This is a genomic window from Pseudomonas sp. Snoq117.2 (assembly GCF_900110545.1).
Taxonomy (GTDB): Bacteria; Pseudomonadota; Gammaproteobacteria; order Pseudomonadales; family Pseudomonadaceae; genus Chryseomonas; species Chryseomonas benzopyrenica.
In genome coordinates this window covers 55705-166872 of record NZ_FOED01000002.1, presented here as the reverse complement: position 1 = coordinate 166872, position 111168 = coordinate 55705, and the positions used below count along the sequence as shown (strand labels likewise).

Here is a 111168-nt window from a genome sequence, read left to right as displayed (position 1 = left end):
GAGGATCCAGGAATCCTGATCGGCCAGGTGGCCGAGCAGCATGGTCAGGCCGACCGCGGACAGGATGGCCAGCCAGAAGGTGGCGAAGATGCGCCAGAAGAGAGAACGAAAAACCATGCAGTCGCCTTAGAATCTGCTCAAAGTCTGCTGCGCGTCGGCCAAACGGCGTTGAAAATGCCTTCGGAATGCTCATTTACCACTCGTAAACCCGAGCGCGGGTCCGATCCGCTTCCTCAGGCATTTTCGTGGGGCCGCCTAGGCCTTGTTTGTCTCTAGCTCGCGAGACTTTGGGCAGATTCTTAGTCAGACGCTGCGCCGAGGACCATCGGCGCAGCGATCGGGGATCAGGAGGACTTGTGGTCTTGCTTCCACTGCTGGAACTCGGCCCACTCCTTGGCGCGATCCTCACGCTTCTTCTCCATTTCGTCGAAGCGCTTCTGCTGATCGGGCTTGAGCAGGGCGCGAATGGACTGACGGGTCTTGTCGCGGTTGCCATCCAGCTGATCGTGCAGAGCCTTGCGTTGATCCTCGGGCAGCTTGTCGAGGTAGCTCTTGACGATCTCGCGCTGCTGCTGGCGTTCCTCGCCCATCAGCTTGCCGACCTGCTCGCGTTGCTCGGGGGTCAGCTTGAGACCGCGCAGGGGGCCGTCGCCACGCGGACCGCCATCCATCAGCTTGCCGTGGGGCGGCGGGGTGATGTCGGTGCTGTCCTGGGTAGCGGCCAGGGTCAGGGTCGGCAGCAGGGCGGCGAACAGCACGGCGGGCATGAGTTTGCGCATCGAGAAATCTCCTTGGGATGACCGGTGCAACACCGGAAGAGCCCAGTCTAGGAGCGGGGGAGTCAGTGGCGGTCAGCGGGCGTAAAGAGGGGGTAAAGGCTGCGCGGTGGGCTAGACGCTGTAGTAGTAGCCGCGGCCCCGCAGCGCCAGGATGCGCGGACGACCGTCGGCATGGCTGCCGAGCTTGCGGCGCAGATTGCTGACATGCATGTCCAGGCTGCGATCGTAGAGGGTCAGCTTGCGGCCCAGGGCCGCCTGGGCCAGGGCCTGCTTTTCCAGGGGATCGCCCGGCTGGCGCAGCAGGGCTTCGAGGATGCGACTCTCGGTGAGGGTCAGGGTGATCTCGGTTTCGCCGATGTTGGCGACGCCGCGCGCCAGACTCAGCGACAGGTCGCCCAGCTGCAGGCGGGCCGCGGGCTGGGCCGGATGACTGCGTCTGAGGATGGCTCGGAGGCGGGCGGTGAGTTCGCGCGGATCGCAGGGCTTGGCCAGGTAGTCATCGGCACCCAGCTCCAGGCCGAGGATCCGGTCGAGCGGTTCGCCCCGTCCCGACAGCATCAGCACGGGCAGTTGCGGATGATCGCTGCGCAGCTGCTTGAGCAATTCCAGACCACTGCCGTCAGGCAGCATCACGTCCAGCACCACCACGTCCGGTGTCGCCTCGCGCAACTGGATGCGCGCGTCGCTGCCGGCATGACAGGCGGTGACCTCGAAGCCTTCCTGTTTCAGCCAGGCACCGAGCAGGTCGCACAGTTCCTGGTCGTCGTCGATCAGCAGTATCTGACTCATGGGATCAGTCTCGCGGTTCATCCATGGGTTGCAGATGGCGCGCCAGATAGAGGCCCTGACCGAGCATGAATACCAGGGTCATCGCCAGACTGCCAAAGACCTTGAAGTCGACCCAGAAGCTTTCGTAGGTGAAGGCCACGTAGAGATTCGCGCAGCCGCAGACGATGAAGAAAATGATCCAGGCGATGTTCAGCCGCGTCCAGATCGGGGCCGGCAGTCGCACCGCGTGGCCCAGCATGCGCTGGATCAGCGGCTTGTCGCCGATGAACTGACTGCCCAGGAAGGCCAGGGCGAACAGCCAGTTCACCACCGGCGCTTTCCACTTCAGGAAGGTCTCGCTATGGAACGCCAGGGTCATGCCACCGAACACCAGGCAGGCGATCAGCGTCAGCCACTGACTCTTCTCCAGCCGGCGCTGGGTCGCGAAGATCGCGCCGTAGACCACCAGGGAGGCGATGATCAGGACCGCGGTGGCACTGAAGATGCCGCCCAGGGTAAAGGCGTGCCCGGCGAACTCCACAGGACGCGGATCGAGCTTGTAGACCAGGAAGAACAGGAGCAGGGGGATGAAATCGATGAATTGTTTCATTAACGCAGCCGATAGCAGTGCATCGCGGCATAATACCTGATGAAGCCGGAGGAGAAAGCCATGCGTATCGACCTGCACTGTCATACCACCGCGTCGGACGGCGCCTTCGCGCCCGCCGAGGTGGTCAGACGCGCCCATGAGCGCGGGGTGCAACTGCTGGCCATCACCGACCACGACACCCTGGATGGCTATGCCGAAGCCCTGGCAGCCGCGGATGGCCTGGGGCTGCGCCTGCTCTCCGGGATCGAGATGTCCTGCACCTGGGGCGGCGCGACTCTGCATGTGCTGGGCTACAACTTCGACCCCGAGGCGCCTGAGTTGAACGCCGCGCTGGAAGCCCTGCACGAAGGGCGCTGGGAACGCGCTCGGGAAATCGACCGGCGGCTGGCGGCCAAGGGCATGCCCGGCACCCTGGACGGCGCCCGGGCGGTGCAGCTGGCCCTGGGTGACAGTCGCAATGCGCCGGCCCGGCCGCATTTCGCCGAATACCTGGTGCAGGCGGGCTTTGTCGAGGACCGTGGCGAGGCTTTTCGCAAGTGGCTGGGCGGCGGCAAGCTCGGCGACGTCAAGCAGCACTGGCCGACCCTGGCCGAGACCCTGGCGACCCTGAAGGGCGCCAAGGCATGGATCAGTCTGGCCCATCCGCTGGCCTATGGCTTCACCCGCACCAAGCTGCGCAAGCTGATCGGGGAATTCGTCACCGGCGGCGGCCACGCCATCGAGGTGGTCAATGGCGTGCAGCCGGCCGAGCAGGTCGGCACCCTGGCAATTCTGGCGCGGGAATTCGGTCTGATGGTGAGTGCGGGCAGCGATTTCCATGCGCCGGCCGACTGGTCGGACCTGGGCATGTACCGTCCGTTGCCCGAAGATCTGCCGCCTCTCTGGGCGCGCTTCAGTCAACCGCTGTACCCTCAGAATCGGGAACCCCAATGAGCCAGTTCATCGAGATTCATCCGCAGAATCCCCAGCCGCGGCTGATTCGTCAGGCCGTGGAAGTCATCCAGTCCGGTGGCGTCATCGCCTATCCCACCGATTCGTCCTATGCGCTGGGCTGCCGTATCGGCGAGAAGAGTGCCGTTGAGCGCATCCGCCGCATCCGCCAGCTCGACGACAAGCACAACTTCACCCTGGTGTGCTGCGATCTCTCCGAGCTGGGCATCTATGCCAAGGTGGATACCAGCGCCTTCCGGCTGCTCAAGGCCTATACTCCCGGCCCCTACACCTTCATCCTCAACGCCACGCGCGAGGTGCCGCGCATGCTGCTGCACCCCAAGCGGCGCACCATTGGCGTACGGGTGCCCCAGCATCCCATCACCCTGGCGCTGTTGGAGGCGCTGGGCGAACCCTTGATGAGCGTGAGCCTGATCCTGCCGGGGGATGACGAAGCCCTGGGCGATGCCTGGGAGATCCGCGAGCGTCTCGAGCATTTCGTCGACCTGGTGATTGAGGGCGGTCCGGGTGGCCTGCAGCCCTCCACAGTGATCAGCCTGGCCGCCGACGAGCCGGAAGTGATCCGCGTCGGTGCCGGCGATCCCACGCCCTTCATGATCGAAGCATGAGCGAAGCCCTGGACCCCCAGCTGCTCGAACCCGAGCAGCTGCGCCTGGCGCTGGTCTATGGCGAGGCCTTCACCGAACTGCCCCAGGACCTCTACATTCCGCCGGATGCGCTGGAGGTCTTTCTCGAAGCCTTCGAGGGGCCCCTCGACCTGCTGCTCTATCTGATCCGCAAGCAGAACATCGACATCCTCGACATTCCGGTCGCCGAGATCACCCGGCAGTACATGAGCTACGTCGAGCTGATGAAGGCGGTGCAACTGGAGCTGGCCGCTGAATACCTGCTGATGGCCGCCATGCTGGCGGAGATCAAGTCGCGCATGCTGCTGCCGCGCGCCGAAGGCCTGGAGGCCGAAGAGGAAGACCCGCGCGCCGAATTGATCCGCCGGCTGCAGGAATACGAGCGCTTCAAGAAGGCCGCCGAGGACCTCGACGATCTGCCGCGGGAGGGACGCAACTTCGTGGTGCCCAGCTTGCCGGCGCCCGAGGCGCGGGCGCGCAAGCTTCTGCCGGAGGTGGAGCTGGGCGAGTTGCTGCTGGCCATGGGCGAAGTCCTGCGCCGCGCCGACCTGTTCGAGAGTCACCAGGTGACCCGCGAGGTGCTGTCCACCCGCGAGCGCATGAGCCAGGTGCTGGAACGCCTCAAGGATGGCGCCTTCGTGCCCTTCGTGGCGCTGTTCACCCTGGATGAGGGGCGCCTTGGCGTGGTGGTGACCTTCATGGCGATCCTCGAGCTGGTCAAGGAAGCTCTGGTGGAACTGGTACAGAACGAGCCCTTCAGCCCCATCCATGTCCGCGCCCGGGTCAGCGACACCGACTTGGAAGCGGCGTCTCAGGCGTAGGCCAAGGCTGCCGTTGCCGACGCGCTCTTGCGTTTGCTCACCAACAGGCGGGCGCCTTCACCGGCCGCCACCAGGGCCGCGGCTTCGGCGACACTGGAGCTGCCAACATGCTGCAACACCCGCTTGCTGGCTGAGGTTATGCCACGTTCTTGCGCCAGGCGTTCAGCGGGAAAGCCCTGTAAAGGCAGCTGCCAGCGTTGGGCGAGGGTGCGTAGTCCGTCTTCTTCGAGTCGACTGGCCACCGTCGCCAAGGCGGTCAGGGCGGCGCGGTCGCAGCCGGCTTCCTGCAGCACCTCTTGCGCCAGCTCGGCAAGCTCCTCCACCGAGCAATCCCGACGGCAACCCAAGCCCAGGACCAGCGCCATCAGCCTTGCGGCTCCTGACGGCGGAACAGCCAGCTGCACGCCAAGCCCAGCAATAGCCAGAAAGGCAGGTTGCTCACCAGCACGGCGATCTGGAAGTGCCGTTGCAGTTCTTGTGGCGCCAGGCTCTCATGCGCGACCGGCTGGGGCGCTCCCAGCAAGTGGGGAATGACCAGCAGGCCCAGGGCGGCGATCTTGAAGCCCGGGTGGCGGGCGAACGCCAGCAGGGCGAGGGCGGCTGCGGTAGCGCCCGCGGTGCCTATCCACCAAGCCTGGCGCAAGGTGAGGTCGGCCGCGGCCGTGCCTGGTAGCTCCGGTGGCAGGCCCAGGCTCGGTGCGAGGCAGAAGGTGGCGTAGCCGGCCACCCCCCACAGCAGGCCCTGGTAGGTACTGTTCGGCGCGCGCAGGTTGAACAGGCCGGCGAGCACCAGGCCGAAACCCACGGCCACCACCAGGTTACCGCCGAAGGTCGACAGGGTGCGCGGCCAGCCATCTGCCGGGGCCCAGGCTTCTTCCTCGCCGTGATCCTGGTGCTCGGCCATGGCCGGGGCTTCGGTCTGGACCTCGTAGGTTTCCGCCTGGAGGATGAGCGGCGTCATCCAGACGCTTTGCAAGATGCTCAGCAACAGAGCGGCGAGCAGCCCGGCCACGCCGGCACTGAAGGCGATACGCTGGAACATGACGTACTCCTCTTAGTGGCAGGGGAAGCCTTCGCTGTGGCGGGTATCGTGGGCGCCGTTGTGCAGCGCCTCGACATGGGAGAAACCGGCCAGGAACACCAGGCCCAGGCCGAGCAGGCAGGCGAGCAGCGTAGCGGTCAGGCGTTGGGCGCGGGTATGGGTATGAGGCTGGGGCAGGGCGGTCGTCGAGCGGGTAGCGGTCATGGCAAGGCCTCGGAGTCGAAGCGGCAGGGACGCGCCGAGGCAGCGAACCGCAGGCGGCCGCCGTCCAGCACGACCGCCCACCGCGGGTTGCTTGAAAGCGACAGGCCGGTCTCCGGACTCACGAGGGTCTCAAGGTGCGGTCTTGGCTGCGCGTCGGCCTGGCAGCGCTGAAGCCCTTCGCGGAGTGCTCATCTACTCTCGGTAAATTGCGCTTCCTTGAAGGGTTCCGCCTTGCCAGGTGCTAGCTCGCGCAAGACCGCATTCCCGTACGACTACCAGGATCGCCTTCCCCAAGCTTGCCAGCCGGGTGGCATCGTGATCCTGCGCTCGTCTACCGTTGCGGGGGCAGTGCCGGACTTGGACCGGCTTCCCGTTTCACCGCGACCCCTGGCGGAGTCGCGACACCTGAAGCAGGAGCGAGCAGACCACGCGGGTCGTCCGACGGTCAAGCCTGTTCGATTGACACCCCGGCGGGGCACTCGTAGCCTGTCGGGCTTCGAGGTGCTCTTGTCCGCAAGAGCTTGAAAGGGAACGCGGTGCGACACCGCGGCTGCCCCCGCAACTGTAAGCGGCATCTTCAGCCTCTCCACAGAGCCTGTTCATAATTGACGCTAGCTCGCGAATGATGAACAAGCTTTAAGGCCACTGCTCACGCGGGAAGGCTGGAGTAGGGCGCCGTGAGCCAGGAGACCTGCCTCGCTAGCTTTCCATACGCAACCGGGCGGGGTGATCCGGGCTGCCACCAGGGCCTTGCCGCTGCGCGAGCGCTTGGCATGCCTGCCCGTCTTTTTTCGCTTTCTTTCTAAGGGCAGCCCATGAAAACCCTGGCCAAGACTCCCGTCACCATCGTTACCGGCTTCCTCGGTTCCGGCAAGACCACCCTGTTGCGGCACATGCTCGACCATGCCGAAGGCCGCCGCATCGCGGTGATCGTCAACGAATTCGGCGAGCTGGGCATCGATGGCGAGATCCTCCGCCAGTGCAGCATCGGCTGTACCGAAGAAGAGGCCCAGGGGCGCGTCTTCGAATTGGCCAATGGCTGCCTGTGCTGCACCGTGCAGGAAGAGTTCTTTCCGGTGATGAAGGAGCTGGTGGCGCGTCGCGGCGACATCGACCACATCCTCATCGAGACCAGTGGCCTGGCGCTGCCCAAGCCCCTGGTGCAGGCCTTCCAGTGGCCGGAGATCCGCAACGCCTGCACCGTGGACGCCGTGATCACCGTGGTCGACAGTCCCGCGGTGGCGGCCGGTACCTTCGCCGCCCATCCCGAGCAGGTGGATGCCCAGCGCCGCCAGGATCCGAACCTGGACCATGAATCGCCGCTGCACGAGTTGTTCGAAGATCAACTGGCCAGTGCCGACCTGGTGATCCTCAACAAGGCCGACGGCCTGGACGCCGAGGCCCTGGCCCGGGTCCGCGCCGAGGTGAGCGAAGAGTTGCCGCCCGCGGTCAAGGTGGTGGAAGCCAGTCGTGGCGTGCTGCCCCTGTCGGTGCTGCTGGGCTTGCAAGCCGAATCCGAGGCCCATATCGACAGCCGTCCGACCCACCATGACCTCGAAGGTCATGAAGACCATGACCACGATGAATTCGACTCCTTTGGCGTAGACCTGCCCGAGGTGGCGGAAGCGACCCTGCTGGCGGCGCTGACCGAGGTGGTCAAGAGCCATGGCGTGCTGCGGGTGAAGGGCTTCGCGGCCATTGCCGGTAAGCCGCTGCGACTGCTGGTGCAGGGGGTCGGTACCCGCTTCGACAAGCATTTCGACCGTGCCTGGAAGACCGGCGAGACCCGCAGCACCCAGTTGGTGCTGATCGGCCAGGAGCTGGACCAGGCGGCGATCACCGCCCAGTTGCGCGCCGCGGTCGCCTGACGCCAGATGCATCTGCTGCGTACCCAGCCGGGCGGCTTCGTCCCGGACGACGGCATCGCCCATCTGGCGCAGACGCCGGGTGAGATCGTCGTGCTCTGCAGTGGCGATTCGCATCTGGCCCTGCTGGCCGAGGCGACTCGTACCCTGGATGCCGGCTATCCCAGCCTGCGCCTGGCCAATCCCATGCAGCTGCAGAACCACGCCTCGGTGGACCTCTATGTCGAGGAGGTGCTGAGCCAGGCGCGAGTGGTGTTCATCTCCCTGCATGGCGGCCAGGGCTACTGGCGCTATGGCATGGAGCGCCTCGCCGAACTGGCCGAGCGGGGGCTGACCCTGATCGCAGTGCCCGGCTGCGATCGCCCTGACCCTGAGCTGATGGCTCTGGGCACCGTGGCACCGGACCTGGCCGAACGGCTGTGGCGCTACCTGCGTCAAGGCGGCCTGGGCAATGCCCGGGATTTCCTGCACTGCCTGGCCGCCGAATGCCTGGATGCCCGATACCTTTACGAGCCGCCACAGGAATTGCCGCGGGTGGCGGTCTATCAGCCCGAAGGACTAGGCCTGGATGGCTGGCGCCCGCGCTGGCGAGCGGATTGGCCCACGGCGGCGCTGCTGTTCTACCGCACCCATCTACAGTCGGCCAATACCGCCTTCGTGGACGCCTTCTGCGCGCAACTCGCAGCCCAGGGGCTGAATCCGCTGCCCATCGCCGTGGCCAGCCTCAAGGAGGCGGCCTGCCTGACGGAAGTCGAGCGGCTGCTGGACGAGACCGACACCGCGCTGATTCTCAATACCACCGGCTTCGCCCAGTCCAGTCCGGAGAGGCCGAATCTCACGCCGTTCCGCCGACCGGTGCCGGTACTCCAGGCCATCTGCGCCCAGGACAATCGCGAACGCTGGCAAGAGAACCCCCAGGGTCTGGGGGCCCGCGACCTGGCCATGCACATCGCCCTGCCGGAACTGGATGGGCGCATCATCACCCGGCCGATCAGCTTCAAGGGCCTGGCCTGGCGCTGCGAGCGCAGTCAGAGCGACGTGGTCAACTACCAGGCCGATGGCGAGCGCATGGCCTTCGTCGCGCGGCTGGCGCGCAGCTGGATCGAGCTGGCGCGGCGTCCGGCGGCGGACAAGCGCATCGCCCTGATCCTGGCCAACTATCCGACCCGCGATGGGCGTATCGGCAACGGCGTTGGCCTGGATACCCCGGCAGCGGCACTCAAGGTGCTTCAGGCCCTGCAGACGGCCGGTTATCCAGTGGCCAATCTGCCAGAGAGCGGTACCGCCCTGATCGAGCGCCTGCTTGGTGGAGTGACCAACGACAGCGCCCTGCGTGATCTGCGCCCAGCCCTACAGAGCCTGGCGCTGGATGACTACCAGGCGCTGTTCGCCCGCCTGCCGCTGAGTTTGCAGCAGGCGGTGACGGAACGTTGGGGGGCGCCCGAGGCCGATCCCATGCATCGGCGCGGTCGGCTCATGGTAGCCGGGGTGCGCTTTGGCCTGACCTTCGTCGGTATCCAGCCGGCGCGCGGCTATGACGTCGATCCGGCGGCGGTCTACCACGATCCCTCGCTGGTGCCGCCCCATGGCTACCTGGCCTTCTATTTCTGGCTGCGCGAGGCCTATGGCGCCCAGGCGGTGGTGCATCTGGGCAAGCACGGCAATCTGGAGTGGCTGCCGGGCAAGGGCGTGGGCCTGTCCCAGGAATGCTGGCCGGACGCCATTCTCGGACCGCTGCCCAACGTCTATCCCTTCATCGTCAATGACCCGGGCGAGGGTGCCCAGGCCAAGCGGCGCACCCAGGCGGTGATCATCGACCATTTGATGCCGCCGCTGACCCGCGCCGAAAGCTACGGGCCGCTGCGCGACCTGGAGCGCCTGGCCGACGAATACTACGACGCCAGCCTGCTGGACCTGCGACGCGCGACCGAATTGCGCGGCGAGATCCTGCAACTGGTGCGCGAAACCGCCCTGGATCGTGAGCTGGGGCTGGTGATCACCGAGGACCCGGACAGCTGGCTGCCGCAACTGGACGCCTATCTCTGTGATCTCAAGGAATCCCAGATTCGCGACGGCCTCCATGTGTTCGGCGAGTCGCCCACCGGGCAGCTGCGGCGGGATACTCTGGTCGCCCTGCTGCGCATCCCCCGGGGCGATGCCCAGGGCGGGAATGCCAGTCTCCTGCGGGCGCTGGCCAAGGATCTGCAGCTGGCGTTCGATCCCTTGGCCGCCGATCTCGGCGAGCCATGGCAGGGACCGCGTCCGCCGTGCCTGGTGGCTCTTTCGACCGAAGCCTGGCGGACCCTGGGCGATACGCGCGAGCGGCTCGAGTTGCTGGCGCTTGCCCTGGTCGCCGCAACGGTGGAGGGTGAACCCTTGCCACTGGCGCTGGCCGAACTGCCGGCGACCCGTCCGGTGCTGGAGCACCTGGTCGCCCAGGTGGCGCCGGCGCTGGACGCCTGTGGGCCGGCGGAAATCGGCGGCCTGCTGGCGGCCCTGGACGGGCGCTTCGTTCCTGCCGGACCCAGCGGCGCCCCCAGTCGCGGCCGGCTGGACGTCCTGCCCACCGGGCGTAACTTCTTTTCCGTGGATGTGCGCAATCTGCCGAGCATGACCGCCTGGCGCCTCGGCTGGCAGTCGGCCAATCTGTTGCTGGAGCGCCATCTGCAGGAGGAGGGCGATCACCTGCGCCAACTGGGCCTCTCGGTCTGGGGCACCGCGACCATGAGAACCGGCGGCGACGACATCGCCCAGGCCATGGCGCTGCTGGGCGTGCGTCCGGTTTGGCAGACCGGCAGCGCTCGGGTGGAGGATTTCGAGATCCTGCCGCTGTCGCTGTTGGATCGACCGCGGGTGGATGTCACCCTGCGCATCTCCGGTTTCTTCCGCGACGCCTTCGGCGGTCTGGTACGGCTGTTCGATGCCGCGGTCCAGGCGGTCGCCGCGCTGGACGAACCGGACGATCTCAACCCCCTGGCCGCCCAGGTGCGCCGCGAGCGCGCGGTCCTGGAAGCGGCCGGTACCGCCGCCGATCTGGCGCGGCGTCAGGCCGGCTGGCGCATCTTCGGCGCCCAGCCCGGGGCCTATGGCGCCGGTGTCCAGGGTGCGGTGGAAGAGCGTCAGTGGCAGGAGCGCAGCGAGCTGGCCACGGCCTATCTCAATTGGGGCGGCTACGCCTATGGCGCCGAGGATGACGGCACCGCCGCCCGTGACGACTTCTTGCGCCGCCTGGGTCGCCTGCAAGCGGTGCTGCAGAACCAGGACAACCGCGAGCACGACCTGCTCGATTCCAACGACTACTACCAGTTCCAGGGCGGCATGCTGGCCGCGGCCGAGACCCTGAGCGGCCAGCGTCGCGCCAGTTACTTCGGCGACCACGCCCAGGCCGATCTGCCCAGGATCCGTACCCTCAAGGAAGAGCTGGGGCGGGTAGTGCGCTCCCGGGCGGCCAATCCCAAGTGGATCGCCGGCATGAAGCGCCACGGCTACAAGGGCGCCTTCGAGATGGCCGCTACCGTGGACTATCTGTTCGGCTTCGGCGCCACCACCGAGCTGGTGGAGGATCACCAGTACCGGCAATTGGCCGATGCCTACTTGCTCGATGCCGATACCCGCGACTTCGTCGAACGCCACAACCCCGAGGCCCTGCGCGACATGACCGAGCGCCTGCTGGAAGCCCAGCAACGTGGCCTCTGGCAGGAGCCAGGCGACTACCGCGACGCCCTCGAACAGCTATTGATGGATATGGATGAAGCCTGAGATGACCGCCCCCGTCTTTCCCCTGGCCGCCGTGGTCGGCGCCGAGCCCCTGAAGCTGGCGCTGTGCCTCAACGCCATCGATCCCCGCATCGGCGGCGTACTGATCGAGGGGCCGCGCGGCATGGCCAAGTCCACCCTGGCTCGCGGGCTGGCCGACCTGCTCGGTGACGGTACTTTCATCACCTTGCCGCTGGGCGCCAGCGAGGAGCGCATCGTCGGCACCCTGGATCTGGACGCTGCGCTGGGCGAGGGCCGGGCGCGCTTCGCGCCGGGTGTCCTGGCGGCTGCGGATGGGGGCGTGCTCTATGTCGACGAGGTCAATCTGCTGCCGGATCACCTGGTCGACCTGCTGCTGGACGTGGCCGCCAGCGGTGTCAACCGGGTGGAGCGGGACGGCATCTCCCATGAGCACGCCGCCCGTTTCCTGCTGGTGGGCACCATGAATCCGGAGGAGGGCGAGTTGCGCCCCCAGTTGCTGGATCGCTTCGGCTTTGCCCTGGCGTTGGACAGCCGGCCGGCACCTCTTGAGCGGGCCGAGATCCTGCGTCGACGCCTGGCGTTCGACAGCGATCCCGTGGCCTTTGTCGCTCAATGGGCGTCCGATCAGGCGCAGTTGCGCGAACGTTGCGCCCAGGCCCGTGCACGCCTTGCCAGCATTCCCCTGGATGATGCGGCCCTTGAGATCATCACCACGGCTTGCCACCAGGCCGGCGTCGATGGCCTCCGCGCCGACCTGGTCTGGCTGCGCGCCGCCCGTGCCCATGCCGCCTGGCGCGATGCCGCGCTGATCGAGCACGCGGATATCATTGCCGTCGCCGATTTCGCCCTGCGCCATCGGCGACGGGACATAAAAGATTCAACCTCATTAATACCACCCCTAGAGGAACGACTGCCCTCTGACCCTTCGGAGCGAGGGAAAAGTGATCAGCAGGGACAGGGTGACGTCGAGCCCTCAGGCGACGATGGCTGGGGCGCCCTGGCAGCGGAGCCCGTGGCATCGGGCCTCAGACGCCGGTTGAGCGAGGCAAAAAAGCCCTAGGCATCCGATCGTCCCATACCCTGGATCGCGATGCCCGAAGCGGGGCGGGCAAGGCCACTGGGGGTCGCCACGGCGCTCGTTCGTCGGGCACGGAAGGTGCCATCGCCTGGGTGCCGACGCTGCTTCGCGGTCGTCCGCGGCGCGCCGGTGATCTCCTGCGCCAGCCGCGCAGTCGGCGTCCGGCACAGCTCTGGTTGGTGATCCTCGATCATTCCGCATCTACCCGCCGCCACGGTGCCCTGACCCAGGCCAAGGGCCTGCTGGCCGACTGGTTCGAGCAGGCCTACCGCCAGCGGGTCAGCGTCGCCGTGCTGCAGGCGGCAGGGGAACGGCCCGAATGGTCCTTCCAGGGGCAACGCAGCGGTCAGGCGTTGCAGGTTTGGCTGGAGCAGCTAGGCGCAGGGGGCGGTACGCCCTTGCTGGCGGGGCTGGCGGAAGCTCATGACTGGCTGAAGACTCGGCGGCGGCAGCGTCCGGGCGAGGAATGCCGGTTGCTGCTAGTCACCGACGGGCGCCTGCGTGAGCTGGAGGGGCTGGCCATACCGGACTGCCCCATCCGGGTGCTGGATATCGAATTGGGACCGCTGCGCCTGGGACGGGCAGCGGAGCTGGCCCGGCGCTTGGGTGCGGAATACCGACACCTCGAAGAGGTGCCGGTGGTTTAGGTGACCAGCCTCGCGTCGAAGCCGAACGCGAAGGTGCTCAACCCTCGCGTTGTTGGGCTTTGCGCCGCTCAACCCAACCTACCGGTCCGGCGTAGGTTGGGTTGAGACGGCTCCACCGTCGAAACCCAACATGAAGGGGCTCGACCCTCGCGCTGTTGGGCTTCGCTATGCTCAACCCAACCTACCAGTCAGACGTAGGTTGGGTTGAGACGGCTCCACCGTCGAAGCCCAACGTGAAGGGGCTCGACCTTCACGCTGTTGGGCTTCGCTATGCTCAACCCAACCTACCGAAAGACCCCGGGCCTCAATGCCCGCCCTTCATCGCCTTGACCAGGGTATCCACGTTGTAGCGGAACATGGCTGCGTAGGTGGACGCCGGGCCATCAGCGGGTGACAGGGCCTCCACATAGAGCTCGCCGCCCGGCTGGGCACCGCTGGCCTTGGCGATCTGCTGCACTAGGCGCGGGTCATTGGAGTTCTCGAAGAAGTAGGCGGCGACGTGCTCCTGCTTGATCTGGCGGATCAGCTTGGCAACGTCCTGGGCGGAGGCCTCGGCCTCGGTCGACAGGCCCAACGGCGAAATGAAGGTCACGCCATAGGCATCGGCGAAGTAGCCGAAGGCGTCATGGGAGGTCAGCACCTTGCGCTGCGCCTTAGGCACCTGGCCGATCTGCTCGCGGGCATAGCGATCCAGGGCCTCCAGTTCGGCGATGTAGCGATCACCGTTGGCCTTGAAGGTGGCGGCAGCCGCCGGATCCACCTCGGACATCGCCTTCACCACGTTGCGGGTGTAGACGACCACATTGAGCGGGTTGTTCCAGACATGGGGGTCGACACCGCCATGGTCGTGATCATGGTCAGCATGGGCATGGTCATCTTCGTCTTCCGCCATTTCGCGGGTCTTGATCCCTTCGCTGAGCACCACTGGCGGACGTGCCTGGCCGGAAGCCTTGATCAGGCGATCCATCCAGCCTTCCAGGTGCAGGCCACTCATGAAGACCACGTTGGCCTGTTTCAGCGCCTGGGCATCCGTGGGCGTCGGTTCGTAGGCATGGGGATCGCCATTGGGACCGACCAGGGAGGTGACCTGGACCTGGTCGCCGCCGACCTGTTTGACCACGTCGGCGATCACGGTAAAGGTGGCGACGGCCTTGACCGGTGCGGCCTGTACCTGGCCGGCGGCGGCGAGCAGCAGGGCAGCGCCCAGGGAAAACAGGGATTTCATGGTGACTCCTTTCAATGGGTGAGATGAGGGCGGGGACGCAGCCGTCGATAGAGCCCCAGACGGCCGAACAGCAGGGATAGGAGATAGCAGCCACCGGCGGTGAGCACGATGGCGGGGCCGGAGGCGCAGCCGAGGTGGTAGGACAGCACCAGGCCGACCAGCCCGCTGAGACTGGCGATCAGACTGGCCACCGCCATCAGGCCGGGCAGGCTGTTGGCCCAGAAGCGCGCGGCGGTGGCCGGCAGCATCATCAGGCCCACTGCCATCAGGGTGCCCAGGGCCTGGAAGCCGGCGACCAGGTTGAGCACCACCAGCAGCAGGAACAGCAGGTGATAGAGCGAGCCACGGCCACCCACGGCGCGCAGGAAGCCCGGGTCGAAGCATTCCAGGGCCAGTGGCCGGTAGATCACCGCCAGGACCACCAGCGACAGGGTGGCGATGCCGGCGACCAGGTAGAGCGCCGTGGCGTCGATGGCCAGGATGGTGCCGAACAGCACGTGCAGCAGATCCACGCTGGAGCCGTGCAGCGATACGATCAGCACCCCGGCAGCCAGGGAAATCAGGTAGAAGCTCGCGAAACTGGCGTCTTCGCGTTGGCTGGTGAAGCGGCTGACCAGACCCGCAAGTCCGGCCACCAGCAGTCCGGCGAGCATGCCGCCGATACCCATGGCTGGCAGCGACAGCCCGGCGATCATGAAGCCCAGCGCCGCACCCGGCAGCACGGCGTGACTCATGGCATCGCCCACCAGGCTCATGCGCCTGAGCATCAGCAGAACGCCCACCGGACCGGCGCCCAGCGCCAGGGCCAGGCAGGCCACCAGGGCGCGGCGCATGAAGCCGAATTCGACGAAGGGTTCGAAGAGGAGCTGATAGAGGGTCATGCGCGTTCACAGACCCCCGCATGGGCGTCCCAGTGTTCGGCGAGATTGCGGGCGCGGGCCAGATTCTCGGTGATCAGCACCTGGTCGGTATGGCCCCAGGCGATGGCTTCCCGGGCCAGCAGCAGGGTCTCGGGAAAGTGCTGACGGACCTGCTCCAGGTCGTGCAGCACGGCGATCACGGTACGGCCCTGGCCATGCCAGCGCCTGACGATGGTCAGCAGATCCGCGGTGGTGCGGGCATCGATGGCGGTGAAGGGCTCGTCCAGCAGCAGCACGGGCGCATCCTGCAGCAGCAAGCGCGCGAACAGCACCCGCTGGAACTGGCCAGAAGACAGTGCGCCGACCAGGCGATCCTCCAGGCCTTCGAGGCCTACGGCCTGCAACGCCTCTGTTGCGTCCTTCCGGTGTGCAGCGGTGACGCCGCGCCAGAGGCCCAAACCACGCCAAGCGCCCAGCACCACGGTTTCCAGCACGCTGAGTGGAAAGCTGCGATCGATCTCCGCGGCCTGGGGTAGATAGCCCAGACGGCGTTGCGGCACTGCCCGGTTGACCCGGCCGCTGATCGGTCGCAGGGTGCCGGCGATGGCCTTGAGCAGGGTGGACTTGCCCGCCCCATTGGGACCGACGATGGCGGTCAGACTGCCAGTGCGGAAGCATCCGCTGAGATGACGAATGGCTGGATGCCGCTGATAGGCCAGCGTCAGGTCCTGGAGTTCGATGGCGGCGCTCATGGCAGGGCGACCGCCCAGCTTACGGCCAGCCACAGAGCGACCAGAGGAATGCAGGCGAGCGACAGACGAGCGGGTACGGAGAGCAGCAGCAGAGAAGGGCGCGGGGATGCCATGATCGAGCCTTGGATAACGAAGCAAAAGTTATAACATAACAAACACTGCTTCGTCATCAGCTCGCCAGGACCACTCCTGCAGCGAGGCAGCTGAGCGTCAGGACCGCTGGAGTGACCCTACCAACGATGGCGCACCGCGATAACCAGAGGCGGAGCGAACCGCCTCTTTCCGTCAAGCCGCCTGAGTTTCTGCCATCCGCTGTTCCAGCCGCTGCAGGAAGTTGAGCAGCAGGACCTCTTCCTCCTTCAACCCCTTGCGCTTGCGCGGTTTGGGCAGGGTGCAGAGGTCACCGGCCAGAAAGGCATCCAGCACGCCTGGATGGATGTAGCACTTGCGGCATACTGCCGGGGTATTGCCCAGGGTGCGGGACACCGCCTTGACCATGTCCACCAGCTCTTTCTTGGCGTCGGTCTGGGTTTCACAGCGCAACTCGCGCAGGGCTTCCAGGGCGAGGGCACTGCCGGCCCAGGTGCGATAGTCCTTGGCGGTGAAATCCGCACCGGTCAGCTCGTGCAGGTAGGCGTTGACGTCGGATGAGGTCACGGTATGGCGTTCGGCATCGCCATCCACGTACTGGAAGAGGTGCTGGCCAGGCAACTCCAGACACTTCTTCACGGTGCGTGCCAGCCGCGGATCGCTGACCTTGATGTCATGCTCCACACCGCTCTTGCCACGGAAGTGGAAGGCGATGGTATTACCGTGTACCTCGGCATGCCGGTTGCGCAGGGTGGTGAGCCCATAGGACTTGTTGCTCTTGGCGTACTGGGCATTGCCCACCCGGATCAGGGTGGCATCGAGCAGACTGATGACCGTGGCCATGACCTTCTCACGGCACAGGCCGCGCCGAGCGAGATCCTCTTCCACCCGTTGCCGCAGCTTGGGCAAGGCCTGCCCGAAGGCCAGCATCCGCTCATACTTGTCGGTATCGCGGATCTCGCGCCAGCGCGGATGGTAGCGATATTGCTTGCGCCCGCGGGCATCGCGTCCGGTGGCCTGCAGATGGCCATTGGCGTCCGAGCAGATCCAGACATCGGTATAGGCCGGCGGAATGGCCAGCTTGTTGATGCGTTCGATTTCCGCCTGATCGCGGATGCGTTCGCCCTCGGGCGTGAAGTAGGCCCACTTGCCACGCAGCTTGCGGCGGCTCAGGCCGGCCTGATTGTCATCGACGTAGTTGAGATCGGGCGGCAGGGGGGTACAGAGGGCGGTTCCGGTGTCGTCACGCTCATCGGCGGGGATGGGCAAATCGGTCTGGGCGAGGCGTTGCATTACTTTCGAGCGAGAGGTCATGACTGCACCGACGTTTTCCTGGTCGAAACGGTGGACTCCAGGAAAAGGGACCAGGTTCTCATGACCGCACCCAAGCCGACCGACGTACAGCTGCGCGACGCCCTGCTGGGCAAGGCCCAGGCATGCCGTCCGGGCACGACCTTTTGCCCCTCGGAAGTGGCACGAAGCCTGGCCGCGGACTGGCGACCGCTGATGGAGCCCTTACGCGACACGACACGGGAACTGGCTCGCGAAGGTCGACTGCGGGTGACGCAAAAGGGGGAATCCCTGGACCTGGGAGTGCCCTGGCGCGGTCCGATCCGATTAAGCTTGGCTTAAGCGGCGTTTAAGTTTCGATTAATGGCGGATCGCTACTCTGGACCCAGATCGAACAGCAACCAGAGAGAGAATCCTCATGAAAAAGCTCACCGCCCTCGCGACCGCCGCCCTCCTGCTCACCGGTGTGGGCGTCGCCCAAGCCCGCGACCTCGGTCCCGACGAAGCCCTCAAGCTGCGTGACAGCGGCAAGATCAAGAGCTTCGAGGTGCTCAACCAGGCCGCCATCGCCAAGCACCCGGGCTCGACCACCCACGAGACCGAGCTGGAAGAAGAATATGGCCGCTACATCTACCAACTGGAACTGCGTGACCCCAAAGGTGTGAAATGGGATCTGGAACTCGACGCCACCACTGGCGAAGTCCTGAAAAATCAGCGCGACGACTGACCGTCGTCCTTGCCGGGCTGATCCTGCTCGGCGGCGTCTCTCCCCTGATCCAGGCCCGCGACCTGGATCAGGACGAGGCCCTCAGGCTGCGCAAGGAGGGGGTGATCCGGCCCCTGGAGACCCTGCTGCAGCGGGTCAACGAACGCTACCCCCAGGCCCGGCTGTTGGAAGCCGAGTTGGAAGAAGAAGACGGCCAGTATCGCTACGAGATCGAGATCCTCGTTGGCGATGTGGTCCGTGAACTGGAAATCGGCGCGATGGTTGGCGCCATCCTGAAGGACGAGGTGGACGACTAGATGCGCCTGCTGCTGGTGGAAGACGATGTGGCCCTGGCCGACGAGATCGCGGCGTTCCTCTCGCGCCAGGGTTACGCCGTCGACTGGTTGGCCGATGGCCGCGACGCCGCCTGGCAGGGTGCTCAGGAGCCTTATGACCTTATCGTTCTCGACCTGGGCCTGCCAGGTCGGCCAGGCCTCGAGGTGCTCGGAGAGTGGCGCGCCGCCGCGCTGGCGACGCCAGTGCTGATCCTGACGGCGCGCGACAGCTGGGCCGAACGCATCGATGGCCTCAAGGTGGGCGCCGATGACTACCTCACCAAGCCGTTTCACCCCGAAGAGCTGGGCCTGCGGATCGCCGCGCTGCTGCGGCGAGTGCGTGGCGTCGCCAATCAGCCACTGCTGCAAGCCGGGGGATTGGCGCTGGACGAGGCGCGCCAGTGCGTGGTCCGTGGCGGTGAGACCATCGCCCTCAGCGCGGCGGAATTTCGCCTGCTTCGCTGTTTTCTGCTGCATCCCGGCCAGATCCTGTCCAAGACGCGACTCAACGATCACCTGTATGACGGCGAGAGCGAGCGGGATTCCAATGTCATCGAGGTGCACGTCAATCACCTGAGGCGCAAGCTGGGGCGGGACGTCATCGAGACCCGTCGCGGTCAGGGCTATCGCCTGGGCGGTGTCGATTGAGATCCATCCAGACCCGCCTCAGGGTCGGGCTGGTGGCCATCCTGCTGGTGGCCGGTCTGGTGCTGGTACTCGGCGGCGCCTGGCTGGTGGATCATGCCCTGCGCCGCTATCTGGAAACCGGGTTACGCGGCGAGACGGAAAATCTGCTCGCTGCCCTGGTACGCGGCCCCCATGGCCTGCAGTTGGATGAGGGACGCCTGGGCAGCCTCTACACCCGGCCGCTGTCGGGCCGCTATTTCCTGATCGAGATCCCGGCGCTGGATATCCGCTGGCGCTCGCGCTCGCTATGGGATGCGCAACTGGAAGCACCGCCCGGCAATGGCTTGAGCGATACCCTGGCGGACGGTCCCAGTGGCCAGCGCCTGCTCACCTACCGCGCTGATTACCAGCGCTATGGCCAGACGGTGCAGGTCACGGTCGCCGACGACTACAACCCCTTGCTGGCCAACCTGCAGCGTATCCTCGCCTTCGGCGCCCTGTTGGGCCTGGCGACCCTGCTGGTGGTCCTGCTGCTGCAACGGCTGATCGTGCGTCGGGCGCTGCGCCCACTGGAGCAGGTGCGCGAGCAGATCGCCCAGCTGCACCAGGGCCGCCGCTCGACGCTGGACGCCAGCGTGCCCACCGAGCTCGCGCCGCTGGTGGCGGAAATGAATGCGCTGTTGCGCCATACCGAAGAAGACCTCAAGCGTGCACGGCATGGCATCGGCAATCTGGGCCATGCCCTCAAGACGCCCTTGGCGGTCCTCACCAGCCTGGCCGAGCGGCCGGAATTGCAGGGGTTGCCGGAGCAGCGCGACAGCCTGCGTGAGCAGTTGGCGCGCATTCGCGAACGGCTGGAGCGAGAGCTGCGCCGTGCCCGACTGGCCGGCGAGGCCTTGCCGGGTGCTCATCTGGACGTCGCCGAGCTGCGCGAGCTCTGCGTGCTGCTCAATCGGCTGCATGGCGAGCACCTGAGTTTCGACTGCCAACTGCCCACAGGGCTTCGGCTGCCCTGGGACCGTGAAGACCTGCTGGAGCTGTTCGGCAATCTGCTGGACAACGCCGGCAAGTGGGCGGATCGGCAGGTCCGGCTGGAGGTGGCGCAGGATGAGGAGGGCTATCTGATCCGGGTCGAAGACGACGGACCCGGTGTGCCGGAAGCGGAGCGCGAGGCCATTCTGGACCGGGGCTCCCGTCTGGACGAGGCGGTGGCGGGGCATGGGTTGGGCCTGGGGATTGCTCGGGACATCGTCGACAGCTGCGGCGGAACCCTGGCGCTGGAGGTCGCGGCGCTGGGCGGTCTCGCCGTGGTGATCCGTCTGCCATTGCCTGGTGCCGGCACCAGGCATTCGTCCGGGAGATGACTCTGCGGTCAAGTTTGTGGGCAAGGGGTCGATAACGCCCTGAGCTCTTGCGACCAAGGAGAACCCCGTGAGCCTGAAACTGAAAGTCACCCTGCTGGCAGTGCTGCCCGTTTGCCTCTTCACTGTCGTCCTGGGCGGCCTGTCCTATTGGGTGTTCCAGGCGCAGGCAACCAAGGATGTCGCCGATGCCCGCGAGCGGCTCATGGTGCAGAGTCGCAGCGCCTTGCAGAATACCGTCGAAACGGCCATGACCGTGGTCAAGCCGTTGTACGACAAGGCCGCTGACGGTGATACCGAGGCGCGTAAGGAGACCATCCGCCTGCTGTCGGCCATCAGCTATGGCAAGGACGGCTATATCTTCGGCTACGACTCGAACGTCGTCCGGTTGTTCAAGGGCAACGACCCGGCCGGCATCGGCAAGAGCTTCAAGGACAACCGTGACCCGGCTGGCGTCTACCTCAACCAGGAACTGGTTCGGGTCGGCAAGGATGGCTCGCATTTCAGTCGCTACAGCTCTTCGCTGCCCGGCAACAAGGACGTGCTGGTGCCCAAACTTGCCTACACCGACTACCTGCCCAAATGGGATCTGGTGATCGGCTCGGCGGTGAATCTGGATGGCGTGGAGGCCGAGGTCGCTGCCGTGGCCCAGCAGGTCGCCAAGCGCACCCAGGACCAGCTCTGGCTGATCTTCGGCGTGGCCGGCGTGCTGCTGGTGGTGATCGGCATCGTCGCGCAGCTGTTTGCCGCCCGCACCCTCAGGCCTCTGGCGCAGATCCGGGAGAATCTCGACGACATCGCGGCCGGGGAGGGCGATCTGACCCGCCGCCTGCCGGTCAACGGGCGTGACGAGATCGGTGAACTCGCCGCCGCCTTCAATCGCTTCGTCGATCGCATCCAGGGCACCATCGCTCAGGTCGTCGACATTACTCACCAGTTCACTGGTCTGCTCGACGACGTCGCCCAGCAGGCCCAGCGCACCGATCGCGACATGCAGCGCCAGCGCAGCGAAACCGACCAGGTGGCCACCGCCATCAACCAGATGTCCGCGGCGGCCCAGGAAGTGGCGAGCAGTGCCCTGCAGGCCTCCGAAGCCACCCGTCAGACCGAGGAGAAAGGTCGGCTGGCCCGCGAGACGGTTGCCACCAGCGTGGCGCGCATTCACGAACTGGTCGAGGAGGTACGCCAGAGCAGCGTGTCCCTGGATGGCCTTAAGCAGGACGTGGGCGCCATCGTCGGCGTGCTCGACGTGATTCGTGCCATTGCCGAGCAGACCAATCTGCTGGCCCTCAATGCCGCCATCGAAGCGGCCCGGGCGGGCGAGGCCGGTCGCGGTTTCGCCGTGGTCGCCGACGAGGTACGAGCCCTGGCCAGCCGGACCCAGCAGAGCACCCAGGAAATTCAGGCCATGATCGATCGCCTGCAACAGGCTACCGGCCGCGCGGTCGGGGCCATGGAACGCTCGGGCGGCATGGGCGAGGCCACTACGGCTCAGGCCGAGCAGGCCGGTAACGCCCTGGCCGCGATCAGCGAGCTGATCGCCACCATCAATGCCATGAACAGCCAGATCGCCAGTGCCGCCGAGGAGCAGACGGCGGTGGCCGAAGAGGTCAATCGCAGCGTCCACACCATCGCCAGTGCCGTCGACAGCATGGCCCAGGGTGCCCAGCAAGGCGCGCGCAACACCGCCGGCATGGTCGGCCTGGGCGAGCGCCTGGACGGCCTGGTTCGTCAGTTTCGCGTATGATCCCGGGCGCGCCGGCCACGCTGGCGCGCCTCTTCGGGTCGAGTTGGGGGTGCTTATGGGAACCCCACGGCTTCCGAGGCTCTAAGCAAGGCCTGTCATCCTTGTGTGGAATCGCGAAAGCCAATGAAAAGTGCTCGGCTGGAAAACAAGACGTTCCTGATCCTGCTGGTGGTGGTCTCCCTGGCCTTCGTCTGGATCCTCACCCCCTTCCTGGGCGCGGTGTTCTGGGGCGCCATCCTCGCCATCCTGTTCGCCCCGCTGCAGCGCTGGTTCGTCCGCCGCTTTAACAACAGACGCAACCTAGGGGCGCTCTGCACCCTGTTCGTGATCCTGCTCATCGTCATCCTGCCAGTGGTGTTCATCGCCATTTCCCTGGTGCAGGAAGGCTCGCTGCTGTACCAGCAGGTCAGCAGCGGTCAGCTCAACTTCGGCCAGTACTATCAGCAGATCTGGGGCGCCTTGCCGGGTTCGGTACGTGGCGTGCTGGAGCGCTTCGGCGCCGGTGACCTGGATGGTATTCGCCAGAAGCTCTCCGAAGGTGCCATGCAGGGCAGCCAGTTCGTCGCGACCCAGGCCTTCAGCTTTGGTCAGGGCACCTTCCAGTTCCTGATCGGCTTCGGCGTGATGCTCTATCTGCTGTTCTTCCTGCTGCGCGACGGTTCGCAGCTGGTGGCGCTGATCCGCAAGGCCATTCCGCTGAGCGATATGCACAAGCGCAGCCTGATGGCCAAGTTCACCGCCGTGGTGCGCGCCACGGTCAAGGGCAACATCATCGTTGCCGTGGTGCAGGGCGCCCTGGGCGGCTTCATCCTCGGCGTGCTGGGCGTCCAGGGCGCGGTACTCTGGGGCACCCTGATGGCCTTCCTGTCGCTGCTGCCCGCGGTCGGCTCAGCGCTGATCTGGGTGCCGGTGGCCATCTACTTCCTGGCCACCGGTTCAGTGATCAAAGGGGTCATCCTGATCGTCTTCGCCGTGGTGGTGATCGGTCTGGTAGACAACCTGCTGCGCCCCATCCTGGTCGGCAAGGACACCAAGATGCCCGACTACGTGGTGTTGATCTCCACCATCGGCGGCATGTCGCTGTTCGGCCTGAACGGCTTCGTCATCGGCCCGCTGATCGCCGCCCTGTTCATGTCCACCTGGGATCTGTTCAGCCACCGCGACGATATCTGACGGCCAGCGTGCTCCAGGAAACTGGAGCACGCGAGTGAGCTGTTCGCTAGCCCTGGTCGGGCTCGGAGGGATAGCGGGTCGCGACCAGGCTTTCCTTGACCTTGCGCAGGTGCGGCTGGAAATCCACGCCGCGCTTGAGCGTGACGCCGGTGGCCAGGATGTCCAGCACGGTGAGCTGGATGATCCGCGAGGTCATGGGCATGTAGATGTCGGTGTCTTCCGGCAACGGGATGTCCAGACTGTGGGTGCAGACCTTGGCCAGGGGGGTATTGCTGGCGGTGAGGCCGAGCACCGAGGCGCCGTTGTCCCGCGCCAGCTTGGCCACGTCCACCAGTTCGCGGGTGCGGCCGGTATAGGAGATGATCACGAACAGATCGCCAGTCCTGGCGATGGACGCGAGCATCCGCTGCATCAGTACATCCGAATGCGCCGACACCGCCATGTTGAAGCGGAAGAACTTGTGCTGAGCGTCCAGGGCCACTGGTGCCGAGGCGCCCAGGCCGAAGAAGTGGATCTGCCGCGCCTGGATCATCAGATCTACCGCGCGATCGACCGTACGGGCGTCCAACCGCTGGCGGGCGCTGTCCAGCGAGGCGATGGTGCTGCTGAAGATCTTTTCCGCGTAGGCCTCGGATTCGTCGTTGGCTTCCACCGCCTGACTGACATAGACCGCGCCGCTGGCGATGCTCTGCGCCAGCTGGATCTTCATTTCCGGATAGCCGCTCACGCCCAGGGAGCGGCAGAAGCGGTTGACGGTGGGTTCGCTGACCTGCGCCGCCTGGGCCAGGGCCGCGATGGTGTAGCGCGTGGCCTGCCGGGGATTCTGCAGGATGACCTCGGCGACCTTGCGCTCCGCGCGGTTGAGTTCGCCGATGCGGGTCTGGATGGTTTGCAGCAGGGTGCTGGCACGATCCATGAGAACTCCTAGTGGTTGTTGTGCCTCTATCCTAAGGCTATAAAAGGTTTGGGCCGAGGTTACCCCTGCGCCGTATTTTTTAATATAAAGACTACGCGAATCGCCCCAGCTCCCCTATCATGGTGCTGGAATATCTCAAACTTTAAGTAAAAGAACGAATATTTATGGCTGGCGTCCGAGTTCTACCCTGTACCCTGGCAATCTTCGGCGCGTTGGGCGACCTGGCCCTGCGCAAACTTTTCCCTGCCCTTTATCAGCTGGATCGTGAAGGTTTGCTGCACGAGGATACCCGCATCATGGCGCTGGCGCGTGACCAGGGCGATGGGGTCAAGCAGCTGGAGCACATCGAGGAGCGCCTGCGCCACTATGTGCCCAAGGCCGATTGGGACGAAACGGTATGGACGCGGATGCGTGGTCGCCTCGGCTATCGCGCCATCGATTTCCGCAACCGCGAAGACTATACGGGACTTGCCGAGGATGTGGGTGAGACCTCGCCGCTAATCGCCTATTTCGCGACCCCAGCGCTGGTCTACAGTGCCATCTGCGAGAACCTCGCCGCCGTCGGTCTGTGCGAGCGAACCCGGGTGGTGATGGAAAAGCCCATCGGCTACGACCTGGAATCCTCCAAAGTGGTCAACGACGCCGTGGCGCGCTTCTTCCCCGAGGATCGCGTCTATCGCATCGATCACTACCTGGGCAAGGAAACCGTCCAGAACCTCATCGCCCTGCGTTTCGCCAACAGCCTGTTCGAGACCCAGTGGAACCAGAACTACATCTCCCATGTGGAGATCACCGTGGCCGAGAAGGTCGGCATCGAAGGCCGCTGGGGCTATTTCGACCAGGCCGGCCAGTTGCGTGACATGGTGCAGAATCACCTGCTGCAACTGCTTTGCCTGACCGCGATGGATCCGCCGGCGGATCTGTCGGCCGACAGCATCCGTGACGAGAAGGTCAAGGTGCTCAAGGCGCTGGAACCTATCACCGCCGACCAGCTGGCCAGCCGCGTGGTCCTGGGCCAGTACACCTCGGGCTACAGCGACGGCAAGCCGGTGCCGGGCTATCTGGAAGAGCCCAACTCCAACACCGAAAGCCGCACCGAAACCTTTGTCGCCATCCGCGCCGACATTCGCAACTGGCGCTGGTCGGGCGTGCCTTTCTATCTGCGTACCGGCAAGCGCATGCCGCAGAAGCTGTCGCAGATCGTCATCCACTTCAAGGAACCACCGCACTATATCTTCGCCCCCGAGCAGCGCAGCCTGATCAGCAACCGCCTGATCATCCGCATCCAGCCGGACGAGGGTATTTCGCTGCAGGTGATGAGCAAGGACCAGGGTCTGCGCAAGGGCATGCAACTGCGCAGCGGTCCGCTGCAACTCAATTTTTCCGAGACCTTCAAGCATCTGCGCACCCCGGATGCCTATGAGCGGCTGCTGCTGGAAGTCATGCAGGGCAACCAGTCGCTGTTCGTCCGCAAGGACGAGATCGAAGCGGCCTGGAAATGGTGCGATCAGCTGATGGATGGCTGGTCGAAGATGGGCGACTCGCCCAAGTCCTATGCCGCCGGCAGCTGGGGTCCGCTGACCTCCATCGCACTGATCGCACGAGATGGGAGATCCTGGTATGGTGACGTCTGATCTGGGGCAGGGCGTGACCCTGCGCGAATTGCCCGATCGCGAGGCCCATGCCACGGCGTTGGCCGAGACGGTCACCACCGCGCTGCGCGAGGCTCTGGCGGCCCGTGGCGAGGCCTTGCTGATCGTTTCCGGTGGGCGCAGTCCGGTGCCCTTCCTCGAACGCCTGGCTCAGGCGGACCTGGAGTGGTCCAAGGTGCTGGTCACCCTGGCCGACGAGCGCTGGGTACCCATCGATGACCCGGACAGCAACGCCGGCCTCTTGCGCAAGCACCTCTTCCAGGGACCTGCCGCCGCGGCCGGATTCGTCGATCTCTATACCCCGGCGGCCACTGCGCAGGAGGGCATGGCCCTGACCGAAGCCCGGCTCCGCGACGCCTTGGGTACGCCTGATGTGCTGGTCCTGGGGATGGGTGACGACGCCCATACCGCCTCGCTGTTCCCCGGTAGTCCCGGTCTGGAAGAGGCCCTGGATCCGGCCAGCGAACGCCTGAGCTTCCCTGGCGTGGCACCGTCCGCGCCCCAGACCCGCATCACCCTGAGCCGCGCCTATCTGAGCCGCGCGCGGCAACAGATCCTTGCCGTCCAGGGCGCGGGCAAGCGACAGGTACTGGAAACCGCTCTGGCCGAGGGCGACGAGCTGGCCACTCCGATCAAGGCGTTCCTGCGCGAACCCCTGGTCGTCTATTGGTGCCCCTGACGAGGAGTTGAGTTTTGGACATGCAGAACAAGATCGCGACCCTAGATGCCCTGTGCGCCCGCGCGCGCATTCTGCCGGTGATCGTGATCAACGATCCGGCCGACGTGCGGCCCTTCGCCGACGCCATGGCCGCTGGTGGTCTTACGGCGCTGGAGATCACCCTGAGATCCGCCCACGGGCTGGATGCCGTACGGCTACTGCGCCAGGAGCGTCCTGAGCTGGACGTGGGGGTGGGCACCGTGCTGGACGTGCGGATGTTCGACGCCGCGGTCGAGGCTGGCGCCCAGTTCATCGTCACCCCGGGCACCACCGAGGAAATTCTCCAGGCCGGGGTAGCGGCACCCATTCCGCTCTTGCCGGGCATCGCCACGCCCTCCGAGATCATGCAGGCCTATCGCCTGGGCTATCGCCGCTTCAAGCTGTTCCCCGCCAACGTCTATGGCGGCGTGGATGCGCTTAAAGCCTTCGCTGGTCCCTTCGCCGAGCTCAAGTTCTGCCCGACCGGTGGCGTCAATCCGGGCAATGTGAAGAACTATTTCCAGCAGCCCAATCTGCTGTGCGTTGGCGGTAGCTGGATGCTGCCGAATGACGTGGTGAAAGCCAAGGACTGGACGCGCGTCGAACAACTCTGCCGCGAGGCCCTGGCGACGCTGGATTGATACTGCGGTCATCCGTCACCCGCTGGGCTAGTGCGGTGTCTCTGAAGTTCGCGCAAGAATTGAGTGATTTTTTGGCTGTGGCCAGGCGCCGGTACGAGTCATAGCAGCGCTATGGCGAGGAGTGGCAACGCCGCTACAGCCGAAAAAGCGCCGCCAAAATTGTGCAGTCAATTTCAGAGACACCACACTCGCTAGGCTGACGCGAGCAGGGGCGCTATCATGCGCCCCTGTCTTTCTCCTGGCGCCCGTTCCGCGGCGCCTTTGTCGTCCACTACACCGGGAGGTGCCTGATGACCCTCGACAAGAATCCCCAAAACGAATCCCTCGAAGAAACCGTCCCTGCGCCAGCTGGTGAAAAGCTGCAGAAGGTGCTGTCGCGCCTGGGCGTCGGCTCGCGTCGCGATGTCGAAGCCTGGATCGGCGAAGGCCGCATCAAGGTCAATGGCGTGGTCGCCCCCCTGGGGCTGCGAGTCATGCCCAAGGATGCTATCGCGGTGGACGGACGTCTGCTCAAGCGCGACCAGGCCGAGGAAGTGGTACGCCGGGTATTGATCTATAACAAGCCTGAGGGCGAGATCTGCACCCGTGATGATCCCGAAGGCCGACCCACCGTCTTCGACCGCCTGCCCAAGCCCAAGCAGGGCCGCTGGATCAACGTCGGTCGCCTGGACATCAATACCACCGGTCTGCTGCTGTTCACCACCGATGGTGAACTGGCCAACCGGTTGATGCACCCGTCCTACCAAATGGACCGCGAATATGCGGTGCGGGTACGTGGCGAGGTGACCGAAGAGATGCTGCTGCGCCTGAAGAACGGGGTGATCCTCGAAGACGGTCCGGCACGCTTCACCGACGTCCAGCAGGCGCCGGAAGGCGATGGCTTCAACCACTGGTTCCATTGCGTGGTGATGGAAGGCCGCAACCGTGAAGTCCGCCGGCTGTGGGAGTCCCAGGGCCTGGTGGTTAGCCGTCTGAAGCGCGTTCGTTTCGGTCCGGTGTTCATGACCAGCGATCTGCCGGTCGGCCGCTGGCGCGAGATGACCCAGGGGGAGATCGACATCCTCGCGGGCGAAGTTGGCCTGCCGCCGGTGGCGCTGCCGGCCATGGGCGGCAAGACCAAGGAAAAGCTCGAACGTCAGCAGCGCAAGACCGCGCGGCCGATCGATGCCGGTCGGGGTTCGCGCAACAAGCTCAACAAGGCGGGCAAGGCCAGCAAGCCCCAGGGGTCGGCCGTGGCCGAGCGGCCGAGCGAAATGGGCCGCAAGCCGGTCAGCAAGGGCCGTACCTCGCCTGGTATCGCGCCGCGTCGCGGTCCAAGCGGTGGCGGTACCGGCAAGGGCGGTCGCCGCTAAGCAGAGCGGTCGCCTGGCCCCAGGCGACCTTCAGGCCAGGCTGCAGAATCGATTGCGGCCTTCGGCCTTGGCCTGATAGAGGGCGCGATCCGCGCGCAGCAGCAGGCAGCGCGGGGATTCCACGTCGCGCAGGGTCGCCAGGCCCAGGCTCAGGGTGACCGGCAACGGGATGGCACCGGCGGTCTCCGACTGGGCCTCCACCGCCGCTCTCAGGCGTTCCGCCACGATATGCGCCGCGTCATGGCCGGTGGCCGACAGCAGTACGCAGAATTCCTCGCCGCCAAAGCGAAAGACCATGTCCATGCTTCTCAGGCTGTTGCCGAGGGTGCGGGCGGTCTGGCGCAGCACGTCGTCACCGACGCTGTGGCCGAATCTGTCGTTGATGCGCTTGAAGTGGTCCAGGTCCAGCATCAGCAGCGACAGCGGCTGCTGGGTCCGGCGGGCCAGTTCCAGTTCCCGCACCAGGGCACGATCCAGGGCGCTGCGATTGCCGACACCGGTCAGGGCATCGCGCAGGGCGTTGTTCTGGGCCTCGCGGTAGAGCAGGGCGTTGCGCAGGGGAAACAGCAGGCTACCGAGCAGGTATTCCAGCGCCCCGAGTTCGCTGTCCTGGAAGCGCTCCTGACGGTAGAAGGTTAGATCGCCCAGACGCAGGTCCCCCTGGCTCAGGTGATAATGCACCTGATGACCCTGTTCCTCGCCCAGGCCGATGGCCACGTCTTCCGCGGCATGGCGGTAGCTGAGGCCGGGCAGCTCCACCAGGGTATCCACCTCCTGCCGGAAGAGTTGCAGGACCCGTTCGAGCTCCAGCGAGGTCAGCAGGACGCTGAGCAGCCGCTGACGCAGTGCGCCCAGCACCGCCGGATCGCTGTCGCGGGCGGGGGCGGCCAGGTTGGCGTTGCGCTGCTGGCGAGCGCGATCGAGATTGATGGTGTTGGACGAGGGCGGGACCATGCCTGTTCTCCTTGGCGGATAGTCCCTCTACAGCGAGAAGCGTGCCAGTCTTGCAGTGGCAGTAAAATCAATGACTTAGGCGTATGGTGGCGATTGGCCGTCTGTAAGTTGACGCCTGGAAGCCAGGCGGGTCGCTTTCGCGACCCGCTCGTGACGACTTTCCGACGCGCGGCTTATACCTTGAGTACCAGCTTGCCGAAGTTCTCGCCGGAGAACAGCTTCATCAGGGTCTGGGGGAAGGTGTCCAGGCCTTCCACCACATGCTCGCGGGATTTGAGCTGGCCGTCGGCCAGCCAGATCGCCAGCTGCTGTTGCGCCTCGGCATAGCGGGCGGCGTGGTCGAGGACGATGAAGCCTTCCATGCGGGCGCGATTGCTCAATAGCGCCAGATAGTTCTGCGGGCCCTGGATCTTGTCGCTGTTGTACTGGCTGATGGCACCGCACAGGACTACCCGGGCGCGGAAATTGATCTGCGCCAGCACCGCGTCGAGGGTCGGACCGCCGACGTTGTCGAAATAGACGTCGATGCCGTTGGGGCACTCGCGCTGCAGGGCGGCCGCGAGGTCCGGTTCGGCCTTGTAGTCGATGGCGGCGTCGAAGCCGAGCTCCTCGATCAGATAGCGGCATTTCTCCGCGCCACCGGCGATGCCCACCACATGGCAGGCCTTGAGCTTGCCGATCTGGCCGACCATGCTGCCCACCGCGCCGGCGGCGCCGGAGACCACGATGGTCTGGCCGGCCTTGGGCTCGCCGACCTCCAGCAGGCCGAAGTAGGCGGTCAGGCCGGTCATGCCAAGCACGGAAAGGTACTGGGGCAGGCTGGCCTTGCTGGGGTCCACTGGGTAGAAGCCCTGGGGTTCGCCCAGGTAATAGTCCTGGATGCCGAGCATGCCATTGACGGTATCGCCCACCTTGAAGTCCGGGTGGTTGGACGCCACCACCTCGCCGACGCCCAGGGCGCGAATGACCTCGCCGATACCGATGGGCTTGATATAGGACTTGCCCTCGTTCATCCAGCCACGCATGGCCGGGTCGAGGGACAGGAACAGATTCTTGATCAGCACCTGGCCGGCGCCGGGTTCGCCGACCGGCTGCTCGACGCGCTCGAAGGTATCGGCGGTGGGTTCGCCGGAGGGGCGTTTGGCGAGCAGGAACTGGCGATTGGTACGGGACATGGTGTTCTCCTGACGGGAAGGATGCAGTTCCGACCGGTCAGGAGGGTTTCAGGTTCTACCGGCGGCGTGCGGTGAGTAGCAAACTGGCCAATAGACCGGCCACCAGACCCCAGAAGGCAGAGCCTACGCCGGCCAGCGTCAGCCCCGAGGCGGTGACCAGGAAGGTGATCAGCGCCGGTTCGCGTTGGCTGGGTTCGGCCAGGGCGCCGTGCAAGCCGTTCATGATGGAGCCCAGTAGGGCCAGGGCGGCCACCGAGATCACCAGTTCGCTTGGCAGCGAGGTGAACAGCGCGGCCAGGGTGGCGCCGAACAAACCGGCGATGCCATAGAAAAATCCGCACCAGACCGCCGCCGTATAACGTTTGCTGGCGTCTTCATGGGCCTGGGGACCGGTGCAGATCGCCGCGCTGATGGCCGCCAGGTTGATGCCATGGGAGCCGAAGGGGGCCAGCAGCAAGGAGGCGAGGCCGGTGGTGGCGATCAGCGGCGAGGCTGGAACCGCGTAGCCATCGGTACGCAGCACGGCGATGCCGGGCATGTTCTGTGACGCCATGGCCACTACGAACAGCGGGAGGGCGATGCCGATGGTGGCGGCCAGGGAAAAGGTCGGGGTGGTCCATACCGGCACCGCCAGTTCCAGCCGCAGGGCGTGGAAGTCCAGCAAGCCCAGTCCGGCGGCCAGCAGCAGGCCGACCACCAGGGCCACCAGCACGCAATAGCGCGGCCACAGCCGCTTGGCTACCAGATAGCCCAGGGCCATGCCCAGCACCAGCCCGGTCTGGTGCTGGGCTGCCGCGCAGATCTCGATGCCGATGCGAAACAGGATGCCGGCCAGCAGGGCGGCGGCGAGGGCCGGGGGTACCCGACGCAGTAGACGGTCGACGCTGCCGGTGAGGCCGCACAGGGCGAGCAGCACCGCGCAGAGGACGAAGGCGCCGATGGCATCGCTGTAGGGCACCGAGGGCAGGCTGGTGACCAGCAGGGCGGCGCCCGGGGTCGACCAGGCGATGACGATGGGGGTGCGGTACTTCAACGACAGGCCGATGGTGGTCAGGGCCATGCCGATGGACAGCGCCCAGATCCAGGAGGAAATCTGGCCCGTGCTGAGCCCCGCGTTCTGGCCGGCCTGGAACATCAGCACCAGGGAGCTGGTGTAGCCCACCAGCATGGCGACGAAACCGGCGACCACGGCGGCGGGGGAGCTATCGGCCAGCGGGGTAAGGCGTTGTGGAGCCGCGTGCATCAAAAACCTCAGTGATGGCCGAACAGGATGGGGTAGAGGGACAGCACCAGCAGCAGCGCCATGCTCCAGTTGAACAGCCGCAGGCGCGCCGGACTGCTGAGCAGGCGGCGCAGGCCCATGCCGAACAGCGTCCAGAGGCTGACGCTGGGCAGGTTGATCAAGGCGAAGAGCAGGGCGACCAGCAGCAGATTGGCGGTGAAGTTCTCGGCCGGAATATAGGCGGTGACCGCGCCGATGGCCATCACCCAGGCCTTGGGATTCACCCATTGAAAGGCCGCTGCCTGGAAGAAGCCGAAAGGCTTGCCGCTGCCCGATTCGCGCGGCGTGGGTGCGGAGGCGGTGGCCAGTTTCCAGGCCAGATACAGCAGGTAGGCGCCGCCAATGACCCGTAGGGCGATCTGCAGCGGCGGATAGAGCACGAACAGCTGACCCAGGCCGAGGCCGGTGCAGACGACCAGCAGCATGTGGCCCAGGCTGATGCCGAACATGTGCGGCAGGGTCCGCCGGAAACCGAAATTCACCCCCGACGCCAGCAGCATCATGTTGTTGGGGCCGGGCGTGGCGGAGGAGACGAAGGCGAAGAGCATGAAGGCGGAGAGCAGTTCGACGGTCATGAGGGGCATCCCTGGGCTTTGCGCCAGCTTAGCCAGGCCGCTCGGGGCGGTATCCGTACACCGAGGCCGCGAACCAGCGGTACAGTTTTCAGGAGCCGACCGAAGGGGTCGAACTGTCCTGGATTTCGCTTTCGCTCTCCTGGCGGCCGGCCAGGGCCTGATTGAACGCCAGCCAGCCCTCGGCCGCATCCGCTCCGGCCGTGGCCAGCGCCGCCTGCACCAGGCGCATCTGCTCGCGTCTCAGGGTCTGCTCCAGGGCGGCGCCACCCCGGGTGAGGGACAGCCGCCGCTTGCGCTTGTCCGCGGCATCCATCTCCATGGCCACCAGTTGCATCTCCAGCAACTGCCGCAGCGGAATGTTCAAGGCCTGCTTGCTGACGTTGAGCACCTCCAGCAGCGCCTTGTTGCTCAGGCCCGGCTCGCGCGCGATGAAGAACAGGATGCGCTGGTGGACCCGGCTCAGGCCGCGCCGCGCCAGCATGTCGTCGGCCTTGGCGGTGAACGCCTGGTAGCCGAAGAAGAAGGTCTCCATGACCAGGCGCTGCTGGGAGGTCTGATTTAGGTCAAGCATATTGACTTGTCTTTCCGGGGTGGATTAGGGTCGGTCAAGTAGTTTGACTCATTACCAGGCCACGGGCCACAGGAGGGCAGATGGCATTTTCCGAACGGGTGACCCGACTCAAGAGCAGCCTGATCCGCGACATCCTGGCAGCGGCGCAGCGCCCGGAGGTGATGTCCTTTGCCGGAGGACTGCCGGCCGAGCGCTGTCTGCCAGCGGTGGACTGGAGCACGCTGCCGGCTGGCCTGGGTCAGTACGGCATGAGCGAGGGCGAGCCGGCGCTGCGCGAGGCCATCGCCGCCCAGGCCCGCGCCTATGGCCTGGACTGCACGGCGGACCAGGTGCTGGTGACCACGGGTTCGCAGCAGGCCCTGGATCTGATCGCCAAGCTCTATCTCGACGTCGGCACCCCGGTGCTGGTGGAGGGCCCCACCTACCTGGCGGCGCTGCAGAGCTTCCAGTTCTTTGGCGCGGAGTGCCTGGAGGTCAGCCTGACCCCGGAGGGGCTGGATCTGGAGGCCTTGTGCCTGCGCCTGGAAGAGCGACGCCCGGCCTTCGCCTATCTGATCCCGACCTTCCAGAATCCTTCCGGGGTGCGCTATTCCGCAGACAACCGTGCGGCGGTGGCAGCCCTGCTGGACGAGTACGGCGTGACCCTGGTCGAGGACGAGCCCTATCGCGAACTCAGCTACGACGGCGCGCCGGCGCGGCCGCTATGTGCCCAACTCCGGCGCAGCCCCTGGATCCACACCGGCAGCCTGTCCAAGACGCTGATGCCCGGCCTGCGCGTGGGCTACCTGATCGCCTCGCCTGAATTGCTCAAGCCCCTGCGGGCGCTCAAGCAGGCGGCCGATCTGCACACCTGCCGCATGAGCCAGTGGCAGGTGCTGCAATGGCTGGGTAGCGAGCGCTACGCCCGGCACCTGGAGGAGGTGCGGGCCTTCTACCGTGAGCGTCGCGATGGCTTCGCCCTGGCGCTGACGCGACATTTCAGCGACATCGCCGACTGGCAGAATCCCGAGGGTGGGCTGTTCTTCTGGCTACGGCTGAAAACGCCCCTGGATACCCGTACGCTGCTGGACGCCGCCCTGGCGCAGGACGTCGCCTTCATGCCGGGCGAGCCGTTCTTCGCCGAGCCAGATCGTCACCGCGGTCTGCTGCGGCTCAATTTCAGCCATGTGCTGCCTGAACGGCTGGATACGGGCCTTGCGCGCCTGGCCGGCGTGATCCGGGAAGCCATCCCCCATGACAAGGAGCTGTGAGATGTATCAGGTCTATGGCGATCGTCGTTCCGGCAACTGCTACAAGGTGGTGCTGATGCTGCACCTGCTCGGCCTGGAGTATCGCTGGCACGAGGTCGATATCCTCGCCGGCGAGACGCAGAGCGAAGCCTTCCTGGCGAAGAATCCCAATGGCAAGATTCCGGTGCTGGAGCTGGAAGACGGCACCTGCCTGTGGGAATCCAATGCCATCCTCAACTTCCTCGCCGACGGCACGCGCTTCCTGCCCAGCGAGCCGCGGCTGCGGACCCAGGTGCTGCAGTGGCAATTCTTCGAGCAGTACAGTCACGAACCCTATGTGGCGGTGGCGCGTTTCATCCAGCTCTATCAGGGGCTGCCTGCGGAGCGCCGTGAGGAGTACGAGGTCTGCCAGGTCCGTGGCTACAAGGCGTTGCGGGTGATGGAGCAGCAGCTGCAACGCACGCCTTTCCTGGTGGGGGAGCAGTATTCGATCGCCGATATAGCGCTCTATGCCTATACCCACGTCGCCCACGAAGGGGGCTTTCGCCTGGACGACTATCCGGCGATCCAGGCGTGGCTGGCACGGGTCGCGGCGCAGCCGGGCCATGTCGCCATCGGCTGAAACGCAAGGAGGGGAGCCAGGCTCCCCAGTGGGCGCCGGGGCGTGATCAGCGAGCGCTGACCACGAATTGCCAGTACTGGTTGAGTCGGCGCTCACCCCCGTTGGCGGTCAGCAGGACCGAGGACGGCGGCTTGGACTGCAGCTCCGGTAGCGATTTCATCAGCGTGCGCCAGTTGCTGTAGTAGGTCTGCAGGCAGCGCCGTGCGGTGCCGTTGTTCTGCAGGGAGGTCAGAGCCTTTTGATAGGCCGGTTCGATCTGCGACAGCGCCTGGGCGACGCAGCTGTCGGTATCGGAGAAACGGGCCGTGTCGCCGATGCGGGTACCGGCGATCACCGCCTTGTTCGCGCAACTCTTGAAGGCGATCATGCTGGCCTGCTCGAATTGCAGGGCATCCTGATCCATGGCGAAGGCGGGTGCGCTGCAGACGGCGGCTGCAACGAGGGCTAAGGCATAGGCGTGGCGTTTCATGGTGGCGTCCCTGGCTACGTCGGTAAGACGTGATGGCATCAATGCACAGCGGCAGACTGCACCGCTGAACAAATGTTCAGCGCAAAAGGCGGCAAAGCGCCATCAGGCGAATTCCACCAGACCGACGGTAGTGAGACCTATGAACAAGGTGGTCAAAACGACCATGGCGAACGCCAGGAGATAATCTTCCATCTGGGCTTTCCCTACTACGATGACGGCAGTAGGACCGATGGCAAATGGCCAGGTTCTTGCGGAAGGCGAGTCGGCGCGGACTGGCCGACGGAAGGTCATTGGTGGGGGTGAAGGCGGCGACACCCCAGGGGTGTCGCCGTATCGGCATCACTCGTTGAGACGATTCTTGTCGAGCTGCTTGGCCAGGCCGGCACCCAAGTCGGCACCGGTGACCGGGGCTGCGCTGGGGTCGGACATCGTGCGGGTCGCCAGTTGCTCCACCGCCTTGGCCTGCATGGGTGGCAGCTTGACGCTGGCCAGGCCGTCGCCACCATCCACAGCGGGAGCGGGCTGCTCCACGAACTCCCAGTCCTGACCCTGATTCCAGGGACCGCGCATGTCGCCTTCACCCTGCGACATGTTGTAGTAGACGCTGGCGAATTCCGGTCGCGGCGGCATCTTGCCCTGGGGAAAGTTTGGCTGAATGGAGTGCAGGGCGTTCTCGAAGGATTTCTGGTGGGCGATCTCGCGCGTCATCAGAAAGCTCAGCGTGTCCTTGATACCCGCGTCGTCGGTGACGTTGATCAGGCGCTCGTAGACGATCTTGGCCCGGGCTTCGGCAGCGATGTTGGACCTCAGGTCGATGGTCGGTTCACCGATGGTGTCGATGTAGGCCGCGGTCCAGGGTACCCCGGCCGAGTTGGTCAGAGCCGGACCGCCACCGTAGAGAATCTGGGTGAGGTGGGAGTCGTTGCCGGCACCCGTAAGGGAGCGGTACATGTCCGCTTCTTCCTGGGTCTTTTCCGCCAGATCGCCCTTGGCGCCCTTGTTCAGCATGGCGATCATCGAGCCGATGATTTCCAGGTGGCTGAGTTCTTCCGTGGCGATGTCGAACAGCATGTCCTTGCGGCCCGGGTCGAGCTCGGCTATCGCCTGGGTGAAGTAGCGCATGGCGGCGGCGAGTTCGCCTTGGGGGCCGCCGAATTGTTCCAGCATCAGGTTGGCGAGGCCGGGATTGGGTTCGGACACGCGCACGGTATATTGCAGTCGCTTATTATGGACGAACATGTAACCTCCAGGGGCTAGTCACGGGTAACACGGGGTAGTTCAGCGCTTCGCGGTCAGATCGGGATCGGCGGAGCGTTCCAGGAAGGCTCTGGTGGTGACGGGCAGGTCTTCCAGCAACCAGGCCGCCATGGCCTTCTCCTGTTCGAGGATGCGTTCGCAAGCTTGCTGCGTTTCGGTATCACCGATCTCGGCAGCGGCGGCGATCAACGTGGTGTAGGTGGCGATTTCGATGTTCTCGAAGACATAACCGGCGATGGCGCCCTTGATGACCTCGTCGCTCATGGGCGCACCACCAATGGCCTGGCCCAGCGCCATCAACTTGCCGCCCATGTCCTTGAGCGTCGAGGCGCTGCTGCCGAGGCGGCTCAGGCAGCCTTCGAGGACCTGGCGTTGCTCCTGGGTTTCCTTGATGTGCTGCTCGATGCGCTGGCGCAGTTGCGGATAGTGCTCCAGCCGCGCGGCCTGGGCGGAAAGCATTTTCTCGGCCTGTTCTTCCATGGCATGGGCGTCACGCAGCCAGTCGATCAGGTTGTCTTGCTTGGAAGCCGTCATGGAAAACTCCTGCTCGTAGAGAGAGGCGACAACGGGCCGGAAGGCCCCGCCAGATTGCGTTCTGTCTGCTTATTAGTGGGGGGCGGCTAGCGAGAGATTCGCAGGACGGCGGTCTTTCTGATCGATGGAAAAGGGCCAGGGATTTTGTTCTACAAGCCCAGCGGCAAAGGGTCGTCTGGCAGGGCTGGTTGTTGGACAACGACCCTCCGGCTGTACAACTCTTGTCCCAGTCAATCTTGGGTTTAGTAATATCTTTGCCGTTCGCGCCCCTAGGAAAACCGTTCACCCCGTACTTGCCGGAGAGGCAGACATCTGTGTCAGGATCCGGTGGATGCAAGGGAAGGAGTCAGCATGAAGGGGCCCAAGGAACAGCAGTCTGGCGCACGCTCGACCAAGCCGCTGGAGGAACGCTGGCCGGATCCGAATGCCCAGGGCCTGGAAGCGGAGCAGATCATCGCGCAACTCTGTGCGGCGGCGGCCGATGCGGACTGGGCCTGGTACCAGCGTCGCGGCAACTGGTCGTGCAAGGCCACCGGTAGTGGCGCCAGTGCCTGGCCGGCGTTGCTCGACGATGAGGAGCTGGCGCAGCTCTGCGCCCAGGCCTCGCTCAGCTGTCATCCCACCGGCAATGGACCGACGCCCCTGGGCTGGCTGCTGGCCCGTCCGGACGACCGTACCGATTTCGCCGCCTTGGCCCTGAGATTCGGCTTCGTGCTGCAGCGCCTGCAGTTGCAAAGGGCCCAGGCCATCCAGCAGGTGCTCTACGACATCACCTATCTGGCCAGCTCAACGGTGGATCGGCAGCTGTTCATGCAGCGCACCCATGAACTGCTGGTGACCCTGATCGACGCGGAAAACCTCTGTCTGGCGCTGCTCGATCCGGACGCTGACCAGATCCACTATCCCTATTATTTCGACCAGCGCGACGAGAGTCCGCCTGAACCGGGCTCCTTCGAGCCACTGGATCGGGCGCAACCGAGCTTGACCGCCTATGTGCTCCTGCATGGCGAGCCCTTGCTACTACCCAAGGAGGCCATGGAGGCGGCCCAGACCAACGGCCCCTACTATTGCCAGGGCTCGGTTCCGGAGTTCTGGATGGGCATTCCGCTCAAGGATGGCGCCGATCGGACCTTTGGCGTGCTCAGCCTGCAGGTCTACGACCGCGAACGCCGCTACGGCCCTGAGGATCAGGCGCTGTTCCAGGTGATCGCCCGCGACGTGGCCATGGCGCTGGATCGCATCCTGCGGCGCGAAGACATGGAGGCCACCGTGGGGCAGCGCACCCAGGAGCTGTCCGAAGTCAACGCCCGGCTGCGCGAACAGATCGCCGAGCGCGAGCGCGCCGAGCAACTGCAGGCGGCGCTGTTCCGCATCGCCGAGCTGTCCAGCGCCAGCACCGACATGACCGAGTTGCTGGGCGGCCTCCACCGGGTCGTGGGTGAGCTGCTCTATGCGCACAATTTCTACATCGCACTCTACGACGATGCGTCGGGTGAGGTTAGCTTTCCCTATTTCGCCGACGAGCGCCGCGCCACGGCACCGGTTGCCCGGCGTGGCAGTCGTGGTTACACGGAATACACCATCCGCCAGCGGCGGCCCTGTCTAATCGATCGTCAGAAGGCCCGTCTACTGGTCGCCCAGGGTGAAATCACCCCGGTGCCGGGTACTGTCGAGGCCTGGTCCTGGCTGGGCATCCCGCTCTACGATGGCAAGCACGTCCGGGGGGTCCTGGCGGTACAGAGCTATCGCGAAGACGTCTACTACAGCCGGCGCGATCAGGAGTTGTTGACGTTTGTGTCGCGCCATATCGACACCGCGCTGTCACGGCGCAGCGCCGCCGAGGCGATTCAGCAGTCCCGCCATGCCCTGGAAGTGCGGGTACAGGAACGGACCCGGGCGCTGGACGAGGCCAATGCCAGACTGCTGTACGAGAACAACCACGATGCCCTGACCCGGCTGCCCAACCGCAGCTTCTTCCAGCAACGCCTGGCCGACCTCTGGGCGGCGTTGGAGCGCGATGGCACCGGCCTGGCGGTGATGTTTCTCGATCTGGACAGGTTCAAGCGCATCAACGACCAATTCGGCCACCCCTTCGGCGACCTGCTGCTGGTCGCCGCCGGGCAGCGGCTGTCCAGTTGCCTGCGGGAAACCGATCTGCTGGCGCGGCTGGGCGGTGACGAATTCGCCATCCTGGTGCCCGGTGGTGGGCTGGAATCGCCGGTGGCCATCGCCCAGCGGATCATCGAGGCCTTCGACCGGCCACTGGTGATCGACGACCACAGCTTGTTCGCCTCCTGCAGCATCGGCATCGTGGTGGCCGATGCGAGTCTGCATCGCCAGCCGGACGATCTGCTGCGCGATGCGGACACCGCCATGTACCGGGTCAAACAGGGCGGGCGCGACAACTTTGCCGTGTTCAACCAGGAGTTGCGCCAGGTGGTGTCCGACCAGGTGGTGCGCGAGGGCGCGTTGCGCAAGGCGCTGAAGAACGGCGACGAACTGGAACCCTTCTTCCAGCCGATCATCGAGGTCACGACTGGCCGCGTGGCGGCGCTGGAGGCGTTGATCCGCTGGCGGCAGCCGGACGGCAGCGTGCTGGCGCCCGGCGCCTTTCTACCCGAACTGGAAGGCCTGCGGCTGATCGGTCGGCTGGATACCTACATGCTGACGCGGATCGCCGCCATCCTGGCCGAGCCGGCCCATGCCCACTGGCCGGTGGTCCACGTCAACTGCTCCAGCTACAGCATCGTGCGGCCGGAATTCGCCGACGAGGTACTGAACATCCTGGCCACGCACGGCGTGGCGCCGTCGCGGATCTGCCTGGAGTTGACCGAAGGGGCGCTGGTCGCTGAACCCGAGCGCGCCAAGGCCGCCATGGAGGCGCTGGATCTACAGGGCGTATCGGTGGTGCTGGATGATTTCGGCGCGGGCTTTTCGTCGCTCGGCTATGTCCATGAGTATCGCTTTCGCGGCCTCAAGATCGACAAGTCCTTTGTGCTGCGCCTCGCCGACAGCGCACGCAGTGTCGCCATCGTCCGCGCCATCGTGCGCATGGCCGAGTCCCTGGGCCTGGACGTGGTCGCCGAGGGCGTCGAGGACGCCCAGGCGCTGCAACTGCTCAAGAACATGGGCGCGCGCCATGCCCAGGGCTATCTCTTCGCCCGTCCGCTGGATCTGCTGGCGACCCGGCGCCTGCTGGCCAGCTGCGCTGACTAGAAGGCGACGCCGGCCACCAGGATCAGGTTGGTATAGGGCTGGCATTCGCCGGTGCGGATCTGCACCCGTGCCTGGCGACACAGGGTCTTTAGTTCTTCGTGGGAGACCAGGCGGCGGCTGCCCAGGGCACCGCTCGCGGTCAGGCGTTCCAGTTCGGCCAGCGCCGGCGGCTGGACCTTCAGGGTTTCCTCGGCGAGCAGATGGCTTTCCACCTGCATCTCGCTGAGCAGCGCCTGCAGCACACTGAGGAAATCCGGTACGCCCGGAGTGACGGCCAGATCGACCAGCGGCGTACCCGGCGGCACCGGCATGCCGGCGTCACCGATGACCACCAGATCGCCATGGCCGAGACTGGCCACGGCCTGGGACAGGGCGATGTTGAGCAGAGCGGTTTTCTTCACCGGGCGAGCTCCTGGCGGGTGGGAATGGACGGTTGGGCGCCGGGGCGGGTAACGGCGATGGCGGCGGCCTGCTGGCCGAGGGCGATGGCCGCCTCCACGCTCAACCCCTCCGCCAGACCGGCGGCGAAGCCGCCAAGGAAGGTATCGCCAGCGGCGGTGGTGTCCACCGCCTTGACCGCAGTGGCCGGATGGTGACGACAGCTGTCTGCGGTGACCTGCAGCAGACCCTGACTGCCCAGGGTCAGCAGCACCTGGCGGGCACCGGCGGTGACCAGCTGACGCGCAGCGACCTCGGCCTGCTCCAGGGTCTCCACCGGCAGCCCGGTCAGCAGGCTGGCTTCGCTTTCGTTGGGCACCAGGTAGTCGATATGGGCGTACCACTCGGCCGGCAGCGGGCCGGTGGCGGGCGCGGGGTTGAGGATCACCGTCTTGCCCAGGGCATGGGCGCGGGCGAGAGCGTCGCCTACGGTGGCCAGGGGGACTTCCAGCTGGGCGATCACCAGCTTGGCCTGGTCCAGCAGAGTCTCCTGGGCCTGCAGCTGCGCGGCGGACAATTCGCCGTTGCCACCGGCGACGATGACGATGGCGTTCTGGCCCTGGTCATCCACCAGGATGGAGGCGATGCCGGTGGGCACCTCGGGCGCCACCGAGACGCCCCGGCAATCGATGCCTTCCTGCACCAGGCTGCGGGTCAGGAAGTCGCCGTAGGGATCGGCGCCGACGCAGCCGATCATGGCGACCCGGGCGCCCAGGCGCGCGGCCGCCACGGCCTGGTTGGCGCCCTTGCCGCCCGGTGCGGTGGTGAAGGTATGGCCGGCGAGGGTCTCGCCGCCCTTGGGCAAGCGCGGGGCGCGCACCACCAGGTCCATGTTGAGGCTGCCAATGACGACGACGTCAGGGTGCATGGGAGGTCTCCAGAGCAGGGGGCGCCGCGGTGGATTCGCGCAGCACCAGCCGGGGTACGGCGATGTCGTGGGTGGAAGGGCTGCCGACCGTCTCGCGGCGCGCCAGCAGCAGCTGGGCGGCGCGCTCGCCGAGATCGCGGATCGACTGGCCGATGGTGGTGAGGGCCGGGTAGAGATAGCGGCTGAGCTCGATGTCGTCGAACCCTACCACCGAGAGCTGGGCGGGGACGCTCAGACCCTGCTCGGCGGCGGCGCGCAGCACGCCCAGGGCGATGGTGTCGTTGCCGGCGAAGATCGCGGTCGGGCGCTCTGGCTGGGCCAGCAACGCGCGGGCGGCGGCATGACCGGCCGCGGCGGTGAAGGGGCAGCGCTGGATGGCGCCAGGCGCGACGCCGGCTTGCGCCAGGGCCTCCTGGTAGCCGGTGATCCGCTCGCTGGCGACCGGGGAATCGGCCGGGCCGCCGATGCAGGCGATCCGGCGATGGCCGAGGTCCAGCAGGTGGCGGGTGGCGAGCAGACCGCCCTGGTGGTGATCGATGCGGATATGCGCGGCCTGGACGCCCTCCAGCGGTCGGTCGGCCAGCACCAGCGGGATGCGTAGGCTGGCCAGGGCCCGGGCGAAGCGCGGATCGCCGTCCACGGTGGCGACCACCAGGCCATCGATCCGCCGCTCCTTGAGCACCCGCAGATAGCGCAGCTGCTTGTCGGCATCGTCATCGGAATTGCAGAGGATGACGCTGTAGCCCTGGCGTTCGCAGTGATCTTCGATGCCGCGGGCCAGTTCGGCGAAGTAGGGGTTGACCGCATTGGGCACCAGCACGCCAAAGGTGCCGGTGGCATGGCTGCGCAGGGAGCGGGCCACGCCACTGGGTACGTAGCCCAGTTCGGCGATGGCCGCCTCGACCTTTTCCCGCACGCCCGGACTGACCGGGCGGCTGTTGTTCACCACATGGGAGACCGTGGTGTAGGAGATGCCGGCACGGGCGGCGACATCCTTGATGGTCGCCATCAGCCCTTGCTCTTGGCGCGCTGGCTGCGGTAGGTGTCGAGGATCACGGCGACCACGATGACCGCGCCGGTGATGATGCGCTTGGTCGGCTCGCTGGCGCCGATCTGGGCCAGGCCCGCGGCCAGCACCGAGATGATCAGCACGCCGAAGAAGGTGCTGATCACCGAGCCGCGCCCGCCCATGAGGCTGGTCCCGCCGATCACCACGGCGGCGATCACCTGCAGTTCCAGGCCAACGCCGGCGTTGGGGTCGGCGGCTTCCAGGCGGGAGATCTGGAACAGCGCGGCCAGGCCTGCCAGCAGACCCATGAGGGCGAAGACGATGACCTTGTAGGGCTTGGGATTGATCCCGGCCAGGCGCACCGCTTCCTCGTTGGTGCCGATGGCGATCAGGTAGCGCCCGAGCACCGAGCGGGTCAGCAGCAGCTGCGCGACCACGATCACCAGCAGGGCGATGACGAAGGAGGGCGAGATGCCGAAGGCGAAGGGCGTCGACAGCCAGGCGTAGGCATCGCCGATATAGGCGGTGCGCGAATCGGTCAGCTGGTAAGCGGCGCCGCGTGCCATCTCCAGCACGCCCAGGGAGACGATGAAAGAGGGGATGCGCCAGGCCACGGTGACGCTGCCAGTGAGGGTGCCGGTCAGGGCCGCGGCCAGCATGCCCAGGGCGGCGGCTGGCAGGATGCCCCAACCCCATTCCAGGGTGGCGACGCTGACCACGGCGGCGGCCAGGGCGACCACCGAACCCACCGAGAGGTCGATGCCGCCGATGATCAGGATGAAGGTCATCCCGGTCGCGAGCACCATCAGATCGGGGATCTGGTTGGCCAGGGTGGTGAAGGTGGCGTAGGAGAGAAAGTGGCTGCTCAGCAGGGAAAACAGCACGATCATCGCCAGCAGGGCGGCGGCCAGGCCGACGTAGGTGCCCAGGCCGAGGCCGAAGGTACGTCGGGCGGAGGTGACGGGAAGACTGCTCATCGAATGGCTTCCTGAGAAAGGGTTTGCGGCGGGACGGGTTCTTCCAGCAGGGCTTCGCGGGAGCGATAGCCGGCGAAGGCGGCGGCCAGCAGCCGCTCCTGGTCCCAGTCATGACGTTCGAAGGTGGCTTCCAGGCGGCCGGCGGAGATCACGCCGATGCGATCGCAGATCAGCATCAGCTCGCGCAGGTCGCTGGAGACCACCACCAAGGCCTTGCCCTGGCGCGTGAGTTCGGCCAGCAGGCCATAGATCTCGAACTTGGCGCCGACGTCGATGCCGCGCGTGGGTTCGTCGAACAGCAGCACCTGGCAATCGCGTTCGAGCCAGCGCCCGATGACCACCTTTTGCTGGTTGCCACCGGAGAGTTCGCCCACCGGCTGGCTGCCACCGTTACAGCGGATGCGCATGCCCTTGATATGGCGCTCTGCCAGGGCCGCTTCGCGTGTACCGCTGACCAGGCCCTGCTGGGCGACCTTGGCCATGTTGCCCAGGGCCAGGTTGGCGCTGATCGGCTGGCTGAGCAGCAGGCCTTCGCCCTTGCGATCCTCGGTGATCAGGGCGATGCCCTGACGTACCACCTTGGCCGGTGACCCCAGGTCGACCGGCTTGCCGGCCAGGCGCACCGCGCCGGAATCGGCACGGTCGGCACCGAAGATCAGCCGCAGCAACTCGGTGCGACCGGCACCGATGAGCCCGGAGATGCCATAGATCTCGCCGGCGCGGACGCTGAAGGAGACGTCCTGGACCTTGTCGGCGCGAGTCAGGCCCTGGACTTCCAGCAAGGGTGGTCCAAAGCGGCGCTCGCCCATGTCCAGGTGCTCGCCGAGATCGCGACCTACCATGAGGCTGACGATCTGGTCGATGTCGTAGTGCGCCATGGGCGCATCGGCCACCAGGCGGCCATCGCGCAAGACCACCAGTTGCTGGGCGATGCGCTTGAGTTCTTCCAGGCGATGGGAGATGTAGACCAGCGCCACGCCGCGGGCACGCAGGCGCTCGATCTGCTCGAACAGCAGGTCCACCTCGCGGGAGGTGAGCATGGCGGTGGGCTCGTCGAGGATCAGCACTCGGCAGTCGCCGATCAGGTTGCGGGCGATCTCCACCATCTGCTGATGACCCACGCCCAGCTCGGCGATGGGTGTATCCGGATCGATGGACTCCAGGCCGACCTGGGCCATGGCCAGCCGCGCCTGTTCGCGTAACTGGCGTCGGTCGATCCAGCCCAGGCGGCGGGGCAGGCGGTCGAGAAAGAGATTTTCCGCCACAGTGAGGGTGGGCAGCAGATTGAGTTCCTGCATGACCATTCGCACCCCCTGGGCCTCCGCCTCGCGGCGGCTGCCCGGGGCATAGGGTCGGCCGAGAAAGCTCAGTTCGCCGGTGGTGGGGTGCACCAGGCCACAGAGGATCTTGGACAGGGTGCTTTTACCGGCGCCGTTTTCCCCGGTGAGCGCCAGCACCTGGCCGGCGCGCAACTCCAGGTCCACGCCGCCGAGTACCGGCTGTGCATAGGTCTTGCCGATGTCACGGGCGCTGAGGATGACCTCGGACGACATGGGGCTCTCCTCGGATCAGGGCTGGGTGACGAGTTCGACCGGCGTCTCGATCACCCCGTCCTTGGCACCGGTGGGCTCGCCCTTGACCAGCTTGAGCGCGGCTTCGATCCCGAACACGGCCTGCTTGGCGGCGTACTGGTCGGCGGTGGCGAGGATGCGACCGTCCTTGAGCATCGGCTTGATGGCCTTGATGTTGTCGTAGCCGACCACCTGCACCTGGCCTTTCTTGCCCGCGGCACGCACGGCGGAGACGGCGCCCAGCGCCATGCTGTCATTGCCGGCCAGCAGGGCCTTGAGGTCGGGGTACTCGTTGAGCATGGCCGCGGCGACGGCATTGCCCTTGTCGATTTCCCAGTTGCCGGATTGCACGCCGACGATCTTCATGCCGGCCGCTTCCATGGCGTCCTTGAAGCCCGCGGTGCGCTGCTGGGCGTTGGTGGTGGTGGAGACGCCCTCGATGATGCCGACCTGGTCACCCTGCTTGAGCTGTTTGGCGAGGTACTCGCCCACCAGGCGGGCGCCCTTGCGGTTGTCGGGGCCGACGAAGGGGATGTCCAGGGACTTGGACTTGAGCACATCCGGGTCCAGGCGATTGTCGATGTTGACCACCTTGATGCCGGCGTCGCTGGCCTTCTTCAGCACCGGAACCAGTGCCTTGGAGTCGGCCGGGGCGATGACCAGGGCGTCGACCTTGGACACGATCATCTGCTCGACGATGCGGATCTGGCTGGAGGTATCGGTCTCGTCCTTGATCCCGTTGGAGATCAGGTCGAAGTCGGCGGAATGCTCTTTCTGGTAGGTCTTGGCGCCGTCTTCCATGGTCAGGAAGAATTCGTTGGCCAGGGACTTCATGACCAGCGCGACCTTGGGCTTTTCGGCGGCCGTGGCATGACTGGCGGTGAGCGGCAGGATCAGCGAAGCGGAGGCGAGAGCGATAGCCGCCAGCAGGCGGGCAGGGCGAAAGGCCAGCATAGGAGGATCTCCGAATTCTTATGGTTCTTGTGGTCACGCAAACGTTTGCGTGTAGCAAAGGATGTCCGTCGCCTTGGTAGCTGTCAATCCAGGTCACTACATGAATCGATTCAGCTTCCAGGGACGGCTGGTTGGCCCCGGCCGGGCGGGCCCCGGTATACTGGGCAATCGTATTCAACCAGGCGCCCGGCGCCCGAGAGTCTCTGCCATGTCCTTTTCCGAATCCGCCCTGAAATCCCTCATCCGCGCCGTGCCCGATTTTCCCAAGCCGGGGGTGATCTTTCGGGACATCACGCCGCTGTTCCAGTCGCCCGAAGGCCTGCGCGCCGTCATGGCGGAATTGCTGGAGCGCTATCGCTCGGCGTCCTTCACCCACGTCGGGGCGCTGGATGCGCGCGGGTTCCTCATCGGTCCGATCCTGGCTTATGAGCTGGGCAAGCCACTGGTGCTGTTCCGCAAGCAGGGCAAACTGCCGGCTGAGCTGCTGACCGAGGTCTACAGCACCGAATACGGCGACTCGGTGATCGAGGTACACAAGGACAGCGTCGGCGCCGGTGATTCGGTGCTGCTGGTCGATGATCTCATCGCCACCGGCGGTACCCTGGTCGCCGCCGGCAACCTGATCCGCCGCCTGGGCGCCGAGGTCCACGAAGCTGCCGCCATCGTCGACCTGCCCGAACTGGGCGGCTCCAAGCGCCTGGAAGCGGCCGGCATCCCCACCTTCGCCCTGACGAGCTTCGCGCTGTCCGAGTATTGAGTTTGCAATTGATCGCGGCCATGGACCGCTCCTACGGGTAGCGCACGACGGTAGGAGCGGCCCATGGCCGCGATAACGCCGTCGTACCTCAACGTCCTGCTGGCACCTTCCATTGTGTCCGTACGCGAAGGGCAACACCTTGCGATGCCGGAGCGGTCGCCTCGGCGGACCGCCATGGCCGTAACGGGTTGCTCGAATCGTAGGTTGGGTTGAGCACAGCGAAGCCCAACAGCTCTTGCCTCGGCGCCAGTCTTGTTGGGCTTCGACGATGGAGCCGTCTCAGCCCAACCTACGGTCCTGCTATGGGTACCGTAGGTTGGATTGAGCGCAGCGAGGCCCAATAGGGTTTGACTCAGCTGGCCCTGTTGGGCTTCGACGATGGAGCCGTCTCAGCCCAACCTACGGTCCTGCCACGGGCACCGTAGGTTGGGTTGAGCGCAGCGAAGCCCAACGGATGTTGCCCCGGCACCGGCGCTGTTGGGCTTCGACGATAGGGCCGTCTCAGCCCAACCTACGATTTATCGCAATCCTGGCAGCCTCTGATCAAAGCTCAGCCGTCGGCTTTCTCGGCTCCAGCGGATACAGATCCACTTCGTCCGCCAACTTGGGCAGCTCGTCCAGAAAGGCGAGGGTGTGCGGCTGGTTGAAGTGTCCGTCCTGGGCGGCGATCGAGGTCCAGCGGGCCTGAACCACCCAGAGATCGCCGTCCTCGCTGCCCTGGAATACCCGATAGTCCAGGCAGCCCTCGTCCTTGACCGCCACCGCAGCCAGATCCAGCAGGTGGGCACCCAGCGCCTGGGAGCGTTCGGGTTGAGCTCGGAACAGAGTGAGGCTGTGGACGTCCGCCATGGTATGCAGGTCTCCTTAAGGGTCGAGGTTTCGACTCTTAAGGATAGCGGACGTCGTACCGGTCTCAGCGATTGATCAGGCCAAGGAATTCCGCACGGGTGGCGTCGTTGGCGCGGAATTGGCCAAGCATCACCGAGGTGACCATGGAGGAATTCTGCTTTTCCACGCCGCGCATCATCATGCACATGTGCTGCGCCTCGATGACCACCGCGACCCCGGCGGCGCCGGTGACCTGCTCGATGGCCTCGGCGATCTGCCGGGTCATGTTTTCCTGGATCTGCAGGCGGCGGGCGAACATGTCGACCACCCGCGCCACCTTGGACAGGCCCAGCACCTTGCCCTTGGGCATGTAGGCGACATGGGCCTTGCCGATGAAGGGCAGCATGTGGTGCTCGCACAGGGAATACAGCTCGATGTTCTTGACCAGCACCATCTCGCTGTTGTCCGAGGTGAAGAGGGCGTCGCCCACCACTTCTTCCAGCGTCTGGCTGTAGCCGCGGCAGAGGTACTGCATGGCCTTGGCCGCGCGCTTGGGCGTGTCCACCAGCCCCTCACGGCTGATGTCTTCGCCGAGTCCGGTCAGGATCGAGGAGTAGTGCTGTTCGAGAGACATTTGGGTTCCTGTTTGTCGATAAGGAAGTGGGCGCTCGGATGAGACGTCACCCGAGTCACAGGATCACTCGTCGCGACCTTCGAGCATGGTGCGCTTGAGCAAGACATAAAGCGAGCCGGTCCCACCGTGGCGGGGCAGGCAGGAGGTGAAGCCCAGTACCTGCGGATGCTGGCGCAACCAGGTATTGACGTGGCTCTTGATCAGCGGTCGGCGCCCATCCAGGCGCGCGGCCTTGCCATGGGTGATGCGCACACAGCGGATTTCCAGGCGAGTGGCCTCGGCGAGAAAGTCCCAGAGGGTTTCCCGGGCCCTTTCCACGGTCATGCCGTGCAGGTCCAGGCTGCCCTCGAAGGGAATCTGGCCGCCCTTGAGGCGACGTAACTGGGTGTCCTGGACGCCATCGCGGCCCCAGTAGAGTTCGTCCTCGGCGCCCACGTCGATGACGAAGGCATCGCTCAGGCCGTCGACCCGGGTAGCGGTCGTGGTCTTGGTCGCATCCGCGCGGCGCTGGGCGATCTGGCCCAGGTCGGCGCGCGACTTGCCGGTGTCGGCGCGATCCTGCTTGAGCGGACGGATCCCGCGGGTGAAGTCGGCGAAAGAGGCATCGTCGTCGTGCATGGCGTTCTCCGGTACAGGGCGTCATTCTACCGGCGGGTCAGGCGTCGTGCAGCAATCGGCTCACCGCAGCCAGCGCGGCCCTTTGCCGCTCGGGCCAGTCGCCGGCGATTTCCAGCACCGGCTGGCCATGGGCCTGCAGCCAGTCCCGGCACTGCGCGAAGAACGCCAAGCGCTCGGCGAGCTCCGGTTGGCAGCGCTGACCGTCGTCCTGCCAGGCGACGTCGCGAGGATCGAGCAGCAGGTGCAGGTCATAGCGGCGCGCCAGCAGGGCCGGCTCCAGCCAGTCGGGCGCGGCGCCGAACAGCAATCGACTCCACAGCAGGTTGCTCAGCAGGTGGGTGTCGAGCAGCAGGAGCGCCGGTGCGCTCGCGCGTGCCCGGTCCTCGCGGTGCAATTGCTCGCGGGCGATGACATCCACGTCCGCCAGGCAGGTATCGGTGCCGTGCCGCTCGCAGTATTCGCGGACGTACTCATCCACCCGGGCCCCGCCGAAGCGCTCGGCGAGAAACGTCGTCAGCCACGATTTGCCACTCGATTCGGGGCCGGTCAGCACCACCACTTTCATCGTGCGGTCGCCAGGGCTCGGCGCCAGTCGAGCCAGCCGTAGGCGGCCAGACCGACAAAGACCGCATAGAGGATGGCGGTGGGGTAGAGGCCCTTGTAATAGAAGAGGCCCACATAGATGACGTCCAGCACGAACCACAGTACCCAGCACTGCAGGCGCTTCTGCGCCATCCAGAACTGGGCGACCAGGCTGAAACCGGTGAGCGCGGCATCCAGCCAGGGCAGGGCGGCATCGGTGTGGGTGCCCATGAGGTAGCCCAGGACCAGGCTACCCAGGGCGCCAACGGCCAGACCGGCCAGCAGCGGTCGGGTGGTGAGCGAGCTGACCACCCGACCCTGGTGTTGCTGGCCGCCCCGCAGCCATTGCCACCAACCATAGAGCTGCAGCACCGCATAGATGCACTGCAGCAACATGTCGGAATAGAGCTTCACCTCCAGGAAGATCCAGGCGTAGAGCACCACCATCACCAGGCCGATGGGCCAGGCCCAGATGTTCTGGCGCACCGTCAGCCAGACGGCGATCACCCCGAGAACGGCGGCCAGCAGCTCCACGGGCGACATGCCCAGCAGGGTGGTGAGCGACTCCAGAAACGACATGCTTCACATCCGGAAAGATTCGATTCGTCATTGTACGGCACCTAATGGCCGTCTATCGGTCTCTTCAACCGGTCTCGCTCTGGTAAGGTGCCGGGCGACCACCACAGCATGAGCTGTCCTGGGTACCGCGAAGGGCCACGCCCTGCGGAGCGTCACGGTTCGAACCCCGTTGCCGCCGGCGTCTTCGGACCCGGCTACCTGCAAATGTTTCACTTGGATGGAGTAATACCATGGACCTATGGAGTGCCTTGCAGGCGCTGATTCTGGGGATCGTCGAGGGCATCACCGAGTTCCTGCCCATTTCCAGTACCGGCCACCAGATCGTCGTCGCCGATCTGATCGGCTTCGGCGGGGAAAGGGCCATCGCCTTCAATATCATCATCCAGCTGGCGGCCATCCTGGCCGTGGTCTGGGAATACCGCTTCAAGGTCTTCGAGATCGTCACCGATCTGCCGCGCAAGTCCTATGCGCAACGGTTCACCGGCAACCTGATCGTCGCCTTTCTGCCCGCTGCGGTGCTGGGCGTGATCCTCGGTGACCTGATCCACGAATACCTGTTCAACCCCATCACCGTGGCCTTCGCCCTGGTGATCGGCGGCGTGATCATGATCTGGGCGGAAAAGCGTACCCATCGCATCCGCGTGGAAGAGGTGGACGACATGCGCTGGCATGACGCCCTCAAGGTGGGCTGCGCCCAGTGCCTGGCGATGATTCCGGGCACCTCGCGCTCCGGTTCCACCATCATCGGCGGCCTGCTGTTCGGTCTGTCGCGCAAGGCGGCCACCGAGTTCTCCTTCTTCCTGGCCATGCCAACCATGGTCGGCGCGACCGTCTACTCGGTGTACAAGTACCGTCATCTGTTCACTGCCAGCGATGTGCTGGTGTTCGGGGTCGGCTTCATCACCTCCTTCATCTTCGCCATGCTGGCGGTCAAGGCCTTGCTGAAGTTCATCGGCAACCACAGCTACGAGGTGTTCGGCTGGTACCGTATCGTCTTCGGACTGTTGATCCTGGCCACCTGGCAATTCGGCTGGATCGACTGGAACGCGGCCAAGGCGGCCGGGTGAAGCCCGAGAAGGAACAGCAGAGCCGGCGCCAGCCGGCTCGTGCGTCTGGGCAGAAAGCGCCCCCCAAGACCAGCAAGCGGGCGGAGGCGCTGACGCCCTATGAGCAACGCGCGGCCATCGCCCGGCAGGACATGCTTGCGCTGCTGCAGATCGCCGTCTTCATCCTGCCGCTGGTGGGCATGCTGTCCCTGGCCTTCGGCCGTGGGGTGCTCTGGCCACTGCCGCTCTACCTGCTGGCCAGCGTGGCCACCTACCTGCTCTACAAGCACGACAAGCAGCGCGCCCGCGACAAGGGCTGGCGCGTGCCGGAGCGGGTCCTGCACCTGGGCGAGCTGCTCGGTGGCTGGCCGGGTGCCCTGATCGCCCAGCAGCGCTTCCGCCACAAGACGGTCAAGCTGAGCTTTCGGCTGATGTTCTTCGCCATCGTCGCCCTGCATCAGCTGCTGTGGCTGGATGTGCTCTGCGGCGGCATGCTGCACCGTCACCTGCCGTTCTGAGGTCAGGCAGGCGGCATGGCTGCAGGTGATGGGCTAGGCTAGGCGGGCGAATGCCGCCCGTTGCCCAGGAGCCCCATGTTGCGAACCCCTCTGTCGATCCTCACGCCCCTGTTCCTGTCCCTGACCCTGGCGGCCTGTAGCCACAGCCGCGAGACCTCCTTGCCCGTCGCCCCCGAGGCCGGCTCCGGCTATCGGCCCGGACTGACGGCCAGCGAAGCCACCCGGCAGATGGCGGCGGCGGCCAATCCCCTGGCAGCCGAGGCCGGACGGGAGATCCTGCGGCAGGGTGGCTCGGCCATCGATGCCGCCATCGCCATGCAGGCGGTCCTGACCCTGGTCGAGCCGCAATCCTCGGGAATCGGCGGCGGTGCCTTCCTGCTCTACTGGGACGGTCGCAAGGTTCAGGCCTACGACGGTCGCGAAACCGCCCCGGCAGGTGCTACGGAACAGCTCTTCCTGCGTGCGGATGGCAGCCCCATGGCCTTCGAGGAGGCCCGCATCGGCGGGCGCTCGGTCGGGGTGCCCGGGGTGTTGCGCGCGCTGGAACTGGCGCATCGCGACCACGGCAAGCTGGCCTGGCGGGTGTTGTTCGAGCCGGCCATCCGCCTGGCCCGCGAGGGTTTCCCATTGTCGCCGCGGCTGCATAACCAGCTTGTGCACGATCCCTTCCTCAAGCAGTCGCCCGGTATGGCCGCGCTGTATCTGGATGGGCAGGGTCAGGTGAAGCCGGTGGGCACCCGGCTGCGCAACCTTGAATTGGCCGACACCCTGGCGCTGATCGCCCGGGAAGGTGCCGGGGCGCTCTATGGCGGCGACCTGGCCAAGGCCATCGCCTCGGCCGTACAGCAGAGCCCCAATCCCGGCAGCCTGAACCTCCAGGATCTCGCCGGCTATCGTGCCAAGACGCGCACGCCACTGTGCACCGACTACCAGCGCTGGCGTGTCTGCGGCATGCCGCCGCCCGCCGGCGGCATCACCGTGGCCCAGACCCTGGGCATCCTCCAGGCCCTGCAGGCGCGGGATCCGGCCTGGGCGCTGGCGCCCCTGCGACCGGTACCGACCACCTTGCCGGCGGCCCAGGAGCCGCGTGCCGAAGCCGTGCATCTGATCGCCGAAGCCGAGCGCCTGGCCTATGCCGATCGCGCCCAGTACGTGGCGGATCCGGAGCTGGTGCCGGTCAACGTCAAGGGGCTGCTCGATCCCGCCTATCTGGCCAGTCGTGCGCAGCAGGTCGGTGAGCGCAGCCTCGGCAAGGCCGCCCCCGGGGTGCCGCCCGGACCGACCCTGGCCTGGGCGCCGGACCGCTCGCCGCTGCGCCTCTCCACCTCCCAGGTGGTAGCCGCGGATGCCTGGGGCGGCGCCCTGTCCATGACCACCACGGTGGAGAGCTACTTCGGCTCCCATCTGATGGTGAAGGGCTTCATGCTCAACAATCAGCTGACGGACTTTTCCTTCGTACCGCGGGAGAAGGGCCTGCCGGTGGCCAACCGGGTGGAGCCGGGCAAGCGTCCGCGCTCGACCATGTCGCCGACCCTGGTGTTCGATCGCCACAGTGGTGAGCTGCTGGCCGCCCTGGGCTCGCCGGGTGGCTCGCAGATCGCCGGCTATGTGGTCAAGACCCTGGTGGGCTTGCTGGATTGGCAACTGGATCCCCAGGCGGCCGCGGGGCTGCCGAATTTCGGCAGCCGCAACGGTCCCACCGAGCTGGAACGCGGCCAGACCACCCCGGCCTTGCGCCAGGCGCTGGAGCAGCGTGGGCATCAGGTGCGCGAAGACGAGATGACCAGTGGCATCCAGGTCATTCGCCGGATGGGATCAGGCTGGCAGGGGGGCGCGGACCCAAGACGGGAGGGCGCGGCGCTGGGGGATTAAGTAGGCGTCGAAGGGCGACAGCCCTCACCCCAACCCTCTCCCAGAGGGAGAGGGGGCGGTTTTGCTGGGGTGGGGACGTCAGGAGCAGGGATGGCCCGCCAGTGGGCCATCCAGGTAGTGTCACGCCGGCTGGTCGAGTTGCAGCACGCGGGTGGTGCGCTCCCGTACTTCCCGCAGCAGCTCCGGCTCTTCGGCCAGCTTGTGACCGAAGGAGGGGAACATCTTGCGCAACTTGGCCTGCCACTCTTCGCTCTGGTAGCGGCTCGGGAAGCAGCGCTCGACCAGGGTCAGCATGATGGACACCGAGGTGGAAGCACCTGGGGAGGCGCCCAGCAGGGCGGCGATGGTGCCGTCACCGGAAGCGACGATCTCGGTGCCGAACTGCAGGATGCCGCCTTTCTGCGGGTCCTTCTTGATGATCTGCACCCGCTGGCCGGCCACTTCCAGGCGCCAGTCCTGCTTGCGCACGGCCGGGTAGAAGGCGCGCAGTTCCTCGACGCGCTGGTCGAAGGACTGCAGCACCTGGCCGACCAGGTAGCGGGTCAGCGGCATGTTGTCCCGCGCCACGGCGAGCATGGGGCCGATGTTGCCGGACTTGATCGACTTGGGCAGGTCGAGGAAGGAACCGCGCTTGAGGAACTTGGTGGTGAAGCCGGCGAAGGGGCCGAACAGCAGCGACTTCTTGCCATCCACCACGCGGGTGTCCAGGTGCGGCACCGACATCGGCGGCGAGTTGACGCCGGCCAGGCCGTAGACCTTGGCCTGGTGCCGTTCGACGATGTGTGGGTCGTCGCAGCGCAGCCACTGGCCGCTCACCGGGAAGCCGCCGTACCCGGCGCCCTCGGGGATGCCGGACTTCTGCAGCAGCGGCAGGGCCGCGCCACCGGCACCGAGGAAGACGAACTTGGCGATCAGCGTGCGCGTAGCACCGGAGCGGCTGTCCTCGATGGTCAGGCGCCAGCGTTGATCCGCTTCGCGGGTCAGATCCACCACCTTCTGGTTGTAGCGCACCTGGGTGCCGGGACGGGTCTGCAGGTGACCCAGCAGGCTCATGGTCAGGGCGCCGAAGTTGACGTCGGTGCCACCGGCCACATGGGTCGCCGCCACGGCTTCGGTAGCTGGGCGGCCTTCCATCACCAGGGGCATCCACTCGCGCAGCTTGGCGTGGTCCTCGGAATACTCCATGCCGTCGAAGGAGGCGTGGTCCTTGAGGGCTTCATAGCGTTTGCGCAGGAAGGCGATGTCCTTGGCGCCATGCACGAAGGACATGTGCGGCACGGGGCTGATGAAGGCGCGCGGCGAACCGAAGTGGCCTTCCTCGACCAGGTAGGACCAGAACTGCCTGGAGGCCTCGAACATGCCGTTGATGCTGAGGGCCTTGGTGACGTCGATGCTGCCGTCCGCCTTTTCCGGCGTGTAGTTCAACTCGCAGAGGGCCGCATGGCCGGTTCCGGCGTTGTTCCAGGGGTTGGAACTCTCCGCCGCGCCTACGTCGAGCAGTTCGAGTACCTCGACGGTACTCGTGGGCTCCAGCTCCTTGAGCATGACCGCCAGGGTCGCACTCATGATTCCCGCGCCGACGAAAACGAAATCCGACTCTTCGTTACCACTGTGCATTCATCGTACTCCTGAGACAGTGTCTCGCTTTACACCTGAGGGAGAGCGGGCGTCGGAGCCCGACCTCGAGTTGGGCAACCCCGGACTGACCACGGACGGACAGGCAGGGGCGAGCAACCGGTAGGGCATGGCAGTCAGTTGCGACAGCGGCCGTCCGGCAATGTTCTGATTTATTAGGTTGGGGCCGACCGTTCTGGCGGATCGGCAGAGGCCGATGCCAGGCGGGGAGATCAGTATGCGAAAGGGAACCCGTCGAGCGTGCCGGAAGGGGGCGCTACGTGTTACGAGACGTGGCAGGAGACCCCTGGTCTCCCGGCGCAAACGATAGGTGATGATCGCGGCGATCCTGGTCGAGTACCCGTTTCGGTGCGAAATGATACCTAGGGTAACTGCTTAGGGCACCATCTATTTTGTTCGTGTAGTGGGTTGCGCGACCCACTACACGAACCCTGGGGTCAGCCGTTGATGCCCTGGCTGCGCAGGTAGTCGTCGTAGCTGCCGCTGAAATCCACCACGCCGGTCTCGCTCATGTCGAGGATGCGGGTGGCCAGGGAGGAGACGAATTCACGGTCGTGGCTGACGAAGATCAGGGTGCCCGGATAATTTTCCAGTGCCAGGTTCAGCGCCTCGATGGATTCCATGTCCAGGTGGTTGGTGGGTTCGTCCATCACCAGCACGTTGGGCTTCTTCAGGATCAGCTTGCCGAACAGCATGCGACCCTGCTCGCCACCGGAGATGACCTTGACCGACTTCTGGATGTCGTCGCTGGAGAACAGCATGCGACCCAGGGTGCCGCGGACCATCTGCTCGCCGCCCTGGGTCCATTGACCCATCCAGTCGAACAGGGTGACGTCGTCGGCGAAGTCCTCGGCGTGGTCCTGGGCGAAATAGCCGACGTCGGCGCTGTCGGTCCACTTCACCTCGCCACTCTGTGGCGCCATCTCGCCCACCAGGGTGCGCAGCAGGGTGGTCTTGCCGATGCCGTTGGGGCCGATGATGGCGACCCGCTCGCCGGCTTCGATCTGCAGGCCCAGGCGCTTGAACAGCGGGGTGCCGTCGAAGCCCTGGGTGACGTTTTCCAGGGTCACCGCCTGGCGGTGCAGCTTCTTGTACTGCTCGAAGCGGATGAACGGACTGACGCGGCTGGACGGCTTGACCTCGTCCAGCTGGATCTTGTCGATCTGGCGCGCCCGGCTGGTGGCCTGCTTGGCCTTGGAGGCGTTGGCCGAGAAGCGGCTGACGAACTGCTGCAGTTCGGCGATCTGGGCCTTCTTCTTGGCGTTGTCCGACAGCAGGCGCTCGCGGGCCTGGGTGGCGGCGGTCATGTACTCGTCGTAGTTGCCGGGGAACAGGCGCAGTTCGCCGTAATCCAGGTCGGCCATGTGGGTGCAGACGCTGTTCAGGAAGTGGCGATCGTGGGAGATGATGATCATGGTGCTGTTGCGCGCGACCAGGATGCCTTCCAGCCAGCGGATGGTATTGATGTCCAGGTGGTTGGTCGGTTCGTCGAGCAGCAGCAGTTCCGGATCGGAGAACAACGCCTGGGCCAGCAGCACCCGCAGCTTCCAGCCGGGGGCGACGGCGCTCATGGGGCCGAAGTGCTGGTCCTGGGGGATGCCCAGGCCGAGCAGCAACTCGCCCGCCCGCGCTTCCGCGGTGTAGCCGTCGTACTCGGCGAACTGCACCTCAAGCTCAGCCACGGCCATGCCGTCGTCTTCGCTCATTTCCGGCAGGGCGTAGATGCGGTCGCGCTCGGCCTTGACCTTGGCCAGTTCGGCGTGGCCCATGATCACGGTATCGATGACCGTGCAGTCTTCGTAGGCGAACTGATCCTGGCGCAGCTTGCCCAGGCGTACGTTGGGTTCGAGCATCACCTGGCCGCCGGTGGGTTCGAGATCGCCCCCGAGAATCTTCATGAAGGTGGACTTGCCGCAGCCGTTGGCGCCGATCAGGCCGTAGCGATGGCCGTTGCCGAATTTGACGGACACGTTCTCGAACAGCGGCTTGGCGCCAAACTGCATGGTGATGTTAGCGGTGGAGATCAAAGGGGTTACCTGTAAGGGGTTTCAGACCGGAGCTCGACCGCTGTCCGGGCCGGCAAGCGGCTTGGACAGGGCGTTCCGGTCGGATGGGCAGAGCTCCAGCGGGCAGGGTCGATGGGCAGCGACATTGCGCGGCGGCCTGGCTGGGCTGCGGTAAAGGCGGGCGGCGCCCGACATGCCGCTATTGTGGCATAGCTGCGAGGTGGTTTGTACGGGGCAGGCGGCGGCTGGCTGTCGCTGGACTAACTGGCGGCGGGGCCGGGGAAGTCTGGCCGGGGTACCACCTTCCAGACGGCTTCGGTCAGTTGATCCAGCGTCCACGGCTTGTGCAGGAAGGGCACCCCGGACGGGATGTCATTTCTCAAGCCGGCGTAGCCGGACATCAAGACGAAGGGCACCGCGGGCCAACGCTCGCTGACGATCTTGGCCAGTTGCACGCCATCGATCACGCCGGGCATCCGCACGTTCGACACCACGACGTTCACCTGCTGCCAGTGCAGCTCCAGAAATTGCAGGGCGGCGTCGGCGGTGCCAAAGGTTTCCACATGGAAGCCTTCCTGCTTGAGCACCTCGCGTACCAGGGCTTGCAGCAGCAGCTCATCTTCCGAAACGACCGCGAGCAGATTCGCGGGGCTGGCAGAGCGGGTCGGGGTATCCATAGGCAGGCAATCCGGCATGGGAGGATCCCTGGAGTCTAGTCAGGCGCAGGCCAGGCTGCTGGCCAATGGCCCGAAAAGACTGGCGATTACTCAGGGTGTGGACTTGCCAACCGGGACGGCGTCTCTGCCCGAAGGCTCTGGCAAGGCACTGACGCCACTGGCGAATGGGGCGACGTGCGGTAGGCACCAGGGTGAAACATCTGGCGTCGTCGACCAACTAAAGCTTGAGACCGAACGGCACAGGAGCCACGGCATGATCCTTTCTCTTTCTCCCGCGCCCGACACCACCGCTCCGCTGGCCCTCTGGCTGGGCGGCGATCAGGCACCCCTCAACGACTCCGACATGGCCGATGAAGAGATCGATACCGAGATCCCTGACGAGGTGGTCGAGAACCTCACCGAACCGGCCAAGCCGCCCGCACCGATTCCGGATCCCGGCCCATTGTAGAGATCACAGGGGGCAGCAGCCTGGGCGCTCCCGATCCAGGGCTTCGCCCTCGACCAATGCGGCCATTCAGGTCTTGATCGGGTCTTTGCTCTCGCGCAGCGCTCGATGATAGAGCAAAGCACTCAGACCCAGGCCCGCCAGGGCCATGAGACCGGCAAAGAGGAAGATGGCGCTGAAGCCGAAGCCGTTGGCGATGGCGCCGGCGAGAGGGCCGGTGATCCCCAGCGCCAGATCCAGGCATAGCGAGTAGGCGCCCAGCGCCGCGCTGCGATTGGTTGGCGGTACCTTGACGATGGCCTCCACGCCCAAGGCCGGATAGACCAGCGAGAGTCCGAAACCCGCCATGGCCGCGCCCACCAACGCCATCTGTGGGGTGACCGCCAGCCAAAGCAGCAGCAACCCTAGGGTCTCCACGCTGAAACAGGCCAGGGCGACGCGGAAGCCGCCCAGCGTGTTGATGGTGCCGGCGAACAGCAGCCGCGCGCAGATGAAGGCCGCACCGAAGGCGGTCAGGCAGAAGGCCGCGTTGGGCCAGCCGTTGCTCGCGTAGTAGAGCGTGACGAAGGTGGCGATAGCGCCGAAGCCGATGGAGCTGAGCAACAGGCAGAGGCCGAAGGGGCTGATGCGCCAGAATACCTTGTGAAAGGGCAGCCGCTCGCCTGGAATCACCGGCGCCGGCTCCTTGTTCCAGGCCAGGGCCAGACCCAGGGCACCGAGCAGGGCGATGGCCACGCCGAGGCTCCAGAGCCCTAGGCCCGCTACCATGGCCACGCCCAGGGGCGCGCCCAGAGCCAGGGCGCCATAGGCGGCGATGCCGTTCCAGGAGATCACCTTGCTCACGTGCTGCATGCCGACGCTGCCCATGCCCCAACTCAGGCAACCGGTACCGATCATGGCCTGGGACATGCCGAGGATGACCCGGCCGACGATCAGCAGGCCCAGGCTGAGACCCGGCACGCTCTGCAGCGAGGTGGCCAGCAGGGTCAACACGCCGCAGGCGACGCAGCCGAACAGGCCGTAGATCACTCCACGCTTGGCGCCGATGCTGTCGGCCAGCTTACCGGCGAGGGGGCGGGTGAAGAGGGTGGCGAGGTACTGGATACTGATCGCCAGTCCGGCGATGACCGATCCATAGCCGAGATCGTCGTGCACGTAGCCCGGCAGGATCGCCAGTGGCAGGCCGATCGCCAGGAACAGCAGAAAGCTGAAGACGACGATCGAAACGATGCGCAGCGTGATGGCGAGGGAGGCGGCAGGCGGGGCGGTCGTGGTCATGGCTGTTCTCGCGAGGACTCGTCGAAACGGCAGAGGAGGCGAACGCTGAGGGCCAAGCCTGCCAGCGCGGCCAGGGCCGCGCAGAGAAAGCTGGCGGCATAGCCGAAATGGGTGGCCACGGCGCCGATGAGAGGCCCTGTCACCGCCAGCGAAAGGTCGATGAACACCGAATAGCCGGCCAGGGCGGCACCGCGGTTCGAGGCCGGAACCCGCTGCACCGCTTCCACGGCCAGCGCCGGAAACACCAGCGAGAAGCCGATTCCGGTGAGGGCGGCGCCCACCAGGGCGGTGGTTATGCTGGGGGCCAGCCAGAGGATGGTCAGGCCCACGGCTTCCACCGCCAGGCTGACGATGGCGACGCGAAAGCCGCCGTGGCGATTGATGGCGTTGGCGCAGACCAGGCGTACACCGATGAAGAAACAGCCGAACACCGTCAGGCACAGGGCCGCGCCACTCCAGCCCTGACTGGCGTAATAGAGAGTGATGAAGGTCGCCAGGGTGCCGAAGCCGATGCCACCCAGCGCCAGGCCCAGGCCGAAGGGCAATACCCGGCCCAGCACCGTGGTGAAGGGCAGGCGTTCGCCGCGCACCGGAACGATGGGCGGGCGCGGCTTGGCGATCCGATAGCCCAGCGCCGCCAGACCGATGATGCTGGCGCCCAAGCTCCACAGTCCCAGGCTGTCCACCAGCACCACGCCCAGGGGGGCGCCTATGGCCAGGGCACCGTAGCTGGCGACGCCGTTCCAGGAGATCACCTTGGCGGTGTTAGCCGGGCCGACCCGGCCGATTGCCCAGGAGATGGCGCCAGTACCCGAGAGGCTTTCGGCGCAGCCCAGCACCAGTCGGCCGAGCAACAGAGCACCAAGGCTGACCCAGGGCCAGGCTTGTAAGAGTACCGAGGCCAGCATCAGCACGCCGCTGAGACCGCAGCCGAGCATGCCATAGAGCACCGACTGCTTGGCGCCCACGGTGTCGATGATGCGTCCGGCATGGGAGCGCGAGAACAGGGTCGCCAGGTACTGACTGCTGATCACCAGGCCGGCGATGATGGAGTTGAAGCCCAGCTGGTCGTGCACGAAGCCCGGCAGCACGGCCAGGGGGATGCCGATGGTAAGGTAGGCGATAAAGGTAAAGAGCACCGTGCCCAGGGTAATGCGGGTGGCCAGAGCGGGTGAGGGTGCAGGCGGTAGGCTGGCGGTCGACATCGGACTCGAGAGGTTGTCTGACAATGTGGGATAGATTGCTTTCGCCTGGCAAAGGTCACATGCAATGACATTTTTTATCCAGGGTCGAGACGGAGCGAAACGGGCGCTGGGCCCTGGTCGGAGCGGCCTGCTGCTGGCCGCACTGGCGGCTATGCCCATCTGGGCGGCAGAGCGCATCGAGCTGCGGATCGGCGACCAGCGCCTCGCTGTAGAAGTGGCAACGACTCCAGCCCAACGGGCCCAGGGACTCATGGGGCGACCGCCATTGGCAGCCCACGAAGGCATGCTGTTCGTCTTTGCCGGGGATGACGAACGCTGCCTTTGGATGCGCGATACCCCCAGCGCGCTAGCCGCCGCCTTCATCGATGCCGGCGGCAAAGTCCTCAATACCGTCGAAATGCAGCCGCTGACCGATACCCGCCACTGCTCCCGGGCCCCGGCGCGCTATGCCTTGGAAACCCGGGCTGGCTGGTTTTCGACGCGGGGGATTCGCGCGGGCGAGCGTCTGCAAGGGTTGGAGAAGGTGGCACCTGCCTCCCGATAGTCCCGCTTTTCCTCACACCTGAAATAGCAGAAAGTCGATAGATAAATACTTTTAAAATCAAGAACTTGAATATGATTTTTGATTTTGATTATAGAGGTATGTTGAGAAAGTACTTTAAGTCTTGATTGGGATGCCTGTCGCTATCGATAGTGGCTCCTGGGGTGCCTGGCACGAACCTGGGCAACAGGGAGGGATACGTCCCCGTGTTGCCCCAGGTCGCTTCCTGGAAAGGCCCGACCGGTCCCTATTGAATCCAGGCCTCGACCCGCCGATTCTTTACCCGGCCGTTGGCTGACAGCCCTGCGACAGGCAGTTGGTCGCCAAGGGAGAGCAGCTCACCAGCGAAGGCTTGCTGGTGGCGCAGCGCCGTGGCGACCGCGGTGGCGCGCAGACGGGCCAGCAGCGCTGCCCGTGCCGGATCCTCGGTGGCGTCGTTGAAGCCCACCAGGATCAGCTGCCGATGGGCGTTTTCCGGCCGGCGCATGAAGGCGGCCAGGCGCTCGACATCGCGCAGTGCCTTGTTATCCAGGCGCGCGCTGCCGGCGGTGAAGCGGAAATTCACCGTAAGGCGCTGGGCGCGGCGAGCCAGCTCCAGATAGGCGGGTGGCATGCCACGGGTATCGCTGATGGTCAGGGGTTCGATGCGCTGGGCGACGAAGCCGCTTTGTTGCACCACCGCCTGGCCGGCAGGGGTCTGGCTGAACTCCAGCAGACTGCGCGCCCAGTCCGAGCGCTGGGCGGGCGAGCCATAGAAGAAGAGTCGCCGGGCGAGTGGATAGTCCTCGGTGGCGATGCTGGCTTCGCTGGGGGCTATGGCGCGGCCTTCACCGTCGCGCAGGGCGAGCTTTGGCGCCTTGGCGGCAGCCGCCAGGCTGGTGAAGCCGATGCCCCCAGGATCGGCGGCCACCTGCTGCGCCAATTCTTCATTGGACTCGAAGCGCTTGGCAGCCGCACTCAGGCGTTTGCCGGCAGGATTCAGCACCAGTTCGCGAAAGGTGTCGTAGGTGCCCGATCGATCATCCCGCGCATAGATCCGGATCGGCCCGGACGGGCCGCCCAGTTGCTGCCAATCGGTGACATCGCCGGCGAAGACCTGCGCCAATTGCTGGAGATCGAGCTCTCGCAGGGGATTGGCGGGATGCACAATGATCGCCAGGCCATCCAGCCCGATCACGTACTCCGCGTCCTTGCTGCCCATGTCACCCAGATTGGCCAGGGCGCTGACTTCATTGTCCTTGATGGGCCGGGAGGCCGCGGCGAGATCCGTGGTGCCCGCGGCCAGGGCGTTGAAGCCGGTGCTGGAGCCATGGGCGGCGATCTGTATGGCCACGGCACTGCCATTCGGCGCCCGGGCCACCAGCTGCCATTCGTCCATCACGGTGGCAGGTATCACCTGTGGATCCCGATAGCCGCGCTCGGCGAGCAGGGCCGCGACCAGGCGCGGGCCCAGGTTCGCGTTGATCGTGTTGGAGCCTTGCAGGCGCAGAATGACAGTGGTGGGTTCGCCGGCCAGAAGGGGCGAAGGCAGCAGGGGCAGCAAGGTCGCGAGCACCGCTCGCCGCAGGAAGGCGCGGCGGAATACCGGGGCAGAGCCGTTCATGGAATAGGCCTCGAGCCTGAGACGAGGCCGCCACCTTAGGCAGGCCACATGACGCCGATGTGACAGGACCTCAGGTCAATTCTAGCCAGATCGGCGCGTGGTCGGAGGGCTTCTCCATGCCGCGGATCTCATAGTCAATGCCTGCCGAGACGATCCGTTCGCGCAGCACCCGAGACGCGAGGATGGTATCGATGCGCAGGCCGCGCTTGGGTTCGTCCTCGAAGCCGCGGCTGCGATAGGGGAACCAGCTGAACCTGTCGTCGACGTCCGGATGCAGCTGGCGATAGCTGTCGATCAGGCCCCAGTCCAGCAGTCGCTGCATCCATTCGCGTTCTTCCGGCTGGAAACTGCAGGCGCCCGTGCGCAGCCAGCGCTTGGCGTTGACCGCACCTATGCCGATGTCGTGGTCCTGGGCGGAGATATTGAAATCCCCCATGAGCAGCAAGGGCGTATCCGGCGTGAAACGTTCTTCAAGTAGATTCTGAAGATCCGCGTAGAACTTCCTCTTGCCAGGAAATTTTGTTGGGTGAGCGATATTCTCCCCTTGGGGAAAATAGCCGTTCATGACCACCAGTGGCTGACCCTTTCGGTCGGCGAAGACGCCATAGATGAATCTCTTTTGCGACTCTTCACCATCGCCGGGAAAACCCCTGTGCAATTCCAGCGGCGCCAGGCGCGACAGCAGGGCCACTCCGTAGTGGCCCTTCTGGCCGTGATAGTGCACGTGGTAACCCAGGGCCTCGACTTCCTCGCGCGGGAACTGATCGTCCGAGACCTTGGTTTCCTGCAGGCCGATCACATCCGGATCATAGCGTTCGATGATGGCAGAAAGTTGATGAGGTCTTGCACGCAAGCCGTTGATATTGAAGCAGACTACCTTCATAACGCCCTCCCAAAACGTGGATGGCCCTAGCCTAGCAGAAAGCCTGTTGCCGAAGCGGCGACCTGGCGAACCCTGGTCACTCCCGTTTGTCTCACAGCGCAACGCCCGTTAGCATCCCTGTATGAATAAGCCGAACGCTCTACGCCGCGCCCTGATTGGAATTTGTTGTCTGCACGGCGCGGCCTGGGCGGCACCAGCCGAAGTCAGCGTTCGCGTCCAACCCGCGAATAACGCCTTGCGAGACAACATCCAGGCCTATATCGGCTCGGTCGAAGGGCGGGATGTCGCCGGGTTGCAGCGCCTGCGTCCGGCCACAGAACGGCAGGCCGAACAGGCGGCCCAGGCGCTCGGCTACTACCACGCGCAGATCGAGAGCCGCGTCGAGCCGGGTGAGACGCCACGGCTGGTCGTCGAGGTACGGCCGGGCGAGCCGGTCAGGCTGCGCAACGTCGATATCCGTATCGAAGGCCCGGCGCACGAGTTGCGCGCCTTTCGCCAGCCGATTCCGGCCGGACTCAAGGCAGGCCAGCCGCTGAACCAGGGCCTCTACGAAGACGCCAAGAGCCTGATCCAGAATCAGGCGCAACGTTATGGCTTCTTTCGCGGCACCTTCACCCAGCATCAGCTGCGTATCGATCCGGCCACCGGCTTTGCCGATATCGCCCTAGTGTTCGACAGCGGTCCACGCTTCGTCCTCGGCAAGGTGTCGTTCGAAGGGGATGCGCCCTTCGATCCCGATCTGCTCCAGCGCATGGTGCCCTTCGCCCAGGGCACGCCCTACGATTCCGAGCTGATCGCCGATTTCCAGAGCAACCTGCTGGCCAGCGGCTTCTTCGACGGGGCACGGCTCGACACCTATCCCAAGCAGGAAGGCGCGGCCGAGGTGCCGGTAACGGTCACCCTGCGGACCCGCAAGCCACGGACCTTCGGTTTCGGCCCCGGCTATTCCACCGATGTCGGTCCACGGCTGAGATTCACCTGGGAGAACCACTGGCTCAACCCCCAGGGCCACAGCCTGGGTGCGGAGGCGGAGCTGTCTTCGCCACGCCAGAGCATCGCCACCTGGTACGACATTCCCGGGCAGGACCCGATCAATGACAAGTTCCGCTTCGCCGGCGGCTACCAGTACGAGCAGATCGCCGACGACGATTCCCTCAGCCAGTTGCTGACCGTGGGTCCCGAGTGGCATCGCAAGTTTCCCAATGGCTGGGAGCGGGTGCTCTCGCTCAAGTGGCGCAACGAAAGTTATCGCCTGGGCAATGACGAAGGCACCTCCAACCTGGTGATGCCGGGGGTCGATTTCTCACTGTTGCGCAGTGACAACCGCATCGACCCCAATCGCGGCTACCGCCTGCAATTCGGCGTCTCGGCGGCGAAGGAGGGGCTGCTCTCCGACGCCAACATGATTCACGCCACGGCGCTGGCCCGCGGGTTGATCACCGTGGGCGACGGCCATCGCTTCCTCGGACGCCTGCAATTGGGCGGCAACCTCACCAATGGCTACAACAAGATCCCGCCGTCGCTGCGCTTCTTCGCCGGTGGCGATCAGAGCGTTCGCGGCTACGACTACCAGACCCTGTCACCGGAAAACGACGAAGGTGACTACGTGGGCGGTCGCTACCTGGTCGCTGGAGGCGTCGAATACCAATATCCCCTGCGCGACAAGTGGCGGCTGGCCACCTTCATCGACCAGGGCAGCGCCTTCAACGACCTCAACAACTACGAACTCAAGACCAGCGTCGGCGTGGGCGTGCGCTGGGTCTCGCCAGTCGGGCCGATCCGCGTCGACTTGGCCCACGGCCTCGACGAACCCGGCGGCATCCGCCTGCACTTTTCCATAGGACCTGAGCTGTGAAGTCGGTAGGTGGTGTCATCCTTGGCGTGCTGGCGACCCTGCTCGGTGGGCTGATCCTGTTGCTGGCCCTGGTCCTGGGCAACGCCGGCATCGGCCGCCTGGTGCTGGAGCGGGTGCCGGGTCTGACCCTGACCGAGTTTCAGGGGCGCCTGGGTGGCCATTGGCAGGCTCGGCAGCTGGTCTGGGAGGGGGGCGCCACCCGGGTAACGGTCGTGGCCCCCGAATTCGCCTGGCGACCCGGCTGCCTGCTCAGGCTGCAGCTGTGCATCGATACCCTGGTCGCCTCGCGCATCGCCATTGACCAGGCCCCCAGCAACGAGCCCCAGCCGGAAAGCAGCGGGCCGATCCAGCTACCCCGCCTGGGCCTGCCGGTCGGTATTCAGCTGGGCGAGGTGCGGATCGGTGAGATCCGCTACAACGGCGCCGAGCAGGCCCGCGACCTGGAACTCCAGGCCCGCTGGCAGGCTGATGGCATCGCCATCGAGCGACTGGCCGGCATGGCCCATGGCATCACCCTCGATACCCATGGCCGGCTGCAGCCGAATGGCGACTGGCCGCTGCAGCTGCAGGGCACCCTCGGCCTGCCTGCGCCGGATGCCGCGCCCTGGTCACTGGCGCTCAAGCTGGAGGGCGAGCTGCAGCAGACCCTGCACCTGGAGGCCGACAGCAGCGGCTATCTGCCCGGCCGCTTGACCGGCACGGTGCAACCGCTGGTGGACAACGTCCCGGCCGATCTGCAACTGCTGGCCGATGGCTTCAAGGCGGCCGCCAGCCTGCCCGATACCCTGCGGCTGAACGACCTCAAGCTGACCGCGCGAGGCGATCTGGCTGCGGGCTACGCCCTGGTCGGCCAGGCGAAACTGCCGGGCGAGGGCGGTCCGGTGGACCTGAATCTGGAGGGCCGCGTCGATGCCAAGGGCGCGCGGGTCGCGGCCTTGCGCCTGCAGACCGCGCCCGAGCAGCGCGTGGCGCTGGCCGGCCAGGTCGATTGGCAGCAGGGGCTCGCCGCCGACGCCACCCTGGATTGGCGCGACTTCCCCTGGCGCCGGCTGTATCCCATGGCGGAGCCCCCGGTGAGCCTGCAGCGTCTGCAGGGCGAGGTGGCCTATAGAGACGGTGCCTATTTGGGCAATCTCAAGGCCGCGGCCACCGGTCCGGCCGGTGCCTTCACCCTGGCCACCCCTTTCAGTGGCGATACCACCCAGCTCAATCTGCCCTCGCTGGATCTCCAGGCCGGCCAGGGGCGGGCGCAGGGCAAGGTCAACCTGGGCTTCGCCGACGGCATCAGCTGGCAGGTGGCCCTGGATCTGAGTCGCCTGGATCCGGCCTTCTGGGTCGCTCAGCTGCCCGGTAGCCTGGCCGGTCCGCTGCGCAGTTCCGGTGCCTTCAAGGACGGCCGCCTGCGGCTGGATGCCGATCTGGACCTCAAGGGCCGACTGCGCAACCAACCGGCGGTCCTGGCGGCCAAGGCCCAGGGCGCCGGTGAGCAGTGGCAGGTCTCCCAGCTGGATGTTCGCCTGGGCGACAACCGCATCCAGGGGCAGGGCGCCCTCGACCAGCGGCTGCAGGGCCAACTGCAACTGGATCTGCGCCGACTGGCCCAGCTCTGGCCCGATCTCTCGGGCAGCGCCCAGGGTCGCCTGGATCTGGCGGGCACCTTGAAGGCACCGGCGGGCAAGCTGCAGCTCGATGGGCGCCAGCTCGCCTATGCCGACAACCGCATGAGCAGCCTGGGGCTGGCGGCCACTCTGGACGATCGCCAGCGCGGCAAGCTGGAGCTGACCGCCCAGGGGCTGCAGGCGGCCGGGCGCGATTTTGGCGTCTTGCGCCTGCAGGGGCAGGGCGATCGCCGCCAGCAGCAGGCCGAGCTGTTGCTCAAGGGGTCCCAGCTCAACCTGGCGCTCGCGGCCGGCGGTACCCTGGCCGACAACGGCGACTGGAAGGGCCAGCTGGCCCGCGGCTCGGTTGCCGCCAGCGGCCAGAACTGGACCCTGCAAAGCCCCGCGCGCATCGAACGCTTGGCCAACGGGCGCCTGGAACTGGGCCGGCATTGCTGGCGGTCCGGCGCGGCCAGCCTTTGCGGCGACGATCAGCAGCTACTGCCCGACACCCGTCTCGCCTGGCACCTGCGCGCCTTCCCGCTCGCCAGTCTGCAACCGCTGCTGCCCCCGGAACTGGCCTGGCAGGGCACCCTTGATGGCGACGTCGACCTGCGCCTGCCCAAGGCCGGGCCCGATGGCGAGATCCGTCTCCAGGCCGGCCGTGGCAGCCTTAGGTTGCGCGACGCCGCGGGCCAGTGGCAGACCTTCAGCTACGACAGCCTGGACGTCACCAGCGCCCTGAAACCGCAACAGGTGGACACCCAGGTACGCCTGACCAGTGCCGACCTCGGCCGGCTCGACGTCCAGGCCCGGTTGGACCCTCGCGATCCGAATCAGGCCCTGGCCGGGCGCTTCCAGTTGCAGGGGCTGAACCTGGCCCTGGGCAAGGCCTTCGTCGAAGGCATCGAGCATCTGGAAGGCAAGATCAACGGCGCGGGCGAGCTGGGCGGAACCCTGCTGCAACCGCGGGTCAATGGCCAGATCCAGCTCACGGGTGGTGACATCGGCGGCGGCAGCGTGCCGACGCGCCTGCAGGACCTCGGCCTGACCGCCCGTATCCAGGGCGACACCGCCTTGCTCGACGGCGGCTGGCGCAGCGGCACCCAGGGGCGCGGCCAGATCCGGGGCAGCGTCGGCTGGGCCAATGGCCTGGACGTCAATGTGGCGGTCACCGGCGACAAGCTGCCGGTCAACGTCGAGCCCTATGCGCAGCTGGAAGTGGCGCCCAATCTCAAGATTCTCATGCAGAACGGCCGCCTGGCCCTGGCCGGTGAGGTCCGGGTGCCGCGTGGGCGCATCCAGGTGCAGCAGTTGCCGCCGTCCACGGTCAAGGTGTCGGACGATGCCGTCATCGTCGGCCAGGAGGCGCCGGCCAGGCAGCAGGCGATGCAGATCGCCATGGACGTCGATGTGCTGGTCGGCTCCGACAAGCTCACCTTCGATGCCTTTGGCCTGTCCGCGGAAATCGTCGGCAAGGTCCACATCGGCGACAACCTCGACACCCGCGGAGAGCTGAACCTGCGCAACGGTCGCTACAACGCCTATGGTCAGCGCCTGACCATGAGGCGCGCTCGGCTGTTCTTCCAGGGGCCTATCGCCCAGCCCTATATCGATGTGGAAGCCGTACGGGTGGTGCAGGAGCAGAATGTCACCGCGGGATTGCGGCTCTCGGGCTTCGCCCAGCAGCCGCGTATCGAAGTGTTCTCCGAGCCGAGCATGAGCCAGGAGCAGGCGCTGGCCTACCTGGTGCTGGGGCGGCCGCTGTCCAGCGGCAGCGAAGGCGACAACAACGTGCTCGGCCAGGCGGCGCTGGCATTGGGCCTGGCCGGCAGTTCCGGCACCGCCGGTGCCCTGGCGCAGCGCTTGGGCATCCAGAACTTCCAGCTTGATACCGCTGGATCGGGGGACAAGACCAGCGTGGTGGCCTCGGGAAATCTGACCGATCGCTTGTCGGTGCGCTATGGGGTAGGGGTGTTCGATTCGGCCAATACCGTCGCCCTGCGCTACCAGCTCACCCGCCGGCTCTATCTCGAGATCGCCAGCGGTCTGGCCAATTCCCTGGATTTCTTCTATCGCCGCGATTTTTGAAGCAGGGGCGCGTAACGCTTTGATCGGGTGCGGAAAACGTGTTTACTCCCTGTCCCGTCTCATGAGAAAGGAGCTGTTCATGGCAACCGTCAATCTGCGTGGCAACCCGGTCGAGGTGCAGGGCAACCTGCCGCAGCCTGGCCAACAGGCCCCGGCCTTCAGCCTGGTCAATGGCGATCTGCAGGACATCACCCTGGCCAGCCTCGCCGGCAAGCGCAAGGTGCTCAACATCTTCCCCAGCGTCGACACCCCGACCTGCGCCACCTCGGTGCGCAAGTTCAACAGCGAAGTCGACAAGCTGGATAACACCCTGGTGCTGTGCATCTCCGCCGACCTGCCGTTCGCCCAGAAGCGCTTCTGTGGCGCCGAAGGCCTGGAAAAGGTCATGAACCTCTCGACCCTGCGCGGTGCCGAATTCCTGCAGGCTTATGGCGTCGCCCTGGCCAGCGGTCCGCTGCAAGGCCTGGCCGCTCGTGCCGTGGTGGTACTGGACGAACAGGACAGGGTGCTGCACAGCGAACTGGTGCCCGAGATCGGTCAGGAGCCGGACTACGCGGCTGCGCTCGCCGTCCTCGGCTGATCGCCGGCAACCCACCGCGCCACGCGGTGGGCGCTTCGAAACGGGCAGGCGCCTTTTGTGTCTGCCCGTTTTGCTTTAGGTAAAATCGCAGTAAAGGGGCTGGTTAGCCGTCTCGCTACTGCTTATCTTCCGCCTTCCCCAGCGTGTACGTATTCTCCGATGTCCGACTCTTCGCCTAGCTCTTCCTCCCGTCGCCGACTGGTCTGGCTGCTCGTTCTCGTGGTGCTGGTGGCCGCGGGTAGCTGGTATTGGTATCACCAGCATGGCCAGAAGAGCGAGGCCGCGGCCGGCAAGGGGGCTCGTTCGCCCTTCGGCATGACCGGCCCGACCCCGGTGCGGGTGGTGGCGGTCGAACAGCGCAGCTTTGCCATCGTGCGCCGGTCCATCGGTACGGTGACCGCGCTCAATACCGTGAACGTGCGCACCCGGGTCGCCGGCGAACTGGTCCGCGTCGCCTTCGACGAAGGCCAGAAGGTCAAGGCCGGCGAGCTGCTGGCCACCATAGACCCACGCCCCTATGAGGTGGCGCTGCAGCAGGCCGAGGGCACCTTGCAGCAGAATCAGGCGCAGCTGCGCAACGCCGAGCTGGACCTCAAGCGCTACCAGGGGCTGTTCCGCGAGGACAGCATCGCCAGGCAGACGCTGGATACCCAGGAGGCCCTGGTCAACCAGTACCGCGGTACCCTCAAGAACAGCCAGGCAGCGGTGGCCGATGCCAAGCTGAATCTGGCCTTCACCCAGATCAAGGCGCCCATCGCCGGCCGTGTCGGCCTGCGTCAGCTGGATGGGGGCAACCTGCTGTCCGCCAACGACAGCACCGTGGTCGCCGTCATCACCCAGACCCAGCCGATCTCGGTGGTCTTCACCCTGCCGGAAAGCCAGCTCGGCGAGTTGCTCAAGCGCGCCCGCGCCGGCCAGACCCTGCCGGTCGAAGCCTGGGATCGCGGCGGTTCGCGCAAGGTCGCCGACGGTACCCTGCAGAGCTTCGACAACCAGATCGATACGGCCACCGGCACCCTCAAGTTTCGCGCGCGCTTCGCCAATGGCGACGAGGCGCTGTTCCCCAATCAGTTCGTCACCGTGCGGGTGCGCGAACAGGTGCTGGATCAGGCCCTGGTGGTGCCTTCCGCGGCTATCCAGTTCGGCTCCAATGGCACCTTCGCCTACGTGGTGGGGCCCGACAACAAGATCCAGGTCCGCAGCCTCAAGCTGGGGCCGGATGACGGCAGTCTAACCGTGGTCACCGAAGGCCTGGCCGCCGGTGACCGGGTGGTGACCGAAGGCACCGATCGCCTGCGCGAGGGCAACGAGGTGGAGGTGGTCACCGGGGCTTCGGCGGCGCCCAGCGAACCGGCCAAGCCGGCGGTACGCAAGCCCGGCAAGACCCAGGGCTGATCGGCCGCGATGGATATCTCGCGCCCCTTCATCCTGCGCCCGGTCGCCACCACCCTGTTGATGGTGGCGCTGCTCATCGCCGGTCTGCTGGCCTATCGGTTGCTGCCGGTCGCGGCGCTGCCACAGGTGGACTATCCCACCATCCGGGTGCTCACCCTCTATCCCGGCGCCAGTCCCGATGTCATGACCAGCGCCGTTACCGCGCCGCTGGAGCGCCAGTTCGGGCAGATGCCGGGTCTGTCGCAGATGGCCTCCACCAGCTCCGGTGGCGCCTCGGTCATCACCTTGAGATTCAACCTGGAACTGAACCTGTCGGTCGCCGAGCAGGAGGTCCAGGCGGCGATCAACGCGGCCAACAACCTGCTGCCCAGCGACCTGCCGGCGCCCCCGGTGTACAACAAGGTCAATCCGGCCGATACGCCCATCGTCACCCTGGCGATCAGCTCCAGGACCCTGCCGCTGCCCACGCTCTACGACCTGGTCGACACCCGCATGGCGCAGAAGCTGGCCCAGGTCAGCGGGGTAGGGATGGTCAGCCTGGCCGGCGGCCAGCGCCCGGCGGTGCGCATCCAGGTCGATCCCGACAAGCTCGCGGCCCACAACCTGACCCTGGCCGATGTGCGCAGCCTGGTCACCAGCGAAAACACCAACCAGCCCAAGGGCAGCTTCGACGGCCCCACCCGGGTGGCCACCCTGGACGCCAACGACCAGTTGCGCGACCCCAAGGCCTATGGCGACCTGATCCTCAACTACGCCGACAACGGCGCCCTGCGCCTGGGTGACGTCGCCACCATCGCCCAGGGCGCCGAAAACGACCGCCTGGCCGCCTGGGCCAATCGCAGCGGCGCCATCCTGGTCAACGTCCAGCGCCAGCCCGGGGCCAACGTCATCCAGACCGTCGACCGCATCCAGGCGCTGTTGCCGAGCCTCAAGGAAAGCCTGCCGGCCGGTCTCGACATCGCCGTGCTCAGCGACCGTACCGAGACCATCCGCGCCGCGGTCACCGACGTCCAGCACGAGATGCTGCTGGCGGTGGGGCTGGTGGTCATGGTCACCTTCGTCTTCCTGCGTCGCTTCAGCGCCACCCTGATCCCCTCGGTCACGGTGCCGCTGTCGTTGATCGGCACCTTTGGCGCCATGTACCTGGCCGGCTTCTCGCTCAACAACCTGTCGCTGATGGCCCTGACCATCGCCACCGGTTTCGTCGTCGACGATGCCATCGTCATGCTGGAAAACATCTCCCGGCATCTGGAAGAGGGCGCCACACCCATGGAAGCGGCGCTCAAGGGCGCCCGCCAGATCGGCTTCACCCTGGTGTCCCTGACCGTTTCGCTGATCGCCGTGCTCATCCCGCTGCTGTTCATGCAGGACGTGGTCGGCCGGCTGTTCCGCGAATTCGCCATCACCCTGGCGGTGGCCATCCTCATCTCCCTGGTGATCTCCCTTACCCTCACGCCGATGATGTGCGCCCGCCTGCTCAAGCGCGAGGAAGCCGCCGAGCACCAGCTGGTCTGGCTGGAGCGGCTGATCGCCGGCTATGGCCGGGCACTGCGCTGGTCGCTGGCCAATCGGGCGCTGATGCTGCTGCTGGCGCTGGCGACCTTCGTGCTCACCGCGGTGCTCTACCTGCTGGTGCCCAAGGGCTTCTTTCCGGCTCAGGACACCGGCTCCATCCAGGGCATCACCGAGGCGCCCCAGTCGATTTCCTTCCGTGGCATGAGCGAGCGCCAGCAGGCCCTGGCCGCGGTGGTGCTGCAAGACCCGGCGGTGGCGAGCCTGTCGTCCTATATCGGCGTCGATGGCGATAACGTCACCCTCAACAGCGGTCGCATGCAGATCAACCTCAAGCCGCAGAGCGAGCGCGATGTCACGGCCCAGGAGGTGATCGACCGGCTGCGGCCCGCGGTCGCCAAGGTGGTCGGCATCACCCTCTACATGCAACCGGTGCAGGACCTCAGCGTCGAAGACCGGGTCAGCCGCACCCAGTATCAGCTCACCCTGGATTCGCCCGACGCCAATCTGCTCGACACCTGGGTGCCGCGGCTGACCGAGGCGCTGCACCAGCGGCCCGAGCTCACCGATGTCACCAGCGACCTGCAGAACAAGGGGCTGCAGCTGTACCTGACCATCGACCGCGACGCGGCGGCGCGCCTGGGGGTGCAGGTCTCGGCCATCACCGACGCCCTCTACGACGCCCTCGGTCAGCGGCAGATCTCGACCATCTACACCCAGGCCAACCAGTACCGGGTGGTGCTGGCCAGCGCCGCTGCCGACAGCCTGGGGCCGGATGCCCTCAGCCAGGTCTGGGTAAAGGCGGGCAGTGGTACCTCCTCCAGCGGCAGCAGTGGCACCGGCACGGCCAGCACGGCCGAAACCACCACGGATACCAGTCGCGCCCCGGTGCGGCTGTCCAGCCTGGTGAAGATGGAGCAGCGGCCGACCCGTCTGGTCATTAACCACCTCAGCCAGTTCCCGGCGGTGACCCTGTCCTTCAACCTGGCGAACGGCGTTTCCCTCGGTGCCGCCGTGGCCGCCATCGACGCGGCCAAGCAGGAGATCGGCCTGCCGGTGGGCATCAATACCCACTACCAGGGCGCGGCGGCGGCCTTCCAGGCCTCGCTGTCCAGCACCCTGTTGCTGATCCTGGCGGCGGTGGTGGTGATGTACATCGTGCTGGGAGTGCTCTACGAGAGCTTCATCCATCCGTTGACCATCCTCTCGACGCTGCCCTCGGCGGCCATCGGCGCCTTGCTGGCGCTCCTGCTCACCGGCAACGACCTCGGGCTGATCGCGGTGATCGGCATCATCCTGCTGATCGGCATCGTCAAGAAGAACGCCATCATGATGATCGACTTCGCCCTCGACGCCGAACGCCACCAGGGGCTCACGCCGGAGGAGGCCATCTACCAGGCGGCGCTGCTGAGATTCCGGCCGATCCTCATGACCACCCTGGCCGCGCTGTTCGGCGCGGTGCCGCTGATGCTGGCCACCGGCGCCGGCGCAGAGTTGCGCCAGCCGCTCGGCCTGGTGATGGTGGGCGGCCTGCTGGTGAGCCAGGTGCTGACGCTGTTCACCACCCCGGTGATCTACCTGGCCTTCGACCGCCTGGGCGAGCGCCTGGGTCGGCGCAGGACGGCCTGAGGTGAATCTCTCGGCGCCCTTCATCGCCCGGCCGGTGGCGACCCTGCTGCTGAGCCTGGCCTTGCTGCTGCTCGGCGCCATCGCCTTTAGGCTGTTGCCGGTGGCGCCACTGCCGCAGATGGATTTCCCGACCATCACCGTCTCGGCGACCCTGTCCGGCGCCAGTCCCCAGGTGATGGCCTCCAGCGTGGCCACCCCCCTGGAGCGCTCCCTGGGCAGCATCGCCGGCATCAGTTCCATGACCAGCCGCAGCAGCCAGGGCTCGACCCAGATCATCATCCAGTTCGACCTGGACAAGGACGTCAATACCGCCGCCCGCGAGGTGCAGGCGGCCATCAACGCCTCGCGCAACCTGCTGCCCAGCGGCATGCGCCAGATGCCGCGCTATCGCAAGGTCAATCCGTCCCAGGCACCCATCATGGTGTTCTCCCTGACCTCCAAGACCCTGAGCAAGGGCGAACTGTACGACCTGGCGTCGACGGTGCTGGCCCAGAGCCTGTCCCAGGTCAACGGCGTGGGCGAGGTGCAGATCGGCGGCAGCTCCCTGCCGGCGGTACGCGTCGAGCTGGAGCCGCGGCAGCTGGAGCACTATGGCCTGGCGCTGGACGATGTCCGCACCGCCATCAACAGCGCCAACCAGCGTCGGCCCAAGGGCGCGGTGGCCAATGACCAGCACAACTGGCAGATCCAGGCCAACGACCAGCTGTTCAAGGCCGCCGACTATGCGCCCCTGATCATCCGCTACCAGGATGGCGCGGCACTGCGCCTGCGCGATGTCGCCAAGGTCAGCGACGCGGTGGAAGACCGTTACAACGCTGGCTTCTACAACGACCAGAGCGCAGTGTTGCTGGTGGTCAATCGCCAGGCCAACGCCAACATCATCGAGACCATCGCCGCGCTCAAGGCGCGCCTGCCAGCGCTGGAAGCCATCGTGCCGGCCAGCGCCCGCCTGGAAGTGGCCATGGACCGCTCAGGCGTGATCAAGGCCACCCTGCACGAGGCCGAGCTGACCCTGATCATCGCCGTCTTCCTGGTGATCGGCGTGGTCTGGCTGTTCCTTGGCCGACTGCGCAGCGCGGTGATTCCGGCCCTGGCGGTACCCATTTCCCTGGTGGGCACCTTCGCCGTCATGTACCTGCTCGGCTTTTCGCTCAATACCCTGTCGCTGATGGCCTTGATCCTCGCGGCGGGCCTGGTGGTGGACGATGCCATCGTGGTGCTGGAGAACATCGCCCGCCACATCGACAACGGCATGGCGCCGCTCAAAGCCGCCTATCAGGGCACCCGCGAGGTGGGCTTCACCCTGCTGTCGATGAACGTCTCCCTGGTGGCCGTCTTCGTCGCCATCCTCTTCATCGGTGGCATCGTCGAGAAGCTGTTCCGGGAGTTCTCCCTGACCCTGGCGGCGGCCATCCTGGTCTCCCTGGTGGTGTCCCTGACCCTGACGCCCATGCTCTGCGCGCGCTGGCTCAGGCCCCATGACCCGGCGACCCAAGGACGCTTGCAGCGCTTCAGCGAACGCGCCCATCGCCGGCTGGTGGCGGGTTACGACCGCAGCCTCGGCTGGGCCCTGCGCCATCGGCGCCTGACCCTGCTCAGCCTGATCGCCACCATAGTGCTCAACGTGGTGCTCTATGTGGTGGTGCCCAAGACCTTCATGCCGCAGCAGGACACCGGCCAACTGATCGGTTTCATCCGCGGCGACAATGCCCTGTCGTTCCAGGTGATGCAGCCGAAGATCGAGATCCTGCGCAAGTCGCTGCTGGCCGATCCGGCGGTAGCCAGCGCCTCGGGCTTCGTCGGCAGCTCCGGTTCCGGCAGCGGGGTGAACAATGCGGTGATGCTGATCCGCCTCAAGCCCATCGCCGAGCGCCAGCTGGATGCCCAGAAGGTCATCGAGCGCATCCGCGCCAATGCCCCCAAGGTGCCGGGTGCCCAGCTGTTCCTCATGGCCGACCAGGACCTCAGATTCGGCGGTCGCCAGCAGAGCACCTCGTCTTATGAGTACAACCTGCTCTCCGGCGACGTCCAGCTGCTGCAGGCCTGGCAGCCCAAGGTGCTGGCCGCGCTCAAGGCGCTGCCGGAACTGACCGCGGTGGATGGCCGCGAGGGCAGCACTCAGCAGATCACCCTGCAGATCGACCGCGAGAAGGCCAAGCGCCTCGGCGTGGACATGGAGACCGTGGCCGCGGTGCTCAACAACTCCTTCGCCCAGCGGCAGATCTCGACCATCTACGAGCCGCTCAACCAGTACAAGGTGGTGATGGAGATCAATCCGCGCTATGCCCAGGACCCGACCGTCCTCGAGCAGGTGCGGGTCATCACCAGCAGCGGCGCCCAGGTGCCGCTGTCGGCCTTCGCCTACTACACCAACAGCCTTGCCGAGGACCGGGTCACCCACGACGGCCAGTTCGCCTCGGAGAGCATCAACTTCGACCTGGCGCCGGACGTCAGCCTGGAGCAGGCGACCCGGGCGGTGCAGCGCGCGGTGGCGGCCATCGGTCTGCCCAGCGATGTCCAGGGTCGCCTGGGCGGCTCGGCCAACATCTTCGCCAGCACCGTCTCGGGGCAGCCGCTGATGATCCTCGGCGCCCTGGTGCTGGTCTACATCGTGCTCGGTGTGCTCTACGAGAGCTACGTACACCCCCTGACCATCCTCTCGACGCTGCCGTCGGCGGGGGTAGGGGCCTTGCTGGCCATCCAGCTCACCGGCGGCCAGTTCAGCCTGATCTCCATGCTCGGGCTGTTCCTGCTGATCGGGGTGGTGAAAAAGAACGCCATCATGATGGTGGACCTGGCGCTGCAACTGGAACGCCAACAGGGGCTGACGCCCGAGGAAGGCATCCGCCAGGCCTGCCTGCTGCGCCTGAGGCCCATCCTCATGACCACCATGGCCGCCATCCTCGGCGCCGTGCCGCTGCTGATCGGCAATACCGAAGGCGCCGAGATGCGCCAGCCGCTGGGCCTGGTGATCGTCGGCGGGCTCGTGCTGAGCCAGATCCTCACCCTCTACACCACCCCGGTGGTCTATCTCTATTTCGAACGCCTGCGCCGCCGCGTCAATCGCTGGCGCGGCATCCGTACCGACGCTGCCCTGGATACGCCGCTATGACCCCATTCCTGCGCCTGCCGACGCTGACCCTGGCTCTGCTGCTGGCCGGCTGTACGCTGGGCCCGGATTACCAGCGACCGACCACCACGGTACCGGTCGCCTATCGCCACGCCGAAGGCTGGCAGGCCGCCGCGCCCAAGGACCTAGAGATGCGCAGCGACTGGTGGCGGCGCTATGACGACCCGACCCTGGATCGGCTGATGGTGCAGCTCAACCAGCGCAACCAGAGCCTGGCGCAGGCCGAGGCCACCTATCGGCAGTCGCTGGCCCTGGTCAGCCAGGCGCGGGCTTCGCTGTTCCCGACCCTGTCCAGCAGCCTGGGCGCCACCCGTTCCGGACGCGGCGGCGGTTCGGGCAGCAACACCGTCATCCGCAACTCCAGTGGCACCAGCAGCACCTTCAGCAGCAGTGGCACCAGTACCATCAGCAACGCCTATGACGCCAGTCTGGGGGTGAGCTGGGAGCTGGATCTCTGGGGCCGCGTCCGCCGCCAGGTGGAGTCGGATCGGGCCACCGCCCAGGCCAGCGCCGCTGAGCTAGCCGCCACCCGCCTGAGTCTGCAGACGCAACTGGCGACCAACTACCTGCAGCTGCGGGTGCTGGATGCCCAGCAGCGGCTGCTCGACGCCACCGTGGCCGCCTACGAGCGCTCCCTGCGGCTGACCCAGAACCAGTACCGCGCCGGTATCGTTACCCCGGCCGATGTGGCCCAGGCCACCACCCAGCTAAAGAGCACCCAGGCCGACGCCATCGATCTCAGGTATCAACGCGCCCAGCTGGAAAACGCCATCGCGGTGCTGGTCGGCGAAGTCCCGGCCAATTTCCAGCTGGCCACGGTCAAGACGATTCCCGAGTTGCCGCCGCTGCCGAGCGCCGTGCCCTCGACGCTGTTGGAGCGGCGTCCGGACATCGCCCAGGCCGAGCGCCAGGTCATGGCCGCCAATGCCGCCATCGGCGTCGCCGAAGCCGCCTACTATCCCGACCTGACCCTGAGCGCCAGCGGTGGCTACAGCGCTAGCCAATGGGGCGGCCTGGTCAGCACCCCGAATCGCTTCTGGTCGATCGGGCCATCCTTCGCCCTGTCGCTGTTCGATGGTGGCCTGCGCCAGGCCCAGGTGGAGTCGGCCGAAGCCAGCTACGACGCCAGCGTCGCCGGCTATCGCCAGACCGTGCTCGATGGCTTCCGCGAGGTGGAAGACTACCTGGTGCAGTTGCGCACCTACGATGACGAAGCCGGCGTACGCCAGGAGGCCCTGGACGCCGCGCGCCGCGCCCTGCAACTGGCAGAGAATCAGTACCAGGCCGGGTTGATCGGCTATCTCGACGTCGTCACCCTGCAGACCACCGCCCTGAGCAACGAACGCACCAACCTGACCCTGCTGGGCAGTCGCCTCAGCACCAGCGTCCAGCTGATCGCCGCGCTCGGCGGTGGCTGGGATGGCAATGTCGCACCACCTGCGCCACCGCGGCGGCCCTGAGCCCAGGCACAAAAAAGCCGGGCGATTGCCCGGCTTTTTCGCGACTGGCACTTAGTTGGGGAAGAGTTCGCCCAGCTTCATGCTCAGCATCATGTTGCCTTCGACGCGCAGCTTGCCCGACATGAAGGCCTGCATGCCGTCGGTCTCGCCGCTGACGATACCGGCCAGGGTGGCCTGGTCCATGATCAGGGTGCAGTCCGGATCGGCGGCGTCGCCCTGCTGGACGTCGCAGGTGCCGTCCTTGATGACCACGTAGTAGTTGTCACCGCCCTCGACGTCGAATTGATAGGTGAGATCCAGGCCGGCCGCGGCGGAGGGGTCGAACTTGCTCTTCAGGGTGGCGATGGCATCGGCTGCGCTCATGGCGAGGGTCCTTGTGGTCTTTTTCGATGAGGCCCACTCCAGCGGAGGGGCAGGGTACTCGACCGAGGGTAGGGGGCGGCAGAAGGCCTGTCAACGGCTATTCATACGCTTGTTTGAAAGGCTGGGGCTTGCGCACGGCCTGATCGCAGCCGAGAAGTAGCCCATGCAGGAAGACCGACCAAGGATCGCCGAGTTTCTATCGCTCGGACGACTCGGTATGCTGGGCAGGGCACTGCTGCCGCCATCCTAGGAGAGTCCGTGGAGTTTCTTGCCGACTATGCCAGTTTCCTGGCCAAAACCGTCACCGTGGTGGTCGCCATCATCGCCGTGCTGTTGTTCACCGCCGCCGTCCGTGGCCGCAACCGGCGCAGCTCGGCAGGGCAACTGCAGGTGCAGAAGCTCAATGACTTCTATCGCGATCTGCGGCTGAGATTGCAGCAAAGCGTGCTGGGCAAGGAGGCCTTCAAGGCCCTGCGCAAGCGCGAGACCAAGGCCGAGAAGAGCAAGCGCAAGAGCGAGTCCGGCAAGTCGCGGGTCTATGTCCTCGATTTTCATGGCGACCTCAAGGCCACGGCCAACGAACACCTGCGCAACGAGATCACCGCCGTCCTGACCCTGGCGACGCCCAAGGACGAGGTAGTGGTGCGGCTGGAAAGCGGTGGTGGCCTGGTGCATAGCTATGGCCTGGCCGCCTCGCAACTGGCGCGTATCCGCCAGGCCGGGATCCCTCTGACCATCTGCGTCGACAAGGTGGCCGCCAGCGGCGGCTACATGATGGCCTGCATCGGCGACCGCATTCTCTGTGCGCCCTTCGCCATCCTCGGTTCCATCGGCGTGGTCGCCCAGCTACCCAATGTCCATCGCCTGCTGAAAAAGCATGACGTGGATTTCGAGGTCTTCACCGCGGGTGAGTACAAGCGTACCGTCACCGTGTTCGGCGAGAACGACGAGAAGGGCAAGGAGAAATTCCAGCACGATCTGGACACCACCCACGTCCTGTTCAAGAACTTCGTCGCCCACTACCGCCCGCAACTCAACATCGACGAGGTCGCCACCGGCGAGGTCTGGCTGGGCCAGGCCGCCCTGGGCAAGCAGCTGGTGGACGAGCTGCGCACCAGCGACGAATACCTGGCCGAACGGGCCCAGGTGGTCGAGGTCTTCTCGCTGCGCTTCGTCGAGAAGAAGTCGTTGCCCGAACGTCTGGGCATGGCGGCCAGCCTCGGTGTCGATCGCCTGGTGACCACCTGGTGGGAACGCCTGGGCGAGTCGACCCGCTGGCGCTGAGGTCCATAGGACTAGCGGCCCCATAACAAGACTCCAACGGAGGTTCTGCGATGAGCAATTTTCAGGCGCTCTGGGTGACCGAAGGGGCCCATGGTGCTTTTCGGCAAGAGGTGGTGACGCGCAGCCTGGACGACCTGCCCGCAGGCGAGGTGCTGATCCGGGTGCGTTATTCCTCGCTCAACTACAAAGACGCCCTGTCGGCCATCGGCAACCGCGGTGTGACCCGACGCTATCCCCATACCCCGGGCATCGACGCGGCGGGCGTGGTGGAGCAATCCAGCGCTGGCGAATTCGCCGTGGGCGATGAGGTCCTGGTCACGGGCTATGACCTGGGCATGAGCACCCCCGGCGGCTTCGGTCAGTACATCCGGGTACCGGCCGCCTGGGTGATCCGCCGTCCGGACAACCTCGGCCTGCGCGAGGCCATGGTGCTGGGCACCGCGGGTCTCACCGCGGCGCTGTGCGTCGAGAAGCTGGAACAGATGGGCTTGACCCCGGAGGCCGGTACCGTACTGGTGACCGGCGCCAGCGGTGGCGTCGGCAGCCTGGCGGTCAAGCTCTTGGCGCGGCTCGGCTATCACGTGGCGGCCTCTACCGCCAAGCTGGAGCGCGCGGAGTGGCTGCATCGTTTGGGCGCTCGGCAGATCCTCGACCGTGCGACCCTGGTCGATGGCGTCGGCAAGCCGCTGCTGGACCAGCAGTGGTCCGGCGCAGTGGATACCGTCGGCGGCGACATCCTCTTCAATGTCATCAAGTCATTGGAGTACGGCGGCAGCGTAGCCTGCTGCGGCATGACCGCCGGCACCACCTTCGAAGCCGGGGTCTTTCCCTTCATCCTGCGCGGGGTGAATCTGCTGGGCGTGGATTCCGTCGAGTTGCCGCTGATGGCCAAGGCCGCGCTGTGGGACAAGCTCTCGGTGCAGTGGAAGCTGGATGACCTGGACAGCCTGACCCGCGAGGTCGGCCTCGAAGAGTTGCCCGATACCATCAGCCAGATTCTTGCCGGCAAGATGGTGGGTCGCGTGGTCGTCGATCTCGGTTGAGCGAAGGCCAGGCAAAAAGAAACCCGCCGCGGCGGGTTTCTTTTTGCCTCCAGGGCGGTCAGGCCTGGCGACGACGGAACAGCGGCTCCGGTTGATCCACCGCGCTCTGGTAGGTCACGCTGAAGTCGCGCAGACCGGCCAGCGCCGCTTCCGGATCGCGGTCGGCACGGACCACGTAGGCGTCGAAGCCACAGCGCTTGAGAAAGAACAGTTGGTCCTGCAGGACGTCGCCGATGGCGCGCAGCTCGCTGGTCCAGCCGAAGCGTTCGCGCAGCAGGCGCGCATAGGAATAGCCGCGCCCGTCGACGAAGGCCGGGAAGTTGATGGCGATCAGGGCGAAATGCTCGAGATCGGCGGCGATGCTCTCGGGCTCTTCGTCGCTGTCCAGCCAGATACCCAGGCGGCCGTCGCGGCAGGTGAGGGCATGGCCGTGTTCCAGCCACAGCGCAGCCGGAATGATCACGTCGTCGCTATTGGGGACGTCTGCGAAGGCGACGTCCTTGGGCAGCAGATGCCAGTTGTCGGTGACCAGCTGGTCGCCCTTAATGATTCTTTGCATAGACGCGCTCCTTGAAGGGGTCGATACCGATACGGCGGTAGGTGTCGATGAAGCGCTCGTCTTCGGTGCGTTGCTCGACGTAGACGTTGATCAGCTTGCCGATCACCTCGGGCATCTGGTCCTGGGCAAAGGAGGGGCCGAGGATCTTGGCCAGGGTGGCGTCACGACCGGCGTCGCCGCCGAGGGATACCTGGTAGAACTCCTCGCCCTTCTTGTCCACGCCCAGGATGCCGATGTGGCCGACGTGGTGGTGACCACAGGCGTTCATGCAGCCGGAGATGTTGAGATCCAGCTCGCCGATGTCGAACAGGTAGTCCAGGTCGTCGAAACGGCGCTGGATGGCTTCGGCGATGGGGATCGACTTGGCGTTGGCCAGGGAGCAGAAATCACCGCCCGGGCAGCAGATGATGTCGGTCAGCAGGCCGATGTTGGGGGTGGCGAAGCCGTGCTCGCGCAACTCGTGCCAGAGCTCCAGCAACTGATCCTGGCGGACGTCGGCGAAGATGACGTTCTGCTGGTGGGAGGTGCGCAGCTCGCCGAAGCTGTAGCGATCGGCGAGGTCGGCCATGGCGTCCAGCTGGCGATCGGTGACGTCGCCCGGGGCCACGCCGGTGGGCTTGAGCGACAGGGTCACGGCGACATAGCCCGGACGCTTGTGGCGGAAGGTGTTGCGCTGACGCCAGCGGGCGAAACCGGGCTGCTCGGCGTCCAGGCGGGCGAGGGCTTCGTCCTGGTCCTGCAGCTCGGCATAGGCCGGATCGACGAAGAAGGCGGAGACCCGCGCGACCTCGGCGTCGGTCAGGGTGATGGGGCCGTCCTTGAGGTGGGCCCATTCGGCCTCGACCTTTTCGGCGAAGGCGTCGGCGCCCAGGGCCTTGACCAGGATCTTGATGCGCGCCTTGAACTTATTGTCGCGGCGACCGTAGCGGTTGTAGACCCGCAGGGTGGCTTCCAGGTAGCTGAGCAGGTGCTGCCAGGGCAGGAATTCGCGGATGAATTCACCGGTGTGGGGGGTACGGCCCTGGCCGCCGCCGACCAGCACGCGGAAGCCCAGCTCGCCGGCCTCGTTGCGCACCGCTTCCAGGCCGATGTCGTGCACCTCAATGGCGGCACGATCCAGGGCGGCGCCGTTGACGGCGATCTTGAACTTGCGCGGCAGGAAGGCGAATTCGGGGTGGAAGGTCGACCACTGGCGGATGATCTCGCACCAGGGGCGCGGATCGATCAGTTCGTCATGGGCGACACCGGCGAACTGGTCGGTGGTGGTGTTGCGGATGCAGTTGCCGCTGGTCTGGATGGCATGCATCTGCACGGTGGCCAGCTCGGCGAGGATCTCGGGCACGTCTTCCAGCTCCGGCCAGTTGAACTGGAAGTTCTGCCGGGTACTGATGTGGGCGTAGCCCTTGTCGTAGTCACGGGCGATCTGCGCCAGCTTGCGGACCTGTTTGGTGTTCAGCAGGCCATAGGGCACGGCGACCCGCAGCATGGGCGCATAGCGCTGGATGTAGAGGCCGTTCTGCAGGCGCAGTGGGCGGTATTCTTCGCCACCCAGCTCTCCGGCCAGGAAGCGGCGGGTCTGGTCGCGAAACTGGGCGACACGTTCTTCGACGATCCGCTGATCGTACTGATCGTAAACGTACATGGTCATCCTGCTGTCAGGCGGCGCGCACGGCTGCGCGTGATCGAAGTCTTGGGCACCCGAGGGGCGCGCTGGCGACTTTTCTAGGCCGTGCACGATAGCAGCAGGTCTATATGCTTAAAAGTGATGTTTCTTTATATATAAATCTATTCCGGCGATAAGCGGAAAGCGGGTGGGCGGCGCCGGATACCACTTATGAATACCGTGGTTGATAAAGCGTAGCGAGCGGCTGTCAGGCGGGTGCGCGCGGCGCGCAGGAACCGGACCGGGCTCGCGCACGAGTGTACGAGCGGTACATGAGGATTCCGAGCACTGCACGCGCCCGTCTGGCGGACGCGCAGTAGTTTTAGCAGCCGCGGTTAGTTCAGGCCCAGCTTGCCGCGCAGGGTGGAGAGGTCCTCGGCCAGGGTGTTGACCGGACCGACCAGGGCCTTGCGATCACGCTCGCTGACCTTGTCGTAGGCCTCGAAGCCGCCATCCTTGGTCTTGTACTTGGCCAGGATCTTGTCGACCGTGGCGAAGTTCTTGTCGACCTTGGCGACGAAGGCCTGGTCCTGCTTCTCGATCTGCGGGCGGAACAGGTCGACGATCTTCTTGGCGCCATCGACGTTGGCCTGGAAATCGTACAGATCGGTATGGCTGTAGCGTTCTTCCTCGCCCGACACCTTGGTCGCTGCCACTTCCTCCATCAGCGCCGCAGCGCCGCCCACCACCTTTTCCGGCGGGAAGGTCAGGCCGTCGACGCGGCTCTGCAGGTCCTTGACGTCCTCCAGCAGCTTGTCGGCGAGGGGCCCCTGGCCCTCGGTGGTGTTCTGGGCGAAGAGGGCGTATTCCAGGCGGTGGAAGCCGGTGAAGTCCTCGGATTTGACGCCTTGTTCATGGTCGTCTTCACGGGAATCGATGGCGGCGTCCAGGTCGCTGAAGAGTTCGGCGATGGGCTCGACCTGCTCGTAGGAGACCCGCGTCGGCGCATAGAGCTTGCGCGCGGTGGCCAGGTCGCCGCGCTTGACCGCTGCGGTAAAGGCCTGGGTCTGCTCGGTGAGCTTGGCCAGGTTGTCGGTGACATAGATCTTGTAGTCGGAGATGGGGCCGACCAGGTCCAGCGGCGAGTTGGCGGCAAAGGCCGGCATGGCCAGAGCCAGTCCGAGGGCAACGGCGAGTGACGAGCGTTTCATTCGACTTCTCCTGTCGAGGGTTTAAAGCGGTGCGGCTGCCAGCAGGCTGCGGCCGAGGTAGTCCTTTGGATCGGTGATGCCTGGCAGGACGAAGAAGTAGCCGCCGCCGATGGGCTTGATGTATTCCTCCAGGGGCTCGCCATCCAGCCGCTTCTGCACGGCGATGAAGCCCTGTTCCAGGTCGGCCTGGTAGGCGATGAACAGCAGGCCCATGTCGAGTTGGCCATTCTTGCGCACGCCGTTGGAGTAGTTGAAGGGGCGGCGCAGGATCAGGTTGCGCTGGCTCTCCGGGGTGCGGGGATTGGCCAGGCGGATATGGGCGTCCAGCGGGGTGACCTTGCCCTTGGGGTCGCTCGCGTAGTCCGGCACGTCGGTCTCGTGACCGCCGGCCATGGGCGCGCCACTGGGCTTGCGCCGACCGAAGATGGCTTCCTGCTCCTGCAGCGGGGTGCGATCCCAGCGCTCGACGAAATTGCGGATGATGCGCACCGCCTGGTAGCTGCCCTGGGCCGCCCAGGCCGGTTCGCCGCTGCCGGGCTGGACCCAGACGATCCGGTCCATCGCCTGCTGGTCGGTGGAATCCGGGTTGGCCGAGCCGTCGCGGAAGCCCAGGAAGTTGCGCGCGCTCTCGGCGGGCTGGCCGGGCGGCGGATCCTGCACCGGCACGCTGCCTTCCTGCTTCCAGCGGATCGCCAGGAGATCCGGCAGGTTCTTCAGGATGTCGCGCAGGGCGTGGATGTTGGTGTCCGGGGTGTTGGCGCAGAACTGCAGGCAGAGATCGCCATGGCAGCAGTCCGCTTCCAGGGCGTCGTTGGGAAAGCCGGTCATGCGCTGCAGCTGCCGCGGCTTGATCGCGCTCAGGCCGAAACGGTCATCGAACAGCGACTCGCCCACCGAGACGGTGACGGTGAGATTGTCCGGCGTCACCACCGGACCAAGGATGCCGGAATCCAACGGCGGCAATTTGGGGTCGACCTCCGGCACCGGGCCACCCTGCATGAGAAAGCGGATGCGTTCGTCGAGGGTGCGCAGCAGGCGTTCCAGGTCCTCGCGATCGCTGGCCAGCACATCGAAGGCCACGATCATTCCGGCCGCCGGCCGTGGGGTGACGATGCCGCTCTGGTGCGGGCCAAGGAACGCCTGGCGCTGATGGGTATTGGCGCTGCCGGGGGCGCGGGTCACCTCGGCGGTGCTGGCCGCCCGGGCGTGCATCGGGCAGAGCCCGGCACCGGCCAGGGCCACGCTGGCGGCGCCGAGGCCACCCAGCAGGCGGCGACGTTCGATATTGGGCTGATCGGGAGCGGACTTCTTCATGGCGTGGTCTTGGTGGCGGCAAGGCCCAGGGCCGGGGCGACCTGGTCGAGGGAATCGGCCAGCGCCTGGGCCGCGGCGGCGATGCGCTGGCGATCGTCAGGGGACAGGGAAGAGTAGGGGCGGTGGACATCGCCCAGGGCCGCGGCAAAGGCGTCGGCCTGGGTATCCAGGCGTTGCTGCAACTCGGGATGACCCTTGGCGAGCAGCGGGCGCAGCAACTCGATCACCTTGCGCGTGCCCTCCAGGTTGGCGGCGAATCCAGGCAGGAGCAGCTGGCTATAGCGCTCTTCCTCGCCCGAGATCCGGGTGCTGGCCAGGTTGTGCAGCAGGCGTGCGGCGTTGCCGCTGAGTTGCTCCGGTGGCAGCGACTGACCGAGCAAGGCGTCGCGCAGCGCGGCGGCGTCCTGCTGCAGGCGGTTGGCGACCGGCTCCAGGCCCTGAGTGCTGTTGCCGGCGAAGAGGCCTTGTTCGAGGCGATGGAAGCCACCGAAGGCTGGATCCTGTTCGCGCTGTTCGTAGTAGTCGGCGCGGGCATTGAGGCGATTGTCCACCTCGGCGAAGCGCTGGGCGGTCGCCGCCAGGCGCTGGTAAGGCAGGCGGGCAGCGGCATAGGCGGCGCGGGCCTGCTTTAGGTCGCCCGCGGCCAACGCCTGTTGCAGGGTGGCGATGCCCTGCAGCAGCAGGCGGCTCTGCTGATTCAGGTAGACGCGGTATTCCGACAGCGGGCCGACGAATTGGGTCAGGGTCGGACCGGCCTTGCTGGCGGCTTCCGAGGCGGCGGTCGGGAGTACCTTCAGGGTGCCGCGCGGATTGCTCAGCAGGCCGCAGGTAATGGCGTAGTCGCCGGGGGCCAGGGTGGCGTTGATGACCTGGCTGAGACCGGGGGCGATGTTCTCGCGCTCCTCGACCACCAGGACGCCATCGAGGATTTCCCACTCCACCGCACGGTCCGAGCGGTTGATGACACGGAAACGCGCCGGCCCGGCAGGCACCTCCAGGGCATTGGGCTCGCAGCGATTGGCCAGAATCTCGACTCTGACCTCACTGTCACCCACCTCGGCATGGCGCTGACCGGCCGAGCGCGAGGCGTAGTAGAAGGCGGCGGCCGCCACGACCAGCAAGGTCGCGGAGCCGATCACGGCCAAGCGCATGGCCGTGGAGCCTGGCTTTGGCGAATGGGAGTTGGTGTTGTTCAAGACGGGCGCTCCAGCGAGGCAGGAGTGGTTACGGCAGGACGCTGGGGCGGCGCCGGGGTGCGAAAGAACAGCGGCAGGGTGACCGCCAGGAACAGCAGATAGGCGCCAAGGGTGCTGACCGTGGGGGTGTCCTGGTAACCGAACATACCGGCCAGGACCGTGCCGACCGGGCCGTCGGCGGGCAGCACGTGGCTCCAGTCGAAGACCACCTGCTGCAGCGCATTCCACAGGCCGGCTTCATGCAGGGCCTTGATCGAGTTGGTGAACAGGCCGGCCGCTACGAAGAGGATGAACAGGCCGGTGAAGCGAAAGAATTTTCCCAGGTTCAGCCGCACACCGCCGGTATAGAGGCCATAGCCCACCGCGATGGCGATGACCAGGCCCAGCAGGGCGCCCAGGGGCGCACCGGGGCCGGCGCTCTGCTGGAAAATCGCGAGCAGGAAGAACACGGTTTCCAGGCCCTCGCGGGCGACCGCCAGGAAGACCATGCCGATCAGGGCGTAGACCTGGTTGCGCGAGGCGGACAGCGCGTTTTCCAGGGAGTCATGCAGCTCGGTCTTGATCGAACGCGCCGCCTTGCGCATCCAGAACACCATGGAGGTGAGGATGGCCGTGGCCGCCAGGCCGACGATCGCCTCGAACAGCTCTTGCTGGCGTTGCGGAAATTCGGCACTGGCTAGTTGCAGGCCCGCGCCGACGAACAGCGACAGGGCGGCGGCCAGCATCACGCCGATCCAGACCGCGGGCATCCAGTGACCACGACCGGTGCGTTGCAGGTAGCTGGCGATAATGCCAACGATGAGCGCCGCTTCGATGCCTTCGCGGAGCATGATCAAAAAGGGAACGAGCATGAAAGCTATCACCGACATAAGCGAAGGGGCGCGAAGGCGCCCGGAGGTCGGTGATTTGTATCACAATGATTCAGATTGTTAAATGCGGATGATTCTCGTGCCTTGCGGATCCGCCGACTGGTTGGCAGCGGATCGGGGTGCAGGCGAGCGTCAGGTGCGAAAGACCACGGCGGTATCCGGCGCCTTACCGGTGGCGAAGCGGCGGATCTCTCGCCAGTTGCGCAGATCGACCACCGCCAGCTGGTTGTCCTCCAGGGCGGCGAACAGGCGCTCGCCGCGGGGATCGAGGTTGAGTCCGGGCACGGCGCTGCCCATGGGCAGATAGGCGACTTCCGCGAGGGTATCGGGCCGCAGCAGCGAAAGACTCTTGTCCGCCAGGTTGGAGACCAGCAGGCGGCCATCCGGCAAGGCGGCCACGCGCACCGCCTCGCCGCGCAGCTTGACCTGGCGGAGCGGCGCGAGGTCGCGGGCATCCAGCGCATGGAGGATGCCGGCGAACCGATCCAGCACATAGAACGTCCGCTCGTCCGGACTCAGGCAGCAGCCTTCTGGCGCCTGACCAAGATACTTCTTCACCGGCAGGACGGCGGGATTGTGCGTATCCACCAGGATAACCAGGCCGCTCAGGGTATCGGCGACATAGGCACGCCGCCCATCGCGGGTCAGCACGAAGTAGTGGCTGCGCGTGCCGCCCACCGGGACGATCTGACCGGGGGCTTCGGCGGTGGCGGGCTGGTCGAAGCGGATGAGCAGCGAATCGGTCTCGCTGAGCACATAGAGGCGACCCTGGTCGTCCAGGCGCATGCCGTGCAGGCGGTGGTAGGGCGACAGGTCGATGGACCTTACCAGCCGGCGCTCGGCGAGATCGATCACGCTGACCTGGTGACCGCCTTCGCCGGGCGCCTGCCAGCTCTTGACGCCATACTGGCCGACATAGGCATAGCGACCCTGACGGTCGGCAACGATCTCATGGGGCTGCTCGGGCAATTCCAGGCTGCCGACGCGCTTGCCATCGGCCAGGCGATAGAAGCCGATGCCGGGGGCTTCCTTCTCGACTAGGGCTAGGTATTCATCGCCCGCTGCGAAGGCGCGGAGCGGATAGCCGCCCAGCAGGGGCAGGGCGGCACTGGCAGCCAGCAGGCCGAGGGTCCGGCGGCGATTCAGGTGGGGCATAGGAGGTCTCCCGAGGGGCAAGCCTCCCTGCCGGGGTCCAGCGAATCCGTGCTACTCGAATAGACCCTTGAACCAGGTCCAAACTCCGAAGGAGTAGTCGGGAAAGATATCGATGCCCAGCGCCGACTTGAGCAGATAGAGCAGCACCAGACCCACCAGGCCGCAGGCCAGCAGTATCGCCGCCAGCACCGTGGCCTTGCCCAGCAGGGACAATTCCTGCTCCAGGCGGGACAGTTGACGGTAGTTGCGACCGGCGAGGAAGACGAAGTAGTAACGGCGGTGCCAGAATTTGACGGTGCCGCGCAGATCGACGCTGTGCTTGCCCCAGCTGCGGGTGCCGAAGGCCAGCTTGAGGGCTTCCAGCTGCTCCTCGGTAAAGGATTCACGCAGCGCTTCGGGCAGGCGTTCCTTCAGACCGGCGATGAAGGGGTCGTGACGTTTGATGCGATCCTGCATGGAAAAAGCTTCCCTCTGAATGGTGCGAGTGCACTCTGAGGGGGCGCCAGGTCTGGCGTTCCACCGCATCTGATAGGCGGGGCCAGGCGCGGGACGATCGGTCAGGCGCTGACGCGTACGGGGCGCAGCACCTCTGCCCGGGCGCGCAACTGGCCACAGCCGCCATCGACATCCTGGCCCGCGGAGTTGCGCACCTTGGTCAGCAGGCCGCGGCTGTGCAGGTAGCGCACGATCTGCACGATGCGCTCGCCGTCGGGGCGCTGGTAGTCGTCCACTTCCAGGCTGTTGTAGGGGATCAGATTGAGCACGCCATATTTGCCCTTCATCAGGCGCAGCAGTTCGTCCATCTCTTCCTGACTGTCGTTGATGCCGGCGAGCAGCGTCCACTGGTACTGGATCGGATAGCCGATCAGCCGGGCATAGGCTTCACCCTGTTCGATCAGCTCGCCCGGTTCGTAGCGGGGCGCCTTGGGCAGCAGCCGGGCCCGGCGCTCGGCATTGGTACTGTGCAGCGACAGCGCCAGCGCCGGCCTGACCGCCTGCTGAGGCAGTCGCTCGAATACCCGTGGATCGCCGACAGTGGAAAACACCAGGTTGCGATGGCCGATACCGCCGGCGGTGCCCAGCAGGTCGATGGCTTCCAGCACGTTGTCCAGGTTGTGGGCCGGCTCGCCCATGCCCATGAAGACCACCTTCTTGACCGGCCTGATGCGTCGCGCCAGGGCCACTTGGGCGACGATCTCGGCGCTGCCCACCTGGCGCAGCAGGCCGCTCTTGCCGGTCATGCAGAAAACGCAGCCCACCGCGCAGCCGACCTGGGACGACACGCAGAGTCCATCACGCGGCAGCAGCACGCTTTCCACCGCCTGGCCGTCGCCCAGGGTCACCAGCATCCGCGCCGAGCCGTCGGCACCCGGATGCTCCGAGGTCACCCGGGCCAGGCCTTCCAGCCGCGCGGTCAGTGCCGGGATGGCCTGGCGTACCTCCAGCGGCAGGAAGTTTTCCGCCTGCTGGCGCCGGGTGCCGGTGTCCAGGGGCAGTCCCTGGCACCAGGCGCGCAGGATACGGGCACTGTGCTTGGGCTTGGCGCCGGCATCGGCGAGCAACTGGACGGCATCGGAAATACGCATGGGAAAAGGGCAGGTCGGGGGCGGGCGGCGATAATAGGACAGGGCAGGGATGTTATCCTAGTCCTTTGCAAGACGAGGACCCGTCATGAAGTTCATCCACCAGCGCGAGCATCTCAACGAGGGCGACCTGGTCGTCATCCAGAGTTCGGGGGTGTGCAACATCCGCCTGATGAACGATGCCAATTTCCGCAGCTTCAAGAATGGCGGCCGCCACACCTATCATGGCGGCGCCTTCGACACCTTTCCGGCGCGCATCACCGTGCCCAGCACCGGCTTCTGGAACATCACCTTGGATACCGTGACCAAGCGGCCGATCAGCGTGACCCGCAAGCCGGACATCAAGCACTCGATCAAGATCGTCCGCCGCTCGCCCTCCGAGCTGCGCTGAGACAGCGGTCACCCGTCCCTGGGTGACCCTCGCGGCTATTTCGGCTGCAACTCCAGCAGCCGGGCGTTGGCACCGTCCTCCAAGACCCAGAGACTGCCGTTGGGACCTTCCTCGACGTCACGGATGCGCGTGCCCATGGCATAGCGCTCGACTTCGCGCGCCTCTTCGCCCTTGAGTTCGATCCGTACCAGCGCCTTGGACGACAGCCCGCCGATGAAGGCATTGCCCTGCCAGGCCGGGAAGCGGTCGCCTGCGTAGATCATCAAGCCGGCGGGGGAGATCACCGGCGTCCAGGTGATCTTGGGCGGGATGAATTCCGGGCGTGTGGAGTGATCGGGAATCGGCTTGCCGCCATAATGGTCGCCGTTGGAGACCTCGGGATAGCCGTAGTTGCCGCCGCGCTGGATCAGGTTCAGCTCGTCACCGCCCTGGGGACCCATCTCCTGTTCCCACAGCCGGCCCTGGGCGTCGAAGGCGATACCCAGCGGATTGCGATGGCCCAGCGACCAGACCTGCGCCGCTACGCCGCCTTGCTTGGCGAAGGGGTTGTCCGCGGGGACACTGCCATCGTCATTGAGGCGGATGAGCTTGCCCAGGTTGCCGCTCATGTCCTGGGCCGGGGTGAATTTCTGCCGTTCACCCGAGGTGATCCACAGCTTGCCGTCCGGACCGAATCTCATGCGATGGCCATAGTGACCGTTGCCACTGACCTTGGGCGTCTGCCGCCAGATCACCTTGAGGTCACTGAGCGAACCACTGCCGTCCTCCTTCAGGGTCAGCTTGGCCCGGGCGACCGCCGCGCCCTGGGTGCCGTCTTCGCCGGCCTCGGCATAGCTCAGGTAGATCAGCCCGTTGCTGGCGTATTGCGGATGCAGGATGACATCGCCCAGTCCGCCCTGGCCGGCGGCGATCACCTTGGGCACGCCGCTGATGTCCTGGGCCTTGCCGGTCTGCACGTTCAGGTGCTTGAGCACACCGCCTTTCTCGGTGACCAGGGCAGTGCCATCCGGCAGGAAGGCGATCGCCCAGGGCGCGTCCAAGGTGGCCCTGGGCATGGCCGTGAAGGGCCACTGATCCTGGGAGAGAGCCTGGGGTGCGGCATTGGCGTTCAGGGTGGCGAGACTGAGCAGGAGACTGCCGGCAGCTAGGGTGAGACCTTTCATGGGCACGCTGTCCTCGTCGTTGGAAGTCCCTACACCCTAGTAGGGACGCCAGCGAAAAGGGCCGCGTTTTTGTTACCTGAGGCGTCTGCCAGCTTAGTTGTCGTACCCCAAATTCGGCGCCAACCACCGCTCCGTCACCGCCAGCTCCTGGCCCTTGCGCTCGGTGTAGCTGCCGACCTGATCCTTGTCGATCTTGCCCACGGCGAAATACTGGGCCTCGGGATGGGCGAAGTACCAGCCGCTGACCGCTGCTGCCGGGAACATGGCGTAGTGCTCGGTGAGGAAGACCCCGCTGCGACCGGCCTCGTTGAAGCTGGCTTCGGGATCCAGCAGCTTGAACAGGGTGGCCTTCTCGGTGTGATCGGGGCAGGCCGGGTAGCCGGGGGCGGGGCGGATGCCCTTGTATTGCTCGCGGATCAAGGCCTCGTTGTCCAGGGTCTCGTCCGCGGCATAGCCCCAGTGTTCCTTGCGCACCCGCTCGTGCAGCCATTCGGCACAGGCTTCGGCGAGGCGGTCGGCCAAGGCTTTCACCATGATCGAGTTGTAGTCGTCGCCCTTGCGCTCGTAGTCCTTGGCCAGTTCCTCGGCGCCGATGCCGGCGGTGACGATGAAGCCGCCCATGTAGTCGGTCACGCCCGTTTCCTTGGGCGCGACGAAGTCGGCCAGGGACAGATTGGGCTTGCCCTCGGGCTTGATGGTCTGCTGGCGCAGGTGGTGCAGAGTGGCCAGGGGTTGGCCGTCTTCACCATAGACTTCCAGGTCGTCGTCGCGCACCTGGTTGGCCGGCCAGAAGCCGAACACGGCGCGGGCCTTGATCAGCTTCTCGTCGATCAGCTTGCTGAGCATGGCCTGGGCATCGTCGAACAACGCGGTGGCGGCTTCACCCACCACCTCGTCGGTGAGGATGCGCGGGTACTTGCCGGCCAGGTCCCAGGAGATGAAGAAGGGTGTCCAGTCGATGTATTCGGCCAGCACCGCCAGATCGATGTCTTCCAGCACCCGGGTCCCGGTGAAGCTGGGCTTGGGCGCCTGGTAGCCGAGCCAGTTGAAGGCCGGCTTGTTGGCCACGGCCTTGGCGTAGGACAGGCGTTCGGTACGGGCGCTGCGATTGGCGGTGCGTTCGCGCACCTCGACGTAGTCGGCGCGGGTGCGCTCGACGAAGCCGGCCTTGAGTTCCTTGGAGAGCAGCTGGGTAGCCACACCCACGGCGCGTGAGGCGTCGGTGACATAGACTACGGCATCGTTCCGGTACTGCGGCTCGATCTTGACCGCGGTATGGGCCTTGGAGGTGGTGGCGCCGCCGATCATCAGGGGCAGGGTGAAGCCCTGGCGCTGCATCTCCTTGGCGACATGGACCATCTCGTCCAGCGAGGGGGTGATCAGGCCCGACAGACCGATGATGTCGCACTTCTCGGTAATGGCGGTCTGCAGGATCTTTTCCGCCGGGACCATGACGCCCAGGTCGACGATGTCGTAGCCGTTGCAACCCAGCACCACGCCGACGATGTTCTTGCCAATGTCGTGGACGTCGCCCTTGACCGTGGCCATGAGGATCTTGCCCTTGGCCTCGGGCTTGTCGCCTTTCTCCGCCTCGATGAAGGGAATCAGGTGGGCCACCGCCTGCTTCATCACCCGGGCGGACTTGACCACCTGCGGCAGGAACATCTTGCCCGAGCCGAACAGGTCGCCGACCACGTTCATGCCGCTCATCAGCGGACCTTCGATGACCTCGATGGGCCGCGCGCATTGCTGGCGGCACTCCTCGGTGTCCTCGACGATATAGGTGGTGATGCCCTTGACCAAGGCATGCTCCAGTCGCTTGTCCACCGGCAGGCCGCGCCATTCCTCGGTCTCGGCTTCCTTGACCGCGCCGCCGCCCTTGTAGTCGTCGGCGATGGCCAGCAGGGCGTCGGTGCCTGCCGGGGTGCGGTTGAGCACCACGTCCTCGACCCGCTCGCGCAGGGCGGCCGGGATCTCGTCGTAGATCTCCAGCTGACCGGCGTTGACGATGCCCATGGTCAGGCCGTTCTGGATAGCGTGGTAGAGAAAGACCGAGTGGATGGCCTCGCGTACCGGGTTGTTGCCGCGGAAGGAGAAGGAGACGTTGGACACACCGCCGGAAGTCAGGGCGTAGGGCAGGTTGTCGCGGATATAGGCGCAGGCGTTGATGAAGTCGACCGCGTAGTTGTTGTGCTCCTCGATCCCGGTGGCCACGGCGAAGATGTTGGGGTCGAAGATGATGTCTTCCGGCGGAAAGCCGACCTGGTTGACCAGGATGTCGTAGGAGCGGGCGCAGATCTCGTTCTTGCGCGCCTCGGTGTCGGCCTGCCCGTCTTCGTCGAAGGCCATGACCACCACCGCCGCGCCATAGCGCTTACACAGCTTGGCGTGATGGATGAAGGCTTCGACGCCTTCCTTCATGGAGATGGAGTTGACGATGCCCTTGCCCTGGATGCACTTGAGGCCGGCCTCGATCACCTCCCACTTGGAGGAGTCGATCATGATCGGCACCCGGGAGATGTCCGGCTCGGAGGCGATCAGGTTGAGGAAGGTGACCATGGCCGCCTGCGAGTCCAGCATGCCTTCGTCCATGTTGATGTCGATGACCTGGGCGCCGGCTTCTACCTGCTGCTGGGCCACTTCCAAGGCCTCGGCATAGTTCTCCTCACGGATCAGCCGGGCGAACTTGGCCGAGCCGGTGATGTTGGTGCGCTCGCCGACGTTGACGAACAGCGACTCGCGGCTGATGGTGAAGGGCTCCAGGCCGGAGAGGCGGCAGGCCTTGGGAATCTCCGGCAGCTGGCGCGGGGCATGCCTGGCGACCGCTTCGGCGATGGCCTGGATATGCGCCGGGGTGGTGCCGCAGCAGCCGCCGACGATGTTGAGCAGGCCGCTGGCGGCGAATTCCTCCACCACCGCCGCCATCTGCTCGGGGCTTTCGTCGTATTCCCCAAAGGCGTTGGGCAGGCCGGCGTTGGGGTGGGCGGAGACGAAGGTATCGGCCTTGGTCGCCAGTTCCTCGACGTAGGGCCGCAGTTCCTTGGCGCCCAGGGCACAGTTGAGGCCGACGGAAATCGGCTGGGCGTGGCGTACCGAGTTCCAGAAGGCCTCGGTGGTCTGGCCGGAGAGGGTGCGGCCGGAAGCGTCGGTGATGGTGCCGGAGATCATGATCGGCAATTCGATGCCGACCTCTTCGAACACGCCCTGGACGGCGAAGATCGCCGCCTTGGCATTGAGGGTGTCGAAGATGGTCTCGATCAGGATAAGGTCGGCGCCGCCCTCGATCAGGCCGCGGGTGGCCTCGGTGTAGTTTTCCACCAGCTCGTCGAAGGTGACGTTGCGATAGCCGGGGTTGTTGACGTCCGGAGAGATGGAGCAGGTCCGGCTGGTCGGGCCGAGCACCCCGGCGACGAAGCGCGGGCGATCCGGGGTCTCCAGGGTCTTGGCGTCGGCCACTTCACGAGCGACCCGGGCACCGGCCAGGTTCAGCTCATAGGTGATCTCTTCCATGCCGTAGTCGGCCTGGGAGACCCGGGTGGCATTGAAGGTGTTGGTTTCCAGGATGTCGGCGCCGGCATCCAGGTAGGCCTTTTCGATCTCGGCGATGATCTTCGGCTGGGTCAGCAGCAAGAGGTCGTTGTTGCCCTTGACGTCGCTCGGCCAGTCGGCGAAACGCCTGCCGCGGTAGTCCGCTTCCTCCAGGCGATAGCTCTGGATCATGGTGCCCATGCCGCCGTCGAGGATGAGGATGCGCTGCGCGAGGGCGTGGCGGAGGGCGGCGAGGCGAGAGCTACGATCGGTCATGGGCATTCCACAGAGATGAAGAGACGCTGGACAAAGGGTGGCAGCATAGCAAAAGCCGGCGCCCGCCCCGGTATCGGCAGTGATCCATGATGAGCAGCGCTCATGAAGGGTCGGCGAGTCTTTCATGCCAGGGATGCTTAGCGATCTAGAGCGGGCGGCGGACAAGCGCCCGAAGTGCTGCTTTACTGACAGATGACCGACGTTTACTGTGCGTCAAAACAGTGTCATGGAAGGTGGCCGTGATTCCTCTGGTGATATGCGACGACTCGAACATGGCGCGCAAGCAGCTGGTTCGCTCCCTACCCGAAGGTTGGGGGGTATCCATCACCCAGGCCACCAATGGCGAGGAAGCCCTCACGGCGCTGCGTCAGGGACTGGGCCAGGTGATGCTGCTGGACCTGACCATGCCGATCCTGGATGGCTACGGCACCCTGGCAGCGATTCGCAACGAGGGTCTGGCGGTCAAGGTGATCGTCGTCTCCGGCGATGTCCAGGAACAGGCGGTGGCACGGGTGCGCGAACTGGGCGCTCTGGACTTCATCCGCAAGCCGGCCGATCCCTCCGAACTGGCCACGGTGCTCCAGCGCCACGGTATCTATAGCCCAAGCCCGACGACTCCGGCGGAACCCATCGCGCGTCCGGAGCTGGAAGTCAGTTTCCGCGATGCCTTCCGCGAGGTGGTCAACGTCTCCATGGGTCGCGCCGGGGCCCTGCTGGCCAAGGCGCTGGATGTCTTCGTTCAGTTGCCCATTCCCAATGTCAACATCCTGGAAGTCAGCGAGCTGCACATGACGCTGGTGGATGCACAGCGCGAGGATCGTCTCAGCGCGGTGTGCCAGGGCTACATCGGCGAGGGCATCGCCGGCGAGGCGCTGCTGATCTTCCACGACTCCGAATTCGACGACATGGCGCGCCTGGTGCGCTGGCGCGAGGCGGGGGAGTCCGGCGACATCGAGATGCTGCTGGATCTGTCGAGCATCATCATCGGCGCCTGCCTGGCCGGGATCGCCGAGCAGTTCGACATCCGCTTTTCCCAGGGCCATCCGACCATCCTCGGCCACCACGCGTCCATCGACGAGCTCATCGTCGTCAACAAGACGCGCTGGAAGAAGACCCTGGCGGTCGAACTCAGCTACAGCCTGGAAGGCCATAACGTCCACTTCGATCTGCTGCTGCTGTTCACCGAGGATTCGGTGAAGCGCATCACCCGCAAGATCGGCTACCTGATGAGTTGAGCATGGCCGCACAGATCGATATCAACGAACTCCACTGGCTGCTGGACATCGTGCAGAACATCGATGTCGGCGTGGTGGTGCTGGACCTCGACTACCGTATCGAGGTCTGGAACAGCTTCATGGAAAACCATTCCGGGCGGATCCTCAGCGAGGTCAGCCAGCAGTCGCTGTTCGCGGTCTTCGCCGAAATCGACGAGGCCTGGTTCCGGGCCAAGGCCGAAAGCGTGGTTCTGCTGGGCACCCGGGCCTTCTCCATCTGGGAACAGCGACCCTATCTGGTCCACTTCAAGAGTTACCAGCCGATCACCGGCGTGGAAGCCTTCATGTACCAGAACGTGACCCTGCTGCCGTTGCGCGATTCCACCGGGGCTATCGCCCATATCTGCGTGGTGATCTACGATGTCACCGATGTCGCCATCAACAAGCGGCAACTGGAGCTTTCCAACGACAAGCTGCAGGAACTGTCGCGCACCGATCGCCTGACCGGGCTGGCCAATCGTGGCTACTGGGAGGAACGCCTCACCGAGGAATTCGCCCGGCACCAGCGCTATGGCGGCCGCCTGGCGCTGATGATGCTCGACATCGATCACTTTAAGCGCATCAACGACACCTATGGCCACGCCGTTGGCGATCAGGCGATCAAGGCGCTGGCCGGGGTGATCAAGACCCATGTGCGCAACGCCGACATCGCCGGACGCTACGGTGGCGAGGAATTCGGCGTGGTGCTGCTCGATACGGGCGTGGAAGGCGCCCGGCTACTCGCCGAGCGCCTGCGCGAAGCGGTGGAGGCGATGCGTCTCGATGTGCTGGGAACGCCCATCGCCTTCACCATCAGCATTGGCCTCACCGATCTGTCGGTGCCCCTGGGCAATCACGAGCAGATGATCCAGCAGGCGGACAAGGCCCTGTACGAATCCAAGCATGCCGGGCGCAATAGGGTCACCAGCTTCGTTCAGCGTCTGGATTGAGACGATTATCCGACTGTTTCACTAGGGCTTTCGTCGAGGGGTAGGGTGGCGTAAACTTGTCACACCTGTTGAGGAGTGACCATGAGCGCCATCATCATTACCGACGCGGCTCAGGATTACCTGGCCGACCTGTTGGAAAAGCAGAATACCCCCGGTATCGGTATCCGCATCTTCATTACCCAGCCCGGCACCCAGTACGCCGAGACCTGCATCGCCTATTGCAAGCCCGGCGAGGAGAAGCCCGATGACCAGCCCATCGGCCTGAAGAGCTTTACCGCCTACCTCGATGCCATCAGCCAGCCCTTCCTGGAAGACGCCCTGGTGGACTACGCCACCGACCGCATGGGTGGCCAGCTGACCATCAAGGCGCCCAACGCCAAGGTGCCCATGGTCAACGAGGACAGCCCGCTCAACGAGCGCGTCGACTACTACCTGCAGACCGAGATCAATCCGGGGCTCGCCAGCCACGGTGGCATGGTCAGCCTGGTGGATATCGTCGACGACAACGTCGCGGTGCTGCGCTTCGGTGGCGGTTGCCAGGGCTGTGGTCAGGTCGATCTGACCCTCAAGGATGGCGTCGAGCGCACCCTGCTGGAGCGGATCCCCGAGCTCACCGCCGTGCGCGACGTCACCGACCACACCAACCGCGAAAACGCCTACTACTAGGTAGCTTGGCGTCCTGGCGGTCGCGAAGGGCTATCGAACCGATCGATAGCCCTTCGACGTTTCAGTGGCGCGCTGCGTCTTCCGGCAGGGCCATCAGGCGCTGCTCCTGCGCCCAGTCGAAGACTTCGCCGCGGGATTCCGCCTCATGACGACGCTCGTCCAGCCGCTGATAGAGCGCCAGCTCTTCGTCCGGCATGAAGTGCAGGCAATCGCCGCCAAAGAACCACAGCAGGTCGCGCGGCACCCGGTGGGCGATCTGCGGATAGCGGCTGAAGATCTGGCTGAGCAGGTCCTGGCCGAGATAGGCGTACTCTTCGGGCGCCTGGGGCAGGCCGGCGACCAGCTCGTCGAAGCGGTCGAGGAACAGCGCGTGGTTCTCCGAGGGCACCTGCTCGGCCGCGCCGACATCGGCCAGAACCGCTCGCAGCTGGGCGAGGAGGGCGACGTGGTGGGCGAGATAGGAAGTGGCCATGGGTGTCTCCTGAAAAAGCGGCTGCGCAGTATAGGGGCACTGTCCGACGTTGTCTGGTTCGACTAGGATCGAACCTTTGCCCGCCGCCGGGGTTATAGGAAGTAGCACTTTTCTTTGCGAATCAGTTCTTGCCGGGAGGCACATGAGTCTAGCTCTCTCCATTCGTGGTCTGACCAAGACCTACAACAACGGCTTCACCGCCCTCAAGGGGATCGACCTCGATGTGGTCGAAGGTGATTTCTTCGCGCTGCTCGGTCCGAACGGGGCGGGCAAATCGACCACCATCGGCATTCTCTCGACCCTGGTCAACAAGTCGGGCGGTGAGGTGTCGGTGTTCGGCAACGACCTGGACAAGGATCCCGCGGGCCTCAAGCGCTGCCTGGGCGTGGTGCCCCAGGAGTTCAACTTCAACCAGTTCGAGAAGGCCTTCGACATCGTCGTCACCCAGGCGGGCTACTACGGTATTCCCGCACGCATCGCCGGTGAGCGCGCCGAGGAGTACCTCACCCAGCTCGGGCTGTGGGACAAACGCGATACGCCTTCGCGCATGCTCTCTGGCGGCATGAAGCGTCGCCTGATGATCGCTCGCGCCTTGATCCACAAACCGCGCCTGCTGATCCTCGACGAACCCACCGCCGGGGTCGACATCGAGCTGCGGCGCTCCATGTGGAGCTTCCTCACCGAGCTGAACAGGCAGGGAACCAGCATCATCCTCACCACCCACTACCTCGAAGAGGCCGAGCACCTCTGCCGCAACATCGCCATCATCGACCATGGCGAGCTGGTCGAGCACACCAGCATGCGCAAGCTCCTGCAGAAGCTCAACGTCGAGACCTTCATCGTCGATGTGGTCCAGCCGCTGACGGCGGCGCCGCAGCTGGACGGCTATCCGGCCAAACTGCTGGGTGACCACTCCTTCGAGGTGCAGATCGACAAGGCCAGTGGGGTCAACGCCCTGTTCCGCCAGTTGGACGCCGCCGGCATCCAGGTCCAGAGCCTGAGAAACAAAGCCAATCGCCTGGAGGAGCTGTTCGTCTCCCTGGTGGAAAAGAATCTAGCCAAGGTCGCCCGATGAGTACCGAATTCCAAGCCAACATGGTGGCGCTGCGGACCATCGTCCATCGCGAAGTGCGCCGCTTCACCCGTATCTGGGCACAGACGCTGCTGCCCCCGGCGATCACCATGGTTCTGTACTTCGTGATCTTCGGGAACCTGATCGGCAATCGTATCGGCGGCATGGGTGGCTTCACCTACATGCAGTACATCGTGCCGGGCCTGATCATGATGTCGGTGATCACCAATGCCTACAGCAACGTGGTCTCCAGCTTCTTCAGCAGCAAGTTCCAGCGCTCCGTGGAAGAGCTGCTGGTCTCGCCGGTGTCCCCGCACGTGATCCTCATCGGCTATGCCATGGGCGGCATCCTGCGCGGCCTGGCCGTGGCCGCCATCGTCAGCCTGCTATCGCTGTTCTTCACCCACATGCAGGTGCACCACCTGGGCATCATGCTGTTGGTGATCATTCTCACTGCGGCGATCTTTGCCCTGGGCGGCTTCATCAACGCCGTCTACGCGCGCAACTTCGACGACATCTCCATCGTGCCGACCTTCGTGCTGACGCCCCTGACCTACCTGGGCGGGGTCTTCTATTCCATCGACCTGCTGCCGGCCTTCTGGCAGAAGGTGTCCCTGGTCAATCCGATCCTGCACATGGTCAATGCCTTCCGCTACGGCATCCTTGGGGTGTCCGACATCCGCATCGGGGTGGCGATCGCCTTCATGCTGTTCGCCGTGGTCGTGCTTTATCTGGTCAGCATCCGTCTGCTCGTGAGCGGGCGCGGCATGCGTCATTGAGTGTCTGAGCGTCATGCATAGCGTAGAACAATCGCCCCTGGGCAAAAGCACCGAGTACGTCAGCGAATATGCGCCGACGCTGCTCTATCCGATCCCGCGCGCGCCCAAGTGGGCGGAGCTGGGCCTGGACGGCCAGCGCCTGCCGTTTCGCGGGGTGGATGTCTGGACCTGCTACGAGCTGTCCTGGTTGCTGCCTTCCGGCAAGCCGGTGGTGGCCATCGCCGAATTCGCCATCCCGGCCGATTCGCCGAACATCATCGAGTCCAAGTCCTTCAAGCTGTACCTCAACTCCCTGAACCAGTCGGTGTTCGCCAGCATGGCCGAACTCGAAGCCGTACTGGTCAAGGACCTGAGCGCCGCGGCTGGTGGTCCCGTCGGCGTCAACCTGATGTCCTTGGATGATTGGGCGGCCCGTGGTGTCCAGCGCCCGAGTGGCCAGTGCCTCGACGATCTGGATGTCAGTCTGGATCGCTATGCCCACCCGCAGGCCGAACTGCTGAACGTGGGCGAAGCGCGGGATAGTCAGAGGTTTTACAGCCACCTGCTTAAGTCGAACTGCCCGGTCACCGGTCAGCCGGACTGGGGCACCGTGGTGGTCGAGTACGATGAGGGCCTGGCCCTGGAACCGGCCAGCCTGCTGCGCTACCTGGTCGCCTTCCGCCAGCATGCGGATTTCCACGAGCAGTGCGTCGAGCGCATCTATCTGGATTTGTGGCGGCTGCTCAAGCCGGCGAAGCTGACCGTGTTCGCCCGCTATGTGCGGCGTGGCGGACTGGATATCAATCCCTACCGAAGCAGTGACGCCATCCAGCCCGCCGCGGAGCGTTACGTCCGGCAGTGATCAGATGCCCATGCTGCTCAGGCTGTTCATGATCGAGCGGAGCGTGCCGGCCATGGTCGGGTGACTGACCTCGAAACGCTCCACGGCCAGATTGACGCCTTCGACCAGGCTGCCATCCCGGGTGGCATCTTCGTTGGCCAGCTGGAATTCGATATCCCGGATCAGCAGTTCCAGTTCTTCCCGATCCTCGGGCGAGGCGGGCGGATCCTGGTCCAGCTGGTGGCGGAGGTGGTCGAGTTGTTCCTGCAGATGAGAGGTGGTCATGGGCGTTTCTCCTGTGTTCGGATTCTTTGACCGCAACGGCGGGTCAAAGATCGAGGGATAGCGCCTGGCCCTAAGCCAAAGTGGCAAAGCTATGACTATAATCGGCGCCTTTCAGGCGTCTGAGTGCAACGAGGAGAGAAGCGATGATGGTCGAGCGACGTGGTTCCAGGGTCTGGGGAGCGCTCCTTGCAACGGCCCTGACCTTTGCCGGTCAGGCCATGGCGGCCGAAGCTGAGAATCCCGATCCCTGGGAAGGCTTCAACCGCAAGATCTTCGTGTTCAACGATACCCTGGATACCTATGCCCTCAAGCCGGTCGCCCAGGGCTATCAGCGCTTCATGCCTGGCTTCGTGCAGACCGGCGTGAGCAACTTCTTCAACAACCTGGGTGACGTGCGCAACCTGGCCAACAACCTGTTGCAAGGCAAGATCGAGCACGCCGGGGTCGACACCGCGCGCCTGTTGATGAATACCACGATGGGCGGCCTCGGCCTGGTCGACGTGGCCACCAAGGCCGGCCTGCAGCGCAACGACGAAGATTTCGGCCAGACCCTGGGCAAGTGGGGCGCCACCAGCGGTCCCTACCTGGTCCTGCCGTTCTTCGGCCCCAGCAGCGTGCGTGACGGCCTCGGTCGCATCCCGGACAGCTACACCAGCGCCTATCCCTATGTGGACGACGTCGCCGTGCGCAACAGCGCCTTCGCCCTCAGCACCGTCGATACCCGGGCCGGTCTCCTGCAGGCCGAGCGCTTGATCACCGGGGACAAGTACGTGTTCATTCGCAACGCCTACTTGCAGACCCGCGAATTCAAGGTCAAGGATGGTCAGGTGGTCGACGACTTCTAGTCCCGGCCCCAATAAAAAAGGCAGCCCAGGGGCTGCCTTTTTTATTGGCCGCAGTAGTTAGCGCATTTCCAGCACGGACAGGCCCAGCAGCTGCTTGCCCGAATCGGTGGCCTGGACGCGCAGGACCTCGGCGTCCGCTTCCAGGCCGGGAAGTTCGGCATGGCTGGAGGGGATGAGCACGGTCACCTTGTCGCCGACCTGCAGGCTGGTGGCGGCCTCGATCTGGAAACCGGTGCTGGACAGATCGACGCAGCGCGCCTCGAAGGAGGCATCGCCGACCTTCAGTATGGCCTTGGAGTCGACGTGCATGCGAATGAAGTCGCGCTTTTCACTGTAAGAACGGTCAATGGTACTCATGGCAATCCTACTGCTTGGGAGGATGGATGGCGGGTTGCTGGAGGTATAAACTCCATAATGGCACCCTGTAAAGAATTTCCATCCGGTTGGCAAGCTTGAACGCCCCGGTGGATGGGAGTAGTGTCTCCGCCGTGTCGTAATCACCGTGGCCCGTGTCGGATAGTGTCCGCCGGTTTGCCGTTCGGGTGCATGCCTGGATCCTCTATGTCTAATTCGCCTGCCACGCTCCTGATCATTGACGATGACGAGGTGGTTCGCCTCAGTCTCGCCGACTATCTCGAAGACAGTGGCTTCAATGTCCTGCAGGCCAGCAATGGCCAGCAGGGCCTGGAAATATTCGAGCGCGAACAGCCTGACCTCATCATCTGCGACCTGCGCATGCCGCAGGTCGACGGGCTGACGCTGCTGCGCCGCATCAGCGAGCTGTCCATCGATACGCCCGTGCTGGTGCTGTCCGGCGCCGGCGTCATGAGCGACGTCGTGGAAGCCCTGCGCCTGGGCGCCGCCGATTACCTGATCAAGCCGCTCGAAGACCTGATGGTGCTGGAGCACTCGGTGAATCGCGCCCTGGATCGCGCCCGCCTGCGCCTGGAAAACGATCGCTACCGGGTCAAGCTGGAAAACACCAATCGCGAGCTGCAGGCGAGCCTGAGCCTCCTGCAGGAGGACCAGAACGCCGGGCGTCACGTGCAGATGAACATGTTGCCGGTGACGCCCTGGGAAACCGAGGGGCTGCATTTCGCCCACGAGATCATCCCCTCGCTGTACCTGTCCGGCGATTTCGTCGACTACTTTCGCATCGACGAGCACCGCGTCGCCTTCTACCTGGCCGACGTCTCCGGCCATGGCGCCTCGTCGGCCTTCGTGACCGTGCTGCTCAAGTTCATGACCACGCGGCTGCTCTATGAGTCCAAGCGCAACGGCACGCTGCCCGAATTCAAGCCCTCGGATGTGCTCGGTCACATCAACAGGGGTCTACTGGATTGCAAATTGGGCAAGCACGTGACCATGCTGGGTGGCGTCATCGACGAAACCACGGGTACCCTGGCGTACAGCATCGGTGGTCATCTGCCCTTGCCGGTCCTGCATACCCCGGAAGAGACGCGCTTCCTGGTAGGCAAGGGCCTGCCGGTCGGCCTGTTCCAGGAGGCGACCTACAATGACCACCAGATGGATCTGCCCGAGCGTTTCAGCCTGACCCTCTTTTCGGATGGCATCTTCGACCTGCTGCCGGGAGACAATTTGAAAGAGAAAGAACACAGCTTGCCCGATTACGTCCGCCGCGCCGGCGGTACACTGGCAGGCCTGAGCGAAGCCCTGGATCTGGCGTCCGTTACCGAGATGCCCGACGATATCGCTTTGCTGGTGTTGAGCAGGAACCTGGCATGAGCACCGGAAAAATCCAATTTGCCGAGCAGGATGGCACCTTCGTCCTGAAGTTTACCGGCGAGGTGCGTCTGACCCTCTGCTCGGCGCTGGACGCGACCATCGAACACATCTTCTCGTCGTTGAATTTCTCGTCCATCGTCATAGACCTGACCGAGACGCAGAGCATTGACAGCACCACCCTGGGCCTTTTGGCTAAGCTGTCGATCCTGTCGCGGCAGCGCATCGGGCTGCTGCCCATGCTGACCACCAACAACCCGGACATCCTGCGCCTGCTGGATTCCATGGGGTTCGATCAGGTGTTCAATATCGTCGAGACGGTCCTGCCTTGCCCGGATTGCCTGACCGACCTGCCACCGCAGGATCAGTCCGAAGCCGAGGTGCGCAGTCGCGTGCTGGAAGCCCATCGGGTGTTGATGGGCCTCAATGAATCCAATCGCAATGCATTTCGCGATCTGGTCAGTGCCCTCGAAAGGCACTGACCACGCTCCGGCTTAGCGCTTGCCGGGCAGCAGCACTTCCAACTTTTCCTGATCCCGCGCGAATTGGCGAATGCCTTCTGCCAGCTTCTCGGTGGCCATGGCGTCTTCGTTGTGCGCCCAGCGGAAGGCAGCCTCGTTCAGCTGCTGCTTGGGTTCGCCACCGGTGCTGTCGGCGGTCAGTACGCGCGGCAGGTCGCCCTGGGCTTCCGACAGCTGCTGCAGCAGTTCGGGGCTGATGGTCAGGCGGTCGCAGCCGGCCAGCTGCTCGATCTGGTTCAGGTTGCGGAAGCTGGCACCCATCACCACGGTCTCGTAGCCATTGGCCTTGTAGTACTGGTAGATACGGGTCACGGACTTCACGCCCGGGTCTTCGGCGCCTTCGTAGTCACGGCCTTCGGCCTTCTTGTACCAGTCGTAGATGCGACCGACGAAGGGCGAGATCAGGAACACACCGGCGTCGGCGCAGGCCGCGGCCTGGGCGAAGGAGAACAGCAGGGTCAGGTTGGTCTGGATGCCTTCCTTTTCCAGTTGCTCGGCCGCGCGGATGCCTTCCCAGGTGGAGGCGATCTTGATCAGCACGCGGTCCTTGCCGATACCGGCCTTCTCATACAGCTCGATCAGGCGATGGGCGCGATCCAGGGTGGCGCCGGTGTCAAAGGACAGGCGCGCGTCCACCTCGGTGGAGATGCGGCCAGGGATCAGCTTGAGGATCTCACCACCGACGGCGACGGCGAAGCGATCGCAGGCCAGGCCGATGTCACCGCCGGCGCCGCTGAAGGCGGCCTGCAGGTGTTCTTCGTAGCGGGGCAGGGCAGCGGCCTTGAGCAGCAGCGAGGGATTGGTGGTGGCGTCGTAGGGCTTGAGGCGGGCGATGGCGTCCAGATCGCCGGTATCGGCGACGACCGTGGTGTATTGCTTGAGTTGTTCCAGCTTGCTCATGGCAGGTCTTTCCTTCGGTTAACGAATGGACATCGTGGAGACGTGACTCAGTGGCCCCTGAGAAGTTCAGTGGCCTCGTCATACAGGCGCAGCGGTTCAGGGCTGCGATGCAGATCGGTGGACAGCAGTTGCCGGAAGCGCCGCGCGCCGGGAAAGCCCTGCGCCAGGCCCAGGACATGGCGGGTGACGTGGTGGATGAGACCACCCTGTTGCAGATGTGCCTCGACATAGGGCCGCAGCCGCAGCATGACTTCATGGCGAGTCAGTGGCGGACGGTCGCAACCGTAGAGCGCCGCGTCCACCTCGGCCAGCAGGTAGGGATTCTGGTAGGCCTCGCGACCCAGCATTACCCCATCAAAGACCTCCAGCTGCTCGCGACAGGTGTCCAGGGTCTTGAGGCCGCCATTCAGAATGAATTCGAGATCCGGGAAGTCCTGCACCAGCTGTGCGGCCACGTCGTAGCGCAGCGGTGGGATCTCGCGATTCTGCTTGGGTGACAGCCCTTCGAGGATTGCGATGCGCGCGTGCACGGTGAAGCTGCGGCAACCCGCGTCCGCGACTTGGCCGACGAAGTCCCGCAGCGCCTCGTAGCTGTCGCGCCCGGAGATACCGATGCGGTGCTTGACCGTCACCGGGATGGCCACGGCATCGCGCATCGCCTTGACGCTGTCGGCCACCCGCTCGGGATAGGCCATCAGGCAGGCGCCGATCATGTTGTTCTGCACCCGGTCGCTGGGGCAACCGACGTTCAGGTTGATCTCGTCATACCCCGCCTGCTCACCCAGCCGCGCCGCGGCGGCCAGCTCGGCCGGCACGCTGCCGCCCAGCTGCAGCGCCAGGGGATGCTCGGTCTCGTCGTGCCGCAAGAACCGCTGGGCATCACCATGCAGCAGGGCACCGGTGGTGACCATCTCGGTATAGAGCAGGGCATGCTGGGACAGCAGACGATGAAAGTAACGGCAGTGACGATCCGTCCAGTCCATCATGGGCGCCACGGAGAATTTACGAGAAAATTTCATTAAAAATAGTCACTTACGAAAGCGATTTCTCGCGGTAACGGCTTTGGTAACACCTAGAAAAGCACTTTGGGCTAGTTTCGGCGATTGAGAAGATGCGCGCATTGCGCACATTTTCCGACTCAACAAAGGGCGAGAGCGCGCCGTGAACCAGACGCTGATCGACTTCGAGCAGTATACGCGCCTTGGACCGACCTATGCGGTGGAGCTGCTCGGCGTGTCATACTCAATCTATGGCCAGGTGCGCCGTGGCCGGCGGCAGCTGCAGCTCTACACCGAGCGGCACATTGAGGCGCTACAGCGTCTACCGCGCGATACCCTCCAGCGACTGATCCAGGAGCATGTGCGTGATGGTTGGCAAAAGGGCTGACAGCGCGATGATGGACGAGACGACGAAGGGCCTTATCTATGAAGGCGCGTCGATCTCCCAGCTTGGGCAGCTGTTCGGCCTGCATAACCGCACGGTCAGCTCCAAGCTGGTATGCGGGTGCAGCCATGTGGCAAGCGCCATGGGTATCCGATTTACTCGGTACGAGACGCAGCCCCTTTCGTCGTTGAGTAAGATTTGGACTCAGACGACCTGGAAAGGATTGTGGCCTACGTTCAACAGCTCGACCCGACGCGATTCTGCGCCTGGCTGCTCGCTGGCTGCACCGGTAGCCTGGGCCTCAGCGTGTTCCTCGGCATGCAGCAGCCGTCACCCTTTGTGCTCGGTATCAGGTCGAGTTTCGCTGACCGCTGAGGGCGAAGCTTTCCTGCCTTTTGCCTAAACGCTTCTCGATACGAGCGAGGCGGCAAAGGTCACTTTCAAAGCGAGCGCGGGAACCGCCAGCGGCATCCTGAAGCTGACTGCGCCCACTGTGTTCGGCCAGACAGTGATCATGCCGCTGATTCCGCTGTTACTGGCAGATCACCTCAGGCTGCAGATCGATCTGGTCTTGTCGGATAGCATCGTCGATATCGTGAGCCTGGGGATTGATGTCGCTATCCGCATTGCCACACTGCGTGATTCCGAGTTGGTCACACGTCCACTTGCCCCTAATCCGCGAGTGCTCAGCGCAAGCCCGGCTTATCTGGTGCAGCAGGGGGGGCACCGTGCTCGACGACTTACGCGGGCATCGCTGCATAGCCCTACACGGTATGCCGCACTGGCCCTTCGTGCGTGATGGAGATCCGGTTGGCTTCAAGGGCAGAGTCCTTTCGCCGCTAATAGTGTTGAAGCTGTGCGTACCGCCAGCAAGCAAGGGCCAGGGATCGCAATGCTTACATACTGGGACGTGCGTGACGATATCGAGGGCAGCCGTCTGCAACTAATAGAACTTGAAGATGCCACTCCGGAGCAACTCTTCATCACCGCTGTGTTTCCTAAAAGGCGCCAGGTGCCACAGCGTGTCCACGCTTTCCTGGAGCGGCTGGAAGCATCGTTAGGCAGGGCGGAGTAGCCAAGTGCCCTCGATCAGCGGCTAGGCGCCAGCGCTGAGACTAGAGCCGAAGGAAACGCAAAAACGCCTAATAGAAGCATCAGGCGTTTTTACCGGCTCGAATTGCTATGGCGCCACCCTGATTCGTTCAGGCTGGCGAACCCGGCCTTGCAGCTCCCTCCGCACGATCTCTGCACCAGCGCTCAAGGCCTTCAGTTTTCCCCTTGCCACTCTTCGCGACAGCGGCGCCATGCCGCAATTGGTGCAAGGATAGAGTTTATCCGCTGCCACGAATTGCAGCGCGTTCCGCAGGGTCTGGGCGACCTCCTCGGGCGTTTCGATGGCGTTGCTCGCCACATCAATGGCGCCCACCATCACTTTCTTGCCGCGGATGAGTTCGATCAGCTCCAGGGGAACGTGCGAGTTATGGCATTCAAGGGAGACGATGTCGATCTTGGATTTCTGCAGCTTGGGAAAGGCTTCTTCGTATTGCCGCCACTCCGAGCCCAGGGTCTTCTTCCAGTCGGTATTGGCCTTGATACCGTAGCCGTAGCAGATGTGCACCGCCGTCTCGCACCTGAGCCCTTCGATCGCGCGCTCCAAGGCGGCGACTCCCCAGTCGTTGACTTCATCGAAGAAGACATTGAACGCGGGTTCATCGAACTGGATGATGTCGACGCCCGCCGCTTCCAGCTCCCTGGCCTCCTGGTTCAGGATGCCGGCGAATTCCCAGGCAGTTTTTCCCGACTCTTGTAGTGATTGTCGTAGAGGGTATCGATCATGGTCATCGGGCCTGGTAGCGCCCACTTGATCGGCTGTGTCGTTTGCTGGCGGAGGTATTTGGCGTCTTCGATGAATACCGGCTTCCGGCGTTCGACGGCTCCCACTACCGTAGGTACGCTGGCGTCATAGCGATTACGGATTCTGACGACTTCGCGCTTGGCGAAATCGACACCGCTCAGATTTTCAATAAAGGTGGTGACGAAGTGCTGGCGGGTTTGCTCGCCATCGCTGACGATGTCGATACCAGCCTGCTGCTGTTCAAATAAAGACAGGCGTAGCGCGTCCTGTTTGCCTTCGAGTAATTCCTCGCCTTCCAACTTCCAGGGTGACCAGAGCGTTTCCGGTTGGGCGAGCCAAGAGGGCTTGGGCAGGCTTCCTGCGGTGGAAGTGGGTAACAGCTTCTTCATTGGTATTGGCCCTGTGCAAATATTTAAAAGGAAGACGTGGCAGACCACTGCTCAAGCAGGGATCGATAGGGTCTGATGAAATGCTCTTCAGTGGATTTTCCCTGCTCTATCGCCAGTTGGCTGCGCTCTTCCCGGTCGTATAGGATTCGGGTCAGAGAGTAATCCTGATGCCTCAGGTTAGGGCGATACAGGTGGCCCGCGACCGAATTTGCGTTGTAGATCTCAGGCCGATAGATCTTTTGAAAGGTATCCATAGTGCTAATTACGCTAATGAGTTCCAGGTGCGTATAGTCGTTCAGCAGGTCACCTGAAAAATAAAAGGCCAGAGGCGCAACGCTATTGGGGGGCATGAAGTAGCGCACCTTCAGTCCCATTTTTGCAAAATACTCATCGGTCAATGAGTATTCGTCTTGCCGATACTCGAGGCCGAGCACTGGGTGTTGATTTTCCGTGCGCTGATACAACCGGCTGGTGGAGACGCTGAGG

General features: G+C 65.3%; 103 protein-coding genes, 1 other RNA gene, 3 pseudogenes and 2 riboswitches (2 of these 109 cut by a window edge). Of the genes and pseudogenes, 49 read left to right on the top strand and 58 right to left on the bottom strand.

The window, feature by feature from the left end; translation table 11 throughout:
• The 4 genes from BMZ43_RS06715 to BMZ43_RS06700 all read right to left on the bottom strand — a co-directional run.
• Window positions 1-117: the beginning of a sensor histidine kinase gene (locus tag BMZ43_RS06715; protein ID WP_093251349.1), read on the bottom strand. Its footprint begins 1257 nt before the window's first position; 117 of the gene's 1374 nt are visible here — the first part of the coding sequence; the start codon lies at window positions 115-117; the stop codon falls past the left edge of the window.
• Between the two features lie 227 nt (window positions 118-344).
• The gene (locus BMZ43_RS06710) at window positions 345-779 is read right to left on the bottom strand and encodes a Spy/CpxP family protein refolding chaperone (protein WP_058791428.1); all 435 of its coding nucleotides are present in this window, start codon (window positions 777-779) and stop codon (window positions 345-347) included.
• A gap of 111 nt (window positions 780-890) precedes the next feature.
• On the bottom strand, window positions 891-1568 hold the full coding sequence (locus BMZ43_RS06705; protein ID WP_017640490.1) for a response regulator transcription factor: 678 nt from the start codon (window positions 1566-1568) through the stop codon (window positions 891-893).
• A gap of 4 nt (window positions 1569-1572) precedes the next feature.
• A complete protein-coding gene (locus tag BMZ43_RS06700; RefSeq protein WP_064308855.1) occupies window positions 1573-2157 on the bottom strand; it encodes a septation protein A in 585 nt (194 codons plus the stop codon).
• Between the two features lie 60 nt (window positions 2158-2217).
• Between BMZ43_RS06700 and BMZ43_RS06695 the strand changes: the two genes are divergently transcribed.
• The 3 genes from BMZ43_RS06695 to BMZ43_RS06685 all read left to right on the top strand — a co-directional run bounded on the left by BMZ43_RS06695 (window position 2218) and on the right by BMZ43_RS06685 (window position 4555).
• Complete coding sequence (locus tag BMZ43_RS06695) at window positions 2218-3090, top strand: PHP domain-containing protein (RefSeq protein WP_017640492.1); 873 nt, start codon at window positions 2218-2220, stop codon at window positions 3088-3090.
• A complete protein-coding gene (locus BMZ43_RS06690; RefSeq protein WP_064308856.1) occupies window positions 3087-3716 on the top strand; it encodes an L-threonylcarbamoyladenylate synthase in 630 nt (209 codons plus the stop codon). The genes BMZ43_RS06695 and BMZ43_RS06690 overlap by 4 nt, the downstream gene beginning before the upstream one ends.
• A gap of 110 nt (window positions 3717-3826) precedes the next feature.
• Window positions 3827-4555: a segregation and condensation protein A gene (locus BMZ43_RS06685; protein WP_177344793.1), complete on the top strand. Its 729-nt coding sequence runs from the start codon at window positions 3827-3829 to the stop codon at window positions 4553-4555.
• On the opposite strand, the gene BMZ43_RS06680 is transcribed toward BMZ43_RS06685, so the two are convergent.
• Genes BMZ43_RS06680 through BMZ43_RS06670 form a run of 3 tightly spaced genes read right to left on the bottom strand, consistent with a single transcriptional unit; the run spans window position 4546 to window position 5801 of the window.
• Window positions 4546-4920 carry a cobalamin biosynthesis protein gene (locus tag BMZ43_RS06680; protein ID WP_064308858.1) on the bottom strand — a complete coding sequence of 125 codons (375 nt, stop codon included), beginning with the start codon at window positions 4918-4920 and terminating at the stop codon, window positions 4546-4548. The two genes, BMZ43_RS06685 and BMZ43_RS06680, sit on opposite strands and share 10 nt — an antisense overlap.
• Window positions 4920-5597: a CbtA family protein gene (locus BMZ43_RS06675; RefSeq protein WP_064308859.1), complete on the bottom strand. Its 678-nt coding sequence runs from the start codon at window positions 5595-5597 to the stop codon at window positions 4920-4922. The genes BMZ43_RS06680 and BMZ43_RS06675 overlap by 1 nt, the downstream gene beginning before the upstream one ends.
• 12 nt (window positions 5598-5609) lie before the next feature.
• The gene (locus BMZ43_RS06670; RefSeq protein WP_017640497.1) at window positions 5610-5801 is read right to left on the bottom strand and encodes a CbtB domain-containing protein; all 192 of its coding nucleotides are present in this window, start codon (window positions 5799-5801) and stop codon (window positions 5610-5612) included.
• A gap of 85 nt (window positions 5802-5886) precedes the next feature.
• A riboswitch (cobalamin riboswitch) is annotated at window positions 5887-6225 on the bottom strand.
• 58 nt (window positions 6226-6283) lie between these two features.
• Window positions 6284-6515, top strand: a riboswitch (cobalamin riboswitch).
• Between the two features lie 101 nt (window positions 6516-6616).
• On the opposite strand from BMZ43_RS06670, the gene cobW reads away from it, so the two are divergent.
• From cobW to BMZ43_RS06650, 4 genes are read left to right on the top strand one after another with little or no spacing between them, the layout of a single operon-like run.
• Complete coding sequence (gene cobW / locus BMZ43_RS06665; protein WP_093251343.1) at window positions 6617-7669, top strand: cobalamin biosynthesis protein CobW; 1053 nt, start codon at window positions 6617-6619, stop codon at window positions 7667-7669.
• Between the two features lie 6 nt (window positions 7670-7675).
• Window positions 7676-11425, top strand: a complete 3750-nt coding sequence (gene cobN, locus BMZ43_RS06660) for a cobaltochelatase subunit CobN (protein ID WP_093251340.1) — start codon at window positions 7676-7678, stop codon at window positions 11423-11425.
• Window position 11426: 1 nt separating this feature from the next.
• A complete protein-coding gene (locus tag BMZ43_RS06655) occupies window positions 11427-12464 on the top strand; it encodes a magnesium chelatase ATPase subunit I (RefSeq protein WP_026083776.1) in 1038 nt (345 codons plus the stop codon).
• 20 nt (window positions 12465-12484) lie between these two features.
• Window positions 12485-13129: a vWA domain-containing protein gene (locus BMZ43_RS06650; protein WP_177344792.1), complete on the top strand. Its 645-nt coding sequence runs from the start codon at window positions 12485-12487 to the stop codon at window positions 13127-13129.
• A gap of 304 nt (window positions 13130-13433) precedes the next feature.
• Here BMZ43_RS06650 and BMZ43_RS06645 read toward each other — a convergent pair whose 3' ends face one another.
• The 4 genes from BMZ43_RS06645 to BMZ43_RS06630 all read right to left on the bottom strand — a co-directional run bounded on the left by BMZ43_RS06645 (window position 13434) and on the right by BMZ43_RS06630 (window position 17349).
• A complete protein-coding gene (locus tag BMZ43_RS06645; RefSeq protein WP_093251333.1) occupies window positions 13434-14354 on the bottom strand; it encodes a metal ABC transporter substrate-binding protein in 921 nt (306 codons plus the stop codon).
• 11 nt (window positions 14355-14365) lie between these two features.
• Window positions 14366-15235, bottom strand: a complete 870-nt coding sequence (locus tag BMZ43_RS06640; protein ID WP_093251330.1) for a metal ABC transporter permease — start codon at window positions 15233-15235, stop codon at window positions 14366-14368.
• Window positions 15232-15966, bottom strand: coding sequence for a zinc ABC transporter ATP-binding protein AztA (gene aztA / locus BMZ43_RS06635; protein ID WP_093251326.1), 735 nt, complete (start codon window positions 15964-15966; stop codon window positions 15232-15234). The genes BMZ43_RS06640 and aztA overlap by 4 nt, the downstream gene beginning before the upstream one ends.
• A 285-nt stretch (window positions 15967-16251) precedes the next feature.
• Window positions 16252-17349: a DNA topoisomerase IB gene (locus tag BMZ43_RS06630; RefSeq protein WP_017640505.1), complete on the bottom strand. Its 1098-nt coding sequence runs from the start codon at window positions 17347-17349 to the stop codon at window positions 16252-16254.
• An 81-nt stretch (window positions 17350-17430) separates the two neighbouring features.
• Here BMZ43_RS06630 and BMZ43_RS06625 point away from each other — a divergent pair, with 81 nt between their 5' ends.
• The 8 genes and pseudogenes from BMZ43_RS06625 (at window position 17431) to BMZ43_RS06595 (ending at window position 23295) form a co-directional block, all read left to right on the top strand.
• Window positions 17431-17688, top strand: coding sequence for a DUF3253 domain-containing protein (locus BMZ43_RS06625; RefSeq protein WP_093251321.1), 258 nt, complete (start codon window positions 17431-17433; stop codon window positions 17686-17688).
• A 76-nt stretch (window positions 17689-17764) separates the two neighbouring features.
• Window positions 17765-18073, top strand: a complete 309-nt coding sequence (locus BMZ43_RS06620; protein WP_017640507.1) for a PepSY domain-containing protein — start codon at window positions 17765-17767, stop codon at window positions 18071-18073.
• Window positions 18013-18369 carry a PepSY domain-containing protein gene (locus BMZ43_RS06615; RefSeq protein ID WP_256562883.1) on the top strand — a complete coding sequence of 119 codons (357 nt, stop codon included), beginning with the start codon at window positions 18013-18015 and terminating at the stop codon, window positions 18367-18369. Before BMZ43_RS06620 ends, BMZ43_RS06615 begins: the two co-directional genes overlap by 61 nt.
• Window positions 18370-19035: a response regulator transcription factor gene (locus BMZ43_RS06610; RefSeq protein WP_064308868.1), complete on the top strand. Its 666-nt coding sequence runs from the start codon at window positions 18370-18372 to the stop codon at window positions 19033-19035.
• On the top strand, window positions 19032-20378 hold the full coding sequence (locus BMZ43_RS06605; protein ID WP_093251316.1) for an ATP-binding protein: 1347 nt from the start codon (window positions 19032-19034) through the stop codon (window positions 20376-20378). Before BMZ43_RS06610 ends, BMZ43_RS06605 begins: the two co-directional genes overlap by 4 nt.
• Window positions 20379-20445: 67 nt before the next feature.
• A pseudogene (locus BMZ43_RS27225) lies at window positions 20446-21264 on the top strand (cache domain-containing protein); the annotation flags it as partial.
• A 102-nt stretch (window positions 21265-21366) separates the two neighbouring features.
• Window positions 21367-22122 carry a methyl-accepting chemotaxis protein gene (locus BMZ43_RS27220; RefSeq protein WP_371913863.1) on the top strand — a complete coding sequence of 252 codons (756 nt, stop codon included), beginning with the start codon at window positions 21367-21369 and terminating at the stop codon, window positions 22120-22122.
• Between the two features lie 123 nt (window positions 22123-22245).
• Window positions 22246-23295 carry an AI-2E family transporter gene (locus BMZ43_RS06595; protein WP_017640512.1) on the top strand — a complete coding sequence of 350 codons (1050 nt, stop codon included), beginning with the start codon at window positions 22246-22248 and terminating at the stop codon, window positions 23293-23295.
• Window positions 23296-23341: 46 nt separating this feature from the next.
• On the opposite strand, the gene BMZ43_RS06590 is transcribed toward BMZ43_RS06595, so the two are convergent.
• Window positions 23342-24211 (bottom strand): MurR/RpiR family transcriptional regulator, encoded by an 870-nt coding sequence (locus BMZ43_RS06590; RefSeq protein ID WP_017640513.1) that lies wholly within the window; start codon window positions 24209-24211, stop codon window positions 23342-23344.
• A 164-nt stretch (window positions 24212-24375) separates the two neighbouring features.
• Between BMZ43_RS06590 and zwf the strand changes: the two genes are divergently transcribed.
• The 4 genes from zwf to rluB all read left to right on the top strand — a co-directional run bounded on the left by zwf (window position 24376) and on the right by rluB (window position 28553).
• Entirely contained in the window at window positions 24376-25845 is a 1470-nt protein-coding gene (zwf, locus tag BMZ43_RS06585; protein ID WP_026083779.1) for a glucose-6-phosphate dehydrogenase, read from the top strand.
• Window positions 25832-26542: a 6-phosphogluconolactonase gene (gene pgl, locus BMZ43_RS06580; protein ID WP_093251305.1), complete on the top strand. Its 711-nt coding sequence runs from the start codon at window positions 25832-25834 to the stop codon at window positions 26540-26542. The genes zwf and pgl overlap by 14 nt, the downstream gene beginning before the upstream one ends.
• A 20-nt stretch (window positions 26543-26562) precedes the next feature.
• Window positions 26563-27201 (top strand): bifunctional 4-hydroxy-2-oxoglutarate aldolase/2-dehydro-3-deoxy-phosphogluconate aldolase, encoded by a 639-nt coding sequence (locus tag BMZ43_RS06575; protein WP_177344781.1) that lies wholly within the window; start codon window positions 26563-26565, stop codon window positions 27199-27201.
• Window positions 27202-27491: 290 nt separating this feature from the next.
• On the top strand, window positions 27492-28553 hold the full coding sequence (gene rluB, locus BMZ43_RS06570) for a 23S rRNA pseudouridine(2605) synthase RluB (RefSeq protein WP_064308638.1): 1062 nt from the start codon (window positions 27492-27494) through the stop codon (window positions 28551-28553).
• A 30-nt stretch (window positions 28554-28583) separates the two neighbouring features.
• On the opposite strand, the gene BMZ43_RS06565 is transcribed toward rluB, so the two are convergent.
• The 5 genes from BMZ43_RS06565 to BMZ43_RS06545 form a co-directional block, all read right to left on the bottom strand.
• A complete protein-coding gene (locus tag BMZ43_RS06565; protein WP_093251295.1) occupies window positions 28584-29507 on the bottom strand; it encodes a GGDEF domain-containing protein in 924 nt (307 codons plus the stop codon).
• A gap of 173 nt (window positions 29508-29680) precedes the next feature.
• Window positions 29681-30682 carry an NADP-dependent oxidoreductase gene (locus BMZ43_RS06560; protein ID WP_093251278.1) on the bottom strand — a complete coding sequence of 334 codons (1002 nt, stop codon included), beginning with the start codon at window positions 30680-30682 and terminating at the stop codon, window positions 29681-29683.
• A gap of 55 nt (window positions 30683-30737) precedes the next feature.
• Window positions 30738-31925 (bottom strand): benzoate/H(+) symporter BenE family transporter, encoded by a 1188-nt coding sequence (locus BMZ43_RS06555; protein ID WP_017640520.1) that lies wholly within the window; start codon window positions 31923-31925, stop codon window positions 30738-30740.
• An 8-nt stretch (window positions 31926-31933) separates the two neighbouring features.
• Window positions 31934-32539, bottom strand: coding sequence for a LysE family translocator (locus BMZ43_RS06550; RefSeq protein WP_093251274.1), 606 nt, complete (start codon window positions 32537-32539; stop codon window positions 31934-31936).
• 88 nt (window positions 32540-32627) lie between these two features.
• Entirely contained in the window at window positions 32628-33110 is a 483-nt protein-coding gene (locus BMZ43_RS06545) for a MarR family winged helix-turn-helix transcriptional regulator (protein WP_093251270.1), read from the bottom strand.
• Between the two features lie 80 nt (window positions 33111-33190).
• Here BMZ43_RS06545 and BMZ43_RS06540 point away from each other — a divergent pair, with 80 nt between their 5' ends.
• A complete protein-coding gene (locus tag BMZ43_RS06540) occupies window positions 33191-34360 on the top strand; it encodes an aminotransferase-like domain-containing protein (RefSeq protein ID WP_093251266.1) in 1170 nt (389 codons plus the stop codon).
• Between the two features lies 1 nt (window position 34361).
• Window positions 34362-34961: a glutathione S-transferase family protein gene (locus tag BMZ43_RS06535; protein ID WP_093251262.1), complete on the top strand. Its 600-nt coding sequence runs from the start codon at window positions 34362-34364 to the stop codon at window positions 34959-34961.
• 46 nt (window positions 34962-35007) lie between these two features.
• On the opposite strand, the gene BMZ43_RS06530 is transcribed toward BMZ43_RS06535, so the two are convergent.
• The 3 genes from BMZ43_RS06530 to BMZ43_RS06520 all read right to left on the bottom strand — a co-directional run bounded on the left by BMZ43_RS06530 (window position 35008) and on the right by BMZ43_RS06520 (window position 37221).
• Entirely contained in the window at window positions 35008-35430 is a 423-nt protein-coding gene (locus BMZ43_RS06530; protein ID WP_017640525.1) for a hypothetical protein, read from the bottom strand.
• Between the two features lie 339 nt (window positions 35431-35769).
• Complete coding sequence (locus BMZ43_RS06525; RefSeq protein ID WP_064308645.1) at window positions 35770-36669, bottom strand: manganese catalase family protein; 900 nt, start codon at window positions 36667-36669, stop codon at window positions 35770-35772.
• 39 nt (window positions 36670-36708) lie between these two features.
• On the bottom strand, window positions 36709-37221 hold the full coding sequence (locus BMZ43_RS06520) for a ferritin-like domain-containing protein (RefSeq protein WP_017640528.1): 513 nt from the start codon (window positions 37219-37221) through the stop codon (window positions 36709-36711).
• Window positions 37222-37572: 351 nt separating this feature from the next.
• On the opposite strand from BMZ43_RS06520, the gene BMZ43_RS06515 reads away from it, so the two are divergent.
• The gene (locus BMZ43_RS06515; protein ID WP_093251257.1) at window positions 37573-40437 is read left to right on the top strand and encodes a bifunctional diguanylate cyclase/phosphodiesterase; all 2865 of its coding nucleotides are present in this window, start codon (window positions 37573-37575) and stop codon (window positions 40435-40437) included.
• On the opposite strand, the gene rbsD is transcribed toward BMZ43_RS06515, so the two are convergent.
• The 6 genes from rbsD to BMZ43_RS06485 are packed head-to-tail and all read right to left on the bottom strand — an operon-like array spanning window position 40434 to window position 46254.
• A complete protein-coding gene (rbsD, locus tag BMZ43_RS06510) occupies window positions 40434-40838 on the bottom strand; it encodes a D-ribose pyranase (RefSeq protein ID WP_093251252.1) in 405 nt (134 codons plus the stop codon). The two genes, BMZ43_RS06515 and rbsD, sit on opposite strands and share 4 nt — an antisense overlap.
• On the bottom strand, window positions 40835-41743 hold the full coding sequence (gene rbsK, locus BMZ43_RS06505; RefSeq protein WP_064308647.1) for a ribokinase: 909 nt from the start codon (window positions 41741-41743) through the stop codon (window positions 40835-40837). The genes rbsD and rbsK overlap by 4 nt, the downstream gene beginning before the upstream one ends.
• Entirely contained in the window at window positions 41733-42752 is a 1020-nt protein-coding gene (locus tag BMZ43_RS06500) for a LacI family DNA-binding transcriptional regulator (RefSeq protein ID WP_093251247.1), read from the bottom strand. Before BMZ43_RS06500 ends, rbsK begins: the two co-directional genes overlap by 11 nt.
• Window positions 42752-43729 (bottom strand): ABC transporter permease, encoded by a 978-nt coding sequence (locus BMZ43_RS06495; protein ID WP_093251242.1) that lies wholly within the window; start codon window positions 43727-43729, stop codon window positions 42752-42754. Before BMZ43_RS06495 ends, BMZ43_RS06500 begins: the two co-directional genes overlap by 1 nt.
• A complete protein-coding gene (locus BMZ43_RS06490) occupies window positions 43726-45282 on the bottom strand; it encodes a sugar ABC transporter ATP-binding protein (RefSeq protein WP_093251237.1) in 1557 nt (518 codons plus the stop codon). The genes BMZ43_RS06495 and BMZ43_RS06490 overlap by 4 nt, the downstream gene beginning before the upstream one ends.
• A 15-nt stretch (window positions 45283-45297) precedes the next feature.
• On the bottom strand, window positions 45298-46254 hold the full coding sequence (locus tag BMZ43_RS06485; RefSeq protein WP_064308650.1) for a sugar ABC transporter substrate-binding protein: 957 nt from the start codon (window positions 46252-46254) through the stop codon (window positions 45298-45300).
• A gap of 208 nt (window positions 46255-46462) precedes the next feature.
• Between BMZ43_RS06485 and BMZ43_RS06480 the strand changes: the two genes are divergently transcribed.
• Complete coding sequence (locus tag BMZ43_RS06480) at window positions 46463-47011, top strand: adenine phosphoribosyltransferase (protein WP_017640536.1); 549 nt, start codon at window positions 46463-46465, stop codon at window positions 47009-47011.
• A gap of 543 nt (window positions 47012-47554) precedes the next feature.
• Here BMZ43_RS06480 and BMZ43_RS06475 read toward each other — a convergent pair.
• From BMZ43_RS06475 to pnuC, 5 genes are all read right to left on the bottom strand, one after another.
• Entirely contained in the window at window positions 47555-47860 is a 306-nt protein-coding gene (locus BMZ43_RS06475; protein WP_093251231.1) for a putative quinol monooxygenase, read from the bottom strand.
• Between the two features lie 64 nt (window positions 47861-47924).
• The gene (gene folE / locus BMZ43_RS06470; RefSeq protein WP_017640538.1) at window positions 47925-48473 is read right to left on the bottom strand and encodes a GTP cyclohydrolase I FolE; all 549 of its coding nucleotides are present in this window, start codon (window positions 48471-48473) and stop codon (window positions 47925-47927) included.
• A 63-nt stretch (window positions 48474-48536) separates the two neighbouring features.
• Window positions 48537-49091, bottom strand: a complete 555-nt coding sequence (locus tag BMZ43_RS06465) for a Smr/MutS family protein (RefSeq protein WP_017640539.1) — start codon at window positions 49089-49091, stop codon at window positions 48537-48539.
• Between the two features lie 37 nt (window positions 49092-49128).
• Window positions 49129-49656 (bottom strand): AAA family ATPase, encoded by a 528-nt coding sequence (locus BMZ43_RS06460; RefSeq protein ID WP_093251226.1) that lies wholly within the window; start codon window positions 49654-49656, stop codon window positions 49129-49131.
• Entirely contained in the window at window positions 49653-50216 is a 564-nt protein-coding gene (gene pnuC / locus BMZ43_RS06455; protein WP_026083781.1) for a nicotinamide riboside transporter PnuC, read from the bottom strand. Before pnuC ends, BMZ43_RS06460 begins: the two co-directional genes overlap by 4 nt.
• A 266-nt stretch (window positions 50217-50482) precedes the next feature.
• Between pnuC and BMZ43_RS06450 the strand changes: the two genes are divergently transcribed.
• The 3 genes from BMZ43_RS06450 to BMZ43_RS06440 all read left to right on the top strand — a co-directional run bounded on the left by BMZ43_RS06450 (window position 50483) and on the right by BMZ43_RS06440 (window position 53688).
• A complete protein-coding gene (locus BMZ43_RS06450) occupies window positions 50483-51319 on the top strand; it encodes an undecaprenyl-diphosphate phosphatase (RefSeq protein ID WP_017640542.1) in 837 nt (278 codons plus the stop codon).
• Window positions 51316-51816 carry a DUF1294 domain-containing protein gene (locus BMZ43_RS06445; protein WP_093251223.1) on the top strand — a complete coding sequence of 167 codons (501 nt, stop codon included), beginning with the start codon at window positions 51316-51318 and terminating at the stop codon, window positions 51814-51816. The genes BMZ43_RS06450 and BMZ43_RS06445 overlap by 4 nt, the downstream gene beginning before the upstream one ends.
• 75 nt (window positions 51817-51891) lie before the next feature.
• Complete coding sequence (locus BMZ43_RS06440) at window positions 51892-53688, top strand: gamma-glutamyltransferase family protein (RefSeq protein ID WP_093251218.1); 1797 nt, start codon at window positions 51892-51894, stop codon at window positions 53686-53688.
• A 120-nt stretch (window positions 53689-53808) separates the two neighbouring features.
• Here BMZ43_RS06440 and mqo read toward each other — a convergent pair whose 3' ends face one another.
• The 3 genes from mqo to BMZ43_RS06425 all read right to left on the bottom strand — a co-directional run bounded on the left by mqo (window position 53809) and on the right by BMZ43_RS06425 (window position 58006).
• On the bottom strand, window positions 53809-55305 hold the full coding sequence (gene mqo, locus BMZ43_RS06435) for a malate dehydrogenase (quinone) (protein ID WP_093251214.1): 1497 nt from the start codon (window positions 55303-55305) through the stop codon (window positions 53809-53811).
• Window positions 55306-55760: 455 nt separating this feature from the next.
• Window positions 55761-57350 carry an ABC-F family ATPase gene (locus tag BMZ43_RS06430; protein WP_017640546.1) on the bottom strand — a complete coding sequence of 530 codons (1590 nt, stop codon included), beginning with the start codon at window positions 57348-57350 and terminating at the stop codon, window positions 55761-55763.
• A gap of 239 nt (window positions 57351-57589) precedes the next feature.
• On the bottom strand, window positions 57590-58006 hold the full coding sequence (locus tag BMZ43_RS06425) for a response regulator (protein WP_017640547.1): 417 nt from the start codon (window positions 58004-58006) through the stop codon (window positions 57590-57592).
• Window positions 58007-58259: 253 nt separating this feature from the next.
• Between BMZ43_RS06425 and BMZ43_RS06420 the strand changes: the two genes are divergently transcribed.
• Entirely contained in the window at window positions 58260-58454 is a 195-nt protein-coding gene (locus BMZ43_RS06420) for a hypothetical protein (protein WP_017640548.1), read from the top strand.
• Window positions 58455-58520: 66 nt separating this feature from the next.
• On the opposite strand, the gene BMZ43_RS06415 is transcribed toward BMZ43_RS06420, so the two are convergent.
• A complete protein-coding gene (locus BMZ43_RS06415) occupies window positions 58521-59729 on the bottom strand; it encodes an MFS transporter (protein ID WP_017640549.1) in 1209 nt (402 codons plus the stop codon).
• Window positions 59726-60934: an MFS transporter gene (locus tag BMZ43_RS06410; RefSeq protein WP_093251211.1), complete on the bottom strand. Its 1209-nt coding sequence runs from the start codon at window positions 60932-60934 to the stop codon at window positions 59726-59728. The genes BMZ43_RS06415 and BMZ43_RS06410 overlap by 4 nt, the downstream gene beginning before the upstream one ends.
• Window positions 60935-60998: 64 nt before the next feature.
• On the opposite strand from BMZ43_RS06410, the gene BMZ43_RS06405 reads away from it, so the two are divergent.
• The gene (locus BMZ43_RS06405; RefSeq protein WP_017640551.1) at window positions 60999-61478 is read left to right on the top strand and encodes a DUF192 domain-containing protein; all 480 of its coding nucleotides are present in this window, start codon (window positions 60999-61001) and stop codon (window positions 61476-61478) included.
• A 244-nt stretch (window positions 61479-61722) separates the two neighbouring features.
• Here the strand turns inward: BMZ43_RS06405 and BMZ43_RS06400 are convergent, their stop codons facing one another.
• Together BMZ43_RS06400 and xthA are read right to left on the bottom strand one after the other, a co-directional pair.
• Entirely contained in the window at window positions 61723-63078 is a 1356-nt protein-coding gene (locus BMZ43_RS06400) for a substrate-binding domain-containing protein (protein ID WP_093251209.1), read from the bottom strand.
• Between the two features lie 70 nt (window positions 63079-63148).
• Window positions 63149-63961 (bottom strand): exodeoxyribonuclease III, encoded by an 813-nt coding sequence (xthA, locus tag BMZ43_RS06395; RefSeq protein ID WP_064308658.1) that lies wholly within the window; start codon window positions 63959-63961, stop codon window positions 63149-63151.
• 121 nt (window positions 63962-64082) lie between these two features.
• Between xthA and BMZ43_RS06390 the strand changes: the two genes are divergently transcribed.
• The 7 genes from BMZ43_RS06390 to BMZ43_RS06360 all read left to right on the top strand — a co-directional run bounded on the left by BMZ43_RS06390 (window position 64083) and on the right by BMZ43_RS06360 (window position 79211).
• Window positions 64083-65816, top strand: coding sequence for an autotransporter assembly complex protein TamA (locus BMZ43_RS06390; RefSeq protein WP_064308659.1), 1734 nt, complete (start codon window positions 64083-64085; stop codon window positions 65814-65816).
• Window positions 65813-69505 (top strand): translocation/assembly module TamB domain-containing protein, encoded by a 3693-nt coding sequence (locus tag BMZ43_RS06385; RefSeq protein ID WP_093251205.1) that lies wholly within the window; start codon window positions 65813-65815, stop codon window positions 69503-69505. Before BMZ43_RS06390 ends, BMZ43_RS06385 begins: the two co-directional genes overlap by 4 nt.
• Before the next feature lie 79 nt (window positions 69506-69584).
• Complete coding sequence (gene tpx / locus BMZ43_RS06380; protein WP_064308661.1) at window positions 69585-70085, top strand: thiol peroxidase; 501 nt, start codon at window positions 69585-69587, stop codon at window positions 70083-70085.
• Between the two features lie 159 nt (window positions 70086-70244).
• Window positions 70245-71480 (top strand): MdtA/MuxA family multidrug efflux RND transporter periplasmic adaptor subunit, encoded by a 1236-nt coding sequence (locus tag BMZ43_RS06375; RefSeq protein ID WP_093251201.1) that lies wholly within the window; start codon window positions 70245-70247, stop codon window positions 71478-71480.
• 9 nt (window positions 71481-71489) lie between these two features.
• Window positions 71490-74621, top strand: a complete 3132-nt coding sequence (locus tag BMZ43_RS06370) for a multidrug efflux RND transporter permease subunit (protein WP_093251194.1) — start codon at window positions 71490-71492, stop codon at window positions 74619-74621.
• Between the two features lies 1 nt (window position 74622).
• Window positions 74623-77733, top strand: a complete 3111-nt coding sequence (locus tag BMZ43_RS06365; protein ID WP_093251192.1) for an efflux RND transporter permease subunit — start codon at window positions 74623-74625, stop codon at window positions 77731-77733.
• Complete coding sequence (locus BMZ43_RS06360; RefSeq protein WP_093251189.1) at window positions 77730-79211, top strand: efflux transporter outer membrane subunit; 1482 nt, start codon at window positions 77730-77732, stop codon at window positions 79209-79211. Before BMZ43_RS06365 ends, BMZ43_RS06360 begins: the two co-directional genes overlap by 4 nt.
• A gap of 51 nt (window positions 79212-79262) precedes the next feature.
• Here the strand turns inward: BMZ43_RS06360 and BMZ43_RS06355 are convergent, their stop codons facing one another.
• Window positions 79263-79574: an SCP2 sterol-binding domain-containing protein gene (locus tag BMZ43_RS06355; protein ID WP_058765123.1), complete on the bottom strand. Its 312-nt coding sequence runs from the start codon at window positions 79572-79574 to the stop codon at window positions 79263-79265.
• Window positions 79575-79832: 258 nt separating this feature from the next.
• Between BMZ43_RS06355 and sohB the strand changes: the two genes are divergently transcribed.
• Both sohB and BMZ43_RS06345 read left to right on the top strand, forming a co-directional pair.
• Window positions 79833-80858, top strand: coding sequence for a protease SohB (sohB, locus tag BMZ43_RS06350; RefSeq protein ID WP_093251183.1), 1026 nt, complete (start codon window positions 79833-79835; stop codon window positions 80856-80858).
• Between the two features lie 50 nt (window positions 80859-80908).
• Window positions 80909-81901: a YhdH/YhfP family quinone oxidoreductase gene (locus tag BMZ43_RS06345; protein ID WP_064308667.1), complete on the top strand. Its 993-nt coding sequence runs from the start codon at window positions 80909-80911 to the stop codon at window positions 81899-81901.
• Between the two features lie 58 nt (window positions 81902-81959).
• Here the strand turns inward: BMZ43_RS06345 and BMZ43_RS06340 are convergent, their stop codons facing one another.
• From BMZ43_RS06340 to BMZ43_RS06295, 10 genes are all read right to left on the bottom strand, one after another.
• Window positions 81960-82460, bottom strand: a complete 501-nt coding sequence (locus BMZ43_RS06340; RefSeq protein WP_064308668.1) for a DUF934 domain-containing protein — start codon at window positions 82458-82460, stop codon at window positions 81960-81962.
• On the bottom strand, window positions 82444-84102 hold the full coding sequence (locus tag BMZ43_RS06335) for a nitrite/sulfite reductase (RefSeq protein ID WP_017640565.1): 1659 nt from the start codon (window positions 84100-84102) through the stop codon (window positions 82444-82446). Before BMZ43_RS06335 ends, BMZ43_RS06340 begins: the two co-directional genes overlap by 17 nt.
• 203 nt (window positions 84103-84305) lie before the next feature.
• Window positions 84306-84380: non-coding RNA, sX9 sRNA (locus BMZ43_RS06330), on the bottom strand.
• A gap of 78 nt (window positions 84381-84458) precedes the next feature.
• Window positions 84459-85274, bottom strand: coding sequence for an iron uptake system protein EfeO (efeO, locus tag BMZ43_RS06325; RefSeq protein ID WP_064308669.1), 816 nt, complete (start codon window positions 85272-85274; stop codon window positions 84459-84461).
• A 21-nt stretch (window positions 85275-85295) separates the two neighbouring features.
• The gene (efeB, locus tag BMZ43_RS06320; protein ID WP_093251177.1) at window positions 85296-86588 is read right to left on the bottom strand and encodes an iron uptake transporter deferrochelatase/peroxidase subunit; all 1293 of its coding nucleotides are present in this window, start codon (window positions 86586-86588) and stop codon (window positions 85296-85298) included.
• Window positions 86585-87739 carry an iron uptake system protein EfeO gene (gene efeO, locus BMZ43_RS06315; RefSeq protein WP_064308820.1) on the bottom strand — a complete coding sequence of 385 codons (1155 nt, stop codon included), beginning with the start codon at window positions 87737-87739 and terminating at the stop codon, window positions 86585-86587. The genes efeB and efeO (BMZ43_RS06315) overlap by 4 nt, the downstream gene beginning before the upstream one ends.
• 41 nt (window positions 87740-87780) lie before the next feature.
• The gene (efeU, locus tag BMZ43_RS06310; protein WP_064308671.1) at window positions 87781-88635 is read right to left on the bottom strand and encodes an iron uptake transporter permease EfeU; all 855 of its coding nucleotides are present in this window, start codon (window positions 88633-88635) and stop codon (window positions 87781-87783) included.
• 150 nt (window positions 88636-88785) lie between these two features.
• Window positions 88786-89808: a YncE family protein gene (locus BMZ43_RS06305; RefSeq protein WP_064308672.1), complete on the bottom strand. Its 1023-nt coding sequence runs from the start codon at window positions 89806-89808 to the stop codon at window positions 88786-88788.
• Window positions 89809-89859: 51 nt separating this feature from the next.
• Window positions 89860-90264 carry a hypothetical protein gene (locus BMZ43_RS06300; protein WP_064308673.1) on the bottom strand — a complete coding sequence of 135 codons (405 nt, stop codon included), beginning with the start codon at window positions 90262-90264 and terminating at the stop codon, window positions 89860-89862.
• A gap of 101 nt (window positions 90265-90365) precedes the next feature.
• Window positions 90366-91394: an RNA methyltransferase gene (locus BMZ43_RS06295; protein WP_064308674.1), complete on the bottom strand. Its 1029-nt coding sequence runs from the start codon at window positions 91392-91394 to the stop codon at window positions 90366-90368.
• Between the two features lie 85 nt (window positions 91395-91479).
• Here BMZ43_RS06295 and BMZ43_RS06290 point away from each other — a divergent pair, with 85 nt between their 5' ends.
• The gene (locus BMZ43_RS06290; protein ID WP_007158402.1) at window positions 91480-91782 is read left to right on the top strand and encodes a DUF1883 domain-containing protein; all 303 of its coding nucleotides are present in this window, start codon (window positions 91480-91482) and stop codon (window positions 91780-91782) included.
• Window positions 91783-91817: 35 nt separating this feature from the next.
• On the opposite strand, the gene BMZ43_RS06285 is transcribed toward BMZ43_RS06290, so the two are convergent.
• Both BMZ43_RS06285 and metH read right to left on the bottom strand, forming a co-directional pair.
• Window positions 91818-92945, bottom strand: a complete 1128-nt coding sequence (locus tag BMZ43_RS06285; RefSeq protein WP_064308675.1) for a PQQ-dependent sugar dehydrogenase — start codon at window positions 92943-92945, stop codon at window positions 91818-91820.
• A gap of 93 nt (window positions 92946-93038) precedes the next feature.
• Window positions 93039-96755 carry a methionine synthase gene (gene metH / locus BMZ43_RS06280; protein ID WP_177344780.1) on the bottom strand — a complete coding sequence of 1239 codons (3717 nt, stop codon included), beginning with the start codon at window positions 96753-96755 and terminating at the stop codon, window positions 93039-93041.
• Between the two features lie 227 nt (window positions 96756-96982).
• On the opposite strand from metH, the gene BMZ43_RS06275 reads away from it, so the two are divergent.
• The 3 genes from BMZ43_RS06275 to nfuA all read left to right on the top strand — a co-directional run bounded on the left by BMZ43_RS06275 (window position 96983) and on the right by nfuA (window position 99618).
• A complete protein-coding gene (locus BMZ43_RS06275) occupies window positions 96983-97984 on the top strand; it encodes a response regulator (protein ID WP_093251169.1) in 1002 nt (333 codons plus the stop codon).
• A 2-nt stretch (window positions 97985-97986) separates the two neighbouring features.
• On the top strand, window positions 97987-98952 hold the full coding sequence (locus tag BMZ43_RS06270) for a sensor domain-containing diguanylate cyclase (RefSeq protein ID WP_093251164.1): 966 nt from the start codon (window positions 97987-97989) through the stop codon (window positions 98950-98952).
• Window positions 98953-99033: 81 nt separating this feature from the next.
• On the top strand, window positions 99034-99618 hold the full coding sequence (gene nfuA / locus BMZ43_RS06265) for a Fe-S biogenesis protein NfuA (RefSeq protein ID WP_064308678.1): 585 nt from the start codon (window positions 99034-99036) through the stop codon (window positions 99616-99618).
• Window positions 99619-99679: 61 nt separating this feature from the next.
• On the opposite strand, the gene BMZ43_RS06260 is transcribed toward nfuA, so the two are convergent.
• The gene (locus tag BMZ43_RS06260) at window positions 99680-100090 is read right to left on the bottom strand and encodes a PA2817 family protein (RefSeq protein WP_017640579.1); all 411 of its coding nucleotides are present in this window, start codon (window positions 100088-100090) and stop codon (window positions 99680-99682) included.
• Between the two features lie 142 nt (window positions 100091-100232).
• On the opposite strand from BMZ43_RS06260, the gene BMZ43_RS06255 reads away from it, so the two are divergent.
• The 3 genes from BMZ43_RS06255 to queF are packed head-to-tail and all read left to right on the top strand — an operon-like array spanning window position 100233 to window position 102782.
• The gene (locus BMZ43_RS06255; protein WP_017640580.1) at window positions 100233-101165 is read left to right on the top strand and encodes an ABC transporter ATP-binding protein; all 933 of its coding nucleotides are present in this window, start codon (window positions 100233-100235) and stop codon (window positions 101163-101165) included.
• Window positions 101162-101941, top strand: a complete 780-nt coding sequence (locus BMZ43_RS06250) for an ABC transporter permease (RefSeq protein WP_064308680.1) — start codon at window positions 101162-101164, stop codon at window positions 101939-101941. The genes BMZ43_RS06255 and BMZ43_RS06250 overlap by 4 nt, the downstream gene beginning before the upstream one ends.
• Window positions 101942-101954: 13 nt before the next feature.
• Window positions 101955-102782: an NADPH-dependent 7-cyano-7-deazaguanine reductase QueF gene (gene queF / locus BMZ43_RS06245; RefSeq protein WP_093251159.1), complete on the top strand. Its 828-nt coding sequence runs from the start codon at window positions 101955-101957 to the stop codon at window positions 102780-102782.
• Here the strand turns inward: queF and BMZ43_RS06240 are convergent, their stop codons facing one another.
• Window positions 102783-103046 (bottom strand): DUF4404 family protein, encoded by a 264-nt coding sequence (locus tag BMZ43_RS06240; protein WP_017640583.1) that lies wholly within the window; start codon window positions 103044-103046, stop codon window positions 102783-102785. It lies immediately after the preceding gene.
• 218 nt (window positions 103047-103264) lie between these two features.
• Here BMZ43_RS06240 and BMZ43_RS06235 point away from each other — a divergent pair, with 218 nt between their 5' ends.
• A complete protein-coding gene (locus BMZ43_RS06235) occupies window positions 103265-103891 on the top strand; it encodes an MlaA family lipoprotein (protein ID WP_371913862.1) in 627 nt (208 codons plus the stop codon).
• 57 nt (window positions 103892-103948) lie between these two features.
• On the opposite strand, the gene BMZ43_RS06230 is transcribed toward BMZ43_RS06235, so the two are convergent.
• A complete protein-coding gene (locus BMZ43_RS06230) occupies window positions 103949-104248 on the bottom strand; it encodes a PilZ domain-containing protein (RefSeq protein WP_093251151.1) in 300 nt (99 codons plus the stop codon).
• A 204-nt stretch (window positions 104249-104452) separates the two neighbouring features.
• Here BMZ43_RS06230 and rssB point away from each other — a divergent pair, with 204 nt between their 5' ends.
• A complete protein-coding gene (gene rssB / locus BMZ43_RS06225) occupies window positions 104453-105637 on the top strand; it encodes a two-component system response regulator RssB (protein ID WP_064308683.1) in 1185 nt (394 codons plus the stop codon).
• A complete protein-coding gene (rssC, locus tag BMZ43_RS06220; RefSeq protein ID WP_007158388.1) occupies window positions 105634-106116 on the top strand; it encodes an anti-sigma factor antagonist RssC in 483 nt (160 codons plus the stop codon). The genes rssB and rssC overlap by 4 nt, the downstream gene beginning before the upstream one ends.
• Before the next feature lie 12 nt (window positions 106117-106128).
• Here rssC and tal read toward each other — a convergent pair whose 3' ends face one another.
• The gene (gene tal, locus BMZ43_RS06215; RefSeq protein ID WP_064308684.1) at window positions 106129-107055 is read right to left on the bottom strand and encodes a transaldolase; all 927 of its coding nucleotides are present in this window, start codon (window positions 107053-107055) and stop codon (window positions 106129-106131) included.
• 47 nt (window positions 107056-107102) lie between these two features.
• Window positions 107103-108074: a tRNA dihydrouridine(20/20a) synthase DusA gene (dusA, locus tag BMZ43_RS06210; protein ID WP_093251148.1), complete on the bottom strand. Its 972-nt coding sequence runs from the start codon at window positions 108072-108074 to the stop codon at window positions 107103-107105.
• Window positions 108075-108216: 142 nt separating this feature from the next.
• Here dusA and BMZ43_RS06205 point away from each other — a divergent pair, with 142 nt between their 5' ends.
• Both BMZ43_RS06205 and BMZ43_RS06200 read left to right on the top strand, forming a co-directional pair.
• Window positions 108217-108441 carry a hypothetical protein gene (locus BMZ43_RS06205; RefSeq protein ID WP_093251140.1) on the top strand — a complete coding sequence of 75 codons (225 nt, stop codon included), beginning with the start codon at window positions 108217-108219 and terminating at the stop codon, window positions 108439-108441.
• A gap of 463 nt (window positions 108442-108904) precedes the next feature.
• Window positions 108905-109513 (top strand): annotated as a pseudogene (locus BMZ43_RS06200) (substrate binding domain-containing protein); the annotation flags it as partial.
• Window positions 109514-109618: 105 nt separating this feature from the next.
• Here the strand turns inward: BMZ43_RS06200 and BMZ43_RS06195 are convergent.
• Together BMZ43_RS06195 and BMZ43_RS06190 are read right to left on the bottom strand one after the other, a co-directional pair.
• A pseudogene (locus tag BMZ43_RS06195) lies at window positions 109619-110682 on the bottom strand (methionine synthase).
• 23 nt (window positions 110683-110705) lie between these two features.
• Window positions 110706-111168, bottom strand: the 3' portion of a protein-coding gene (locus BMZ43_RS06190) for a DUF1852 domain-containing protein (RefSeq protein ID WP_093251137.1). The gene runs 521 nt beyond the window's last position; the window shows 463 of its 984 coding nt (coding positions 522-984); the start codon falls outside the window, past its right edge; it ends in the stop codon at window positions 110706-110708.

Excerpts from the sequence above, each read along its gene's own strand:
- BMZ43_RS06560 (WP_093251278.1), bottom strand. The coding sequence starts at position 30,682 with ATGTCCCGTACCAATCGCCAGTTCCTGCTCGCCAAACGCCCCTCCGGC.
- BMZ43_RS06475 (WP_093251231.1), bottom strand. The coding sequence starts at position 47,860 with ATGGCGGACGTCCACAGCCTCACTCTGTTCCGAGCTCAACCCGAACGC.
- pnuC (WP_026083781.1), bottom strand. The coding sequence starts at position 50,216 with ATGTCGCCCGTGGAGCTGCTGGCCGCCGTTCTCGGGGTGATCGCCGTC.
- BMZ43_RS06235 (WP_371913862.1), top strand. The coding sequence starts at position 103,265 with ATGGCGGCCGAAGCTGAGAATCCCGATCCCTGGGAAGGCTTCAACCGC.
- BMZ43_RS06495 (WP_093251242.1), bottom strand. The coding sequence starts at position 43,729 with ATGAGCAGTCTTCCCGTCACCTCCGCCCGACGTACCTTCGGCCTCGGC.
- BMZ43_RS06260 (WP_017640579.1), bottom strand. The coding sequence starts at position 100,090 with ATGGCCACTTCCTATCTCGCCCACCACGTCGCCCTCCTCGCCCAGCTG.
- BMZ43_RS06465 (WP_017640539.1), bottom strand. The coding sequence starts at position 49,091 with ATGCACGACGACGATGCCTCTTTCGCCGACTTCACCCGCGGGATCCGT.
- BMZ43_RS06370 (WP_093251194.1), top strand. The coding sequence starts at position 71,490 with ATGGATATCTCGCGCCCCTTCATCCTGCGCCCGGTCGCCACCACCCTG.
- folE (WP_017640538.1), bottom strand. The coding sequence starts at position 48,473 with ATGTCTCTCGAACAGCACTACTCCTCGATCCTGACCGGACTCGGCGAA.
- BMZ43_RS06480 (WP_017640536.1), top strand. The coding sequence starts at position 46,463 with ATGTCCTTTTCCGAATCCGCCCTGAAATCCCTCATCCGCGCCGTGCCC.
- BMZ43_RS06355 (WP_058765123.1), bottom strand. The coding sequence starts at position 79,574 with ATGAGCGCAGCCGATGCCATCGCCACCCTGAAGAGCAAGTTCGACCCC.
- BMZ43_RS06525 (WP_064308645.1), bottom strand. The coding sequence starts at position 36,669 with ATGTTCGTCCATAATAAGCGACTGCAATATACCGTGCGCGTGTCCGAA.
- BMZ43_RS06670 (WP_017640497.1), bottom strand. The coding sequence starts at position 5,801 with ATGACCGCTACCCGCTCGACGACCGCCCTGCCCCAGCCTCATACCCAT.
- BMZ43_RS06440 (WP_093251218.1), top strand. The coding sequence starts at position 51,892 with ATGTTGCGAACCCCTCTGTCGATCCTCACGCCCCTGTTCCTGTCCCTG.
- metH (WP_177344780.1), bottom strand. The coding sequence starts at position 96,755 with ATGCCCATGACCGATCGTAGCTCTCGCCTCGCCGCCCTCCGCCACGCC.
- BMZ43_RS06300 (WP_064308673.1), bottom strand. The coding sequence starts at position 90,264 with ATGCAGGATCGCATCAAACGTCACGACCCCTTCATCGCCGGTCTGAAG.
- pgl (WP_093251305.1), top strand. The coding sequence starts at position 25,832 with ATGGTGACGTCTGATCTGGGGCAGGGCGTGACCCTGCGCGAATTGCCC.
- rluB (WP_064308638.1), top strand. The coding sequence starts at position 27,492 with ATGACCCTCGACAAGAATCCCCAAAACGAATCCCTCGAAGAAACCGTC.
- BMZ43_RS06575 (WP_177344781.1), top strand. The coding sequence starts at position 26,563 with ATGCAGAACAAGATCGCGACCCTAGATGCCCTGTGCGCCCGCGCGCGC.
- zwf (WP_026083779.1), top strand. The coding sequence starts at position 24,376 with ATGGCTGGCGTCCGAGTTCTACCCTGTACCCTGGCAATCTTCGGCGCG.
- mqo (WP_093251214.1), bottom strand. The coding sequence starts at position 55,305 with ATGCACAGTGGTAACGAAGAGTCGGATTTCGTTTTCGTCGGCGCGGGA.
- BMZ43_RS06695 (WP_017640492.1), top strand. The coding sequence starts at position 2,218 with ATGCGTATCGACCTGCACTGTCATACCACCGCGTCGGACGGCGCCTTC.
- nfuA (WP_064308678.1), top strand. The coding sequence starts at position 99,034 with ATGAGCGCCATCATCATTACCGACGCGGCTCAGGATTACCTGGCCGAC.
- BMZ43_RS06340 (WP_064308668.1), bottom strand. The coding sequence starts at position 82,460 with ATGCAAAGAATCATTAAGGGCGACCAGCTGGTCACCGACAACTGGCAT.
- BMZ43_RS06375 (WP_093251201.1), top strand. The coding sequence starts at position 70,245 with ATGTCCGACTCTTCGCCTAGCTCTTCCTCCCGTCGCCGACTGGTCTGG.
- BMZ43_RS06610 (WP_064308868.1), top strand. The coding sequence starts at position 18,370 with ATGCGCCTGCTGCTGGTGGAAGACGATGTGGCCCTGGCCGACGAGATC.
- BMZ43_RS06540 (WP_093251266.1), top strand. The coding sequence starts at position 33,191 with ATGGCATTTTCCGAACGGGTGACCCGACTCAAGAGCAGCCTGATCCGC.
- BMZ43_RS06620 (WP_017640507.1), top strand. The coding sequence starts at position 17,765 with ATGAAAAAGCTCACCGCCCTCGCGACCGCCGCCCTCCTGCTCACCGGT.
- BMZ43_RS06415 (WP_017640549.1), bottom strand. The coding sequence starts at position 59,729 with ATGACCACGACCGCCCCGCCTGCCGCCTCCCTCGCCATCACGCTGCGC.
- rbsK (WP_064308647.1), bottom strand. The coding sequence starts at position 41,743 with ATGCACCCTGACGTCGTCGTCATTGGCAGCCTCAACATGGACCTGGTG.
- BMZ43_RS06485 (WP_064308650.1), bottom strand. The coding sequence starts at position 46,254 with ATGCTGGCCTTTCGCCCTGCCCGCCTGCTGGCGGCTATCGCTCTCGCC.
- BMZ43_RS06295 (WP_064308674.1), bottom strand. The coding sequence starts at position 91,394 with ATGCGTATTTCCGATGCCGTCCAGTTGCTCGCCGATGCCGGCGCCAAG.
- dusA (WP_093251148.1), bottom strand. The coding sequence starts at position 108,074 with ATGAAATTTTCTCGTAAATTCTCCGTGGCGCCCATGATGGACTGGACG.
- queF (WP_093251159.1), top strand. The coding sequence starts at position 101,955 with ATGCATAGCGTAGAACAATCGCCCCTGGGCAAAAGCACCGAGTACGTC.
- efeO (WP_064308669.1), bottom strand. The coding sequence starts at position 85,274 with ATGAAACGCTCGTCACTCGCCGTTGCCCTCGGACTGGCTCTGGCCATG.
- BMZ43_RS27220 (WP_371913863.1), top strand. The coding sequence starts at position 21,367 with ATGCAGCGCCAGCGCAGCGAAACCGACCAGGTGGCCACCGCCATCAAC.
- BMZ43_RS06305 (WP_064308672.1), bottom strand. The coding sequence starts at position 89,808 with ATGCCCCACCTGAATCGCCGCCGGACCCTCGGCCTGCTGGCTGCCAGT.
- tal (WP_064308684.1), bottom strand. The coding sequence starts at position 107,055 with ATGAGCAAGCTGGAACAACTCAAGCAATACACCACGGTCGTCGCCGAT.
- tpx (WP_064308661.1), top strand. The coding sequence starts at position 69,585 with ATGGCAACCGTCAATCTGCGTGGCAACCCGGTCGAGGTGCAGGGCAAC.
- BMZ43_RS06230 (WP_093251151.1), bottom strand. The coding sequence starts at position 104,248 with ATGAGTACCATTGACCGTTCTTACAGTGAAAAGCGCGACTTCATTCGC.
- BMZ43_RS06550 (WP_093251274.1), bottom strand. The coding sequence starts at position 32,539 with ATGACCGTCGAACTGCTCTCCGCCTTCATGCTCTTCGCCTTCGTCTCC.
- BMZ43_RS06535 (WP_093251262.1), top strand. The coding sequence starts at position 34,362 with ATGTATCAGGTCTATGGCGATCGTCGTTCCGGCAACTGCTACAAGGTG.
- BMZ43_RS06545 (WP_093251270.1), bottom strand. The coding sequence starts at position 33,110 with ATGCTTGACCTAAATCAGACCTCCCAGCAGCGCCTGGTCATGGAGACC.
- BMZ43_RS06450 (WP_017640542.1), top strand. The coding sequence starts at position 50,483 with ATGGACCTATGGAGTGCCTTGCAGGCGCTGATTCTGGGGATCGTCGAG.
- BMZ43_RS06625 (WP_093251321.1), top strand. The coding sequence starts at position 17,431 with ATGACCGCACCCAAGCCGACCGACGTACAGCTGCGCGACGCCCTGCTG.
- rssC (WP_007158388.1), top strand. The coding sequence starts at position 105,634 with ATGAGCACCGGAAAAATCCAATTTGCCGAGCAGGATGGCACCTTCGTC.
- BMZ43_RS06515 (WP_093251257.1), top strand. The coding sequence starts at position 37,573 with ATGAAGGGGCCCAAGGAACAGCAGTCTGGCGCACGCTCGACCAAGCCG.
- BMZ43_RS06460 (WP_093251226.1), bottom strand. The coding sequence starts at position 49,656 with ATGAAAGTGGTGGTGCTGACCGGCCCCGAATCGAGTGGCAAATCGTGG.
- xthA (WP_064308658.1), bottom strand. The coding sequence starts at position 63,961 with ATGAAGGTAGTCTGCTTCAATATCAACGGCTTGCGTGCAAGACCTCAT.
- BMZ43_RS06630 (WP_017640505.1), bottom strand. The coding sequence starts at position 17,349 with ATGCAACGCCTCGCCCAGACCGATTTGCCCATCCCCGCCGATGAGCGT.
- BMZ43_RS06565 (WP_093251295.1), bottom strand. The coding sequence starts at position 29,507 with ATGGTCCCGCCCTCGTCCAACACCATCAATCTCGATCGCGCTCGCCAG.
- BMZ43_RS06285 (WP_064308675.1), bottom strand. The coding sequence starts at position 92,945 with ATGAAAGGTCTCACCCTAGCTGCCGGCAGTCTCCTGCTCAGTCTCGCC.
- cobW (WP_093251343.1), top strand. The coding sequence starts at position 6,617 with ATGAAAACCCTGGCCAAGACTCCCGTCACCATCGTTACCGGCTTCCTC.
- BMZ43_RS06240 (WP_017640583.1), bottom strand. The coding sequence starts at position 103,046 with ATGACCACCTCTCATCTGCAGGAACAACTCGACCACCTCCGCCACCAG.
- BMZ43_RS06400 (WP_093251209.1), bottom strand. The coding sequence starts at position 63,078 with ATGAACGGCTCTGCCCCGGTATTCCGCCGCGCCTTCCTGCGGCGAGCG.
- BMZ43_RS06410 (WP_093251211.1), bottom strand. The coding sequence starts at position 60,934 with ATGTCGACCGCCAGCCTACCGCCTGCACCCTCACCCGCTCTGGCCACC.
- BMZ43_RS06250 (WP_064308680.1), top strand. The coding sequence starts at position 101,162 with ATGAGTACCGAATTCCAAGCCAACATGGTGGCGCTGCGGACCATCGTC.
- BMZ43_RS06520 (WP_017640528.1), bottom strand. The coding sequence starts at position 37,221 with ATGACGGCTTCCAAGCAAGACAACCTGATCGACTGGCTGCGTGACGCC.
- efeB (WP_093251177.1), bottom strand. The coding sequence starts at position 86,588 with ATGAAGAAGTCCGCTCCCGATCAGCCCAATATCGAACGTCGCCGCCTG.
- BMZ43_RS06530 (WP_017640525.1), bottom strand. The coding sequence starts at position 35,430 with ATGAAACGCCACGCCTATGCCTTAGCCCTCGTTGCAGCCGCCGTCTGC.
- BMZ43_RS06710 (WP_058791428.1), bottom strand. The coding sequence starts at position 779 with ATGCGCAAACTCATGCCCGCCGTGCTGTTCGCCGCCCTGCTGCCGACC.
- BMZ43_RS06420 (WP_017640548.1), top strand. The coding sequence starts at position 58,260 with ATGATCCTTTCTCTTTCTCCCGCGCCCGACACCACCGCTCCGCTGGCC.
- BMZ43_RS06500 (WP_093251247.1), bottom strand. The coding sequence starts at position 42,752 with ATGGCGACCATCAAGGATGTCGCCGCCCGTGCCGGCATCTCCTACACC.
- BMZ43_RS06405 (WP_017640551.1), top strand. The coding sequence starts at position 60,999 with ATGACATTTTTTATCCAGGGTCGAGACGGAGCGAAACGGGCGCTGGGC.
- BMZ43_RS06345 (WP_064308667.1), top strand. The coding sequence starts at position 80,909 with ATGAGCAATTTTCAGGCGCTCTGGGTGACCGAAGGGGCCCATGGTGCT.
- BMZ43_RS06590 (WP_017640513.1), bottom strand. The coding sequence starts at position 24,211 with ATGGATCGTGCCAGCACCCTGCTGCAAACCATCCAGACCCGCATCGGC.
- BMZ43_RS06255 (WP_017640580.1), top strand. The coding sequence starts at position 100,233 with ATGAGTCTAGCTCTCTCCATTCGTGGTCTGACCAAGACCTACAACAAC.
- BMZ43_RS06390 (WP_064308659.1), top strand. The coding sequence starts at position 64,083 with ATGAATAAGCCGAACGCTCTACGCCGCGCCCTGATTGGAATTTGTTGT.
- aztA (WP_093251326.1), bottom strand. The coding sequence starts at position 15,966 with ATGAGCGCCGCCATCGAACTCCAGGACCTGACGCTGGCCTATCAGCGG.
- cobN (WP_093251340.1), top strand. The coding sequence starts at position 7,676 with ATGCATCTGCTGCGTACCCAGCCGGGCGGCTTCGTCCCGGACGACGGC.
- BMZ43_RS06595 (WP_017640512.1), top strand. The coding sequence starts at position 22,246 with ATGAAAAGTGCTCGGCTGGAAAACAAGACGTTCCTGATCCTGCTGGTG.
- BMZ43_RS06270 (WP_093251164.1), top strand. The coding sequence starts at position 97,987 with ATGGCCGCACAGATCGATATCAACGAACTCCACTGGCTGCTGGACATC.
- BMZ43_RS06645 (WP_093251333.1), bottom strand. The coding sequence starts at position 14,354 with ATGAAATCCCTGTTTTCCCTGGGCGCTGCCCTGCTGCTCGCCGCCGCC.
- BMZ43_RS06690 (WP_064308856.1), top strand. The coding sequence starts at position 3,087 with ATGAGCCAGTTCATCGAGATTCATCCGCAGAATCCCCAGCCGCGGCTG.
- BMZ43_RS06555 (WP_017640520.1), bottom strand. The coding sequence starts at position 31,925 with ATGCACGCGGCTCCACAACGCCTTACCCCGCTGGCCGATAGCTCCCCC.
- BMZ43_RS06290 (WP_007158402.1), top strand. The coding sequence starts at position 91,480 with ATGAAGTTCATCCACCAGCGCGAGCATCTCAACGAGGGCGACCTGGTC.
- BMZ43_RS06700 (WP_064308855.1), bottom strand. The coding sequence starts at position 2,157 with ATGAAACAATTCATCGATTTCATCCCCCTGCTCCTGTTCTTCCTGGTC.
- BMZ43_RS06675 (WP_064308859.1), bottom strand. The coding sequence starts at position 5,597 with ATGTTCCAGCGTATCGCCTTCAGTGCCGGCGTGGCCGGGCTGCTCGCC.
- efeO (WP_064308820.1), bottom strand. The coding sequence starts at position 87,739 with ATGCGCTTGGCCGTGATCGGCTCCGCGACCTTGCTGGTCGTGGCGGCC.
- BMZ43_RS06640 (WP_093251330.1), bottom strand. The coding sequence starts at position 15,235 with ATGACCCTCTATCAGCTCCTCTTCGAACCCTTCGTCGAATTCGGCTTC.
- BMZ43_RS06360 (WP_093251189.1), top strand. The coding sequence starts at position 77,730 with ATGACCCCATTCCTGCGCCTGCCGACGCTGACCCTGGCTCTGCTGCTG.
- BMZ43_RS06705 (WP_017640490.1), bottom strand. The coding sequence starts at position 1,568 with ATGAGTCAGATACTGCTGATCGACGACGACCAGGAACTGTGCGACCTG.
- BMZ43_RS06490 (WP_093251237.1), bottom strand. The coding sequence starts at position 45,282 with ATGTCGTCCGAGGTCATCCTCAGCGCCCGTGACATCGGCAAGACCTAT.
- BMZ43_RS06655 (WP_026083776.1), top strand. The coding sequence starts at position 11,427 with ATGACCGCCCCCGTCTTTCCCCTGGCCGCCGTGGTCGGCGCCGAGCCC.
- BMZ43_RS06615 (WP_256562883.1), top strand. The coding sequence starts at position 18,013 with ATGGGATCTGGAACTCGACGCCACCACTGGCGAAGTCCTGAAAAATCA.
- rssB (WP_064308683.1), top strand. The coding sequence starts at position 104,453 with ATGTCTAATTCGCCTGCCACGCTCCTGATCATTGACGATGACGAGGTG.
- BMZ43_RS06335 (WP_017640565.1), bottom strand. The coding sequence starts at position 84,102 with ATGTACGTTTACGATCAGTACGATCAGCGGATCGTCGAAGAACGTGTC.
- efeU (WP_064308671.1), bottom strand. The coding sequence starts at position 88,635 with ATGCTCGTTCCCTTTTTGATCATGCTCCGCGAAGGCATCGAAGCGGCG.
- BMZ43_RS06425 (WP_017640547.1), bottom strand. The coding sequence starts at position 58,006 with ATGGATACCCCGACCCGCTCTGCCAGCCCCGCGAATCTGCTCGCGGTC.
- BMZ43_RS06680 (WP_064308858.1), bottom strand. The coding sequence starts at position 4,920 with ATGGCGCTGGTCCTGGGCTTGGGTTGCCGTCGGGATTGCTCGGTGGAG.